Origin of the sequence: Streptomyces sp. NPDC048185 (genome assembly GCF_043202495.1) — a bacterium.
Classification (GTDB): Bacteria; Actinomycetota; Actinomycetes; order Streptomycetales; family Streptomycetaceae; genus Streptomyces.
This window is the reverse complement of the sequence record NZ_JBIDAN010000006.1, coordinates 236,688-350,074: the sequence shown is the minus strand read 5'-3', so window position 1 is coordinate 350,074 and position 113,387 is coordinate 236,688. Positions and strand designations below refer to the sequence as shown.

Below are 113,387 nucleotides of genomic sequence, written 5' to 3'. Positions count from 1 at the left end.
AGCGCCGTCGGGGCGGGGCCCGGCAGCTCGGTCACGTGCATCGCGTCGGAGTGGACGAGCGCGAACCGGTCGGCGCGCTCCGGCATGCGGGCGGCGACGGTGGCGGGCAGGGCTGCGGCGAGGACGTCGTCGATCTCGACGGCGGTGACCCGGTCGGCGGCCTCCAGCAGGGCCAGGGTGAGCGAGCCGAGACCCGGTCCCACCTCGACCACCACGTCGTCGGGGCGTACCTCGGCGGTGCGGACGATACGGCGGACCGTGTTGGCGTCGATGACGAAGTTCTGGCCGCGCTGCTTGGTGGGGCGCACGCCGAGGGCGGCCGCGAGTTCACGGACGTCGGCGGGGCCCAGAAGGGCGTCGGGGGTGGGGCTGCTCACCCCGCAAGGGTAGCCGGGGGCCGTCGCCGGGCGGCCCGGGGCGGCCGGGCAGCGCGGGTCACCCCCGCAGCCGGGCCCCGCAGTGCGGCCAGGCGCTCGCCCCGCTGCGCACGTACAGCTTCTTGGCCCGGTACGTCTGCTCCGCCGCCGGCGCCTCCTGGGGGCGGCCCTGGCCGCCGAGGCTCTGCCAGGTGGCGGTGTCGAACTGGTACAGGCCCCCGTACGTCCCCGAGGGGTCGACGGCGTCCGGGCGTCCGCCGGACTCGCAGGCGGCCAGCCCCGGCCAGTCCAGGTGGTCGGCGCCCCGCACGGAGACGGGCCGGGGCCGGGTGCCGACCCGCACGACCTGGGGCCGGGGTTCGCGCACCACCTCGGTGTCCAGCCTGCGGGGCTTCTGCCGGACCCCGTTGACCGTGCGCACGGCGTACGTGGTGCGCCGCAGTCCGGGCTGCCCCGCCTGCTCGACGACCTCGGTGCCCCGGGGCAGGGAGGAGTCCTCCGCCCGTTCCTCGGCGAAGGGCAGGGGGTCCTCGCGGACCTCCCTGGTGTCGGTGACGCGCAGCACGGTGACGGTCTGCCCGTCCCGCGGGAAGCCGGCCCCGGGGACGGAGGTGGTGTCCTGGCCGCGCAGGGTGACGCCGGCCTGCTCGACGGCCTCGCGCACGGTCGCGGCGTTGGTACGGATGGTGCGGGCCCGGCCGTCCGCCATGACCGTCACCACGCGTTCGGTACGGACGTCCAGCGCGAGTCCTTCGCGTCCGATGCGCCGGGAGCGGGAGGTGGACAGGTGGGCGCCCTCCGTGCGGACCCCGAACTGCCGCAGCGCCCCCTCGACGGTGTCGGCGGTGGTCCACACCTGGCGCCGGTGCCCGTCGAGGGTGAGCAGGACGGGCCGCCCGTGGCGGACGGCGATCTCGTCGCCGCTGGTGAGCGGCGTGCCGGGGGCGGGCGAGATGACGTCGTGGGCGCCCACCGGGACGCTCTCCCGCGCGAGCAGTTCGGTCACGTCGTCGGCGAAGGTGTGCAGGGTGCGGGACCGGCCGTCGACGGTCAGCTCGACCGCCTTGTCCTCGGCGACGAAGGCGGTGGTGCCGCCGGCGAGGAACGCCACGACCAGGGCCTGCGGCAGCAGCCGGCGCACGGTGCCGTCCGCGCGGCCGGCGTACCGCGCCCGGCGCCGGTGCGCGGCCCGGCCGCCCGCGGCGGGGGCGGACACGCGCGGTGGGCTCTGCCGGGGCAGCGCCGGCCCGGCCGCCTCGTAGGCGGGCCGGTAGGTCTCCCCGTAGGGCAGGGTCGGCGCGCTGTGCACGTCATACGGTTCACAGGTCTCGTACGTCTCGAACTGCGTCTTGCTCACGCCGACACGCTCCAGGGGTCCGGATCGGGCCCCCAGAACCTAGCCGAGCGGCCGTCACTCTCCAAAGCGACGCGACTACGCGGCGTGAGGGATGTGTCAGTAGCCGAAGGCGCGTGCGGTGTTCGCGGCGAGGGCCGCGGCCAGGGTGTCCTCGTCGGTGCCGCGCACGGCGGCCATCGCCCGCACCGTGACGGGCACCAGGTAGGGGGCGTTGGGGCGGCCCCGGTAGGGCACCGGCGTCAGGAACGGCGCGTCGGTCTCCACCAGGATCAGCTCCGTCGGGGCCACCGCGAGGGCGTCGCGCAGGTTCTGGGCGTTCTTGAAGGTGACGTTGCCCGCGAAGGACATGTAGTACCCGGCCTCGGCGCAGATCCCGGCCATCTCCGCGTCGCCCGAGTAGCAGTGGAAGACGGTGCGCTCGGGGGCGCCCTCCTCCTTGAGGACGCGCAGGACGTCGGCGTGGGCGTCCCGGTCGTGGATGACCAGGGCCTTGCCGTGCCGCTTCGCGATCTCGATGTGGGCGCGGAAGGACCGCTCCTGGGCCTCCTTGCCCTCGGGCCCGGTGCGGAAGTGGTCCAGGCCCGTCTCGCCGACGCCCTTGACCTGCGGGAGTGCCGCGAGCCGGTCGATCTCGGCGAGGGCGTCGTCGAGCGCCGCGTCCCCGCCGGCCTGCCGCGCGCCCTGCCGGGACCAGCCGTCGGGATCGCCGTGGACGATGCGCGGCGCCTCGTTGGGGTGCAGGGCGACGGTGGCGTGGACGGCGTCGTGCTCCGCCGCCGTCTCGGCCGCCCAGCGGGAGCCGGCGAGGTCGCAGCCGACCTGGACGACCGTGGTGACGCCGACGGACGCGGCCTTCGCGAGGCCCTCGGCCACCGTGCCCGACTGCATGTCGAGGTGGGTGTGCGAGTCGGCTACCGGTACCCGGAGGGGCTCCGGGAGCGGCGGTGCGGCGTTCTTGTCGGACGCGTTCGAAGGCATGCCCCGATCCTACGGAAGGGGCATGCCTTCGTGGATCGCCGCAGGTCGTGGAGGGGTCAGCTCGCCCTGCGCCGGAGGTGGAGGGCCTGGAGGAGGTCGGACAGGTGCGAGTGCCGGTGCCCGGACGAGACCCCCGGCGCCCCCGGTCCGGGCTGCTCGGGCACCCGCGGGACCTCCAGCGGTCCGGCCGGCGGCACCCGGTGCACGCCGTGCGCGGGGCCGCGCACCGAGGCGACGCGCCCCGGCCGCATGATCCGTACGACGTGGTTGTCGCAGTTGGCGCACGTGGGCCGGCTCAGCGGAGAGGGCACGACGCGGCCGTCCGCCACGTAGCGCACGAACTCGCGGCCGTCGGAGTCCCTGTGGTGCTGTATCTCGAACGACTGCTCCCAGCCGTGCCCGCAGCGCATGCAGGCGAAGGAGTACGACTCGTGGACGACGTCGGTGGCTCCGGCCCGCAGGCCGGGCTGCCCGGTGATCTCGCTCATGCCAGCTCCCGATGTCCGCTGGACGTGGGGAACGGGTACGTCCCCCTTCGTCCAGTGGACGCCTCGCCCGTCGGGAATGCACCGGTCCTGTCGAGTATTGGAACCGTTTTGAGCGTTCCTTGCCCAAGTGCCTTCGGCGGGCGGGCTGGGGCTTTGCCTTGTGGACAGGCTGTTTGCCCACCCATGGGGCGCAGGCGCGCGTGACGCCCGTCCTGCCCGCGCGGGCGCCTCGCGGGCGCCCGCGCCTCCCGCTCTCACGCGCCGGCGTGCTTCGCGGCCACCACCGCGTCGAACACCTCCCGCTTGGGCACGCCCGCGTCGGCGGCCACCGCGGCGATCGCCTCCTTGCGCCGCTCCCCGGCCTCCTCGCGCACCCGCACCCGGCGCACCAGTTCCTCGGCGCCGACCTCCTCGGGCCCGGTGTCCGCGGCGCCCTCGACGACGACGGTGATCTCGCCGCGCACCCCTTCGGCGGCCCACGCGGCGAGCTCGCCCAGTCCGCCGCGCCTGACCTCCTCGTACGTCTTGGTCAGCTCCCGGCAGACGGCGGCCCGCCGGTCGGCGCCGAACACCTCGGCCATCGCGGCGAGGGTGTCGTCGAGGCGGTGCGGCGCCTCGAAGTAGACGAGGGTCCGGCGTTCCGCGGCGACCTCGCGGAGCCGGCCGAGCCGTTCGCCGGCCTTGCGCGGCAGGAAGCCCTCGAAGCAGAACCGGTCGACCGGCAGGCCGGACAGCGCCAGCGCGGTGAGCACGGCGGACGGGCCGGGCACCGCGGTCACCCTGACGTCCCGCTCGACGGCCGCGGCGACCAGCCGGTAGCCCGGGTCGGACACCGAGGGCATGCCGGCGTCGGTCACCAGCAGCACGCGCGCGCCGCCCACCAGCTCCTCGACCAGTTCGGGCGTGCGGGCGGACTCGTTGCCCTCGAAGTACGACACGACGCGCCCCTTGGGCGTCACCCCGAGCGCCTGGGTGAGCCGGCGCAGCCGCCGGGTGTCCTCGGCGGCCACGACGTCGGCGCCGGCGAGTTCCGCGGCGAGCCGGGGCGGGGCGTCCTGGACGTCGCCGATGGGGGTGCCCGCCAGTACAAGGGTTCCAGTCACGTCCCCCATCCTCCCAGGGGTGCGCGGCCGGGGACGCATCCGGACCGGTGAGGGCCGTGCGCGGGACGCGCACAGAACGGTTCCCTACGATGGCGCGGTGACCAGTACCGCGTCCTCCACGGACCTCCGGCAGGACCAGGCCCCGCCCGACCAGGGGCCCGCCTGGCAGCAGCGGCTGCGACGCTTCGGCTACACGGCGAAGGCGCCCTCGGGCGACGTCCGCGACCGGCTGGTGCCGCCGTACACCCGGCCCGGCCCGCGGCTGTGGATCTTCCTCGGCCTGTCGAGGACGGCGGCCGACCGGATCGGGCGCTGGTCGGGCTGGGGCGGTCCGCTGCTGGTCACGCTGCTGGCGGGCGTGCTGCGGTTCTGGAACCTGGGCAGCCCGAAGGCGGTGATATTCGACGAGACGTACTACGCCAAGGACGCCTGGGCGCTGGTCCACCGCGGTTTCGAGGTCAACTGGGACAAGAACGCCAACGACCTGATCCTGAACTCGGGCGGGCACGTACCGATCCCGACGGACGCGGCGTACGTCGTCCATCCGCCGGTCGGCAAGTACGTGATCGGGCTGGGCGAGCTGATGTTCGGGTTCGACCCGTTCGGCTGGCGGTTCATGACGGCGCTGCTCGGCACGCTGTCGGTGCTGCTGCTGTGCCGGATCGGGCGCCGGCTGTTCCGCTCCACGTTCCTGGGGTGCCTGGCGGGCGCGCTGATGGCGCTGGACGGGCTGGCGTTCGTGATGAGCCGCACCGCGCTGCTGGACAGCGTGCTGATGTTCTTCGTGCTGGCCGCGTTCGGCTGCCTGGTCGTGGACCGCGACCGGGCCCGCGCCAAGCTCGCCGCCGCGCTGCCCGTGGACGCCGACGGCCGGGCCCGTCCGGACGCGCACGTGGCCGGGACGCTGCGCCTCGGGTGGCGGCCCTGGCGGCTGGCGGCGGGGGTGATGCTGGGCCTCGCCGCGGCCACCAAGTGGAACGGCCTGTACGTGATGGCGGCGTTCTGCGTGATGGCCGTGCTGTGGGACGTCGGCTCCCGCCGGGTCGCGGGCGCCCGCCGGCCGTACCTGGCGGTCCTGAAGCACGACCTGGGCTGGGCGTTCCTGTCGACCGTGCCGGTGGCCGTCGTCACCTACATCGTGTCCTGGACCGGCTGGATCCTCTCCCCCTCCGACGGCTCCGGCGGCTACTACCGCGACTGGGCGACGGCCGACGGCCGGACCAGCTCCTGGTCGTGGCTGTTCCCGGACTGGTGGCGCAGTCTGTGGCACTACGAGACGCAGGTGTACGAGTTCCACACCCACCTGACGTCGCCGCACACGTACCAGTCCAATCCGTGGAGCTGGATCGTCCTGGGCCGCCCGGTCTCCTACTTCTACGAGTCGCCGGGGGCCGGCACGGACGGCTGTCCGGTCGACGCGGGCGAGAAGTGCGCCCGCGAGGTGCTGGCGATCGGCACGCCGCTGCTGTGGTGGATCGGCTGCTTCGCCCTGCTGTACGTCCTGTGGCGCTGGGCCTTCCGCCGCGACTGGCGCGCGGGCGCCATCGCCTGCGGCCTGGCGGCCGGTTACCTCCCCTGGTTCCTGTACCAGGAGCGCACGATCTTCCTCTTCTACGCCGTCGTCTTCCTGCCCTTCCTGTGCCTGGCGGTGGCGATGCTGCTGGGGGCGGTCGTGGGCAGACCGGGCTGCGGCGACACCCGGCGCGTGGCGGGCGCGACGGGCGCGGGGGTGCTGGTGCTGCTGATCGCGTGGAACTTCATCTACTTCTGGCCGCTCTACACGGGGACGGCGATCCCGATGGAGGAGTGGCGGTCGCGGATGTGGCTCGATACGTGGGTCTGACCCCCCCGGGCTGGATCACGCGGTGTACGTCACGGTCACCGGCGCGGTGTTGTCGGCCACGTCCGGGTCGTCGGGGGTCGGCGGGACGGTGACACTGCCGGCGCCGCCGTCGACGCGCTCGGTGATGCGTACACGCATCATGACGGCGCCGGACGTGAGGACCTCGCACGGATGGGGGTCGCATGGGCCTCCGGGCCGCTCCCGGGGCCGGGGCGCGGCATCACTGTTCGGCCACCAAACGGAAACATCCGTACCATCGGTCACCCCCTGCGCATAGAGTGCCACACACAACTACTTCTGAACGCGTTCAAGTAAGCGCGTGCAGAGCCGACGGGGAGGGGACTGTCCATGGGCAGGGGGGTGAAGGTCGCCGTCATAGGCGGCGTGTTCGCCGTGATGGTGGGCGGGGCCGGCTACGGCGCCTACAACGTCGTGTCGGCGCTGGACGGGGGCGGCGGCTCCGGGGCCGCCGGGGCGTCCGTGAAGACGGGGCCGCCGAGCGGCGACGAGGTGAAGGAGACCGCGGACAAGTTCCTCACCGCCTGGGAGAAGGGCGACGCGACGACGGCGGCCTCGTACACGAACAACGCCGCGATCGCCGGGACGCTGCTCACGGCCTACGGCGAGGACGCCCACATCACCGACGTCGAGATCACGCCCGGCGAGGTGAGCGTGAGCGGGATGACCGTGCCGTTCACGGTGAAGGCGAAGGTCTCCTACGACGGCGCATCCAAGCCGCTGACGTACCGCAGCGAGCTGACCGTGGTGCGCGGGCAGACCACCGGGCGGGCGCTGGTCGACTGGGAGCCGGCCGTCGTCCATCCCCAGCTGAAGGACGGCGACACGCTGGTCACCGAGGAGTCGGCGACGCCGCAGATCCAGGCCGTCGACCGCGACGGCACCGTGCTGACGAAGGAGAAGTACCCCTCGCTCGGCCCGGTCCTCGCCACCCTGCGCGAGAAGTACGGCGCCAGGGCGGGCGGCACGCCGGGCGTGGAACTGGCGATCCGGCACACCACGACCCAGGCCCCGGACACCCCGCTGCTCACGCTGACCGAGGGCAGCCCCGGCAAGCTGCCGACGACGCTCAGCGCGAGCGTGCAGGCGGCCGCCGAGCGGGCCGTCGGCAGGTACGACGAGTCCTCCGTGGTCGCCGTCAAGCCCAGCACCGGTGAGGTGCTGGCCGTCGCGAACAACCGCGCGGACGGCTTCAACGCCGCCTTCCAGGGCAGGGTCGCCCCCGGCTCCACCATGAAGATCATCACGGCCGCCATGCTCATCGACAACGGCGTGACCTCGATGAACGGCCCGGCGCCCTGCCCGGACACGGCGACCTGGCAGAGCCAGACCTTCAAGAACCTCACCAACATGAAGCCCGACATGGGCGCCACGCTCGCCGGCGACTTCCTGCGGTCCTGCAACACGGGCTTCATCAAGCTCATCGACGAGGACCCGCTCACCGACTCGTCGCTGACGCAGGAGGCCCAGGAGCGGTTCGGGCTGGGCCGGGACGACTGGCAGACCGGCATCGTCTCCTTCGACGGCAGCGTCCCCGCCGTCAGCGGCCCCGACCGCGCGGCGGGCGCCATCGGCCAGGGCCAGGTCCAGATGAACCCGCTGAACATGGCCTCGGTGACGGCGACCGCCGTCACCGGCGAGTTCCGCCAGCCGTACCTGGTGTCGCCGGAGCTGGACGGCCGGCAGCTGGCCACCGCCAAGGGGCTGCCGCAGGGCACCGCCTCCCAGCTCAAGCAGATGATGCGGCTCACCGCCACCCAGGGCACCGCCGCGAACGCCATGTCCGGGCTCGGCGGCGACATCGGCGCCAAGACCGGCTCGGCCGAGGTCGACGGGAAGGCCACGTCCGACAGCTGGTTCACCGGCTTCCGTGACGACGTCGCGGCGGCGGCCATGGCCCAGCAGGGCGGCCACGGCGGTGACGCGGCCGGTCCGATCGTGGCGGACGTGCTGCGGGCAGGCGGCTGAGCACGGCCCGCCGGACGGACACCCTAGGGTGGTCGCCGTCGTGGCAAGGGTGCGGCAGCAGGGGCCCGGAGTTCTCCGGGCGACGCGGAGGAACGGGACACGAGTGGGCAGCAGAAGGGCCGTCGCCGGGCGACGGAGGACGAGACCGGCCGTGGTCGGCGGGGTGGTCGCCGTGGTCGTGGGCGCGGGAGTCGGCGCGTGGGCGCTGTACGGCGGCGGCGCGGCGGCCGAGGAGACCGGGCGCACCACGTCCGCCGCGGCCGAGGAGAAGGCGCGGACCGGCCCGCTGACGGCGGCCGAGGTCACCGCGGCGTCCCAGCGGTTCCTCACGGCCTGGCAGCGCGGCGACGTCGCCGGCGCGGCCGCCGCGACCGACGACGCCGCGGCCGCCACGGCCCTGCTCACCGGCTGGACGAAGGACGCCCGGATCACGGGCGCGACCTTCACTCCGGGCGCCCCGGCCGGCGCCGAGGTGCCGTTCTCCGTCAAGGCGACCGTGGCCTACGAGGCCGGGACGCGGAACGGCACCTCCCGGTCCGGCGGGATCAGCGTGCCGCTCGCCTACGACAGCGCGCTGACCGTCGTCCGGCGGGCCGGCGACGGGGCACCGCTCGTCGACTGGCACGCCTCGGTCGTCCACCCCGAGCTGAAGGACGGCGACCGGCTGGTCACCGGCGAGGCCGGAACGCCCCCGGTCAAGGCCCTGGACCGCGACGGCGGGGAGATCACCGCCGCGACGTACCCGTCGCTCGGCACCGTCCTGGACGGTCTGCGCGAGAAGTACGGCAAGAAGGCCGGCGGCACGGCGGGCATCGAACTGCGTGTGGTCCGCGGCGAGAAGTCGAAGGCCGCGAAGGCGTCCGACAAGACCCTGCTGGAGCTCAGCGAGGGCACGCCGGGCACCGTGCGGACCACCCTGGACCCCGGCCTCCAGGCCGCCGCCGAGCGGCAGGTGGCGGGCAAGGCGCGGGCGTCGGTCGTGCTGCTGCGCGCCTCGACGGGGGAGATCCTCGCGGTCGCCAACGGCAGCCACGGCTTCAACACCGCCTTCCAGGGCTCCCTCGCCCCCGGCTCCACCATGAAGGTCGTCACCGCCTCGCTGCTCATCGAGAAGGGCCTCGCGTCGGCCGACAAGCAGCACCCGTGCCCGAAGTACTTCAGCTACGGCGGCTGGAAGTTCCAGAACGACGACGAGTTCGAGATCAAGAACGGCACGTTCAAGGCCAGCTTCGCCCGGTCCTGCAACACCGCCTTCATCAGCCAGGCCCCGGAGCTGGAGAACGACGACCTGACCAAGCAGGCCCAGGAGGTCTTCGGCCTGTCGAGGAACGACTGGGCGATCGGCGTGCCCAGCTTCGACGGCTCGGTGCCGGTGCAGAGCGCGGCGCCGATGGCCGCCTCCCTCATCGGGCAGGGCGGGGTGCGGATGAACCCGCTGAACATGGCGTCGGTGTCGGCGACCGTGCGCACGGGCACCTTCCACCAGCCGTACCTGGTGGACCCGTCGGCCGACGGGCGCAGGACCGCCACGGCGTCCCGCACGATGTCCGCGTCGACGCTCGGGCAGCTGCGCGAGCTGATGTCCTACACGGCCACGAACGGTACGGCGGCCGAGGCGATGGCCGGGATGAGCGGTGAGACCGGCGCCAAGACGGGGTCCGCGGAGGTCGACGGCCAGGACAAGCCCAACGGCTGGTTCACCGCGTACCGGGGCGACCTGGCGGCGGCGGGCGTGGTCCAGCAGGGCGGCCACGGCGGTGACACCGCGGGGCCCATCGTGGCGGCGCTGCTGAAGGCGGGCGGCTGAGCCGACGCCTCCGGTGAGCTGCCGGTTCCGGCGGGCGTCCGGACGGGGCGCGCGGGGCGGCCGGGCGGCGGCACGTGGCGGCGGCGCGCCGGGGCGGCCGGGCAGGAGCAGGCGGGGGGGGCGGCCGGGCGGCGGTCCCCTCAGTGCGGCACCGGCTCGGCCGCCGTGGCGTAGGTGCGGCTCAGGAACCGGATGAGCGCCTTGGTCTCGAACTGGACGACCGAGCACCCCTGCGGGGAGTGGAACTCGACGACCGTCTGCACCCGCCCGCAGGGCCACACCCGCACCTCCCCGCTTCCCGTGGGTGCCCGCAGGCCCCGTTCCAGCAGGTCCCGGGAGAAGCTCCATTCGCGCGCGACAGGGCTCCGGCCCCGGCCGGGCAGGCCCACGCACACCGAGCGCGGGTCGTGGTCGGGGTCGTAGCGCAGCACGACCGGTATGGCGCCGCCGTCGTCCTCCTCGGGGAGGTCCGCGTCCGTGAGGATGTGGGCTCGTGCGTACTGTTCGACAACGGACATCGGATCGCCCCTCACGCTCTGTCACCGGTGTGGAAGCTCTGCCCCTACCCCTCATCAAATGTCCCATATTTTCCGAATGACACATTTTGAGGGAGTGTCACCCCGCGCCGCCCCCGCGCCGCACGGTCGCCTATCTCACAACTGAGATGACGAGCCCCTCGCTCTTGCAAGAGGTTCGCAACAAGCCTCTATCATCGACCCGTGCATGTACCTGACGGATTCATCAACGCCCCGACCTCCGCCGTGACCGGAGTCGTCGCCGCCGGCGCCATCGCGGTGAGCCTGCGCGGTGCGCGGCGCGAGCTGGACGAGCGCACGGCGCCCCTGGCGGGCCTGGTCGCGGCGTTCATCTTCGCGGTGCAGATGCTGAACTTCCCCGTCGCCGCGGGGACCAGCGGGCATCTGCTCGGCGGCGCGCTGGCCGCGATACTCGTGGGTCCCTACACGGGGATCCTGTGCGTCTCCGTCGTCCTGCTCATGCAGGGCATCCTCTTCGCGGACGGCGGTTTGACCGCGCTCGGCGTGAACATCACCGACATGGCGATCGTCACGACGGTCGTCGCCTACGCCCTCTTCCGGGGCCTGGTGAAGGTCCTGCCGCGCACCCGCCGGTCGGTCACCGTCGCCTCCTTCGTCGCCGCGCTCGTCTCCGTCCCGGCCGCCGCCCTCGCCTTCACCCTCCTGTACTGGATCGGCGGCACCACCGACGTCTCCATCGGCAAGGTCGCCACCGCGATGATCGGCGTCCACGTCCTCATCGGCATCGGCGAGGCCGCGATCACCGCGCTAACCGTCGGCGCCGTCATCGCCGTACGACCGGACCTCGTGCACGGCGCGCGCGGGCTCCAGCAGCGGCTGAAGCTGCGCGTGAACGGTGAACTCGTCGACGCCCCCGCCGCCGAGCCGGCCCCCGCGCCCGCCGCCGCCCGCTCGCCGCGCAAGGTGTGGATCACCGGCCTGGTCGCCTCCCTGGTCCTCGCCGGGTTCGTCAGCTTCTACGCCTCCGCGAACCCCGACGGCCTGGAGAAGGTCGCCGCCGACAAGGGCATCGACGAGAAGGCCGAGGAGCACGCGAACGCCGACTCCCCGCTCGCCGACTACGGCGTGAAGGACATCGCGAACGCCCGCGTCTCCGGCGGCCTCGCGGGCGTCATCGGCGTCGGCGTCACCGTCGTCGCGGGCAGCGCGGTGTTCTGGGCGGTGCGCAGGCGGCGCGGCGACGACACCTCCCCGAGCAGCACGACGACCGGCACCACCAGCGGCACGAGCGTCTGAGATGGGCGCCGGGCACGCGCACAGGCTCTACCGGCACGGGCACTCCCCCGTGCACGGTCTGCCGCCGCACACCAAGCTCGCGGCGGCCTTCGCCTTCGTCGTCGTCGTGGTGTCGACGCCGCGCGAGGCGATGTGGGCCTTCGGCCTGTACGCCGCCCTGCTGGCCACGGTGGCGTACGCGGCCCGCGTCCCGGCCGGGTTCCTGCTCAAGCGGCTGCTGATCGAGGTGCCGTTCGTCGCGTTCGCGGTGCTGATGCCGTTCGTGGCGGAGGGCGAGCGGGTCGGCGTCCTCGGCATGTCGCTGAGCGTCAGCGGTCTGTGGGGCGCCTGGAACGTGCTGGCCAAGGGCACGCTGGGCGTCGCCGCGTCCGTCCTCCTCGCCTCCACCACCGAGCTGCGTGAACTGCTGCTCGGCCTGCAACGGCTGAAGCTGCCGCCGCTGCTCGTGCAGATCGCGTCCTTCATGATCCGCTACGGCGACGTCATCACCGACGAGATGCGGCGGATGCGGATCGCCCGCGAGTCGCGGGGCTTCGAGGCGAGGGGCGTCCGGCACTGGGGCGTGCTGGCCAAGTCCGCCGGCGCCCTGTTCATCCGCTCCTACGAGCGCGGCGAGCGCGTCCACCTGGCCATGGTCAGCCGCGGGTACGCCGGTTCGATGCCGGTCATCGACGAGGTGACCGCGTCCCGGGCGCAGTGGTCGTACGCACTGACCCTCCCGTGTGCGGCACTGGTCGTCTGTCTGCTGGGATGGATGCTGTGACAGCTTCTCTGGAGGTCTCCGGCCTCGCCTTCGCCTACCCCGACGGGCACCAGGCCCTCTTCGGCGTGGACTTCTCCGTCGCCCGCGGCGAGCGGGTCGCGCTGCTCGGCCCGAACGGCGCCGGCAAGACGACCCTCGTCCTCCACCTCAACGGCATCCTGTCCGGCGGCACCGGCACGGTCACCGTCGCCGGGCTGCCCGTGGACAAGCGGAACATGGCGGAGATCCGCCGCCGGGTCGGCATCGTCTTCCAGGACCCCGACGACCAGCTCTTCATGCCGACCGTGCGCGAGGACGTGGCCTTCGGACCGGCGGCGGCCGGGCTGAAGGGACCCGAACTGGAGGCGCGTGTGGACCGGGCGCTCGGCCTGGTCGGCATGGCCGCCTTCAAGGACCGGCCCCCGCACCACCTCTCCTTCGGCCAGCGGCGCCGGGTCGCGGTCGCGACGGTGCTCGCCATGCAGCCGGAGATCCTGGTCCTGGACGAACCGTCCTCCAACCTGGACCCCGCCTCCCGCCGTGAACTCGCCGACATCCTGCGCTCCCTCGACGTCACGGTCCTGATGGTCACCCACGACCTGCCCTACGCCCTGGAGCTGTGCCCCCGCGCGCTGGTCCTCAGCGACGGTGTGATCGCGGCGGACGGCCCGACCGGCGACCTGCTCTCCGACGACGCGCTGATGCGCGCCCACCGTCTGGAACTGCCCTTCGGCTTCGACCCGCGTTCGGTGACGACGGGTACGTGAGGAATCACGGGCGGTCGGTGGCTGTTGCACCCACTGCCGCGGGCGACGGGCCCGACAGGCCCGGGGTATCGGGAAGGGACACAGGACAGTGGGCGCGAGCGTGGACGTGCACGGCACAGTCGCCGGGGGCTTCGAGCCGGTCAGGGACGCGTTCGCACGGAACTTCGCGACGCTCGGGGACCGGGGCGCGGCGGTCGCCGTCTACCGGGACGGGCGCAAGGTCGTCGACCTGTGGGGCGGCACGCGCGACATCGACGGCACCGAGCCGTGGCGCCGGGGCACCGCCCAGGTCGTGCGCTCGGCGACGAAGGGCGTCGCCGCCGCCGTACCGCTGCTGCTGCACCAGCGCGGGGAGCTGGACCTGGACGCGCCGGTGGGCGAGTACTGGCCGGAGTTCAAGGCGCACGGCAAGGAGCGGGTGCTGGTCCGGCACATCCTGAACCACCGGGCCGGGCTGCCGGTGCTGGACCGGCCGCTCACCCCCGAAGAGGCCCTCGACCCGCTGCGCGGACCCGAGGCCGTCGCCGCCCAGGCACCCGTCTGGGAGCCGGGCACCGACCACGGCTACCACGCGCTGACCTACGGCTGGCTGCTCGACGAGCTGGTGCGCAGGGTGACGGGCGGACGGAGCACGGGCGAGTGGATCGCCGCCGAGATCGCCCGCCCGCTGGGCCTGGACCTGTGGCTCGGCCTGCCCGCCGAGGAGGAGGCCGCGGGCCGCGCCGGGCGGGTCGGCCGCGTCGAGGAACCCGAGCCCTCCGGCGGCGGACTGCGCCTGCGTCCCAAGCGCTCCGTCACCGAGGCGTACGAGGACCCCGGCTCCCTCACCCGCCGCGCCTTCGCCGCGATCACGCCGTTCCCCGACCAGAACGACCCGGCGTACCGGGCGTCGGCCCTCCCGGCGACCAACGGCATCGCGACGGCCGACGCACTGGCCCGCTTCTACGCGGCGCTGATCGGCGAGGTCGACGGCGTGACGCGGTGCGTACGGCTGTTCGAGGCGGAGACGGCGGCACGCGCCCGCGCCGAGGAGTCGGCGGGCCCGGACCGGGTGCTGGTCGTGGGCACCCGCTTCGGCCTCGGCTACATGCTGCACGGCAGCGCGTCCCCGTTCCTGTCACCCGGCTCCTTCGGGCACCCGGGCCGCGGCGGCGCCCTCGGCTTCGCCGACCCGGAGACGGGGATCTCCTTCGGCTACGTCACCAACGGCTTCCGCAGGACCGTGACGGCCGACCCGCGGGCCCAGGCGCTGGTACGGGCGGTGCGGGCGTCGCTCGACGCGGGCTGAGACCCGGCTCAGACGTGGATCGGGTGGGAGATCCTGCCCGACGCGTCGTCGATCTCGCTGTGCGCCTTGGTGAGCAACTGCATCGCGAGCTCGTTCAGCGCCCGCGCACCGGCGACCTCCTCCCCGACCCGGGGCTGCTGGGAGTCCACCCGGTGACGGCTGGCATGGCCGTGCGCCCGCACCTCCGTGCCGTCGGGCAGCCGCACCATCGCGACCGCGCGCGTGTGCTGGTCGTCCTCCATGAACTCCAGCTCCACATGCCATCCCACAGCGGTGTGCATCATGACGATCACCTCCGGAACACCTCCTTCCAGGGTGCTCCTCGTCGCCGCCGCCCGCACTATCCCGACGACCAGGAACCCCGCCGCCGCGGCGGCGGACGCGTGTCGGTGATCCGGTGGGCGACGGCGTTCCAGCCGGCGTGCGTGACCGCGGCGAGCAGGACGGGGGCGGTGACCACAGAGGTCACGCGGAGGGCTCGCGCACGTCCACGAGGGCGGCACCGGCGGTGGCGACGAGGTCCTTGGGGGCCATCGGGAAGACGGCGTACGGCGTGCCGGCGGCGGCCCACACGGTCTCGTGCGCGAGCAGGGACCGGTCGGCGAGCACCCGGGTCCTGCTGCGGTGCCCGAAGGGCGGCACTCCGCCGATGGCGTAGCCGGTGGTCTCCCGCACGACGTCGGCCTTGGCCCGGGTGACCTTCTCGACGCCGAGTTCCTCCCGGACCCGCTCCACGTCGACGCGGGAGGCCCCGTCCATGAGGACCAGCACGGGCACCCCGTCCGCGGCGAAGATCAGCGACTTGCAGATCTGACTGAGCTCGCACCCGATGGCGGCGGCGGCCTCGGCGGCGGTCCGCGTGGCCTCCGGGAACCGCCGCACCTGCCCGACCAGGTCGTCCAGCCCGAGCCCACGCAGGGCGTCGGCGAAACGGGGGTGGGCCGCGGAGGCCCCGGAAACATCGTCTGTCGTCGTCATGCCCGGCACCGTAGCGGTACGTGCAGCGTGCATGCGAGCAGGTTCGCACCGGGCCCGCACACAGCGGGGCCGGTGAGGGCCGTCCCGTCCCCACGGGGCCCTCACCGGCCGGTCCGGGTCAGGTGCGCGCCGGCACCCGGTCCTCGTCGGGGTCGGTGCGCCTGCCGTCGGCGGCCGTGCGCAGGCCCTCGCCCTCGACGTCCACGTTGGGCAGGGCGCGGTCCAGCCACTTCGGCAGCCACCAGGCCTTCTTGCCGAGCAGCGCGAGGACGGCCGGGACGATGGCCATGCGGACGACGAACGCGTCGAAGAAGACGGCGATCGCCAGGCCGAAGCCGATCATCTTGACCATGGACTCGCTGGAGCCGATGAAGCCCGCGAAGACCGCCATCATGATGACCGCCGCCGCCGTCACCACCCGCGCGCCGTGCCGGAATCCGGTGACGACGGCCTGGTTCGGCTTCTCGCCGTGGACGTACGCCTCCCGCATGCGGGTGACCAGGAAGACCTCGTAGTCCATCGCCAGGCCGAAGACGACACCCACCATGAAGATCGGCATCATCGACATGACCGGGCCGGTCTCCTCGACGCCCATCAGGCCGGACAGCCAGCCCCACTGGAAGACCGCGACGACCGCGCCGAGCGCCGCCATGACGGAGAGCAGGAAGCCGAGGGCCGCCTTCAGCGGGACCAGGATCGAGCGGAAGACCACGATCAGGAGGAGGAAGGCCAGGCCGACGACCAGGACCAGGTAGGGCAGCAGCGCGTCGTTGAGCTTCTGGCTGACGTCGATGTTCATCGCCGTGGAGCCGGTGACCAGGGTCTGGGCGCCGGTGTCCGCCTCGATGCCGCCGCCCGCGTCACGGATGGCGTGCACCAGGTCCTCGGTCTGCACGGAGGACGGCTTGGAGTCCGGGATCACGGTGATCGTCGCGGTGTCGCCGGCCTTGTTGGGCGCGGGCGGGGTCACCGCCACCACGCCGTCCAGGCCCTTGATCTGGTCGGAGACGTCGGTGAACGCTTCCTTCGGGGCGTCGCTGTCCTTCGCGTCCACCACGACCATCAGCGGACCGTTGAAGCCGGCGCCGAAGCCCTCCGACAGCAGGTCGTACGCCCGGCGCTGCGTCGTGGACGTCGGCTGGGAGCCGTCGTCGGGCAGACCGAGTTCGAGGGAGGTCGCGGGTATCGCGGCGGCGCCGAGGCCGAGGACGCCGAGCAGGAGCACGGCGACGGGCCGGCGGACGACGAAGCTCGCCCAGCGGGTGCCCATGTTGACCTTGGCGGGCTTGCCGGCCTCGTTCCGCCGCGCGGCGCGGGCGCCGCCCAGCAGCTTGCTCTTCTCACCGGCCGGCTTGACCCGGCGGCCCGCGTAGCCGAGCAGCGCGGGGATCATCGTGAGGGCGATCAGGACCGCGATGGCGACCGTGCCGGCCGCCGCGACGCCCATCTTGGTCAGCATCGGGATGTTGACGACCGCCAGTCCCACCAGCGCGATGACCACGGTGAGGCCGGCGAAGACGACGGCCGAGCCCGCGGTGCCGACGGCCCGGCCGGCCGCCTCCTCGCGCTCGCGGCCCTCGGCGAGTTCCGCGCGGTAGCGGGAGACGATGAACAGGGCGTAGTCGATGCCGACCGCGAGGCCGATCATCATCGCCAGGATCGAGGTCGTGGAGCCCAGCTCCAGCGCGCTCGCCAGCGCGGTGATCGTCGAGACGCCGATGCCGACGCCGATCAGCGCGGTGAGCAGCGGCAGTCCGGCGGCGACCAGTGAGCCGAAGGTGATGACGAGGACGACGGCGGCGACCGCGATGCCGATGACCTCGGTGGCGCCGGTCTCCGGGACGGCCTGGAGCGCGTCACCGCCGATCTCGACGGTCAGCCCGGCGTCCCGCGCCTGCTGCGCGGCGTCCTCCAGGGCGTCCTTGGTGGACTCCTCCAGCTCCATGCCGGAGACGTCGTACCGCACCGAGGCGTAGGCGATCGTGCCGTCCTTGCTGACGGCCTTGCCCTGGTAGGGGTCGGCGACGGAGGCGACCTCGGAGCCGTCCGACAGCTCGTGGACGGTCTTCTCCACGGTCGCCTTGTTGCCGGCGTCCGTCATCTTCTCGCCGGCCGGTGCCTTGAAGACGACGCGTGCGGTCGCCCCGTCGGCGCTCTGGCCCGGGAAGCGCTGTTCGAGCAGGTCGAAGGCCTTCTGCGCCTCCGTGCCGGGGATGGAGAAGGACGAGTTGCCGGCGGGCGGGGCGCTGGCCGCGCCGACACCGGCGAGGGTCAGCAGCGCCACCCATATCAGGGCGACGAAGTGCCGTCGCCGGAAGGCGAGCCGGCCGAGTTTGTAGAGGAATGTGGCCACGAGGGCGTACTCCCGGTCAGGTCGTGAGGTCTTCAGGGCAGGGGTGATCAGCCCGACGACGTGAGCGGTGACGTCAGGTGGGGCTCACACGGGGCTCAGGTGGGGCCTGGCCGAGGGACGTGTGTCAGGAGACGGGGACGCCGAGGGCGGGGAGGATCACGGCGTCGATGTAGGAGGTGAGGAACGCCCGGGTGGGCGGCTGGTCGTCGAGCAGCGTGCGGGTGGCGAAGCCGCCGACGAGCATGTGCACGAGGAAGTCCAGCGCCGGACAGTCCGGTCTGACCTCGCCCCGGTCGACCGCGCGTTGCAGCAGCCGCCGGAACTCCGCCATCTCCGGTTCGATGAGCTGTTCCCGGAACGCCTGGCGCAGGTCCGGATTCTGGTGGAGCGCCATGGCCACACCCCGCATCAGCGCGGAGTTCTGTTCCATGGTGCAGTCGTCCTCGCGGGCCATCAGGGCGTGCAGGTCACCGCGGAGGGTGCCGGTGTCGATCTCGCCGATCTGGCCGGGCTTGCCGTGCCGGATGGCCTTGACGACCAGCTCGGGCTTGCCGCCCCACTGCCGGTAGAGCGTCGCCTTGCTGGACCGGGTGCGGGCGGCCACGGCGTCCATGGTGAGGGCGTCGTAGCCGACTTCCCGGAGCAGGTCGAGCACGGCGCCGTACAGCTCCGCCTCGCGCTCGGGAGTGATCCGACTGCGGCGCGCGGTGGCGACGTCGGTCATCTCGCTCTCCCCCTCTCCGTTCAGAACGACACCGTTTCGTACGTGTCGAATGTACACCGAGCCACTAGCGAAACGAAACTGTTTCGTTCGTGTTGTGGGTCACGGTTGTCAGCTCCCCATAAGTTGCCGGTGCCCAGCCCGCGGCAAAGCATGGGATGGGTGAGTTATCTGCGCCTTCCCCACCTCAGCGGCGACCGGCTGTGCTTCGTGGCCGAGGACGACCTCTGGCTCGCCGACCTCGACGGTCCGGGCCACGCCCGGCGGCTCACCGTGGACCGCACCAAGGCGGGCCACCCACGCTTCTCGCCCGACGGCCGCCACATCGCCTACACCAGCTGGCGCACCCTCGCGCCGGAGGTCCACCTCGTGCCGGTGGACGGCGGGCCCGGACGCCGGCTCACCCACTGGGGCGGCTTCGACACCCGCGTCTGCGGCTGGACGCCCCCCGACCCCGACGGCAGCAGCAGCGTCCTCGCCGTCGCCTCCCACGGCGAACCCTTCTCGCACCTGACCTGGGCCTACAAGATCTCCCTCGACGGCGACCCCGGCCGCAAACTCCCCTGGGGCCCGGTCGCCGACATCCAGGCCGCCGACCTCGACGGCGAGCGCAGGACACTCCTGCTCACCGGCACCCCGCCGCACGAACCCGCCTCCTGGAAGCGCTACCGGGGCGGCGCCACGGGCCGGCTGTGGCTGCACGGGCAGCGGCTGCTCGCCGACCTGGGCGGGCACATCGACTCCCCCATGTTCACCGGCGGCCGGATCGCGTTCCTCTCCGACCACGAGGGCGTCGGCAACCTCTACTCGTGCGCCCACGACGGCTCCGACCTGCGCCGTCACACCGACCACGACGCCTTCTACGCCCGGCACGCCGCCGGCGACGGCACCCGCGTGGTCTACCAGTGCGCCGGTGACCTGTGGATCGTCGACGACCTGTCGTCCGGCTCGGCGCCGCGCCGCCTCGACGTCCGGCTGAGCGGGCCGCGCGCGGGACGGCGCACCTACCAGGTGCCCGCCGCGCAGAACGTGGGCGGCATCTCCGTCGACGAGACGGGCCGCGCGAGTGCCGTCGTCGTCCGCGGCAGCCTGTACTGGCTCACCCACCGCGACGGCCCGGCGCGCACCATCGCCGACACCCCGGGCGTCCGGGTCCGGCTCCCCGAGATGGTCGGGGCCAGCGGACGGGTCGCGTACGTGACGGACGCGGACGGCGAGGACGCCGTCGAGCTCTCCTACCTCCCGCGGGCGACGGGCGGCCGGGCACCCCGGAGGCTGGCCTCCGGCAGGCTCGGCCGGGTGCTGGAGCTGGTCTCGGACCCGGCGGGCGAGCGCCTCGCCGTCGCCTCGCACGACGGGCGGCTGCTGCTGCTCGACGTCTCGGAGGAGACGGAGGCCGCGGCGGCACTGGAGGACATCGGCGGCGCGGACACCGGCCCGGACCCGAACGGCGACACCGCGGCCAGCGACACGGACGCGAGCGCGGAGACCGCGGGCGCGGACGCGGACCCGAGCGCGGAGACCGCGGACGCCGACGCGGACCCGAGCGCGGAGACCGCGGACGCCGACGCGGCCCCGAACATCGACCCCGCGGGCACCGGCACGGACCCGAGCCGCGGGGCCGCGGAGGGCGTCGGCCCGGACCGCACCACCGCCGGCGGCGTCGTCACCGAGCTGGTCCGGTCGGACAACGGCCCGGTCCGCGACCTCGCCTTCTCCCCCGACGGGGCCTGGCTGACCTGGTCCCACCCGGGGATCGGGCGGTCGTTGCGGCAGATCAAGATGGCCCGCATCGACGGAGCGGACGGGCCGGTCGTCGTCGACGTGACCAACGGCCGCTTCGAGGACGAGAACCCGGTGTTCACCAGCGACGGCCGCTACCTCGCGTTCCTGTCCTGGCGCGGCTTCGACCCGGTGTACGACGTGCACACCGGGGACCTGTCCTTCCCGCTGGGCTGCCGCCCCTACCTGGTGCCGCTGTCGTCGGCGACCCCTTCGCCCTTCGCCCTCAACCCGGAGGGCCGCCCGGCCGCCGGCGGCCTGGACCCGCTGGAGGACGAGGCCGGCGAGGGCGGCCCGGTGACCGTGGAGGCGGAGGGCCTGGAGGCGCGGGTGACGCCGTTCCCGGTGACCGCCTCCAAGTACTCGGCGCTGCACCCGGTCGCCGGCGGCGGCCTGGTCTGGCTGCGCTGGCCGATCTCGGGCGCGCTCGGCGAAACCTTCGCCAACCCGGACGACCCGAGCGAGCGCCCCACCCTGGAGCACTTCAGCCTCGCCAAGGCGAAGAAGTCCGAGCTGGTCAACCACCTCGACTGGTTCCGGGTCAGCGGCGACGGCACCCGGCTGGTCGTGCTCGACGAGGGCGACCTGCGCGCCGTACCGGCGACCGAGCCGGGCGACGGCGACTCGACCACCTGGATCGACCTGCGCCGCATCCTGCACGAGGTCGACCCGCCCGCCGAGTGGCGCCAGGCGTACGAGGAGGCCGGCCGTCTGATCCGCGCCTACTTCTGGGACCCGGGCATGTGCGGCATCGACTGGGACGGGGTGCTGGCGCAGTACCGCCCGTTGGTCGAACGGGTCGCCTCCCCCGACGAGTTCGCCGACCTGCTCCGCGAGGTCCTCGGCGAACTGGGCACCTCGCACGCCTACGTCGCCGCCGCCCGCCGCAACGAGGGCCCGGCGCACTACCAGCGCTGGCAGGGCCTGCTCGGCGCCAACTTCGTGTGCCGGGAGGGCCGCTGGATCGTCAAGCGGATCCTGCCCGGCGACTCGTCCGACTCCAAGGCCCGCTCCCCGCTGGCCGGCACGGGCATCCGCGAGGGCGCCGCCCTCACCCACGTGGACGGCCGCCCGGTCGACCCGGTGGCGGGCCCCGCCCCGCTGCTCGCCGGCGCGGGCGGTACGACCGTGGAACTCACCTTCGCACCGGCCGGAAACGGTCCGGGCCCCGCCCGCCGGGTCGCCGTCGTCCCGCTCGTCGAGGAGCGCCCGCTGCGTTACCAGGACTGGGTGACCAAACGCCGGGAGGTGGTACGGCGGTTGAGCGACGGACGCTGCGGCTACCTGCACATCCCCGACATGGGCGGCTCCGGCTGGGCCCAGTTCAACCGCGACCTGCGCATGGAGGTGTCCCGGCCCGCGCTCATCGTGGACGTGCGCGGCAACGCGGGCGGGCACATCAGCGAACTGGTCATCGAGAAACTGACGCGCACCATCCTGGGCTGGGACCTGACGCGCGACGCCCAGCCGGTGTCGTACACGTCCAACGCCCCGCGCGGGCCGGTGGTGGCGCTCGCGGACGAGGCGACGTCCTCCGACGGCGACATGATCACGGCCGCGTTCAAACTGCTGCGGCTCGGCCCGGTGGTCGGACAGCGCACCTGGGGTGGAGTCGTCGGCATGACCGGCCGGCACCGCCTCGGCGACGGCACGGTGATCACGGTGCCGATGAACGCGGCCTGGTTCGACGCCTACGGCTGGTCCGTGGAGAACTACGGCGTCGCCCCCGACGTCGAGGCGCTGCGCACCCCCCTGGACTGGGCGGAGGGCCGCTACCCGGTGCTCGACGAGGCCGTACGGCTCGCACTGGAGCTGCTGGAGGCCAACCCGCCCACCACACCCCCCGGTTACGACGCCGTGCCGGACCGGTCCCGGCCGCCGCTGCCGCCACGGAGCTGACGGCGGGGGCGGAGGAAACGCCCGGGCACGCGCGAAGGCGCCCTCCGTACGACGGAGGGCGCCTCCTGCGCTCAGGGGCTACGCGTCAGGCGTCGTAGCTCTCCTCGAAACGCTCGTCGGCGTCCCGGCGGCGCGAGGACGGGTCCATCTCGTCCTCGTCGCGACGGCGGTCGCGGTTGTGCATCTGGTCCTTGGCCTGGTCGGCGCGCTGCTTGCCCTGCTCGGCACGCTGCTTGCCCTGCTGCTGCATGCGCTCGGCCTTGTCCTGGAACTGGTCCTTGATACCCATGTGGGTTCACTCCTGTGGTCTTTCGGGCCGGCCGGATCGGCCGGGCCCGATCAGATTCACACGGGCGGTGACCCTGCGCATGTCGATCAGTGACGTTCCGTAGCCGAGGCCGTCCGGTGCTGTTCGTCGGCCGCTCCCCCCGCCCCGACCAGCCCCGTGCGCATGCCGTTCAGCCGGTCCGCGAAGCGCCGCATCTCGCGCTGGCCGACGGTGCCGATGACCGCCGGCAGGTACCCGCGCACGCCCTGCATGCCGCGCAGCCACCACTGCCCGTAGACGTGGCTCGACCGCCGCTCGACGCCCTCCACGAGCCGGTCCACCGCCGGGCCCAGCGGATACGTCTTGTTCGACGGCCACGGCAGCCGCTGCCGCAGCTCCCGCATGACGTCGTCCTGGTCGGCGCCGCGCACCATGTCGGTGTCGGTCCAGGACAGGTAGCCGACGCCGACCTTCACGCCCCGGTGGCCGACCTCGGCGCGCAGGCTGTGCGCGTACGCCTCCACACCGGACTTGGAAGCGCAGTAGGCCGTCATCATCGGCGCGGGCGTGATGGCGGCCAGGGACGCGATCTGGAGCAGGTAGCCGCGGCTCTCCACCAGCGCCGGCAGGAAGGCGCGGGCCGTCACCGCCGAGCCGATCAGGTTGACCTCGATGACCCGCCGCCAGGACTCCGGGTCGGAGTCGGCGAACGGACCGCCGGTGGCCACACCGGCGTTGGCGACCACGATGTCGACCTTGCCGAACCGCTCCCTGACCTCACCGGCGACCCGGGCCATCACCTCGTGGTCGGTGACGTCGGCGTGCCAGACCTCGCTCTCGGTGTGCAGCCGCGCCGCGACCTGCTTGAGCCCGTCCGGCTCCAGCCCGACCAGGGCCACCTTCACCCCGCGCGCGGAGAGCTTGCGGGCCAGCAGCTCCCCGACGCCACGCGCCGCCCCGGTCACGACGGCGACGCGTCCTTCCAGGCTCACCCTGCTCATGCGCTCTCCTCGGCGTGTACGGCGTCCGCCTTCGGCGCGGACGCGGCGGACATGTGTGCGGCGACGAGCGCGCGGATCTTCCCGGTGACCAGCTCCGGCGCCTCCACCGGCGTCATGTGCCCGAGCCCCGGAAGCTCCGTCAGTCCGACGCAGTGGGGCAGCTCGGCGGCCAGCGCGCGGGCGTGCACGGGCGGGGTCAGCCGGTCCGCGGTCCCGACGACCACCTCGACCGGCATCGTCAACTGCCGTACCCCGTGGTCGAGGTCGAGCAGGTCGAGCACCTGCGACCAGGCGTGGCGCGCTCCGCGCGCGCAGGCGTGCACGATGCGGGCGCACGCCTCGACCATGGGCGCGGCCGAACCCGGGCCCATCGTTCCGTACTTGAGGATCCGCAGCGCGAGCGGCGTGACCGGTCCGAGCGGGGCCCGGGAGCCGAGGACGCGCCGGGTCAGCCAGGTGCGCACCCGGCCCTCCCGCAACGGCAGCACGGTCGCGGACGCCACCAGCCGTGAACTGCCCGTGCTGCACAGCAGGACGGCCGCGGCGTGCTCGTGCAGCGCCGGCCGCGCGGCGGCGGCCAGCACGGTCATCCCGCCCATGGAGTGCCCGGCGATCACGGCCTGTTCGCCCGGCGCGAGCGTGGCCTTCAGCACGGCTTCGAGGTCGTCGGCGAGGGCGTCGGTGCCGCACACCCGGCTCGCCGGACTGCGGCCGTGGCCGCGCTGGTCGTAGGCGATGACCCGGTGGTCGGCGGACAGGGCGCGGATCTGCGCCGCCCAGAAGGCGGTCGAGCAGGTCCAGCCGTGGGAGAGGACGACGGCGGGCGCGTCCTCGGGGCCGTGCACCTCGACGTGCAGCCGGGCGCCGTCGGCGGAAGTGACGTCCAGCACGCGGGACGCGACGGGCGGGGCGTAGGGGCCGGAGGCGACGTGCGGGAGGCGGCTCACGCGCCCACCTCCGCGCTCTCGGCGCTCTCGGCGGCCGGGGTCTTCCGGGCGGCCGGGGCACGCAGCACCTCGTACTCGGCGAGGTCCACCTGCCGTGTCGCGCGCCGGAACTCGGCGGTCGTGCCGGGCCAGATGGTGGTGTTGCGGCCGCTCGGGTCCAAGTACCAGCTGGTGCAGCCGCCCGTGTTCCACACCGTGCGCTTCATGCGCTCCTGCACCCGGTGGTTCCAGCCCCGCACGGCGGTGGAGCGGGCGTCCAGGGCGACCTTGCCGCCGAGGACGTTCAGCTGGCGCAGGTAGTCGGCCATGTAGTTCAGCTGCGACTCGATCATCAGGATCATGGACGAGTTGCCGAGGCCGGTGTTGGGCCCGATGACCGTCATGAAGTTGGGGAACCCGGCCGCGGTGGCGCCGCGCAGGGCCTCCATGCCGCCCTTCCAGGTCTCGGCGAGGGTCCGCCCGTCCGCGCCCACGACCCGCTCCGCGATGGGCATGTCGGTGACGTGGAAGCCGGTGCCGAAGATGATCGCGTCGACCTCGGCCTCGCTGCCGTCGGCACCGACGAGGGTGTTGCCGCGCACCTCGCTGAGCCCGCTCGCGACCACGTCCACATTGGGCCGGGCGAGCGCCGGGTAGTACGTGCTCGACAGCAGGATCCGCTTGCAGCCGATGCGGTAGTCGGGGGTCAGCTTGGCGCGCAGGGCCGGGTCCTTGACGGCGGCGGCCATGTTGCGCTTGGCGATCTTCTCGACGAAGCCCAGCTCGTCGGGGTGCTTGGTGAAGGCCTGCACCTGGAGCTCCCGGATGCCCCACAGCAGGCCGCGGCGCAGCTTGGTGGTGACCGGCAGCGCCCGGTGCAGGGCGCGTTCGGCGCCGCTGATCGGCCGGTCCATGCGGGGCATCACCCAGGCCGGGGTGCGCTGGAAGAGGGTGAGGCGGCCGACCTGCGGCTGGATGGACGGCACGATCTGGATGGCGGAGGCGCCGGTGCCGATCATGGCGACCCGCTTGCCGGTGAGGTCGTAGTCGTGGTCCCAGCGGGCCGAGTGGAAGACCTTGCCGGGGAAGGTGTCGAGGCCGGGGACGTCCGGCACCTTGGGGTCGGACAGCGGGCCGGTCGCGGAGACGACGACGTCGGCGGTCAGGTTGCCGCTCGCCGTCTCGATCTCCCACCGCAGCTGTTCGGTGTCCCACGCCATCCGCTTCACCTCCGAGCCGAAGCGGAGGTGGGGGCGCAGCCCGAAGGTGTCGGCCACGTGATCCAGGTAGGCCCGGATGTGCCGCTGCCCCGAGAAGGTGCGCGGCCAGTCGGGATTGGGCGCGAAGGAGAACGAGTACAGGTGGGACGGCACGTCACAGGCGCACCCCGGGTAGCTGTTGTCCCGCCAGGTGCCGCCGACGCTGTCGGACCTCTCGAGGACGACGAAGTCGGTGATCCCCTCGCGGCGCAGCCGCACGGCGGCCCCCAGCCCGCCGAAGCCCGACCCGATCACCGCCACCCGCACGTGTTCGTGAACCTGCTCGTGCTCGGCCATCCCGAAGCCTCCACGCGTCGCCTAGAACTCTGCCAGTGAACACTGGCGCAATGGGGAGAGTAGAACAGCTCCGTACTGATGGGTAGGGGGCGCGACAAGGAAAGTTACCGACGGTACGACATAGGCTTTCCGGCGTGGCAGAAGACGCTGGAGACGCTGGACGACCCGATGGCCCGCGCGAGTACCGCATGGAGGAACTGGCCCGGCTGGCCGGCATCACGGTGCGCACCCTGCGCTTCTACCGCGAACGCAAACTGATCCCGCCGCCCCGCCGCGAGGGCCGCATCGCCTGGTACGACGACCACCACCTGGCCCGCCTGCGCACCATCGCCGCCCTCCTGGAACGCGGCCACACCCTCAGCGGCATCGCCGAACTCGCCGACGCCTTCGACCACGGCCGCGACGTCGGCGACCTGCTCGGCATCGGCGAACCCACCGAGGAGACCCCGGTCCGCCTCACCCCCGAGGAACTCGCCGCCCGCTTCGAGGGCGAGGTCACCCCGGAGAACCTGGCCGCCGCGATGGAACTGGGCTACCTCGGCACCGACGGCGACGAACTCGTCCACATCAGCAACCGCCTGCTGGACGTCTCCTCCGCGCTGGTCCGCGAGGGCATACCGCTCGCCGCGGTCCTCGACGCCGGCAAACGCGTCCGCGACCACGCCGACGCCCTCGCCGAACTCTTCGCCGACCTGATCCTCCGCCACGCCCCGGAACAGGACCTCCACCGCCTGCGCCCCCTGGCCCGCAGCGTGGTGGAGGCGGAACTCTCCCTGGCCCTGGACCGCCGGCTGCGCAAGGGGTCCGGCGAGGATCAGCGCTCGTAGACGACGGTCACCGGCGCGTGGTCCGACCAGCGCTCGGCGTGCGTGGCGGCCCGCTCGACGTACCCCTTGACGGCCCGGGAGGCCAGCCCGGGGGTGGCCGCCTGGAGGTCGATCCTCCATCCCGCGTCGTTGTCGAAGGCCCGCCCCCGGTACGACCACCACGAGTACGGGCCCTCGGTGTCCGGGTGCAGGGCGCGGACCACGTCGACGTAGCCGCCGTCCGCCGGGTCGAGGACGCGGCTCAGCCACTCCCGCTCCTCCGGGAGGAAGCCGGAGTTCTTGGTGTTGCCGCGCCAGTTCTTCAGGTCGGCCTGCCGGTGCGCGATGTTCCAGTCGCCGCAGACCACGACCTCGCGCCCCTCCGCGGCGGCACGTTCGCGCAGGTCCTTGAGGTAGGCGAGGAACTCGCCCATGAAGCGGACCTTCTCCTCCTGGCGCTCCGTGCCGACCTCGCCGGAGGGCAGGTAGAGGGAGGCGACCGTCACACCCGGCAGGTCGGCCTCGACGTACCGGCCGCTGGTGTCGAACTCCGACGAGCCGAAGCCGACCTGCACGCGGTCGGGCTCGCGGCGCGTGTAGAGGGAGACGCCGGCGCGGCCCTTGGCGGCGGCGGGGGCGTGCGTCACGTGCCAGCCGTCAGGGGTGCGCACGTGCTCGGGGAGCTGCTGGGGCTCGGCCCGCACCTCCTGGAGGCACAGCACGTCGGCGGAGGTGTCCGCGAGCCATTCCACGAAGCCCTTCTTCGCGGCGGCACGCAGACCGTTCACATTCACGGAGGTCACGGTCAGCACCAGGGCACGATACCGGCACACTGGACGATGTCCCTCTCCGGATTGCGCATCGATATACGGTAGGAAGCATGAACATACGCCGGGTCCCCTTCGACCACCCCGACGCCGTGAAGCTGAACGACGAGGTCCAGGCCGAGTACGACCTCCGCTACGGCGACGGCGGCGACGCCACGCACCTCGACGCCGCGGACTTCGCGCCGCCGAACGGCCTCTACCTGGTCGCGTACGACGAGAACGACGTCCCGGTCGCCTCCGGCGGCTGGCGCCGTCAGGACGCCAACGGCGAGGGCAACCGGGACGGGGACGCCGAGCTCAAGCGGATGTTCGTGATCGAGCAGGTGCGCGGCCGGGGGCTGGCCCGCCGCATCCTGGCCGCCCTGGAGGAGGACGCCCGCGCCGCCGGACGGGCCCGCATGGTCCTGGAGACCGGCACCAAGCAGCCGGAGGCCGTGGCCCTGTACCTCTCCAGCGGCTACGAGCCCTGCGAGAAGTTCGGCTACTACCGCTTCCACGAGGAGAGCCTCTGCTACGCGAAGGCTCTCCAGGCCCCCTAGGCCCAGGGGGTCGTCAGGCCGTGCCGTCCGCCCTGCGGCGGCGCGAGACGGCGTACAGGACGCCGCCCGCCGCGAGCGCGAGGGCCGCCGCGGCCGAGCCCAGCAGGGCCGTGGAGCCGGTGGAGGCCAGCAGGCCGCCCTGACCGCCCTGGGGCGACTGGCCGCCGCCCGTGCCGCCGGTGGTCCCGGTGGTGGACGTGCCGCCGGTGCTGCCGCCGGCGGTGTCCGAACCGCCGGCCGTCCCGGTGCCGCCCGTGGCCGGGGAGCCACCGGTGGTGCCGGTGCCGCCCGTGGAGTCCGAGCCGCCGGTGGTGCCGCCCGTGTCGCCCGGCGTCTCCTCGTCACCCGTGCCGTTGAGCACGATCCAGCCGGTGTCGTTGGACGGGTCGCCCTCCCACGGGTTCTCGAAGTCGGGCAGGTAGATCTTGCCCTTGGCGCCCGGGACGACCTTGTCGATGCGCAGCTTGAAGGGGAAGGTCCGCGCGTCGTTCTCCAGGAAGGGGGTGCCTGCGAAGCAGAGGTACTCGGAGGTCGTCCCGCCGCTCTTGGGCCGGCAGGGGCTCTCGACGACGGTGGCGCCCTCGGGGATCTGCACGGTGAAGCCGATCGGCTCGCCGCCCGCGCGCAGCGACCCGACCCAGGCGGGCCCGTGGTTGCTCAGGCCGACGTCGACGGTGACGGTCTGGCCCTGTTCGCCCGCGACGCGTGCCCCGGTGAGGTCGAGGTCGTAGGTGTTCTTGGTGGCCAGGTCGATCTCGGCGTACTTGGTGTAGTCGCCGCTCTGTCCGCCCCCGACCGGCTCGAGGGCGAGCGTTCTGCCGGTGCCCTGCCGGTGACCGGCGTCCGCCCGCAGCGCGTCGGCCCCCTCGGTGCCGATCGCGTCGAAGCCGTAGCTGAAGATGTCGCCGAGCGCGAAGTCCGCGGTCTTGGCGGCGATCGGCTCGCTCAGCGCGTAGGCCGTGCCGGGCGTGAAGTCGCCCTCGAAGGTGCACAGGGCGACGTGGCGGTAGCGGATCAGGTTGTCCTTGTTCTCCTCGGCGTACGTGCAGTTGTCGTACGACTCGGGGAAGGAGATGCCACGGGTGCCGGCGAGGCGGAGCACGACGCCGTGGGCGGGCATGGCGCCCACGTTGCGGAAGCCGAGGGGGGCCGTGTAGGTGTCGCCGGCCTCGAAACCCGCGGGTTCGGCGGGAAGCTTCTTCTGGAGCAGTTCGGGTCCGCCGACGAGCACGTCGACGGTGTGCTCGTTGAACTGCAGGCCCTCGCCCTCGCCGGTGACCTTGACCGTGCCGTGGTCGCCGGCCGCGGCGGAGTCCAGCAGGTCGAGCCGGACGCTCCAGTACGGGTTGTAGACGTCCCCCGGGTAGAGGCTGCTCGACTGGCAGACGGCGATCAGGCCGTCCACGTCGCACGAGCTCGGCAGGCCGACCTTGGCGAAGCCCTTGAGTGCGGTGGCGTCGATGGTGATCCGGTAGCCGTTGTTGGGGACCGGCTCCGGGTCCGTGCCGCTGTCCGGGTCGTACTCGCCCGGGCCGGTGAGCCCGAGTTCGATCTGCGGCTCCCCGGGCTCGGTCTCGGCGCCGTCGAGCGCCAGGTCCACCCTGTCCGTGCCGGTGATGGTGACGGGCAGCGGCGCCTGGCCGTCGGCTGCGTGGGCGACGCCGGCCAGTCCGGCCGCGGCGAGCCCGGCGGCCGCCGCCCCGGCCACTGCCGCACGCGCCCACGGCGAGTACAGGGAGCTTGGTCTCATGGTGTGCTTCTTCCGTTCCCCGGACGACAAGAAGGTGCCACGGTGTGACACCGCGCACAGGAGACCTGCGGGAAGCGCACATGGTTGTGCTGTACATGATCACGAATGCGTATCGAAGATCCTGGCGGCGCGGGCCGGGGTCCGGTAACGACGAAGGTCCCGTCCGATCGTGATGATCGGACGGGACCTTCGTCAATGTGCGTGGACCTGAGGGGATTTGAACCCCTGGCCCCCTCGATGCGAACGAGGTGCGCTACCGGACTGCGCCACAGGCCCTTGCAACGAGTGAAACTTTAGCACCCCGATCGGTCTGCTCAAAAATCGCTCCCCCGCGACCGGGCGGGGCGGGGTGCGGGCGCGTTACTCGTTGGCCGCGCGGGGGCGGTCGCCGTCCTCGTACTGGTCGAACAGCGGTGTCCGGCCCCGCTCCCGGGCGCGGCGGGCGGACACGGCGCGGCGGACGCCGCTGCGGCCGGGGGCCTCGGGCCGCTCCTCGGCGTCGTCGGCCGGGCGGTCGGGTGCCGGCCGGGTCTCTTCGTCCCGCTGGTCCGCCCGGTCCGGGGTGACGGCGCTGGAGCGGGCCGAGCTCCACGCGTCGGGCGCCGCGAGGTCCACGTCGGGTGTGGCGCGGGGGGCGACCGGTGCGGTGACGTAGGTGGGCAGGGGGACCGGCACGGGGTCCCAGCTGTCGCCCTGACCGGGCCGCCGCTGCCGTTCGCGCTGCTGGTCGACCCATTCGGCGTGGTCGGTCTGCTCCACCAGCGCCCGGCGGTCCGCGGCGAGCGCGGAGAGCCCGGGGTCGGATTCGGTGTCGGGTGCGTCGTCCGGCTCCGCGGCGTCGGGGTCGCCGGTGACGTCGGCGGGGGCGCGCCGGCGCGGCTGGCGGTCGCGCAGCCGCTGGGCGGCGGCCTCGGCCTGGCGGCGGTCCATGTGGAAGGCGAACCGGCGGCGTTCCTGGGAGCGCAGGTGGGCGATGTAGGCGCTGAGCAGCACCGCGGGCACGCCGGGCGCCCACAGGAACGCCAGTCCGCCGACCGCGGCGACGACCGAGCCGAGCGTGAAGGCCAGGAAGAGCATCACCGTCGTACGCCGGCGCCGGGCGAGCACCTTGGTGCGCCGGGCGCGGGCGGCCGCCGGTGAACCCGGCCGGGGGGCGGGCACCCGCTTGCGGACCGGTGCGGCGTCGGGCTCGGGAGCCTGTGCGGACCGGTCGCGGTCGGCGCGGCCCTCCGTCTCGGCACGGGCCGACGCGGGCCGCTCCTCGGTGTGCTGGGGGACCTGCCGGGTGTGCCGGCGGGTCTTGGACACGGCGAAGGCCCGGACGTCCACCGAGTCGGTGACGGCGTCCGGGGCGTCGGCGTCGGGCTCCGCCTCGTCGGCGGAGCGCGACTGCAGGTCCTTGGCGTACCGGCGCTCCATGCCCGCCCGTCCGGACAGCAGCCGGATGGCGGTGCTGAAGCGTTCCGTCGGACGGGCCTCGTTCAGCTCGTCCTGCCTACGGAGCCACATCGGCACCAAGTAGGCGGCCCAGGCCCCGACGATGACTGCGTAGATGAGGCCGCTGCTGCTCACGACTCACACGGTAGAGGGGTTTGCGTGGGGCCATCCGCCAATTGGGCCGGTGTGTCGCACGATCAGGCTGATATTTCGAACTTTTTTTGCGACCGATGCGACCAGCCGACTGCCAGGATCGCGAATTACCGCTCCGGCATGGTCGCCACCCGATCAATTTCGAACGTTTATTCAATTCCGGTGCTCGGCCGGGCCGGATTTCCCGGACTGCGGCGCGGGCTCCGGTCCCGTGACCGGTGCCAGCGCCGCAGCAACCCGTCCGGTACTTCTTCCGCGGTGAGCGCGAACACGAGATGGTCGCGCCATCCACCGTCGATGTGGAGATAACGGGGCCTGAGCCCCTCCTCACGGAATCCGAGTTTCTCCACGACCCGGCGGCTGGGCCCGTTCTCCGGGCGAATGCAGACCTCGACGCGGTGCAGGCCGACGGTGCGGAAACAGTGGTCCACTGCCATCGCGACGGCCGTGGGCATCACCCCGCGCCCGGCCACCGCCTCGTCCACCCAGTAACCGACGTGGCCGGAGCACATCGAGCCCCAGGTGATCCCGGCCACCGTCAGCTGCCCGACCAGCCGCCCCTGGTACTCGATGACGAAGGGCAGCATCCGGCCCGCGTTCGCCTCCGACCGTAGGTGGCGGACCATCTGGCGGTACGTCGGCCGCTGCGCGAGCGGCCCGCCGGGCCCGGGCGGCGGAATGGTCGCCTCCCAGGGGCGCAGCCAGTCGCGGTTGCGGCGGTTGACCTCGCGCCACGCCCGCTGGTCGCGCAGCTTTATGGGCCGGAGGACGATGTCGCCGTCCACCAGCTCGACGGGCCAGGACGGGCCGTTCAGCTCGCACCCCCACTGCCTGTGTTTCCGGGGTGGTCACCGCCGCGGAGCTGGTCCACGGCGTGCTTCAGCAGGGGCTCCAGCACCGCGAGGCCGTCCTTCACGCCGCCGGTGGAACCCGGCAGGTTGACGATCAGCGTCCTGCCCGCCACCCCGGCGAGGCCGCGGGAGAGCGCCGCCGTGGGCACCTTGTCGCGGCCGTACGCCCGGATCGCCTCCGCGATGCCCGGGACCTCGTGGTCGAGCACCGCCCGGGTCGCCTCGGGGGTGCGGTCGGTGGGCGAGATGCCGGTGCCGCCGGTGGTGACGATCACGTCGTAGCCCGCGTCGACGCCCGCGCGCAGGGCCGCCTCCACCGGGTCGCCGTCGGGGACGACCCGCGGTCCGTCGACGCCGAAGCCGAGGCGGCCGAGGCCCTCCGCGATCAGGGGGCCGCCCCGGTCCTCGTAGACACCGGCGGCGGCCCGGTTGGAGGCGGTGACGACCAGGGCACGGTACGGCGCGGGCAGGGCGCCGCCCGCCGACGCGTCCGGCGTCATGACCGGCTCCAGTCGCCCGACTTGCCGCCCGTCTTCTCCTCCACGCGCACGTCCGTGATGACCGCTCCCTTGTCGACCGCCTTGACCATGTCGATCACGGTGAGCGCGGCGACGGAGACCGCGGTGAGCGCCTCCATCTCGACACCCGTGCGGTCCGTCGTCCGCACCGTGGCGGTGATCTCCACGGCGTCGTCCGCGACCGACAGGTCCAGTTTCACACCGGAGAGCGCCAGGGGGTGGCACAGCGGGATCAGGTCGGGGGTGCGTTTGGCGCCCATGATGCCCGCGATCCGGGCGGTGGCCAGGGCGTCGCCCTTGGGGACGCCCTCGCCGCGCAGCAGCTCGACCACGCGGGGCGCGACCAGGACGCGTCCGCTGGCGCGTGCGGTGCGCGCGGTCACGTCCTTGGCGGACACGTCGACCATCCGGGCGGCGCCCGCCTCGTCGATGTGCGTCAGCCGGCCTTGCGTGTCCTGGCCGTCCTGCGTGGGTCGGTCCTGCGTGCTCATGCTGTGTGGCGCTCCCGGTCCGGGCCCGGCGCGGTGCGGCGCGTGGGCCTGCTGTGCGCGACACGGTACCGCCAACCGGGCGGGGTCAGCGGAGCAGGATCACCTCGACCTCGGTGCCGGGCTCGACCGATTCGACGTCCTCGGGGACGACGATCAGCGCGTCGGCCTGCGCGAGGGCCGCGACCAGGTGGGACCCGGCGCCGCCGACCGGGGTGACCGATCCGTCGGCGCAGGTGCCGCGCAGGAACTGCCGGCGGCCCCTGGGCGAGCTCAGCGCCTTGTCGGCGGTGAGGGTCGCGGTGACGGTCGGGCGGTGGACGTCGTCGAGGCCCATGAGGGTGCGGATGGCGGGGCGGACGAACAGCTCGAAGGAGACGTACGACGACACCGGGTTGCCGGGCAGGGCGAGCAGCGGGGTGTGGTCGGGGCCGATGGAGCCGAAGCCCTGCGGCTTGCCGGGCTGCATGGCGAGCTTGCGGAACTCCACGCCGCTGCCCGGCTCGTCCTCGTCGGCGACGTGTGCCAGCGCCTCCTTGACGACGTCGTACGCCCCGACGCTGACCCCGCCGGTGGTGACCATCAGGTCGGCGCGCACGAGCTGGTCCTCGATGGTGCTCCGCAGCGTCTCGGCGTCGTCGGCGACCGCGCCCACGCGGTAGGCGATGGCACCGGCGTCGCGGGCGGCGGCGGTGAGGGCGAAGCTGTTGGAGTCGTAGATCTGACCGCGCGCCAGGCCCTCGTCGGGCTGGACGAGTTCGCTGCCGGTGGACAGCACCACCACGCGCGGGCGGGGGTGCACCCGGACCCTGCCGCGCCCGATCGCCGCGAGCAGGGCGATCTGCGGCGGCCCGAGGACCGTGCCGGCCTCCAGGGCGCGGTCTCCGGACTTCACGTCGCTGCCCGCCGCGCGCACGTGCGCGCGCGCCTCGGCCGGCCGGTACACGTGGACCTGGCCCTCGGCGCCCTCGGGGGCGAGGCTGCGGGCCCGCATCCCGGCGACCGGGCCCTCGCCGAGGCCGCCGTCCGTCCACTCGACGGGGACGACGGTCTCGGCGCCGGGCGGCAGCGGGGCGCCGGTCATGATGCGGGCGGCCTGGCCGGGGCCCACGGACGGCGGGTCGGCCTGGCCGGCGGCGACGTCGCCGACGACCTCCAGGACGGCGGGGAACTCCTCGCTCGCGCCGGCCACGTCGGCGACCCGCACCGCGTACCCGTCCATGGAGCTGTTGTCGAACGGCGGCAGCGAGAGCGGCACCGTGATGTCGTCGACCAGGACGCACCCCTGGGCGTCGAGCAGGTTCAGCTCGATGGGCTCCAGCGGGCGGACGGTGGCGAGGATGTCGTCCAGGTGGTCCTGCACCGACCACAGCCGGTCCGGACCGAAGTCCGCTCCTGCGTGGTCGTGGCCGGTCTCACGGGGCTCGGCGCTGCTCAACGTCGTTACATCTCCTCGGCTACGTAACTGCGGAGCCAGGTCCGGAAGTCGGGGCCCAGGTCCTCACGTTCGCACGCGAGCCTGACGATGGCCCGCAGGTAGTCGCCGCGGTCACCGGTGTCGTAGCGGCGGCCCTTGAAGACGACGCCGTGCACGGGGCCGCCGACCTTCTCGTCCTCGGCGAGCTGCTGGAGGGCGTCGGTGAGCTGGATCTCACCGCCGCGGCCGGGCTCGGTCTTGCGCAGTATGTCGAAGATGTTCGGGTCGAGGACGTAGCGGCCGATGATGGCGTAGTTGGAGGGGGCGTCGGCCGGATCGGGCTTCTCGACCAGTCCGCTCACCTTGACGACGTCGCCGTCCTCGGTGGTCTCGACGGCGGCACAGCCGTAGAGGTGGATCTGCTCGGGCTCGACCTCCATGAGGGCGATGACGCTGCCGCCGTACTGCTCCTGCACGTCGATCATGCGCTGCAGCAACGGGTCGCGCGGGTCGATCAGGTCGTCGCCGAGCAGGACCGCGAAGGGCTCGTCACCGACGTGCGGCGCGGCGCACAGCACGGCGTGGCCGAGGCCCTTGGGGTCGCCCTGGCGGACGTAGTGGATCATCGCCAGGTCGCTGGACTCCTGGACCTTGGCCAGCCGGCTCGCGTCGCCCTTCTTCTGGAGGGCGGACTCCAGCTCGTAGTTGCGGTCGAAGTGGTCCTCCAGCGGGCGCTTGTTGCGGCCCGTGACCATGAGGACGTCGCCGAGACCCGCGGAGACGGCCTCTTCGACCACGTACTGGATCGCCGGCTTGTCGACGACCGGCAGCATCTCCTTGGGAGTGGCTTTGGTGGCCGGCAGGAACCGGGTACCAAGTCCGGCTGCGGGGATGACAGCCTTGCTGATCCTGGGGTGGGACTGAGTCATGCCCGCCACCATATCCGGTGACTTTGGGAGAATCCGCAACTCCGGACCACCTGCGCTCATATGAGCAGACGAGAACGGGACAGGAGCCACTTTTGACGCTCAGCGGACATGGTGACGACTTCGGCAAGCGGGCCCTGCGGCGGGAGTTCCTCATGGTGAGGGACGGTCTGACGGCGGACGAGCGGCGCGCGGCGGCGGACGCGCTGGCCGGGCGGGCGCTCGCGCTGCCCGAGGTCACGGGGGCGGGCGTCGTCGCGGCGTACGTCTCCGTCGGCACCGAGCCGGGCACCCTCGCCCTGCTGGAGGCGCTGCGCGCGCGGGGGGTGCGCGTGCTGCTGCCGGCGCTGCTGCCGGACAACGACCTCGACTGGGGCGTCTACACCGGGGAGGACTCCCTCGCGCGCGTGCGGCACGGCGGCCGGATGGCGCTGTACGAACCCGGCGGCGAACGCCTCGGTCCCGACGCGGTGACCGCCGCCGACGTCGTACTGCTGCCTGGCCTGGCGGTCGACGAGCGCGGCATGCGGCTGGGCCGCGGCGGCGGGTCCTACGACCGGGTCCTCGCCCGCCTCGAGCGGGCGGGCGCGCGGCCCGCGCTGCTGGTCCTGCTGTACGACCGGGAGGTCGTGGCGCACGTCCCCGAGGAGCCGCACGACCGGCCGGTGGACGCGGTGGTGACGCCGTCGGGGGTGCGCAGGTTCCGCTGACGCGCCCGCGCGGTCTCACCGCGAACAGAACGGCCTCCACGCGTGTGCGTGGAGGCCGTTCTGTTCGCGGTGGCAGCGCTACGGCTTGAGCACCAGGGTGTCGCTCGTGCTGTTGTCGACCGCCTTCGCGGAGAAGGACCACGGCAGCAGCTCACCGTCGGCCCACTTGTCCGTCTGGTCGGTGTAGTGGGCGCTGTAGGCGTGTCCGGAGGCGCCGGTGAGGTTGATCCACCGCGACTTGTCGAGGTCGCCGAGGTTGACGACCATCCGCATGGACGGCACCCACACGACTCCGTAGCCGCCGGCCGCGTTCCAGCCGGTGGCGTTGACCGCCGCCTCGCCGCCGCTGAGCTTCCACGGGCCGCGGTTCAGGGCGTACTTCACGAAGCCGGGGCCCTCGGTGCCGAGGGTCTGGTTCTTCAGGAACAGGCGGTGCAGCCGGCCCCAGTTCCAGGAGTCGATGTCCTTGCCGAGCTTGGCCGTCAGCTCCCAGCGGGCGTCGACCATGGCGCGCTTGAACAGGTCGTCGCGGTTGTGGTCGGCGCCCTTGCGGGTGCCGTTGGCGGGCGTCGTCCACCAGTCGCTCTTCGGGTCCTCCATCAGCGTGCGGACGACCTCGAACCAGCGGTCGCCGCCGTCCGGCTGCGCCTGGCCGGAGTCGCGCTGGCCGCACTCGTAGACCTTGCTGACCTCGTCGGCGGGCCCGGTGCTGTTGACCGGGTCGACCCACAGGCACTGGCCCTCGACCCGCAGCTCCTTGGGCAGCTTGTTGCCGAAGGCGAGCTTGAGGATGTTGCGCCAGACCGCGTTGAAGTAGGCGGCGGCGGCCGAGTCGGCGTCCTGGGTGTAGTCCCAGCCCTCCAGCAGCTTCTGCGCCTCGCGCACGTCCTTGTCGGCGACGTCGATCTTCAGCAGCTGGGGCACGAGCAGCTTGGCCATCTCGCTGCTGTTGTCCAGCTGCATCTGCCGCATGTCGTCCGTGGAGATCTTGCCGCCGTCCTTGATCTTCTGCTCGATCAGGGCGGTGATCCGCTGACTGCGGGTGCCGTAGCCCCAGTCCGTGGTCAGGGTGTACGGGTACGCGTCCTCGTCGATGACCGCCTGGTTGGCGGTGACGATGTAGCCGCGGTCGGGGTCGAACTCGTAGGGCAGCTCGTCGTCGTCGATGTACTTGCCGGTCCAGCGGTACTTGGAGTTCCAGCCCGGTGCCGGGACGGAGCCGTCGTGGCCCTCGGCGCGGATCGGGATCCGGCCCGGCAGCGTGTAGCCGATGTGGCCGTCGGTGTCGGCGTAGACCAGGTTCTGGGAGGGCACGTCGAACAGGGCGGCGGCCTCGCGGAAGCTGTCCCAGTCCTTGGCCCGGTCGATCGCGAAGACGGCGTCCATCGTGGTGCCCGCGTCCAGTGCCGTCCAGCGCAGGGAGACGCCGTAGCCGTCGGCGCGGTCGGGCGCCGCGGAGTCGACGGTGGCCTTCTTGCCGACCTTCACCAGTTCGTCGTCGCGGTCGGAGAGGAGGGGGCCGTTGTTGGTCTCGCGGACGACGATCTTCTTCGGCTCGCCGCCGGCGACCTTGATGGTCTCCTCGCGGGTCTCGAAGGGCACGACCTTGCCGTCGTACTGGTAGCCGTCGCCGGTGATCTTCTCCAGGTACAGGTCGGTGACGTCGACGCCGGAGTTGGTCAGGCCCCAGGCGATGTCCTGGTTGTGGCCGATGACGACGCCGGGCATGCCCGCGAAGGTGTAGCCGGTGACGTCGTACTGGCACGTGGCGGAGACGGTGCGGCAGTGCAGGCCCATCTGGTACCAGACGGAGGGCAGCGAGGGCGACAGGTGCGGGTCGTTGGCCAGCAGCGGCTTGCCGGTGATGGTGTGGTCGCCGGAGACGACCCAGGAGTTGGAGCCGATGCCGTTGCCGTTCACGCCGACGGCGGTGGGCAGGTCGTCCAGGACGTTCTGCAGGCCCGCCAGTTGGCTCTCGAGGGCGCTGCCGCTGCCGGTTCCGGTGCCCGTACCGGTGCCGGAGGTGCCGGCATCCGTTCCGCTGCCCGTGCCCGTGCCGTCCGCGGAGCCGTCGCCGCCGCCCTCGAACGTCTCGGTGAGCTCGTCGTACTGGCCCTCCTGGACGATGGCCTTGTTCCGGTCGTACGGGTACGCCGGGTACAGGTCGGCGATCTGCTTGGGGCCGAGGCGGCTGGTCATCAGGGCGCGGTCGACCTCGTCCTGCATGTTGCCGCGCAGGTCCCAGGCCATCGCCTTCAGCCAGGCGACGGAGTCGACCGGGGTCCAGGCCTGCGGCTTGTAGTCGTTGGTGAAGCCGAGGGCCGCGTACTCCAGCGAGAGGTCCGCGCCGTCCTTGCCCGCCAGGTAGGCGTTGACTCCCTTGGAGTACGCCTGGAGGTACTTCTTCGTGGAGGCCGACAGCTTCTCGTCGTACTCCTGCTTCGCGACCCGCTCCCAGCCCAGGGTCCGCAGGAACTCGTCGTTGTCGACCTGGCCCTTGCCGAACATCTCCGACAGGCGGCCGGAGGTCATGTGGCGGCGCACGTCCATCTCGTAGAACCGGTCCTGCGCCTGGACGTAGCCCTGCGCCATGAACAGGTCCTCCTCGGAGGAGGCGTACACCTGCGGGATGCCGTAGCCGTCGCGCTTGACGTCGACCGGACCCGCCAGGCCCTCCAGCGTGACGGAGCCCTTGGTCTGCGGGAAGGAGGCACGGACGGTGCTGATGGACCAGTACGCCCCGTAGGCGAGGCCGCCGATGATGGCCAGCACCAGCACGAGGACGAGAAGGCGTGCTTTGCGCCCCTTCTTCCTGCCGGACTTGCCGGGCTGCTGACCCGAAGAGGCGGTGTTGGTGGGGGGCATCGCTGTCCTTGCTGTCCTAACACGAGCGGCAGGGGCGGGCTGTGCTTTGTACTGAACGCTGGAGCAACTGTAGGCGCAGGGCCCACGCCCCCTTGACGCGGAGTCGGGTACCGGCGCGCACGAGCGTTCGATCTTGCCAAGCCGAGCGTCAAGAAATCGTCAAGAGTTAGGTAAGGTAACGAAGTAGTCGGCCGCGGACTCCCGCGGCTTCGTGTGCCATGTACGTGCGCTCACGCGCGCTGTGTCCGCACACCCACCCACGCCTCGTGGCGTGCGCAGGAGCGACCGCGCCCCCGCGCGCATGCTGGAGGTACACCACGACGCGCGTGGGTGACGTGCGCCAGGGAAGGGAACGGCCGCTGACTGTCCACCACCTCAACCAGCTCCTGCTCGTCTGCTCGCTCGTCCTCCTCATCGCCGTCGCGGCGGTCCGGATCTCCTCGCGCAGCGGGCTCCCCAGCCTGCTCGTCTACTTGGCCATCGGCATCGCCATGGGCCAGGACGGCATCGGCCACATCCAGTTCGACAGCGCCGAACTGGTGCAGGTCATCGGGTACGCGGCCCTCGTCGTGATCCTGGCCGAGGGCGGCCTGGGCACGAAGTGGAAGGAGATCAAGCCGGTCCTCCCGTCCGCCTCCGCGCTGGCGCTGGCCGGAGTCGCGGTGAGCGTCGGCGTGACCGCCGCGGGCGCGCACTACCTGACCGGGCTGGAGTGGCGGCAGGCGCTGATCGTCGGGGCGGTGGTGTCGTCCACGGACGCGGCGGCGGTCTTCTCGGTGCTGCGCAGGATCCCCCTGCCCGCACGCATCACGGGCACCCTGGAGGCCGAGTCGGGCTTCAACGACGCCCCGGTGGTCATCCTCGTCGTCGCCTTCTCCACGGCCGGCCCGATCGAGCACTGGTACGTGCTGCTCGGCGAGATCGCCCTGGAGCTGGCCATCGGCGCCGCCATCGGCCTCGCGGTGGGCTGGCTGGGCTCGTGGGGACTGCGGCACGTGGCGCTGCCCGCCTCCGGCCTGTACCCGATCGCCGTCATGGCCATCGCCGTCGCCGCCTACGCGGCCGGTGCCATGGCGCACGGCAGTGGCTTCCTCGCCGTCTACCTGGCCTCGATGGTGATGGGCAACGCCCGGCTGCCGCACTGGCCCGCCACCCGCGGCTTCGCCGACGGGCTCGGCTGGCTCGCGCAGATCGGCATGTTCGTCCTGCTCGGCCTGCTGGTCACCCCGCACGAACTCGGTGACGACGTCGTCCCCGCCCTGGTGATCGGGCTGGTGCTGACCATGGTGGCCCGGCCGCTGAGCGTCGTGCTGTGCCAGCTGCCCTTCCGGGTGCCCTGGCAGGAGCAGACCCTGATGTCCTGGGCCGGGCTGCGCGGCGCCGTGCCCATCATCCTCGCCACGATCCCCATGGTGGAGGGCGTCGAGGGCAGCCGCCGGATCTTCAACATCGTCTTCGTCCTGGTCGTCGTCTACACCCTGATCCAGGGCCCGACCCTGCCCTGGCTGGCCCGCAAGCTGCGCCTGGGCAAGGGGGACGAGGCCGCCGACCTCGGCATCGAGTCGGCGCCCCTGGAGCGGCTGCGCGGGCATCTGCTGTCCGTCACCATCCCCGAGGGCTCCCGGATGCACGGCGTCGAGATCAGCGAACTGCGGCTGCCGGCCGGATCCGCCGTCACGCTGGTCGTGCGGGGCGGCACGTCGTTCGTGCCGCTGCCGACGACGGGCCTGCGACGCGGGGACGAGCTCCTCGTGGTCGCCACCGACCCCGTCCGGGACGCGGCCGAGGCACGGCTGCGCGCGGTCGGCCACGGCGGCAAGCTCGCCGGCTGGCTCGGCACCACGGAGACCGGCACGAAGGGCGGGTGAGCGGGGTCCGGGTGCTCGCTTTCACAGGAGCCGACCCGCCCGGCCCCTGTACGATGAAGGCGGCACCTGATCGAACCAACTCTGCCTGACGCAGAGCTGGCGCGACCGTATGGCGGCCGGAACGCCCCGCTGAGCGGGCTCCGGTATCTACCGCAGTCCGCGCAAGAGGACAGCTCTCGGCGCTCCCGCACGGCCAACAGCCACCAGGCGGGACCGGCGCTACCAGGCGGCAGAAAGGCACGGCCGTGGCATCCACGGTCACCCCGTCGAAGAAGTCGCCGGAGGGGACGCGGCACGACGCGCCCTCCCGCCCCGGATACGGACAACTGCTGCGTACCCGCGGCGCCTGGACGTTCCTGCTTCCCGGCTTCGCGGCCCGCCAGCCGTTCGCCATGCTGACCATCTCCATCGTGCTGCTGGTGCAGCACACCACCGGCTCCTACGGCGTCGCGGGCGCCGCCGCCGCCGTCACCGGCGTCTCCATGGCCCTGTTCGCCCCCTACAGCGGCCGGCTCGCCGACCGCTTCGGGCAGCGCGCCGTCCTGCTGCCCGGCGTGCTCGTGCACACCGCGTCCGGCCTGACGCTGACCCTCCTCGCGCTCTCGGACGCCCCCCTGTGGGCGCTGTTCGCGGCGGCCGTGCCCACCGGCGCCTCGGTGCCGCAGATCGGGCCCATGGTGCGCGCCCGCTGGGGCGTGAAGCTCGGGGGCACCCCCCTGATGAGCACGGCCGCGGCCTTCGAGTCGGTCACGGACGAGCTGACCTTCGTCCTCGGCCCGCTGCTGGCGACCGCCCTGTGCACCGGCGTGGGCCCGGCCGCCGGCCTGGTCACCGAGTCCGCGCTGACCCTCGTGGGCGGTCTGCTGTTCGCCGCCCAGAAGGGCACCCAGCCGCGGATCGCCGGCGGCGACGGCGGCCACGCGCGCGTGGACCACGTCCCGGCGCTGCGCGTGCCCGGCGTGCGCGTGCTGGCCGTGATCTTCCTGGGCATCGGTTCGGTCTTCGGCGGCATGCAGGTCTCGCTGGCCGCGTTCACCGAGTCGATCGGCGAGCCCGGCATGAACGGCGTCCTGTACGGCGTCTTCGCCGCGGGCAACATGCTCTCCGGCCTGGCCTGCGGTGCCATCGCCTGGAAGGTGGCCCCGCAGCGGCGCCTCCTCGTCGGCTACACCGCCCTCGCCCTGACCGCCTCCGGTCTGTGGGCCGCGCACTCCGTGCTCGTGCTGGCCGGCCTCGGCCTGCTCGTCGGCATGTGCATCGCGCCCGCCCTGGTCACCGGCTACACGCTGGTCGAGGACCTGGTCCCGGCGGGAGCCCGCACCGAGGCCTTCACCTGGCTGACCGGCGCCGTGGCGCTCGGGCAGGCGGCGGCCGTCACGGTCGCCGGACAGCTGGAGGACCGCCTGTGGGGCGGCGCCGGATTCCTGGTCCCGATGGGCGGCACGGTGCTGGCGCTGGCGGTGCTGGTGACCCTGCGCTCGCAGCTGGCGGCACCGCCCCGCGGCCGGACGGTCGCACGTGGCGTCGGTCACCGCTCGCCCGCCACAGTGGACTGAACCCCGGGAATGCGTCACTATGGATCGTCGTTAGCACTCATCGAGTGAGAGTGCCAGGAGGAAGACAGTGCCGACGTACCAGTACCAGTGCACCGAGTGCGGCGAGGGCCTCGAGGCGGTGCAGAAGTTCACCGACGACGCCCTGACCGAGTGCCCGAACTGCAAGGGCCGCCTGAAGAAGGTGTTCTCGGCGGTCGGCATCGTCTTCAAGGGCTCCGGCTTCTACCGCAACGACAGCCGCGGCAGCTCGTCCAGCAGCTCGCCGGCGTCGTCCTCGAAGTCTGCCTCGACGTCCTCCTCGTCGTCCTCGTCGGACTCGGGTTCGTCGTCCGGCTCGGCCTCGTCGTCGAGCTCCGGCAGCTCCTCCTCGAGCACCACCGCCGCGTAGCGCTTCTCACCGGGACCCTGCCGTCGTCCGACGGCAGGGTCTTCGGCATTGCCCGATCCGGGAGGCGGCTAGGGTGCGGGCATGGCGAACAAGGTGAACGCCGAGATCGGCGTGATCGGCGGCTCCGGTTTCTACTCGTTCCTCGACGACGTGACCGAGGTCCAGGTGGACACCCCTTACGGGCCGCCCAGCGACTCCCTCTTCCTCGGCGAGGTCGCCGGCCGGCGGGTCGCCTTCCTCCCCCGGCACGGGCGCGGCCACCATCTGCCGCCGCACCGGATCAACTACCGGGCCAACCTGTGGGCATTGCGCTCGATGGGCGTGCGCCAGGTGCTCGGTCCGTGCGCGGTGGGCGGGCTGCGCCCCGAGTACGGACCGGGCACGCTGCTGGTCCCGGACCAGTTCGTCGACCGGACGCTGTCCCGCCCGTCGACGTACTTCGACGGGATGCCGCTGCCCGACGGCACGGTGCCCCACGTGGTGCACGTGTCGCTGGCCGACCCGTACTGCCCCGTCGGCCGGGCGGCCGCGCTGAAGGCGGCGCGGGGCCGGGACTGGGAGCCGGTCGACGGCGGCACCCTGGTCGTGGTCGAGGGACCGCGCTTCGGCACCCGTGCGGAGTCGTCGTGGCACCGGGCGCAGGGCTGGTCGGTGGTCGGCATGACCGGCCACCCGGAGGCGGCACTCGCCCGTGAGCTGGAGCTCTGCTACACCTCGCTGACCCTCGTCACCGACCTCGACGCCGGGGCCGAGAGCGGCGAAGGCGTCTCGCACGAGGAGGTGCTGCGGGTGTTCGCGGCCAACGTGGACCGGCTGCGGGGCGTGCTGTTCGACGCGGTGGCGGCGCTGCCGGCGGCCGGGGAGCGGGACTGCCGGTGCGGACAGGCGCTGGGCGGGATGGACCCGGGGATCGCGCTGCCCTGACGGGCGGGCGGCAGCGGCAGCGGCAGCGGCAGCGGCAGCGGCAGCGGCAGCGGCAGCGTCCGGCTCGGTGGCTCAACTCCCGATCGGGTGGCGGAACGTCCCGATCGGGTGAGGGAGTTTTCCACAGCCGGCCGGTGGTCCACCGGCTCCGGCGGGGGACGGTGGGACGCCTCATCGTGGGTGCGGCAAGCCGATCCCTCGTCACAGGTGGTGGTCACCGTGTCCCCTTCCGCCGTCCCCTTCCCGCAGCCGCTCGGCGCGGAGGCCCCGCCCACCTGCGAGGTGCCGCACTTCGCTCCCCTGCGGGTGCGCGGCGGACGCCATCAGCTGCACCGGCTCGTACGGCACCGGCGGCGTGCCGTGGCCGCCGGTCTCGCCGTCACCGCCGCGGCGCTGGTGGCGGCCGGCCCGCATCCGGGCGCCGGGGCGCAGGACGACGGCCGGGCGCGCGGGCATCCGGTGTCCGACCGGGCGCGGGAACGGCCGGCCGCGCGGCCGGTGGCGGCGCCCGTGCGGATCGCCGACGCCGCGACCGTGCGGCTGCTGGCGCCGGGCGACCGGGTCGACGTCGTCGCGTCCGAGGAGGGCTCGGGCGACGGGGCCTCGGTGATCGCGCGGGGAGCGCGGGTGGTGAAGGTGCCGGACCCGGACCCGGGGGCGGCCCCGGAGGGCGGGGTGCCGGAGGCCGGGGCGCTGGTCGTGCTCGCCGTGCCGCCCGCCACCGCGCACCGGCTGGTCGGCGCGGGGGCCCGGGCGCGGCTCGCGGTGACGCTGTGCTGAGCCCGCCGAGTCCCTCGCCGGCGGGACCGGACTGGACAGCACCGCCGGGCGTCGGCGTAGGTTGCGGAGCGTTTTGTTCCACAACCTGGTCATGTGAGGAGTGCCCCCGAGGTGAGCGCGAAGAAGGAACCGAGCATCTGGCAGGGCTTCAAGGCCTTCCTGATGCGCGGGAACGTCGTCGATCTGGCAGTCGCGGTGGTCATCGGCGCCGCCTTCACCAACATCGTCAACTCGGTGGTGAAGGGAATCATCAATCCGCTGGTCGGCGCGTTCGGCACGCAGAACCTGGACGGCTACAGCTCCTGCCTCAAGGGCCCGTGCACGGGTACGGGCGACAGCGCGACCGGCGTGCGCATCCTGTGGGGATCGGTGCTCGGCGCCACCCTCACGTTCGTGATCACGGCGGCCGTCGTCTACTTCCTGATGGTCCTGCCCATGTCGAAGTACCTGGCCCGTCAGGAAGCCCGCCGCAAGGCGCGGGAGGGCACGCAGGAGGTCATCGAGGTGACCGAGCTGGAGGTGCTCAAGGAGATCCGCGACGCGCTGGTCGCCCAGCGCGGTTCGGGCCACGACCGCCCCTAGCGGCCACGACCCTCAGCGCGAACGCCCGCCGCGCGGGCGGATCACAGGTGGTGGGGCGGCTTCTCGTCGAGGAAGCGCTTGAGGTCGGCGGCGCTGTCGGCCTCGGGCCGCTCGCCCCATCCCCGGTCGGTGTCGTCGGAGGACTGCTGGTCGAGCGGGTCGTCGAAGACCAGCGCGGGCTTCGGCGCGCGGGCCTCGGGTTCGGGGGCGGTGCTCATGCTTCCCAGGGTACGGCCCGCCCCGCACGAGCACTTCCGCCTCGTCTCTGCTGTGCTGGGACCCATGACGTCCAGTCCCCCTCCCCCGCCCGAGTCCTCCGCCCCGGCCGCCGGCCACCGGCCGCTGCGCAGGCTCACGGCCCGGCCCCGTCACGAGGCCCATCGCGTCGCCTCGTCGTTGGAGCTCTTCTTCGACCTGTGCTTCGTCGTGGCCGTCGCCCAGGCGGGCGTCCAGCTGGTGCACGCCGTCGCCGAGGGCCACCCCGGCCAGGGGATCCTCTACTACGCGATGGTCTTCTTCGCCATCTGGTGGGCGTGGATGAACTTCACCTGGTTCGCCTCGGCGTACGACAACGACGACGTGCTCTACCGGATCGTCACCCTGGTGCAGATCGCCGGTGTCCTGGTGCTCGCCGCCGGTATCTCCCCGGCCTTCGAGGACCACGACTTCCTGGTCATCGTGATCGGTTATCTGATCATGCGGCTCGCCATGTCGGCGCAGTGGCTGCGCGCGGCGCGCGGTGCGGGACCGGCGGAGCGCGCGATGACGCTGAGGTACGCCGGTGGCGTGCTGCTCTGCCAGATCGGCTGGGTGGGGCTGCTGTTCGTGCCCGAAGCCGGCCGTGCGTGGCTGTTCCTGGTGATGGCGCTGCTGGAGCTGTGCGTGCCGACGCTCGCGGAGAGGAACCACCAGTCGTCCTGGCACCCGCATCACATCGCCGAGCGGTACGGGCTGTTCACGATCATCGTGCTGGGCGAGACGATCGCCGCCGCCACGGTCGCGGTGAAGTCGGGCATCGACGAGAACGACGCGCTGGGCGAGCTGCTGCCGATCGCGGTGGGCGGACTGCTGATCGTCTTCGCCGCCTGGTGGATCTACTTCGTGGTGCCCGTCCACGGGCACCTGCGCTCCAGCAGGCAGGCGTTCGTGTGGGGTTACGGCCACTACCTGGTCTTCGCCTCGGCGGCGGCGATCGGGGCCGGGCTGGAGGTGGCGGTGGAACAGGCGGTCGGCAAGGCGCACATCTCGAGCCTCGCGGCGTCCGCAGCGGTGACCCTGCCGACGGCGATGTACCTGATCACGGTGTGGGTGCTGCACGCCCGCCACTTCAAGGTGGGCATCGCGCAGCAACTGGTCCTGCCGACCGCGGCGCTGCTGGTGATCGGCTGCACGTTCCTCGGGGACGCCGCGGTGCTCGTGGCGGGCATCGTCCTGGCGCTGACCGTGGCGACGGGGGTGACGCTGACGGCTCTCGCCGGCCTGCCGCAGCGGGGGACGAGGACGCCGTTCCACGGCACCCCGCCCGCCGCCTGACCCGGCCACGGGCGGCGGGCGGCCGTCCGGGGCCCGCCGCCCGCCTGCCCGTCCCGCCTGTCACCGGCCGGGGTGCCGGAGCCCGGCCGACACTGGGGGCATGACAGTTGACGCAGTGACGGACGTCGCCGGGGTGCGGGTGGGACACGCGACGCGCATCGGCGACGGGTGGCTCACGGGGACGACGGTGGTGCTCGCGCCCGAGGGCGGGGCGGTCGCCGCCGTGGACGTGCGCGGCGGTGGCCCCGGCACCAAGGAGACCGACGCGCTCGATCCGCGCAATCTGGTGCAGCGGGTCGACGCGGTGGTGCTGACCGGTGGCAGCGCCTACGGGCTCGACGCGGCGTCGGGGGTGATGGCCTGGCTGGAGGAGCGGGGACGCGGGGTGCGGGTCGGCCCCGGCCCGGCGCACGTCGTGCCGGTGGTGCCCGCCGCCTGCGTCTTCGACCTGGGGCGCGGCGGCGACTTCCGGGCCAGGCCGGACGCCGCCACCGGGCGGGCGGCCGTCGAGGCGGCGCAGGCGAGCGCTCCGGGCGCGCGGGTGGCCGAGGGAGGGGTCGGAGCCGGCACGGGTGCCGTGGTGGGGCTCCTGAAGGGCGGGGTCGGTACGGCGAGCACCGTGCTGGAGTCGGGCATCACGGTGGGCGCGCTGGTGGTGGCCAACGCGGCGGGGTCGGCGATGGATCCGGAGACGGGGGTGCTGTACGGGGAGCTGTTCCAGGGAGGGCGCGTGGAGTATCCGGCGGCGGACGTGCACGAGGCGGCGCGGCGGCGCCTCGCCGAGGTCGCGGCGCGGAACGCGCCGCCTCCGCTCAACACCACGGTCGCCGTGGTCGCCACGGACGCCGGGTTGTCCAAGGCTCAGGCGCAGAAGCTGGCCGGGACGGCGCACGACGGCATCGCACGGGCGGTGCGGCCGGTGCACCTGCTCAACGACGGGGACACGGTGTTCGCCCTGGCGACCGGTGAGCGCCCGCTGGACGCGACGGGACCGCTCGCGCTGAACGAGGTGCTGGCGGCGGGCGCGGACATGGTGACGCGGGCCGTCGTGCGCGCGGTGCGCGCCGCCGGTCCGGTGGACGGGCCGGGCGGGTCCTGGCCCGCGTACGGCGAGTTGTACGGGGACGGGCGCGGGGTGTCGTAGAGGCAGGTCGCCCGCGGTGCCGGGGCCGGGAGGGGCCGGGTGCGGCGGAGGCAAGTTCCGGGCGGGGAGGGGCGATTGTCGCGGTTCTGTCACCGATCGGCCTTTCCGGCGGCCGGTGGGAACCCCGTCGGCCGCCGGTCCGCTCTTCAGGGTCGAAGCGGACACGCACATCACCTGAACCTGGAGCAGCCCGTGACTACGCAGGACATATCAGCGCGTCGTGCACTGGTGGCCTGTGCCGCCCTCGTGGTCGGCGCCCTGACCCTCACCGCCTGTGGCGGCAGTGCCAGCGCCGACGACAAGAGCGGCGGTGACGGCAAGGACGGCACCGGTTCGGTCAAGACCTCCGTGGCGAAGGTCGTGATCTCCGCGAAGGACGGGTCGACCGGCGCGTCGATCAACGCGACCGGCGTGAAGGTCAGCGACGGCCGGCTGACCGACGTGAGGATGACGGTGGCGGGGACGGGCACGGCCGTACCGGGCTCGGTGTCCGCCGACGGCACGAGCTGGAAGCCGAAGGAGCAGCTGGAGCGCGGCACGAAGTACCGGATCAGCGCGACCGCGAAGGACGCGGACGGACTGCCGGCCGCGGCCGACTCGACCTTCACCACCGTCTCCTCGGACAACAGCTTCATCGGCACGTACACCCCGGACGGCGGCAGCACGGTGGGTGTGGGCATGCCGGTGTCGTTCACGTTCGACAAGGAGATCGGCGACAAGAAGGCCGTGCAGTCGCACATCACGGTCACCTCCAGCAGCGGCCAGGAGGTGGTCGGGCACTGGTTCGGCTCGCAGCGGCTCGACTTCCGGCCCGACGACTACTGGAAGGCCGGCTCCAAGGTCACGATGAAGATCGACCTGGACGGGGTGGAGGGCGCGAACGGCGTCTTCGGCGTCCAGAAGAAGACCGTCACCTTCACCGTGGGCCGCTCGCAGGTCTCCACGGTCGACGTGAACACGCAGACCATGACGGTGGTGCGCGACGGCAAGACGGTCAAGTCGATCCCGATCTCGGCGGGCAGCGCCGAGAACCCGACCTACAACGGGCAGATGGTGATCTCCGAGAAGTCGCTGCAGACGCACATGGACGGCTCGACGGTCGGCTTCGGCGGCGAGTACGACATCCCGGACGTGCCACACGCGATGCGGCTGAGCAGCAGCGGCACGTTCATCCACGGCAACTACTGGTACCTGCCGGGCAATCCGCCCTTCGGCCGCCAGGGCACCAGCCACGGCTGCGTGGGACTGCGGGACGTGCAGGGCGGGCAGGGCGACACGCCGAGCAAGTGGTTCTACGACCACTCGCTCATCGGGGACGTCGTCGTCGTCAAGAACTCCCCGGACGACACGATCGCGCCCGACAACGGCCTCAACGGCTGGAACATGGGCTGGAGCGAGTGGGTCGCGGGCAGCGCCCTCTGATCCCGGCCCCTGTCGGCCGACCGGGCCTCTGAGCAGCTAATTTTGACGGAACGACGGGTCGCGCGGGAACTCCTCGCGCGGCCCGCGCGTTTTTCCTGCGTACGTTTTCCCGGATCCCGAACATGATGTCCGACCGAGGGGCTACGGTATGCACCCACCAGGTGACATGCAGCAACGCCGGGAGAAACCTTGAGCGTTCCGTACGAGACGGCAGCGTACGAACCAGCCGAGTCGCCCGAGTCTCCGGAGGAGCACCTCATGCGACTGCTCGGCCGCGCCCTGAACTCGTTCGAGCTGCCCGACGAGACGATACGGCAACTGGACTGCGCGCTGGCGCACGACGGTTCGCTGCACTCCGCGCACCACAGCGCGGGGCTGCACCGCGAGACGTACCGGCACACGTGGCTGCTCGCCGACGGCTCGGCACTCACCCTCTGGGAGCTCGTCCACAACACCGCCCCGGGCGGCGAGGCGCAGCACGAGGTGTACGTGGACGAGGAGGAGCTGCGCGCCGCCACCGGGAGGCTGGCCCTGCCGCCGGACACCCCGGACTTCGAACTGCCGGTGCCGGTGCAGCTGTCGCCGATCCCCACCCCGCGGCACGTCTACGTCCAGGGCGGTTCCGCCGACCACGCCCGCAGGCTGCTGCGGCGCGCGGAGAACGCGGACCGGCCCGGCGCGGACACCGCCGCCCTGCTGTCGACGGCGTCCGCGCACCAGATCACGCAGGCCTTCGGCGGCCCCGGCCGCACGGGTCGCCCCGCCGTCGGCTTCTCGCTCTACGAGCACGCCTTCCTGCTGCGGGACGGCACGGAGGTCTCCCTGTGGGAGGTCGAGCACACGGCCACGCCCGACGGGCGGCACATGTGCGAGGTGTACGTCAGCGAGGACACGGCCCGCCGGGCCATGGAGCGGCGCGCGGCGCAGGTGTCCTGAACCGCCGTCACCGGCCGGTCGTACGGCAGCCGGGCCGGGTCCTCGTCGGACCCGGCCCGGCTGCCGCGGTGACTCAGGCCGCCACCGGCTGCTGCGTCCCGGCCGTCGAGGCCGACGGGTCCGCGTCGCCGGTGCCCGGCGCGGCCGCTCCCGGCGCCTGCTTGCGCAGGCCCTTCAGGACGATCACCAGGGCCGCGGTGACGCAGACGCCGGCCGCGACGGCGACCAGGTAGAGCAGCGGGTTGCCGATCAGCGGGACCACGAAGATGCCGCCGTGGGGGGCCCGCAGCGTCGCGCCGAAGGCCATCGACAGGGCGCCGGTGAGCGCACCGCCCACCATCGAGGAGGGGATGACCCGCAGCGGGTCGGCCGCGGCGAACGGGATCGCGCCCTCGGAGATGAAGGAGGCGCCCAGCACCCAGGCGGCCTTGCCGTTCTCGCGCTCGGTGGCGTCGAACAGACGGCCCCGCACGGTCGTGGCCAGGGCCATCGCCAGCGGCGGGACCATGCCGGCCGCCATGACCGCCGCCATGATCTTCATCGCCGAGTCGCTCGGGTCGCTGACCGCGATGCCGGCCGTGGCGAAGGCGTAGGCGACCTTGTTGACCGGGCCGCCGAGGTCGAAGCACATCATCAGGCCGAGCAGGGCGCCGAGCAGGACCGCGTTGGCGCCGGACAGACCGCTCAGCCAGTCGGTCATCGCCTTCTGCGCGGACGCGATGGGCTTGCCGATCACCACGAACATCAGGAAGCCGACGACCGCCGAGGAGATCAGCGGGATCACCACCACCGGCATGATGCCGCGCAGCGCGGCCGGGACCCGCACCCGCTGGATCGCCATCACCACGGCACCGGAGATCAGACCGGCCGCCAGGCCGCCGAGGAAGCCCGCGTCGATGGTCAACGCGATCGATCCGCCGACGAAGCCGGGGACGAGGCCGGGCCGGTCGGCCATGCCGTAGGCGATGTAACCGGCCAGGACCGGGACGAGGAAGCCGAACGCCACGCCGCCGACCTGGAACAGCAGTGCCGCCCAGCTGTCGGCCTGCGTCCACACGAAGTGGTCCATCACCGACGGCGCCTTGTTGATCTCGTAGCCGCCGATCGCGAAGCCGAGCGCGATGAGCAGGCCGCCCGCCGCGACGAACGGCACCATGTAGCTGACGCCCGACATCAGCCACGTGCGCAGCTTGGTGCCGTAGCCCTCGCCGGGCTCGCCGCCGCGTTCGACGGGCGTCGCGCCCGGGGAGGCGGAGGTGACCTCGCCGCGGGCCGCCTTGCCGCGCACCTCGGCGATCAGCTCGCCGGGACGGTTGACGGCCGCCTTGGCGCCGGTGTCGACGGTGGCCTTCCCGGCGAAGCGGTCCTTGTCGCGCACGGGCACGTCGTGGGCGAGGATCACGCCGTCCGCCGCCTCGATCACCGCCGGGTCGAGGCGGGTGAAGCCGGCCGAGCCCTGCGTCTCGACGACGATCTCGACGCCCGCCTCGCGGCCCGCGTTCTCCAGCGCCTCGGCCGCCATGTAGGTGTGCGCGATGCCGGTGGGACAGGAGGTGACGGCGACGATGCGGAAGGGCCGCCCGGGCTCCGCCGTGTCCTCGGCGCCGTTCTCCGTGCCGCCCGGGGTGCGGGCCTCGGCGCCCTCCCCGGCACCGGTGCCGGTGCTGCCCGTGGCGGTCCCGGCGGAGGCCGCCGCCGGGACCGCCACGGAGTCCTCCTCGCCGTCGGGGGCCTCCCCGCGGATCAGCGCCGCGGCGGTCTCGGCGTCGCCCACCGAGCGGAGCGCGGCCGTGAAGTCGGCGTTCATCAGCTGCCGGGCCAGTGCGGAGAGGATCGTCAGGTGGGCGTCGTCGGCGCCCGCCGGAGCGGCGATCAGGAAGATCAGGTCGGCCGGGCCGTCCGCCGCGCCGAAGTCGATGCCGAGCGCGCTGCGGCCGAAGGCGAGGGTCGGCTCGGTGACGTGCTCGCTGCGGCAGTGCGGGATGCCGATGCCGCCGTCCAGGCCGGTCGGCATCTGTGCCTCGCGGGCGGCCACGTCGGTGAGGAAGCCCTCGAGGTCGGTCACCCGGCCGCGGGCCACCATGCGTGCGGCCAGGGCGCGCGCCGCCGCTTCCTTGGTGTCGGCGGACAGGTCGAGGTCGACCAGGTCCGCGGTGATCATGTCGCTCATCGCGGGCTCCTTAGCGCGCGTATCGCCCGGAACGCGGGGTGGTGGGCGAGGGTGGGGACGGAGGGACTGCGGGGAGGGGTGGTGCGGTGGGGAGTGCCGCGGGCGGGGGTACCGCGGTGCGGGTCCGGATGCGGGCCGGGGTCTCGCGGGCCGGTCATGACACCGGCTCCGTCAGCGCGCGGTCCACCGGCACCCGGTCGGTGACCGTCACCGCGGCCGGGTCCAGGTCGGCCGGCGTCGGCATGACACTGCCGGGGAGCCGGACCGCCGCGGCACCGTGCGCGACGGCGGAGGCGAGCGCCTCGGGTCCGCCGCCGCCGGCGACGAGGAATCCGGCGAGGGAGGAGTCACCGGCACCGACGTTGCTGCGTACGGCGTCCACGCGGGCGCTGCCGAACCAGGTGCCCGCGTCGTCCACGAGCAGTTGCCCGTCGGCGCCGAGGCTGGCGAGCACGGCACGCGCGCCCAGCTCCCGCAGCTCCTCGGCGGCCTTCAGGGCGTCGCCGACGGTGGCCAGCGGGCGCCCGACGACCTCGGCGAGCTCCTCGGCGTTGGGCTTGACCACGTCGGGCCGCTCGCGCAGCGCCTCCCGCAGGGCCGGCCCGGAGGTGTCGAGGGCGATGCGGACCCCGGCGGCGTGCGCGCGGGCGACGAGGGCGGCGTACCAGGACGGGGCGAGGCCGCGGGGCAGGCTGCCGCAGCAGGCGATCCAATCGGCCCCACGCGACTGCCGCCGTACGGTCTCCAGGAGCAGTTCCTGTTCGGCCGCCGACAGTTCGGGGCCCGGGGCGTTGATCTTCGTCAGGACGCCGTCGGCCTCGGCGAGGGCGATGTTGGAGCGGGTGGCCCCGGCGACGGGCACCGGCGCGACCTCGATGCCCTGGGCGTCGAGCAGGTCGGCGACGAGTGCGCCGGGTGCGCCGCCGAGGGGCAGCACCGCGACGGTGCGCCGCCCGGCCGCCGTGACCGCACGGGAGACGTTCACCCCCTTGCCGCCCGGGTCGACCCGCTCGCCGGTGGCGCGGACGACCTCGCCGCGGTCCAGTGAGGGCACCTCGTAGGTGCGGTCCAGCGACGGGTTGGGGGTGACGGTGAGGATCATGCGCGTACTACTTCCGTGCCGTCGCGCTCGATGGCGGCGGCGTCTTCGGGGCTCAGCCCGCTGTCGGTGATCAGCAGGTCCACGTCGCTCAGGGCGCCGAAGCGGGCGAAGTGCTCCTGGCCGTGCTTGGAGGAGTCGGCGAGCAGCACCACGCGCCGGGCCGCCGCGACCGCGGCCCGCTTGACCGCGGCCTCGGCGAGGTCGGGGGTGGTCAGGCCGTGCTCGGCGGAGAAGCCGTTGGCGGCCACCATCAGCACGTCGGCGCGGATCTCGCCGTACGCGCGCAGCGCCCAGGCGTCCACGGCGGCGCGCGTACGGTGCCGCACGCGCCCGCCGACCAGGTGGAGCTGGATGCCGGGGTGGTCGGCGAGGCGGGCCGCGATGGGCAGGCTGTGGGTGACGACGGTGAGCTGTGCCTCGGGGGGGAAGACGGCGGCCAGGCCGGCCACCGTCGAACCGGCGTCGAGGATGACCGTGCCGTCGGAGGGCAGCTCCGCGAGGGCCGCCTCGGCGATCCGCTCCTTCTCGCCGGCCGCCGTGGACTCGCGCTCGGCGAGGTCCGGCTCGAAGTCGAGGCGCCCGGCGGGGATCGCGCCGCCGTGCACCCGGCGGAGCAGACCGGCGCGGTCGAGGGCCTTGAGGTCGCGGCGGATGGTCTCGGCCGTCACCTGGAACTCCTCGGCCAACGACACGACGTCCACCCGGCCGCCGTCCCGGGCGAGCCGGAGGATCTCCTGCTGCCGCTCCGGTGCGTACATGCCTGTTCACCTCCACCTTGTGCCCGAACGTGTGGTTTCAGGGGAGGCTACGCGCGGTTTTCCGGAAAGTAAACCAGAAAGCGGAAACGATCAGACACAACCGGGCACGTACGGGCACCCCCGGGTGACCGGGTCGGAAATCCACACGCAGGCATCCGCACGTGGGAATCCACACGCGGCCATCCGCACGCGGGCATCCGCAGCGGGCATCCGCACGCCGGTGGGCCCGGCACCGAAGTGCCGGGCCCACCCCGTCCCCGTCCCCCACAGACCGGCCCGTCCTCAGACCAGGGCGGGCTCCTTCCCCCCCTCCGTGGCCTCCTCCTGCGCCTCGGCCCCCTCCACGTGCTGGGCCGGCCGCGCGGGGAGGGCGAACATCAGCAGGAAGATGACGCCCAGCACCGCCGCCACCCAGCCGAGCGCGTTCTGGAAGGCGTCCGCGTAGGCCGGGCCGATGCCGGCCCTGGTCAGGTGGTCGTCCATCGCGCCGAAGAAGACCACCGACACCAGGCCGAGTCCGAGCGCGTTCCCCATCTGCTGCACGGTGTTGATCAGCCCGGACGCCGCACCGGCGTGCTCACGCGGCACCTGGGACAGCACCGCGTCCGTCAGCGGGGCGACGATCAGGCCCATGCCGGCACCCATGACGACCAGGGGCAACGCCATCTGCCAGGACGTGATGCCGAGTCCGTACCGCCCGGCCTCCCAGATGTAGAGCAGCACCCCGACCGCCATCACCAGCGCGCCCGCCTGGAGCACCTTGCGCCCGAAGCGCGGGACCAGCTTCTGCACCGACAGCCCCGCCGCCGTGGACACCGCGAGCGAGAACGGCACACCCGTCAGACCGGACCGCAGCGGGCTCCAGCCCAGTCCCACCTGCATGTAGAGCGTCCACACCAGGAAGAAGATGCCGAGGCCGACGCCGAAGACGGTCTGCACGGCGATGCCCGCCGCGAAGCTCTTCACCTTGAACAGCGACAGCTCGACCAGCGGGGACCCGTCCCGCGCGCTCTTGCGCCGCTCGTACGCCACCAGCACCGCGAGGACCACGAACGCGCCGCCCATCGACACGTACCCCCACAGCGGCCAGCCCAGCTCACGGCCCCGGGTCAGCGGGTAGACCAGCATCAACAGACCGAGGGTGACCAGCGCGACGCCGACCAGGTCCAGCTTGAGGGCGCGCGGGGCCCTGGACTCGGTGATGAAGCGACTGCCGAGGACCAGACCGGCGATGCCGACCGGCAGGTTGATGAGGAAGATGGGCCGCCACTCCAGCCCGAACAGGTTCCACTCGGTGAGCAGGGCGCCGAGCAGCGGACCGGAGACGGCCCCCAGTCCGACGATCGCGCCGAACAGCCCGAACACCTTGCCGCGCTCGTGCGCCGGGAAGGTCGCGTGCACGATCGACAGCACCTGCGGCACCATCAGCGCGGCCATGGCGCCCTGGAGGACGCGGGAGGCGACCAGCATCTCCGGGTTCACCGCGAAGCCGCACAGCGCGGACGCGAGCGTGAAGCCGCCGATGCCCACGAGGAACAGCCGCTTGCGCCCGTGGATGTCGCCGAGCCGCCCGCCGGTGATCAGGCCCGCGGCGAACGCGAGGGCGTATCCGGCGGTGATCCACTGGATCTGGCTGAAGGAGGCGCCCTCGTCCCGCTGGATCGACGGGACCGCGATGTTGACGATCGTGACGTCGACGAGGTCCATGAACGCCGCGGTCATCACGATCGCGAGAGCGAACCAGCGCCGGCGGTCGCCGCCCGCGGCGGGCCGGTCCTGGGGTGTGCCCGGGGTGTGCGTGAAGGTCATGGGAGCAAGCTATGAGCCCACTAGGCCAGATCGTGTCCTAGAGGTGCGGCATCCTCGGACGCATGACGACGGACACTCCGGCCCGGCTCCTGACGCTGCTCTCCCTCCTCCAGACACCCCGTGAATGGCCCGGCGGCGAGCTCGCCGACCGGCTCGGGGTCTCCCGCCGCACGGTCCGGCGCGACATCGACAGGCTGCGCGAGCTGGGCTACCCCGTGCAGGCGACCATGGGCGCCGACGGCGGGTACCGGCTGGTCGCCGGCAAGGCGATGCCGCCGCTCGTGCTGGACGACGAGGAGGCGGTGGCGATCGCGGTCGGGCTGCGCGCCGGGGCGGGGCACGCGGTGGAGGGCGTGGACGAGGCGTCGGTGCGGGCACTGGCCAAGCTGGAGCAGGTGCTCCCGGCGCGGCTGCGGCACCGCGTCGCCACGCTCCAGGCCGCGACGACGCCGCTGACCAGTGGGGACGGGCCGAGCATCGCCACCGAGACGCTGACCGTCATGGCCTCCGCGGTCGCCGGACGGGAGCGGCTGCGGTTCGCCTACCGCGCCGGGGACGGCACCGGGTCGCGGCGCCTGACGGAGCCGTACCGGCTGGTCTCTACGGGGCGGCGCTGGTACCTGGTCGCGTACGACCTCGACCGCGACGACTGGCGGACCTTCCGGGTGGACCGGGTGAGCGAGCCGTTCGCCACGGGCGCGCGGTTCACCGCCCGGGAGCTGCCGGCGGGGGACGCGGCGGAGTATCTGCGACGGTCCATGCAGCGGCGCGGCGACTCGTACGAGATCGTCGTCACCTTCGCGGCGCCGGCCGGGGAGATCGCCGCGCGTCTGCCGGGCTGGCTCGGACCGCCGCAGCCGGTGGGCGACGGGACGTCGTGCGTCCTGCGGGCCACGGTCTCGGACGCGGTGGAGTGGATGGCGGTACGGCTCGCGATGCTGGGCGTGGACTTCCACGTCCAGGAACCGCCGGAACTGGTGACGAGCGTAAGAACCCTGGCAGCACGCCTGACCCGAGCGACCTGACGCCGCCCACCCGCCCCGCCCCCGCCGAGACCGCGCCCGCCGAGACCACGGGCAATCGTGCCACCAAGGCCGGCACGGGTGGACGCGGCGGCACCCCGTCAGCGCCGGGCCGCCGACCCCCGCGCCCCCGCACCCCCGCCGCCGTAACCGCGGGCAATCGTGCCGCCAAGGCCGGCACAGGCAGGCGCGGCGGCACCCCGTCAGCGCCGAGCCGCCCGACCCCCGCACCCCCCGCCGCCGTAACCGCGGGCAATCGTGCCGCCAGGGGCGGCACGGGTGGGCGCGGCGGCACCCCGTCAGCGCCGGGCCGCGCGACCCGCCCCGTCACCCCCGCCCACCCCTGCTGCCGGACGGCCTACGCCCCGTCCTCCCACGCGAACCCCCTCAACACCTCGAGGTTGGCCAGCGCCGCGTCCAGCGCCGCCCCCGGCTCCTCACCGGAAGCGGCCCAGTGCTCCACCGCCACCCGCAGCGCCGCGCCCGCCGTGGCGGCGGCGAAGCGGAGCCGGGGTCCGGGCACCGGCGCCTCGGCAACGTTGTCGTCGCCCCCACCCGGCGCGGCAGCGACCCGCTCCGCCAGCGCTTCCCCCAACGCCCGCTCGGTCATGTGGCACACGTCAGCCCACACCTTCCGCAGCGCCGGACTCGTCTCGGCCAGGCGGATCAGCGTCCGGGCCCCTTCCCACGACGCGGCCGACACCCCCGCGCCCGGCGTCAGCGTGTGCCGCGCCGCGTGTTCCAGGGCCTGCAGCGGGGACAGCTCGGCCGGAGCCCGGCGTACCGCCTCGACCCAGCGCTCGGCGCCCAGGGCGTACAGGGGTGCGACGGCCTCCTCCTTGGTGGCGAAGTACCGGTAGAAGGTGCGCGGGGCGATGCCGGCGGCGCGCGCGATGTCCTCGGCCCGGGTGGGCCGCAGGCCCTGGTGCACGAAGAGGTGGGCCGCGGCGCGGGCGATGTCCATGCGGGTCTCGGCCTTGCGCCGCTCGGTCAGCGAGACCGGTGGCCGGCCGAGGGCGGAGGTACGGGTGGTGCTGCTCACTTCGGCAGGCTATGCCGCTGTGGCAGAATCTGCCATCCGGCGGGTCACCCCGGGGTTCAGGTTCGGGGTGGCCCGTCTTTCCGCGCGGTCGTGCCCCGCCGGACGAGGAGAGCCGGGCCGCGGCGCCCGGGGGGAGGGGCGCCGAGCCCGGCTCGGGAAGTCCCGGCGCCGGGGGGAGTGCGTCGGGACGTGGTCCAGTGTGGGTCGGGTGGGTCGGATCCGGTGCGGATCGGGGCCCGACCGCCGGGCCCGGAATTCTTGTTCCCGGGCCCGTGGCGGTTGAAGCAGCGTTACACGCCATGTTTGCGCGGCCTTCGGCCACCGGCGTACGCCCCAGGCGTCACGCCACGCCCCGGCCTCACGGGGCCGCCCTGCGACGGCCCCCGGCGGGGCGTTACGCCGCGGCCTCGAAGCCGGTGTCACGCGCCAGCTTCTTCAGCTCCAGCAGCGCGTGCTTCTCGATCTGCCGGATCCGCTCGCGGGTGAGCCCGTGCTCCTTGCCGACCTCGGTCAGCGTGCGCTCGCGGCCGTCGTCGATGCCGTAGCGCATCTTGATGATGGAGGCCGTGCGCGGGTCGAGGCGGCCGATCAGGTCGTCCAGCTCCTCGCTGCGCAGCAGCGTCATCACGGACTGCTCGGGCGACACGGCGGAGGTGTCCTCCAGCAGGTCACCGAACTGGGTCTCGCCCTCGTCGTCCACCGACATGTTCAGGGAGACCGGGTCGCGGGCCCAGTCGAGCACGTCGGTGACGCGCTCCGGCGTCGAACCGAGCTCGGCCGCGATCTCCGCGGGCTCGGGCTCACGGCCGTGCTCCCGGTTGAACTCGCGCTGCACGCGCCGGATCCGGCCGAGCTCCTCCACGAGGTGGACGGGCAGGCGGATGGTGCGCGACTGGTCGGCGATCGACCGGGTGATGGCCTGGCGGATCCACCAGGTCGCGTACGTCGAGAACTTGAAGCCCTTGCGGTAGTCGAACTTCTCGACGGCGCGGACCAGGCCGGCGTTCCCCTCCTGGATGAGGTCGAGGAGCGGCAGGCCGCTGCGCGGGTAGCGGCGGGCGACGGCCACGACCAGGCGGAGGTTGGAGCGGATGAAGACGTCCTTCGCGCGCTCGCCCTCGGCGATCAGAGCCTCGAGCTCCTCTCGGGTGGCATCCGCCCCGGTCTCCTCGTAACCTTCGAGGACCTGCCGCGCGAACACACCCGCCTCGATGGTCTGGGACAGCTCGACCTCCTTGGCGGCGTCGAGCAGCGGGGTCCGCGCGATCTCGTCGAGGTACATGCCGACCAGATCGCGGTCGGCGAGCTCGCCGCCGTTGGCGCGGACGCTGGTTGCCGCGTCGGCCGTCTCGCCGGTGGCGGACTTACGACGGGCGACGGCACGGGTTGCCATGCGTGCTCCCTTGCGATGAGTGGTTCAGCGGGTGGTCCTGCGGATCTTCAGCACCCGTTTCGAGTTGTCTCCGGTATCTGCCTTGCGGTGGTGGAATCCGTCTCCGGACTCCCTCCGGACTCTCCTCGGGTGCCCTGCATCCGATGGAAACAACGACTGGAATCCGGACAGAATTCCCAACCCGCCCCCCGATTTTTCTGATCATGCAGTACCCTGTGCCGCCGCAGGAGGAGGAGCAATGCCGTCGCAGCGTACGGATGTCCAGGTCAGGCCGGGGGTGGACGACGACCTCGCGGCCCTCACCGAGCTCTACAACCACTACGTACGTGAGACGCCCATCACGTTCGACACCGCACCCTTCACCCCGCAGGAGCGTCGCTCCTGGCTGCTCTCCCACCCTGAAGACGGCCCGTACCGGCTGAGGGTTGCCACGGACGCGGACTCACAGGAGATTCTGGGCTACGCCACATCCAGTCCTTATCGCGCCAAGCCCGCGTACGCGACGTCGGTGGAGACCACCGTCTACGTCGCCCCGCACGCGGGCGGCCGGGGCATCGGCACCCTGCTCTACACGTCGCTCTTCGAGGCGCTGGCGGGCGAGGACCTGCACCGCGCCTACGCGGGCATCGCCCAGCCCAACGAGGCGTCCACCCGCCTGCACGAACGCCTCGGTTTCCGGCACGTGGGCACGTTCCGCGAGGTGGGCCGCAAGTTCGGCCGCTACTGGGACGTGGCCTGGTACGAGAAGCCGCTCGGGCACGGGCGCTGAGCCGGTGCCGCTCCGGCACGGGCGCTGAGCCGACCGTCAGCCGAACTGCACCGACCGTTTCGCGAGCCCCATCCAGAACCCGTCGATCACCGACCTGCGCAGGTCCAGCTCGCCGGCCGCGTCGGCCGCCCCCATCGTGACGAACAGCGGGGCGAAGTGCTCGGTGCGCGGGTGGGCGAGCAGGCCCGCCGGGGACTTGCGGGTGAAGTCGAGCAGCGCGTCCACGTCACCGGCGTCGAGCGCGCGCCGCCCCCAGTCGTCGAACTCCGCGGACCAGGCCGGCACGCCGCCCTGACGCAGGGCGGCCAGGTTGTGGGTGAAGAACCCGGAGCCCATGATCAGAACGCCCTCGTCGCGCAGGGGCGCCAGCCTGCGGCCGATCTCCATCAGCCGGACCGGGTCGAGGGTCGGCATGGAGACCTGGAGGACCGGGATGTCGGCGTCCGGGTACATCTCGACCAGCGGGACGTAGGCGCCGTGGTCGAGCCCGCGGTCGGGGACGTCCTGCACGGGCGTGCCGGGGGCGCGCAGCAGCTTGCGGACGGAGTCGGCGAGCCCGGGGGCGCCGGGGGCCTCGTAGCGCACCTGGTAGTAGTGCTCGGGGAAGCCCCAGAAGTCGTACACGAGCGGCACCGTGCGGATGGCGCCGAGGGCGAGCGGGGCCTCCTCCCAGTGGGCGGAGACGACGAGGATCGCCTTGGGGCGCGGCAGGCCGGCGGCCCATGCGGCCAGTTCGCCGGGCCAGACGGGGTCGTCGGCGAGGGGCGGGGCGCCGTGGCTGAGGTAGAGGGCGGGCATGCGTTCCCGGACGTCGGTCGACATGGCGGCGGCTCCTCATCACATCACTGATGCTTGAAGTCTCAATCTCTTTCCCGGCCGAATCTACGCCGATTTTGTTTAATGTTCAAGGAGTGGTCTCGTAGAGTGGGATGCATGAACACGGCACCCATCCCGGCCCCCGCCGACGAGCCCCGCTGGCTCACCGACGAGGAGCAGCTCGTCTGGCGCTCCTACATCGAGGCCGCCACCCTCCTGGAGGACCACCTCGACCGCCAGCTCCAGCGCGACGCGGGCATGCCGCACGTCTACTACGGCCTGCTGGTCAAGCTCGCCGAGTCCCCGAGACGGCGCCTGCGGATGACGGAGCTGGCCAAGTACGCGAAGATCACCCGCTCCCGCCTCTCGCACGCGATCGCCCGCCTGGAGAAGAGCGGCTGGGTGCGCCGCGAGGACTGCCCGTCCGACAAGCGCGGCCAGTTCGCGGTGCTCACGGACGAGGGGTACGCGGTCCTCCGGGAGACCGCGCCGGGTCACGTGGACGCCGTGCGCCAGGCCGTGTTCGACCGGCTCACCCCGGAACAGCAGAAGTCCCTCGGCGAGATCATGCGGATCGTCGCCGAGGGACTTCAGCCCGCCGAGGCGGGCGCGGACCTGCCCTGGCTGCGCTGAGCCGATCGCCCAGGAGCCGGGCAGTGTCCGCGGGGAACCGTGCGTACGGGGCGTCCCCTCCCCCTACGCACGGGTGGCGCGGGTGGTGCTCAGGGCCCGAGGGGTGTCACCGGCCGGTGTCGGGTCAGTGGGCGACGACCGGCACCGGCAGCTCGTCCTCGACCCCGTCACCGGTACCGGACCCCGTCACGGACGTGGCGCCCGGACGGCCGGCGGTGACGAAGGTCAGGGCGATCACGCCGGCGGCCGCCAGGATGCCGACGGCGAACCAGATCGCACTGGTGTAGCCGTGCACCATGCCCTCCAGCTGGACCAGCTGCTGCTGGGACCGGCCGGCCGCGCCGCCGATGTGGTCGGCGATGTAGGACGTGGTGGCCGAGGCGGCGATCGTGTTCAGCAGCGCCGTACCGATGGCACCGCCCACCTGCTGGGAGGTGTTGACCATCGCGGAGGCGACACCGGCGTCCCGCGGCTGCACGCCCTGGGTGGCCAGGGACATGGCCGGCATGAACGCCGTACCCATGCCGAGACCGAGCAGCAGCATGCCGGGCAGCAGCACGGCGGCGTAGGAGGTGTCGACCTCCAGCTGGGTCAGCAGCAGCATGCCGACGGCGGCGACCAGGAAGCCCGGGCCCATCAGGAGACGGGCCGGGACGCGGGTCATCAGCCGGGCGCCGATCTGGGTGGAGCCCGTGATCATGCCCGCGACCATGGGCAGGAAGGCGAAGCCGGTCTTCACCGGCGAGTAGCCCTTCACGACCTGCAGGTAGTAGGTCAGGAAGAGGAACAGCCCGAACATGCCGATGATGGCGAGGCCCAGCGAGAGGTAGATACCGCCGCGGCTGCGGTCGGTGACCACGCGCAGCGGCAGCAGCGGGGCCTTGACCCGGCTCTCGACCAGCACGAAGGCCGCCAGCAGTACGGCGGAGGCGACGAACATGCCGATCGTCAGGCCGTCGCTCCAGCCGGCCGACTCGGCGCGGGTGAAGCCGTAGACGAGCGCGACCAGACCGAGGGTGGACAGGATCACGCCGGGGACGTCGAGCGGGGAGCGGTTGCGGCCGCCCTCCGGCTCACGGATGACCAGGTACGCACCGGCCGCGGCGACGACCGCGAACGGGACGTTGACGAAGAAGGTCCAGCGCCAGTCCAGGTACTCGGTGAGGAAGCCGCCGAGGATCAGACCGACGGCGGCGCCGCCACCGGCGATCGCACCGTAGATGCCGAACGCCTTGGCACGCTCCTTGGCGTCCGTGAACATCACGGCGAGCAGGGAGAGCGCGGCGGGCGCGAGCAGCGCGCCGAAGACGCCCTGGAGGGCGCGGGAGCCGAACATCATCGCCTCGTTGGTGGCGGCACCGCCGAGCGCGGAGGCGGCGGCGAAGCCGGCCAGGCCGAGGACGAAGGTCCGCTTGCGGCCCCACAGGTCGGCGATCCGGCCGCCGAACAGCAGCAGGCCGCCGAAGGCGAGGGCGTAGGCCGTGACGACCCACTGCCGGTTGCCGTCGGAGATGCCGAGGTCCTGCTGGGCGGACGGAAGGGCGATGTTCACGATGGTGGAGTCGAGGACGACCATCAGCTGGGCGAGCGCGATGAAGACGAGCGCCTTCCAGCGGCCGGCGTCCGGGACGCCGGGAGCCTTGACGGCTGCTTGAGACATGGGGATACCCACTTCGGGACTTCGTGACGGAAAAAGGTCGATGAAAAGGGACGACTCGACCCGGAGCGACGGCCACGGGGGCCCGCCGCCCTCCGGTCGGACGGTCTTGAGTCGCGGAGCTACTGGTGAAGGAACCGGCGAACCGTGGAACAGGCGGAACAGTCGGAACAGGTGGAACAGTCGGAACAGGTGGAACTACGGGTGACGGGCTACTGGTCGCAGGGCCGGCGCAGGTCCTCCATGGTCACGGCCGTACCCGGCAGGGCGGAGCGGGCGGGTGCCCGCAGCCCGTCCAGGAACAGCTGCAGATGGCGATGGACGAACCGGTCGGCGCTCATGCACCCCGTTCCGGCCGGGGGCCGGCTGAGCTGGGCGGCGGCGATCATCAGATCGCCCACGCCCACGTCACCGCGGAGCTGCCCGGCCGCGGTGGCCCGGGACATGATCTCGGCGACGAGTCGCTCGACGCGGTCGCGCGCCGCCTCCAGGTCGGGGTGGTGCTGGTCGAACGTGGTGGACACCATCGGGCACAGCGCGCTGATCCGCTCGTCGGCGGCGGTGTGCACGAAGCGCTCCAGCGCCCCGAACGCGTCGCCGGTCTCCGCGAGGGCCAGCTCGGCCGCCCGAGCCGTACGGTCCATGACCGAGCAGACGACCTCGCGGACGAGGGCGTCGCGGTCGGGGAAGTTGCGGTACACCGTGGCGTTGCCGACGCCGGCCCGGCGGGCGACCTCGTCGAGCGGCACGTCGGGGCCGTGCTCGACGAACATCTCCCGGGCGGCGGTGACGATCCGCTCCCGGTTGCGCAGGGCGTCGGCGCGCGGCCGGGTCGCCTTGCGCTGCACGGGGGTGGCGGTCTGCACGGCGTACTCCTTCGGGTTTCGGGCGGCGGCCTCGGGTGGTGCGGTGAGGAAGCCGGGGCTGCGATCCGGGGAACGTCTCCCCGTTTCGCTCGGACACAGGACTAAACGGGGAAACGATCCCCGGTTATTTCCCGTGCATGGAACGATTCGCGGTGACCTGCGTCACACCCCTCCGCGCCCATCCCGGCCCCTCCCCCGACGCCCCCTCCGAAGCCACCCCCGCGGGCCCGCCGCCGGGTCGCCAAGCGGGCCGTGACCAGCGCCGGGAAGAGCACGGGCACCCCGCCTCCGACCGCCTCCGAGGGCTACCCGCGAGAAACCCACGATCGGTCCGCCCCAGCGCGCGCCCGCACCCCCTTCGACACAGGGTGAGCGCAAGGGAGCGGCCGGTGACCGTCGGCTGCCGTGGTCCGGGAGGTCTGCATGCAGCCGCAGCCGCAGGTGCGGCCACCGCGCCGCCGGATACGCCTGCGCCGGCCGGCCGCGATCGCGACCGTCGCCGTCCTGACGCTCGCCGTCAGCACCTCGGCGGGCACCGGCCGGCTCGCCCCCGGCACCTCCACGGCCGGCCCCGGCCCGGCCACCCTGTCCCGCTCCTCCGCGCACAGCCCCTGCCTGATCAGCGGCGGTTCCGAGATCCAGATGTCGGAAGGCGTCCCTACCTCGTCCGGGTACGCCCGCTCCACCGGCACCGTCCGGGCCCTCAACCTGATGATCGACTTCTCCGACGCGCCCGGCGAGGGCAAGGCGACGGACCGGTACGACGAGTTCTTCCCGCAGACCCAGGAGTGGTTCCGCACCAGCTCCTACGGCCGCCTCGACTACCGCCCCGAGAACCCCGTCCACGGCTGGCTGCGCATGCCCAAGTCCTTCGCCGAGTACGGCATAGAGCGCGGCGCGCCTTTCGAGCCCGGCTACCGGGAACTGGTGCAGGACCTGGTGTCGGTGGCCGACGCGAAGGTGGACTTCCGCGCGTACGACCTGCTCAACGTGCTCGTGACGCCGAACGCGGGCCCCTCCGCCCTGGACACGGTCCTGTCCGTCACCTTCGCCGGCAACGGCGAGGCCCCGGTCGCCGACGGCGTCCCGGTGGCCAACGCCTCCTTCGTCTACTCCCGGCAGGACGACGGCTCCGGGTCCTACGGCAAGACCGGCTACCGCGTCCTCCCCCACGAGAACGGCCACGTCTTCGGCCTGCCCGACCTCTACACCCAGGAGGGCGGGGGCGCGGTCGGCCACTGGGACATCATGAGCGAGGACTGGGGCGCCAACAACGACCTGCTCGGCTGGCACAAGTGGAAACTGGGCTGGCTGGACCCGTCCCAGGTGCACTGCGCGTCACAGCCGGGCACGACGGAGTACACGCTGACGCCGCTGGCCCGCAAGGGCGGCGACAAGCTCGTCGTCGTACCGCTCGACGGGACGTCCGGGTACGCGGTCGAACTGCGCACCCGCGAGGGCAACGACGAGGCCGTCTGCCGCGAGGGCGTACTGATCTACAAGGTCGACGCGGACGTGGACACGGGGATGGGCCCGGTGACGGTCTACGACTCCCGCAAGGACAGCGGCGGCTGCACCCGCAGCCCCAACGTCCACGCCGAACTCTCGGACGCCGCCTTCGTCCCCGGGGAGACCTTCAAGGACCCGCGCCGGGGCGTCACGATCACGGTGGCGGGGGCGGACCTCAAGGGCAACCACCAGATACGGGTCACACGGGGCTGACGGCGCGGTACCGGCGGGCGGCGACCAGGGCTCGCGCCCGACGACCGGGGCGCGCGAACCGACGACTGGGGCCGATGCCCGCTAACCGGCGACCGGCGACCGGCGACCGGCGACCGGCGACCGGCGACCGGACTACGGTAGGCCTGCCCCGCCCGCCGTACCGGAGAGCCGATGCCCGCCAACCACACTGCCGACGCCGACGACACCGCCGGCACCGCCGACCCGATCGACGCCGCGGCCGCCGGGCAGGCACAGGGCACGACAGGCGGCGTCGCACCGGCCGAGGCGGTCACGCCGCTGCTGCGCGGCATCGCCGTACTGCGCCGGCTGACCGAGGCGGACGACGGCACCCTCAGCCTCAGCGAGCTGGAGAAGGCCACCGGCCTCGCCCGCTCCACGGTCGACCGCATCACCGCCACCCTGGCCCGCATGGGATACGTCCGCCCGGACGGCCGCGACGTGACCCTCGCACCCCGCCTGATGGACCTGGGCAACGCCTACCTCTCCGCCCTGCGCCTGCCCGCGCTGCTGTCCCACCGGGCCGACGCACTCGCCGACGAGCTGGACGAGTCGGTGTCCCTGGCGGTCGGCGACCGGGACGGCGTCCGCTTCATCCACCAGGCCACGCGCCGCCGGGCGATGTCCCTGAGCTTCCGCATCGGCGACCTGCTGCCCGCCGAACGCACCGCACCGGGCCCGCTGTTCGCCACGGAGTGGACGGAATCCGACTGGCGCCACTGGCACGACCGCCGGGCGGCGGACCCGGAGGACCGCTTCTTCCCCTCCGTACCGCCACGCGGCCCCGCCGCACCCGCCGACGCGCACTTCGAGCACCGCACGGCCAGGGCGGCGGCCGACGGCTGGGCCCTGGACGACCAGCTGATCGAACCGGGCCTGGTCGCGGTCTCCGCCCCGGTACGCGACCCGGGCACCGGCCGGGTGGCGTGCGTGGCGAGCGTGGTGAGCCACACCAGCCGCCACACGGCACAGGACCTGCGCGCCGCCCTGCTCCCCCGCCTGCGCTCGGCGGTGACGCAGATGGAGGACGACCTGCGCCACGCTCCACCCCCGGCCCCGGGCCCACCGCCGGCGGGCCTGGCCGTCTGGACGGGCGCGTCGAAACTGGAACTGGGCCGGGAGTTCGTGGAATCCCTGGCGCGCGGACTGACCGTCCTGACGGCGTTCGGCGAGGGCAGGCCCGCGCTCACCCTCACGGAGGTCGCGAAGGCGACGGGGCTGTCACGGGCGACGGCCCGCCGCGCCCTGATCACCCACGAACACGCGGGCCTGGTGAGACAGCACCCCGACCGCACCTTCACTCTCACCCCCCGCGTCCTCTCCCTCGGCTTCCCGCCGCTCTCCCGCCTCTCGCTCCCCCGGATCGCCCAGCCCCACCTGACCGCACTGGCCGCACGGGTCGGCGAGTCGGCGTCCCTGGCCGTCCTGTCGGACTCGGGCGAGGAGATCCAGTACACGGCGGCGGCCTCCACGAGCCGCGTGCTGAGCGCCCGCGTCACCGTGGGCTCCCGCCTCCCGGCCCCCGCGACCGCCCTGGGCCGCGTCCTCCTCGGGGACCTCGACGAGGTCCGGACGCAGGGCTACGCCCTGGTCGACGAGGAACTGGAGGCCGGCCTGCGCTCGATCGCGGTCCCGGTACGCGACCGCACGGGCCGGGTGGTGGCGGCGGTGAACGTGGCGATGCACGCGGCCCGCCGGACGGCGGAGGCGTGCGTGACGGAGATCCTCCCGGAACTCGGCCGCACGGCCACCCACATCGAGACAGACCTCCGCACAGCAGGCCGCTTCACCCCCGTCCCCCCGACCTGACCACCCGCTACACTGTCCGCGGTGGCACAGCCGTACCACCGATCATGCCTTCGTAGCTCAGGGGATAGAGCACCGCTCTCCTAAAGCGGGTGTCGCAGGTTCGAATCCTGCCGGGGGCACACCAGGTCAGGAGCCCTCTCGTCCAGCGGACGGGAGGGTTCCTGCGCTTGCAGCACAGTACGGTCGCCCGTCGCCGACCCACCTTTCCTGAAGAGCCGACGCAGCATGCCGGAAATCTGTCGAGCCCGACCCTGCGGCCGCCCTACCCTTCCCGCATGGCCCATGGAAAGACCTCGTACGTTTGCCTGCCCTGCCGGGCCTCGTTCAAGCAGCCCTACCCCGGCTACCACGACCACGAACGGATCTGTCCACGCTGCGCCGAACCACTGATCCACGTCGGCTCCGCCTTCGCGGCACCCAAGAGGCGGGACACCGCCGCCTGGCGAACCCTCTCCGTGCTGCTGCACGCCGGTGTGCGCTTCCACAAGAGCTGCTGCGGCGGCCCCGGCTACCGCCCACGCACCCTCAGCGAGGTGCGTGAGCGGATGGCCTACGCCCGGGCCACCGGCGAACCGTTCGCTCAGGCGTTGGTCCGCCGCGACCTGCCCTAGCAGCCCGACGGCGGGGGCGTTCCGCCGTGCCGCCGAAGCCGAAGCGCCTCCAGCTGTCGGCCTCTTGCCTCTGCTGTCTTACGGACCTTCTTCTCAGCCTTCTGCGGCCGGAAGCCACCGAGGCCGGTAGGCGGTGGCCAGTACGGAGACGGTGACCCGATCGGGCAGGCCGCCGCCGTCGGTCAGGTCTGCGCGACTCACGTGGCGTGCACTCGGCGTCATCGCGACCAGGTCCAGGGCAGCCACCCTGGTCAAGGACGCGGAGTAGTCCACCTGTTCGGTGACGACGGCCTCGAAGTAGGGGTTGAGCGCCCGGTGCAGGCGCTGTTCCTTGGCCGGGTCGATCGTGACCATCGCAGGCACCTGGCCGCGCAGCTCGGTCAGGTGCCGCCCGGTGGGGCGGACCACGATCAGCCGACCGGTCGGGCGCAGTACGCGGTGGAACTCGGCCGGGTTGCGTGGGGCGAACACGTCCAGCACGAGATCGGCCGACGCGTCTGCCAGAGGGAAGGGACGGAAGACGTCCCAGGTGACCGCGGCGGCGCGGTCGTGGGCACGGGCCGCCGAGCGCAGCGCGCGCACCGACGTGTCCAGCCCCAGGCCGCGGGCGTCGGGCAGCTGGTCGAGCACGCCGGCCAGGTAGTAGCCGGTGCCGCAGCCCACGTCCACCACCGTGCCCTGCTCGGACATGGCGTCGGCCGCCAGCCGGGCCCCGACCTCGCGGATGGGCGCGTAGGTGCCGGTGGACAGGAACCGGTCCCGGGCCTGGACCATGGCTGCGTCGTCGCCGCTGGTGGCGCGGGTGCCCGTCAGCAGGCTGGCATAGCCGTGACGGGCGATGTCGAAGGTATGCCCCACCGGACAACGCAGCGCACCGGAGTCGGGGTGCAGGCGGCGCGTTCGGCACGTCGGGCAGCGCAGCAGGTCGAGGGAGAGATCGAGGGCAGGGGGAAGCGACACGGGCACGAGGCACTCCTGGCAAGCGGGAAGGGAAGGGATCGTGCCTGCGCGCTCGGGACGTCACTGCCTCAGGAAGGAACGGGCAGCGTCGGGACGACGATTCACGCAGCAGGCACGCCAAGGAGGGCGACGCCGTCCGGCATCGCCCTCAGCGCCTTCCGATCACAGGAAGCAGCAGTGCGGGGTGCTCAGGAATGCCATGTCACAAGCCTACGAGCACGACGGAGCCCTGGATGCCTCCGTGCTCAAGACTCGGGAGAGACGGCCTGGTTCAAGGCAGCTCGCTCCGCTCACGGCAAGCAGCCGCCGCAGATCAGCCCGCGGGTCCTGGTCGGCCTCGGACGTCCCGTCCGGGGCGACGCGGCGGAGGGTGCCGCGCCGGGGGCTCCCCCGGGCGGCACCCTCCCGCGTCCGGCTAACGCCGGACCACGAACCGGTCGACGTTGATCTCGGTGCCGGACGCAGACTCATTGGCCGCCCCGGTCGAGCGCAGCGTGACCGTGTGCTTCCCCGGTTCCAGCTCGCCGCTGGACCAGATCAGCTGGTTGCCCACCCGCTGCCGGCCGTAGAAGTCGGCCGTGCCGACCTGCTCGCCGTCGATCAGCACCGTCGCGACACCCTGGTTGGACGCTCGCAGGCCGTAGAGGTCGACGGACGTCCCGGTGAACCGGAAGTCGACCGAGTCGCCGACCCCCGACGTCGACGTGACGGACGAGTGGTACAGGCCCGTCCGGTTGATGCAGCCCGGGCAGCTCAGCCACCCGTCGCCCCGGTAGTCGAGCCGGCCCTGGCCGATGCCGGTCTCCTGGTCGTCGACCGAGCTGTCGTGGCCGCGTCCCGCGATCACCTCGACCCGGTCGAGGCCCACCCAGCCGGCCCGCTTACCCCCGTCGACCTCGACGCGCAGGGTGTGCTTCCCGTCGGTCAGCACCGGCGTCCGCCACCGGACGCTCGTGTCCCTGCCGGACCGGTCGAAGGAGAGCCGTTCGGGCGCGTTGCCGTCGATCGACACCAGGGCGGTGCCGCCGTGCGGGCTCCGGACGCCCACGAGGGTCGCTTGGGTGCCGTCGAACGTCACGGTGAGGGCGTCGCCGTCACGGTCGCTGCCGCTGATCGTGCCGCCGGACGCGACCCGGGTCTGCGCACGCGTGTAGTCGCCGCAGCGGCCGGGCTTGGCCGTGCAGTGCTTCCAGCCGTGCCCGGCGTACCTGATGTCCCGCGCCGCGTCGTCGATTCCGATGACCTTGTCGAGAGGTTCGATCGCGAGGTCCGCGAACTGCGTCGCGGAGTAGTCGCCCGAGAGCCCGGCCATCCCGGACACCCAGGTGCCGTCGGTCACCGACCCCACGGTCGCGCCGTCGACCGAGGCCGTGATCTCGTCGCCGTCGAAGGCGAGCTCGAGGCGGTGCCATCCCGCCCCCGCGCCGTCGACGGTGCCGCTCGCCAGCTCCTTCCACGACCGGCCGCCCGGCTCACCGCGCCCGATCGACCAGGTGCCGTCGGCTGCGAGGGTGACCCCGTAACCGTTGGGAACCGGCTGCATCGCGTCGTTCGACACCCGCCCGAGGACCTGCGCCTCGCCCGACTGCGGGACGAAGGCGTCGACGGACACGGAGTAGTCGCTCCAGTCGAGGTCGCCGATGATCCCGGCCGGCTTCTTCCAGGCCGCCCAGGAGATGGCCGGCTGGGGCGAGACCTGTGTGAGGCAGGTGCCCCGGCGGTGCCCCTGGCACGCGCGCTCCTCGTAGGCGCCCTCCATCTGGGAGAAGTAGCGCGTCTGGCCGCTCTGACCGCCGTCGGAGAGGTCGTCGTGGTACGGGAACGGGAAGGCGGAGTCGGGCTGCCCGACAGCGTTCCCGCGGCCCTGGCCCTTCGTGGTGGTCACCGTGACCACCGCGTTCGCCGGGACGGTCACACGGTAGGTCCCGTCGGCGGCACGCACCAGGTCCGGCTGCCGGGTGAAGGACTCGTCGGCCGTCGTCCGCCACACGTGCAGGTCGCCGGCGTCGAGGCCTCCGGTGACCGAGAGCGTGACCTGCTGCGGCTTCGTCGTGCCGATCGTCTCGATCACGGTGCTCCAGTCACCGCCGTCGGGCGAGCGCCGGGACACGTAGCTCCCCCGCGTGGTGTCGTCCTGGTCGAGGTATCCGGACGACGTGTCCAGGTACCGCCAGCCCGGCTCGGCGAACTGGGTCGTCTGCGCCATCGCCCAGATCGCCGACTGCACCTGATAGCCGCCCGACCACGGGGTGTTGGAGCGCATGAGCCCGGCGTCGGAGATGCTCAGGCCCTCGTAGTACGCCGTGAGGAGGTTCCAGATGTTGACCCCGGTGATGCGCCCCTCGATGTACGCGTGGTTGAGCAGCGACGGGAGCGACTTGGCCGAGCCGCCGTGTCCCCACTCGGCCGACCAGGGACCTCCCTCGGAGATCCACAGCGGCTTGCCCAGCGACTGGGCGGTTTCGGAACTGGGGCCGAACGAGTAGTGGGTGCCGAGGAGGTCGACGGCGTCGAACAGCTCCGGGTCGGCGGCCATGTCGACGGCGATCGGCCACTCCCCCTTCACCGCGGCCTGGTCGGCGCCGATGATCCGGACGTCGTCGTAGCCGGCGTCGTCGAGTGCCGCCCGGAACTTCTTGATCCACTCGGCGTCGTAGTCGCGCTCGTTGCGCACGCCCATGTTGTCGATGTGCAGCCCGTGCTGGTCGGCGCAGCCGAGCCAGTTCAGGAAGTAGTCGATCGTGTCCTGCGAGTAGTACTCGTCGAGCCATCCCGGCGCGCCCCACGCGAGGCCACCGAGTTTGATGCCGGGGTTGCGCTCGACCGCCTCCTCCATGAGCCACCACTCGTAGCCCGCCTTGCAGTTGACGACGCCACGCTCGTGCATGTGGCTGGACTCCGACCCGTCCGTCGAGTTGGTGTCACCCCCGATCTCCACCTTGAGGAGCTGGAGGGCGGCGCCGTAGCCGGGCTTGAACAGGTAGTCGAGAATTTCGTCGCGCTCCTGCTGGGGGTAGTCGAGGAGCAGACGCGTGGTGGCGCCGCCGCCCGACGTCGCGCCGACGCCGTCGAACACCCGGCCGGCGCTTCGGCCGTCCACCGTGATGGTCGCACCCTTGCTCGGGGTGGCGTCGGCGGCTGCCGCGGTCCCGACGGCCGGCGCCACCAGCGCGGCGCCCAGGGCTGCCGCCGCCGTCGCGACGGCCGCCACCCGCCGGCGCCATGACGCCGGCGCTTTCGGTCTCTTCCGTGATCTGTGCACGTCCGCGTACTCCTTCGTATCGCACGAAGCCGGCCGACGACGTCGTCGAGGTCGGTCTGCATGTCACGGTGCTGAGCGTCCCCACGGGCGGGTCTGACCCCCGCCCGTCCGGTCCTCGTCGGCGCGGACCCGGACATACGTCAGCCGTACTGTTCGAAATATCGTCACTCGTTCGAAATGGTGGCGTGACCGTATGGAGGTGGCATGCCGCCTGTCAACGGTGGTGCAGCGATCGGTCGCCCGGCTTCAGCGCCCCACGGCGACTCGCGCCACGACGGTTTCCCGGATGCCGCCACGTGCCCGAGGCGCCCCGGCCGTGGAGGTGGAACCATCCCGCTGGGTCCGAAACCCCCCAGGAGGTTCGTATGAATGTCGCGACAGCCGCGGGGTTTCAGCGGAAACCGGTCCGGGCTCCGGTGCCCGGGGCGGAAGACATGGGGCGATGGGTCGACGAGTGGTTCGCGAAAGGCGACCCGGTCGACGCCTGCGGGGTGAGCGGCAGAACAACGCGGCCGACCGTCTCGTGAAGAAGGACAAGGCTTTCGGGGCAGGGGCGTTCTGGCTCACCCCAACGCCCCGTGTCCGGCGCGGCTCGGGAGAAGTGCCGGAGCATTTCCCGCGGGTGCCGCCTCACCCCACCGTGAGGCAGACGGTGCGGGCGGCAGGCAGCGTCAGTGGTACTGCTCGAGGTGCGCGGGCATCAGCGCTGGATCGGGCACCCGGGGGCGGGACGTGAGGGAACCCGAGCGGTTCGACGCGTCCGCCGGAGCGCGCGTGTGCCCGGCGCCTCGTGGTCCATGACCTGGGCGCCGGGCGACTGTGCGAAAGAGGGTGTCCGCAGGTCAGATCACCATCGGTACCAGCGCCCGCGGCCGCCGCCCGCGCTCGTGGAACGCATGACGAAGCCGAGGAGCCAGACCACCAGGACGACGAGGGCGACCCACCAAAGGACCTTGAGGGCGAAGCCGGCGCCGAAAAGAATCAGGGCGAGAAGCAGTACAAGAAGCAGGGGGACCATAGTTATCAACCTCCTGACCGGCCTTGTGCCCTGCGTTTCGCCTTTCATACACCGGCCGACGCCTTGTTTGCGCAGGGAAAGGCGGGGCACGAGCGGACTACCGCGACAGCGGGAAAGCAACGACGAGGAGGCGTTTTCCATGACTGCGGGCGAAAAGGCCAAGGCGAAGACCGAGCAGGCCGAGGGCAAGGCCGAGCAGACCCTCGGAAAGGCCGTCGGGAATGAGCGGATGGCCGCCGAGGGGCAGGCGAAGAAGAGCACCGGCGACGCCCGCGAGGCCAAGGAGAAGACCAAGGACGCGTTCAAGCACTGACGTCGCGTCCTCGACCGTGCCGGAGCGGGCCTCCCGAACAGGGGGCCCGCTCCGGCATGAGGCGCCTCGCGCGTCAACGGCTGTTGTCCGCCCGTTCCTTCAGCGCGATGTTGAGCCGCAGTACGTTCACCCGGGGTTCGCCGATGAAGCCGAGGGTGCGGTTCTCGGTGTGCTCGGCGACCAGTTCCCGGACCTCCTCCACGGGCAGGCCGTTGCGCTCGGCGACCCGGCGGACCTGGAGGCCGGCGTACTGCGGGGAGATGTCCGGGTCCAGGCCGGAGCCGGAGGAGGTGACCGCGTCGGCGGGTACGTCCGACGGGGCGACCGGGTGACCGGGGACCGAGTTGTCCCGCACGACGGCGGCCTTGGCCTCCTTCACCCACCGGACCAGTTCCGCGTCGTCGGCGGCGCGGTTGGTCGCTCCGGACAGGAGCAGGTCGTACTGCGTGTTGACGCTGTTGGTGCCCAGGCCGCGTGCCGGGCGGCCCTGGAACCACTTCAGGTCCGGGGTACCGTCCGGCCGCAGGTACGACTGCCCGATCAGGGAGGAGCCGACGACCTTGCCACCGGCCTCGGTCTCGGAGCCGTTCGCTTCGCCGGGGAAGATCCCCTGGGCGATGCCGGTGATCAGCAGCGGGTAGGCGATGCCGGTGACCACGGTCAGGACGAGGAGGGCGCGCAGGGCCGCTCCGAGGAGCCGGGCCGTGGTGGTCAGGGAGGTGTTCATGTCCTTCAGCCGATCCCGGGGACGAGCGAGACGAGCAGGTCGATGAGCTTGATGCCGATGAACGGGGCGATCAGTCCGCCCAGGCCGTAGACGGCCAGGTTCCGCCGGAGCATCCGGTCCGCGCTCGCCGGCCGGTACCGCACGCCCCTCAGGGCGAGCGGGACCAGCGCGACGATGATCAGCGCGTTGAAGACGACGGCCGACAGGATCGCGGAGTCCGGCGAGGACAGGCGCATGACGTTGAGCTTGTCCAGGCCCGGGTGGACCGTGGCGAACAGCGCCGGGATGATCGCGAAGTACTTGGCGACGTCGTTGGCGATGGAGAACGTGGTCAGGGCGCCCCGGGTGATCAGGAGCTGCTTGCCGATCCCGACGATCTCGATGAGCTTGGTCGGGTCGGAGTCGAGGTCGACCATGTTGCCGGCCTCCTTGGCGGCCGACGTGCCCGTGTTCATCGCCACGCCGACGTCGGCCTGCGCGAGCGCGGGGGCGTCGTTGGTGCCGTCGCCGGTCATCGCGACGAGCTTGCCGCCGGCCTGCTCCCGCACGATCAGGGCCATCTTGTCCTCGGGGGTGGCCTCCGCGAGGAAGTCGTCGACGCCCGCCTCGTCCGCGATCGCCTTGGCGGTCAGGGGGTTGTCGCCCGTGATCATGACGGTTCTGATGCCCATGCGGCGCAGTTCCGCGAACCGCTCGCGCATGCCGTCCTTGACGACGTCCTTGAGGTGGACGGCGCCCAGGACGCGGGCCCCGCGCTCGTCCTCCACGGCGACGAGCAGCGGCGTGCCACCCGCCGCGGAGATCCGGTCGGCGGTCGCCCGCGCGTCGCCGGCCACCGTCCCGCCCCGCTCCTCCACCCAGGCGATCACCGAACTCGCCGCGCCCTTGCGCACCTTGCGGCCGTCGACGTCCACACCGGACATGCGGGTCTGCGCGGTGAACTCGATCCACCGGGCGCCCGCGAGTCCGCCCGGGTCGAGGGCGCGAGGCGCTTCCTCGGCAGGGTGGTGGACGACGGGCGGGCGTTCGCGCAGCCCGTACCTCTCCTGGGCCAGGACGACGACCGAGCGGCCCTCGGGGGTCTCGTCGGCCAGCGAGGAGAGCTGGGCCGCGTCGGCCAGCAGCGCCTCGGGGGTGCCGCCCACCGGCACGAACGCGGCCGCCTGCCGGTCGCCGAGCGTGATCGTGCCCGTCTTGTCCAGCAGCAGCGTGGAGACGTCACCGGCGGCCTCGACGGCGCGGCCCGACATGGCCAGCACGTTGCGCTGGACCAGCCGGTCCATGCCCGCGATGCCGATGGCGGAGAGGAGGGCGCCGATCGTGGTCGGGATCAGGCAGACCAGCAGGGCCACCAGCACGACCAGGGTGAGGTCGGTGCCCGCGTAACCGGCGAACGGCGGCAGCGTGGCGCAGGCCAGCAGGAAGGCGACGGTCAGCGAGGCCAGCAGGATGTTCAGCGCGGTCTCGTTGGGCGTCTTCTGCCGGGCCGCGCCCTCGACCAGGCTGATCATGCGGTCGATGAAGGTCTCACCGGGCCTCGTCGTGATCCTGACGACGATGCGGTCGGAGAGGACCTTGGTGCCGCCGGTGACGGCGGACCGGTCGCCGCCGGACTCGCGGATGACGGGCGCCGACTCCCCGGTGACGGCCGACTCGTCGACGGAGGCGACCCCCTCGACGACGTCGCCGTCGCCGGGTATGACGTCCCCGGCCTCGCAGACGACCAGGTCGCCGACCTTCAGCTCGGTGCCGGGCACCACGGTCCCGTCGGCCCGGCGGGCGACCGTGCCGGCCTTGGCCCTGCGCAGGGTGTCGGCCTGCGCCTTGCCGCGGCCCTCGGCGACCGCCTCCGCCAGGTTGGCGAAGATCACGGTGAGCCAGAGCCAGGCGCTGATGGCCCAGCCGAACAGGTCGCCGGGGTCCGTGAAGGAGAAGGCCGTGGTCAGCACGGACCCGACGAGGACGACGAACATGACGGGCGACCTCACCATCACCCGCGGGTCGAGCTTGCGGAACGCGTCGGGCAGCGACGCGACCAGTTGCCCGGGGTCGAAGAGGCCCGCGCCGGCACGTTCCCGTCCGGACGGGTGCCCGGTGGGCGCGTCGTCGTGCGGCGCCCGGGGCTGGGTGGCTGTGGACATGGAGTCCTCGTGCTTCTGCGTGTCGGTGGTCATGCCGTCAGCCCCTCGGCGAGCGGGCCCAGGGCGAGCGCCGGGAAGTACGTCAGACCGGTGATGATCAGGATGGCGCCCACCAGCAGGCCGCTGAACAGCGGTTTCTCGGTGCGCAGGGTGCCCGCGGTGGCCGGGACGGGCTGCTGCCCGGCGAGGGAGCCCGCGAGCGCCAGGACGAACACCATCGGCAGGAAACGGCCGAGCAGCATGGCGAGGCCCAGGGTGGTGTTGAACCACTGCGTGTCGGCGTTCAGGCCGGCGAACGCCGAGCCGTTGTTGTTCGAGGCGGAGGTGTAGGCGTAGAGGATCTCGGTGAAGCCGTGCGCGCCGGTGTTGGTCATCGAGTGGCCCGGGGTGGGCAGGGCCATCGCCGCGGCGGTGAGGGTCAGCACCAGTGCCGGGGTGACGAGGATGTAGCAGGCGGCGTACTTGATCTCGCGGGTGCCGATCCTCCTGCCCAGGTACTCGGGGGTGCGGCCGACCATCAGACCGGCGATGAAGACCGCGACGACCGCCATGATCAGCATGCCGTAGAGGCCGGAGCCCACGCCGCCCGGCGCGATCTCGCCCAGCATCATCCCGAGCAGGGTGATGCCGCCGCCGAGGCCGGTGAAAGAGGAGTGGAAGGAGTCCACCGCACCGGTGGAGGTCAGGGTCGTGGACACCGCGAAGATCGACGAGCCTCCGATGCCGAACCGGACCTCCTTGCCCTCCATCGAGGCGCCCGCGATGTCCGGGGCCGGGCCGTGGTGGGCGAACTCGGTCCACATCATCAGCGCGGCGAAGCCGACCCAGATGGCGGCCATGGTCGCGAGGATCGCGTAGCCCTGGCGCACCGAGCCGACCATGACGCCGAAGGTCCGGGTCAGCGCGACCGGGATCAGCAGGATCAGGAAGATCTCGAAGAGGTTGGTGAAGGGAGTCGGGTTCTCGAAGGGGTGGGCGGAGTTGGCGTTGAAGTAGCCGCCGCCGTTGGTGCCCAGCTCCTTGATGGCCTCCTGCGAGGCGACCGCGCCGCCGTTCCACTCCTGCGTGCCGCCCATGCCGTGCTCATTCAGGAACTGGCCGACCTCGTGGATGCCGGAGAAGTTCTGGACGACCCCGCAGGCCACCAGGACGACGGCGGCGACGGTGGCGAGCGGCACCAGGAGGCGGACGACTCCACGGACCAGGTCGGCCCAGAAGTTGCCCAGTTCACCGGTGCGCGCCCGGGTGAAGCCGCGCACGAGGGCGACGGCGACGGCGATGCCGACCGCGGCGGAGACGAAGTTCTGCACGGCCAGCCCGGCGGTCTGCACGACGTGGCCCATGGCCTGCTCGCCGTGGTACGACTGCCAGTTGGTGTTGGTCACGAAGGACGCGGCAGTGTTGAACGCCTGGTCCGGGTCGATCGGGGCGAAGCCCAGTGAGCCGGGCAGCACGCCCTGGAGCCGCTGGAGCAGGTACAGGAAGAGGACGCCGGCGAGGGAGAAGGCGAGCACGCCGCGCAGGTACGCGGGCCAGCGCATCTCCGTGTCCGGGTCGGCGCCGATGGCCCGGTAGATCCACCTCTCCACCCGCAGGTGCCGGGGGGAGGAGTAGATCCTGGCCATGTAGGTGCCGAGGGGGAGGTGGGCGAGCGCCAGCGCGGCCATGAGCGCGAGCAGCTGGAGCACGCCGGCGAGGACGGGGCTCATGTGCCGGTCAGAACCTCTCCGGGTGGATCAGGGCGAGGACGAGGTATCCCAGCAGGGCGACGGCCACGATCAGGCCGACGATGTTCTCGGCGGTCACAGCTTCGTCACCCCCTTGGCGACGAGAGCCACGAGCGCGAACACCGCGAGTGTCGTGACGACGAAGGCCACGTCGGCCATGGCGAGCTCCTAGTGAGGTGCGGACGAGCATCTGACAAGGAGAGGAAAGCCCGTCCGTGACCGGATTCGACCGCCGTTGACGACCTCCTTACGGCGGGCCGGGCGCCCTTGACGCTTCCCTGACGGCCGCACCGCCTCGCGCCGTCAGGCCGGCCTGAAGCGCGGGCGGGGGCCGGTGGCGTCCGTGAGCCGTCGCGGCCGCCCGCCGATGCCGGGGGCCGCGGGGCGCGAGCGGTTCCGCGCGAAGACGACGAGGCGCAGCACGGCGAACCGCGCGACCCCGGCGAGCGCGGAGGCGGACAGGTAGACGACCTGCTCGACCACCGCGCCGGGCGCCGCCACCAGCTGCTGCAGGACGAGCATCGCCCCGCAGGTCACCGCGTACGCGGCCGCGGCGGATCCGGCCGACTGCGTGTGCTGGCGCCAGGTCGCGCGGCCGCCGGCACCGAAGGTGAAGCGGGCGTGCAGCTCGGTGGCGAGGAGCGTGGAGACCACGGTGATCGCGGCGTTGGCCAGGGCCCAGGGCATCCAGGAGGCGAGGGCCGCCACGGCGAAGCTGGACGCGAGTCCCACCCCGCCGCCGCACACGACGAAGCGGGCGAAGGACGCGAAGGCGCCGGGTGCTGCCTGCCGCCGGATGAGCTCTGCCATGATCCCGCCCCCTCCTTGCCACCCCGACCCTTTCCAGTGGTGCCATGATGGCACAGTAATGGCACCACTGACACCTCTTTTTGGCGCATACCGCTCTGTCTGATGGCGTCACTCTGGCGAGGGGGCCGAGAGACGCGCCGAGGGCGGCGTACGCCGACGTGGTGTCGGAGTACGCCGCCCTCGGAGCGGGACGGCCGGGTCCGGCTACTTCGGGTCGCGGTCGAAGACCGACTTCGACCAGACGTAGCCGAGCGCGGTGAGCGCAAGGCACCAGGCGAGGGCGAGCCAGCCGTTGTGGCCGATGCCGGTGCCGAGGAGCAGGCCGCGCAGCGTTTCGATGGCCGGGGTGAACGGCTGGTACTCGGCGATCGGCTGGAACCAGCCCGGCATCGCTTCCACCGGCACGAAGGTGCTCGAGACGAGCGGGAGGAAGATCAACGGCAGTGCGTTGTTGCTGGCCGCCTCGGCGTTGGGGCTGACCAGCCCCATGCCGACCGCGATCCAGGTGAGCGCCACGGTGAAGAGCACCAGCAGCCCGAACGCCGCCAGCCACTCCAGGGCCGTGGCGTCCGTGGACCGGAACCCGATGGCCACACCGACGGCGCCCACGAGGACGACGCTCAGGACCGACTGCACGACGCTGCCGACGACGTGCCCGATGAGGACGGAGCCGCGGTGGATGGCCATCGTGCGGAAGCGGGCGATGATGCCCTCGCTCATGTCCATGGAGACGGACACCGCGGTGCCGACCGTGGTGCTGGCGACGGTCATCAGCAGCACGCCCGGCACGAGGTAGGCGATGTACTCGGAGCGGTCGGCCCCGCCGTCCCCGATGCCGGCGCTCATCACGTCGCCGAAGATGTAGACGAAGAGCAGCAGGAGCATGACCGGCGTGAGCAGCAGGTTCAGGGTGAGGGACGGGTAGCGCCGGGCGTGCAGGAGATTGCGGCGCAGCATCGTGGACGAGTCGCGCACGGCGAGGGCGAGACGGGACGGGCGGGCGGGCGCCGTGGCGGTGCTCATCGGGTGGTCTCCTCGGGCTGGTCGGTGCCGCCGGTCAGGGCGAAGAACACGTCGTCGAGGTCGGGGGTGTGCACGGTCAGCTCGTCCGCCTCGATGCCGGCCGAGTCCAGCCGGTCGAGGACGGCGCGCAGTTCGCGCTGGCTGCCGCCCGAGGGGATCTGGAGCGTGAGCGCCTCGTCGTCCCCGATGGCCTCCCGCAGTGCGGTGGCGGCGGAGCGGTAGGCGGCGGGGTCGGAGAAGCGCAGTCGTACGTGCCCGCCGGGGACGATCCGCTTCAGTTCCTCGGCGCTGCCCTCGGCGGCGATCCGGCCGTCGTGCAGCACCGCGATGCGGTCGGCGAGTTCGTCGGCCTCCTCCAGGTACTGGGTGGTGAGGAAGACGGTCACCCCGCCCGTGACCAGCTCGCGGATGATGGCCCACATGTTGTGCCGGGAGCGCGGGTCGAGGCCCGTGGTCGGCTCGTCGAGGAAGATGATGCGCGGGTCGCCGACCAGCGTCATCGCGATGTCGAGGCGGCGCTTCATGCCGCCGGAGTAGGTGGAGGCGGGCTTCTTCGCCGCCTCGGTCAGGTCGAACCGCTCGAGCAGCTCGGCGGTCACCCGCCGGCCCTCCGCACGGGACAGGTGGTGCAGGTCCGCCATGAGGAGCATGTTCTCCTCGCCGGTGATCAGCCCGTCCACGGCGGAGAACTGCCCGGTGACGCCGATCGCGGCCCGCACCCCGTCCGGTGACGTGGCGATGTCGTGGCCCGCGACCTGGGCCTGGCCGCCGTCGGCGGAGACGAGCGTGGAGAGGATCTTCACGGCGGTGGTCTTGCCGGCGCCGTTCGGACCGAGCAGCGCGAAGACGGTACCGGCCGGGATGTACAGGTCGATGCCGTCGAGAACGGTCTTCTCGCCGTACGACTTGCGCAGACCGACGGCGGAGACGGCGGCCGGCGACGGCCGTTCGGCCGTCTTTCTGGGCGTGGGCATGACAGGTGAAGGCATGGAGCCCTCCGGTTCGGGGGGTGGGGTGACTGGGACGTGGACGGACGGGCGGGGGGTGCGGGGTACGGGTCAGGCCTTGGCGCGGCGGACGTCGATGTTGCCGTACCGGGTGCGGGCGCGGATCTTGACGGTGTCCTCCGCCTGCCCGGGGGTGCCGGACGCGGTGAGCGTGTTGCGCACCTGCCCGGCGCCCGAGTGCGCGTCGAGCCAGGCGGCCGTGCCCTCGCGGATGCCGACCTCGATGGCACCGTAGGAGGTCTCCAACTGCACCTCGCCGCGGGCCACCTCACCCACCCGCAGCGCGCCGTGGGCGGTGGTGGCGGTCAGCGAGCCCTCGGCGCGGGTGATGTCGATGTCGCCGTTGGCGTGGCTCACCCGCAGGTCGCCGAGTGCGGTGCCGACGGCCGTGGCCCCGTGCGAGTTCTTCAGGACGGCGGAGCCTTCGACGAAGCCCACGCGCACGCTGCCGGAGCTGGTGGTGATCTCCGCCGCGCCCTCCACCCGGTCCACGGTGACCGAGCCGTGGGAGGCGGCCAGATGGAGCTGACCGGTCGTGTCGAGGCGGACGTCACCGCCGGAGGTCTTCACCCGGACCTCGCCGAGCCGGCCCTCGCCGAGCACCTGGGTCCAGGAGCCGGTCGTGTCGATGCGCGAGCCCGTGGGCAGTTCCACCGTCACGTCGACGGAGCCGGTCGGCCCGATGAAGCGGCGCTCCTTCGTGCTGATCGTCAGGACGCCGCCCGCGAAGGCGACGTCGGTCTGCTCGGCGGCCCGTACGTCCTTGTCCCGCTTGGGGTCGCCGGGCCGCACCTCGACGACGGTGTCGGTCCGGTCGCCCGCGGTGAACCGGATGGAACCCGCGCCCACGTGGGCGGTCACCGCGATCGGTTCGGGAGTGTCGAAAGAAGGCATGGCTGTACCGTCCTCATGGGTCCGTGGGGCGTCCCCGCTGGTGGGACGTGGGTGGGGTGGGTTGCTGTGCTTCTTCGAGGTGCGGGCGTGGGCGCGGGCTAGCGCACCCAGCCGGTGAAGCTCTGTCCGACATTGCGGGCCCGCTCCGTCGTGCGCGGTACGCCGCCGCCCTCGACCGCTGCCGACACGGCCCGCACCAGCCACGCGTTGACCGACAGACCCTCACGGTTAGCGGCCTCCTCGGCGCGCACCTTCAGGTGGGCCGGCAGACGCAGGTTGACGCGTGCGGTGCCACCCTCGTCGCCCTCGGCGGGGACCGGGGTGGGAAGCGGGCCGGCCGGCACGTCGGCCGGCTCGGCCGGGATGCCGGCGTCGGTGGGCGGCGGTGTCACGACGAAGTCGGGATCCAGTCCGCGCAGCCGCACGTCGACCGAGCCGGGGGCGAGTTCACGAGTGATCTCGTCCATCGCGGCGGAGAGCACGTTGAGCATGGTCAGCCGGGTCGCCGACTCCAGGGGAGCCGTGAGCCGCTCGGCCAGCTCGCGCGCTTCGTCGCCGCCGGCATCGGCGGCCACCACGAGTTCGCGGCGGATGGTGTCGACATACGGGGTGAGGTCCATGACGCCATGATGGCACCATGTTGGCGCCATGCGCAAGCCTTCCCGGCATCGTCCGGCATCGCGCACGGCGGCACCGCTTCTGACCTGGGAAAAAGCAGGCCGACGCTGTGCATGTCGCGCCGACGTCAGCGCGTCGCGGGCCCCTCGGTGGCACAGGATGGCACCGTCTGGCACCGGATGACGCCGGATGGCGCCAGGGCCGCGTCGGGGACCGGTCGGCCGAGGCGCGTTGCTCTTCCGCGCTTCTGGTAACCCGTCGGACAGACACCCGCGCACGCCCACCACACGACGAGGTGAGAACGATGGTGCTGTTGGGTCTTCTGCTCATGGCGGGCGCCGCCGCGTTCACGGGCCTGCTGATCGCGTACAACCTGTCCGGGAGCCCGGACTACACGGTGACCCTGCTGGGGAGCCAGCCGTTCACGATCAACACCCTCGGGGCGTTCCTGGGGGGCATCGCCCTGACCCTGATCTTCGGTCTGGGCATGTCGATGCTGCTGGGCGACAGCGCGCTGGCGCGGCGCCGCGGCAGGAGGCGCCGGCTGGACGGAGAGATCGGGACCGGTTCCGCGGGGGAGACGACGGAACGCCGCCCGGCCGCCCACCGGCCCCACTGGCCCCGGCTGCACAGTCACGGCCACTGAGCACCGGGGGCCCACCGGGCCTCGGGGGCGGGGCTAGCATCCGTCCATGACGACCTCAGAGAACGCCAGCAACGACAGCCTTCCCCTCGACGTCCGGATCGGTGCCCTCCAGGGCGGGGCCGCCGACCTCTCCCAGTACACCGGCCGGGTGGTGCTGGTGGTCAACGTCGCCTCCAAGTGCGGGCTGACCCCGCAGTACTCCGGCCTGGAGCGGCTGCACGAGCGGTACGCGGAGCGGGGCTTCACGGTGCTCGGCGTGCCGTGCAACCAGTTCATGGGGCAGGAGCCCGGCACCGCCGAGGAGATCGCCGAGTTCTGCTCGGCCACGTACGGCGTCACCTTCCCGATGACCGAGAAGGTGGACGTCAACGGGGAGGACCGGCACCCGCTGTACGACCGCCTGACCGGCTTCGCCGACGCCGAGGGGCACAGCGGGGACATCCGCTGGAACTTCGAGAAGTTCCTGATCGGACGGGACGGCAAGGTCGCGGCACGCTTCTCGCCGCAGACCGAGCCGGAGTCGGCCGAGGTCGTCGCGGCCGTCGAGGAGCACCTCGCCGGCTGACCTCGCCCCAGCGACGGGGCCGAGTGTCGCGTCGCCGGGAGGCGACCGTGCCGCCGGAGTGAACAGGGCCCTCTCGGCAAGGTCGGCGAACTGGTCGAGAGGGCCCTGACGGCGGTGCCGGTCGGGACGTGCGTGGAGTCGTCAGCCCTTGACCGAGGTCACGAAGGCGTTCCACGCGTCGGCGGGGAAAGCCAGGACCGGCCCCTCGGGGACCTTGGAGTCGCGGACGGCGAGCGCCGCCACGATCGGGGACTTGACCTCGACGCACGCGCCGTTTCCTCCGGAGTAGGAGGACTTGGTCCAAGATTCCGTGGCGCCCTGAAGAATTGCCATGTCTGCTCCGATGGCGAGTGACAGCGGTTTACGCCAATGACGTGTGATCTTTGGCGTGATCGACGCTACTCGCTGACCTCGCGGATCGGAGCAGCCATTCACCCGACCGGATGGCATATTCCAAGCGACTCTTCCAGACGGACGCAGGAGGGGTGTAGCATCCCGCCGCCTTCAGCGCGCATACTCCTTCGCCACGTCCTCGATGAGCTGGCGCGACTGCTCCACGTTCAGGGCCTGCGCCCGCAGATGCTCGTACATCACCGTGTATTTCTGCACGTCCTGCGCCTTCTCCAGGTACAGGTCGCTGGTGACGCCCTCGATGTACACGACGCTCGAGTCGGCCGCGTCGGCGAACTCCAGGATGGAGTACTGACCGTTGATGCCGGGGTGCGCCCCGACGTCGAACGGCAGCACCTGCACGGTGATATGCGGGAGCTGCGACATCTCGGCGACGTGCTCCAGCTGTTCGCGCATCACCTGCCTGCCGCCCACCACCCGGCGCAGCGACGCCTCGTCGAGGACGACCCACAGGCGCAGCGGGTTGGCCTCGGCGGTGATGCGCTCCTGGCGCCGTATGCGGACCTGCACCCGCTTCTCGATGTCGGCGACCGACGTCTCGGGCAACGCGCCCTGGATCAGCGCCTCCGCGTACGGGCGGGTCTGCAACAGGCCCGTGATGATCTGGGGTTCGTACGTGCGCAGCGACTCCGCGTCGGTCTCCAGGCCGATGTACACGCTGTACGGGATGTCCCCGAAGGCGTGCCACCAGCCCTGCTGGCGCGAGTCCTTCGCCATCTGCATCAGCGAGTCGACGATGCGCTGGTCCTCGACCTCGTACACCCCGCACAGGTCACGGACGTCGCGCTGGCTGATGCTGCGCCGGCCGTTCTCCAGGCGGCTGATCTTCGACTGCGAGACCAGCAGCCGCTCCGCCACCTCCTCGGCCGTCATGCCCTTGAGCTCGCGGAGCCGGCGCAGCTCCTGGCCCAGCCGGCGCCGCCTGACGGTGGGATTGACATTGGACGCCACGGGACGTGCACCTCCGGCTGCGTGACTCATACCTGCCACTTTGCGTATCTGCTGTTGAGCAGACTGCCACCAAGGTGCTTTCCACCGCTGGCAAACGGTCGATATGCGCTGCGTACACGCCAGTTCGGGGTCGTACCCGCACACATGGCCGCGCGGGGCGGCGGGTCCGGCCCGGTCCGGGTGTGCCGGACGTACGGTCGGTCCCGCCGCCCCGCGCGGACCTGCGGCTCCCGTTACCGGGTCCAGGGGACGGTCGGTGCGGCGGTGCGTGGTCGTGCGTGGTGCGGACGTGCGTGGTGCGGTCCGGCGTGTGGTGCCGGTGGAGCGGCTCAGTGGACCACGGCACGCGCCATGGATCCGTGGCGCGGCTGCGCCGGAACACCGCGGGCGGGTTCCGGGGCGGGCCTCGCCCCTGGTCCGGCGGCCTGCCGGCCGGCCGGTGCCGGGCTGCGGCGCGGCTGGGCCGCCGCACCGTTCTGGACGTCCATCACCGCGTGCGCCACCAGGCCGCCCATGGGGTCGTGCCGGATGAGGTCCCGCAGCCGGGACCGCGACGAGCGTCCTTCGTTGCCCGGGTAGAGGTGCTTGCCGAGACCGACCGCGTGGGCCAGCGCGGCGAGCGCCGCGGTCCGCGGGTCCGGCGGTACGCCGGTGCGGATCGCCGAGTCCAGCCGGGACTTGATCTCCCGGCTGATCGCCGTGTCCGTCGCCTGGTAGCGAGTCGTCGGCAGCACCCCGCACATCTGGCCCTCCACGGCATGCACCATGCCGCAGCGCTCCAGATGCGAGAGATAGGTCTGGCGCAGCCCCAAGCGGGGTCCGCCTATCCAGTTGACCGCCCGTACGGGAGCGCCACGCCTTCGCAGCAGCTCCAACGCGCAGTCGAGTGTCGGATCTCCAGTCGGCCGTGGGGCCACCACGGCGATACGATCCCCGTCTGGGGCTATCCGTCCGGCCAGCGCCAGCTCCACCAGCTGTGCTCCGGCCAGACCGAGGTCGAGCGACTGCGGCTGTGCGGTGGTACCCGTGGTCGGGTCCAGCGCCAGCAGCAGAAGCTCCTCCGGAAGTGTTCTGCGGCTCCTGCCCATCCATGCCTCCCCGCGTGGATGACAGACAGGGTGACCCCTCTCACATTGGTCTGTCGAGGGTGCGTGACCGGTTCGTAGTGGAACCAGTAGGTATGTCGTTCTCGTCTACCGCGTGGGTTCTACCCGTACACAGGACACTGGTACATGGTTCGGTAGCGCACACAGGACGTGCGGCGCATGGAGGAGGCATCGGTGGCGGGCGAGTCCCCCGACAGGTCGAAGCAGCGCGAGTCGTCGGAAGAACCGACGTCGGGGAGCGCGGGTCCGGTTCCCGAAGCCAGGACCGAGGCGAGCGAGACGCGTGATCCGCGGCTGGCGGTGGCGCGTGAGGCGTCCGCCGGGTCCGCGACGTCCCGCGGCGGCGTGGACACGGCCACCCGGGTGCTGTCGGCCCGCGAGACGGAGGCCGGGGCGCGGACGCCGGGGGCGAAGGCAGAGGCCGCCGGTGAGGCCGGGACCGATGCGGTGCCGGACGCAGAGGCGGAGGCCGGACCCGAGGCGGGAACGAAGGCCGAGGCGGGAACGAAGGCCGAGGCGGGAACGAAGGCCGAGGCGGGAACGAAGGCCGAGGCGGGACCCCAGGCCGCCGCCGAGACCGAGACCGGGGCTGACGCCACTGCCGACGCCGGGGCCGAAGCCCAGGCCGACGGCACTGCCGGCGCCGGGCCCAAGAACGGCACCTCGCCCGAGGCGGAAGCCCCGGCCGACGCCAAGCCCGAAGCCCAGGCCGACGGCACTGCCGGCGCCGGGCTCAAGACCGGCACCGCACGCGAGACGGCGGCTCAGGCCGATGCCAAGCCCGAGACCGCGGCCGGCGACACCGCCGACGCCGAGCCCGGGGCGGTGGCCGGGTCCGGTGCCGACGTCGAGGCGGAGGCGGACGGTGTGGGCGGCGGTTCGCCGGAGGCCGGTGCGAAGAGCCCGTCGGACACCTCCGGCGACGGGCGGCTGCGTGACGCCGTGGCGGCCTGGGTCGCGACCGCGGACGAGCGGGCCGCCGCCAACGCCCGGCACGAGGCCGAGGACGGCCCGGAGGACGCCGCGGCCCCCGAGGAGCCCGCACAGGACGCCGACGCGGCCCTCGCCGGGCCCGGGGACGCCGCCGAGGAGCCCGCGGGCGACGGTGCCGGCGCCGGGCGGGAAGCCGACGCGGACGAGAAGGCCGAAAAGGCTGAGAAGGCCGAGAAGGCCGGGGCCGGCAAGGGCCCGGTCGATCAGCCCACCGCCGTCTTCAAGGCCGTACGGCCGCCCGCCGAACCCTCCGTCGACCAGCCGACGACCATGCTGAAGCTCGGCGACGCCGGGACGAAGGACGGAAAGACCGACAAGCCTGGCAAGACTGACAAAGCCGACAAGGCTGACAAGGCTGACAGGGTCGAGTCCGACGCCGAGCGCACCAGCAAGTTCGTCGCCCTGCGGCACCCGGACGACCCGGCCACCCGCAAGCCGCCGCGCCCCGCGCAGCCCGGCTCCGAGGCGCCCCGTACGCCCGCCGCCGGGGCCACGGCGGCCGTGCCGCAGGTCGGTCCCGAGCGGACCACGCAGCAGCCGCTGCCGCCGAAGCCGCCGCTGGACCTGCTGGCGGAGCTGACGAACACCCCGCCGCCCCCGGAGACCCCGCTGCGGACGACCGTGCGCCGGGTCAAGATCTGGACCCCGCTGGTCCTCCTGCTGGTGATCGTCTTCGGTGTGGTGCAGGCGATGCGCCCGCTGCCCGAGCCGACGCTCGACCTCACGGCGCAGGACAGCTTCACCTTCCAGGGCGGCAAGCCGGAGATCCCGTGGCCGTCCAGCGGACAGGCGGCGCTCGACGTGCAGGGCATCGGTTCGTTCGGCTCGTCCGGCGAGCAGAGGCCCGTGCCGATCGCCAGTGTCGCCAAGGTCATGACCGCGTACATCATCCTGCGCGACCACCCGCTCAAGAGCGGCGTCGACGGCCCGAAGATCAAGATCGACCAGGCCGCCGAGGACCAGTCGCAGGCGGGCCAGGAGTCGACCGTCAACGTCACGGCGGGCGACTCGATCTCCCAGCGGGAGGCCCTGGAGAGCATCCTCATCGCGTCCGCGAACAACGTGGCGCGGCTGCTGGCCCGCTGGGACGCGGGGTCCGAGAAGGCGTTCGTGGAGAAGATGAACGCCACCGCGAAGGACCTCGGCATGACCAACACGACGTACACCGACCCGTCGGGCCTGAACAACACGACGGTGAGCACGGCCGTGGACCAGGTGAAGCTCGCCAAGGAGGCGATGAAGCAGCCCGCGTTCCGCGAGGTCGCCGCGATGATGTCGTACGACGACTACAAGGGCGAGAACCACGGCAACTGGAACCAGCTGGTCGGTCACAACGACGTCGTCGGCATCAAGACCGGCACCACCACCTCCGCGCTCGGCAACCTCGTCTTCGCGGCGAAGAAGGAGGTCGGCGGTGAGACCCGGACCGTCGTCGGGGCCGTGGTGCGCCAGCCGGCGACCGCGGACCAGGGAATCCTCGCCGCCGCGCTGAGCGCCGGCGACAAGCTGATCCGGGCCGCGCAGGACACGCTGGAGTCGTCGACGATCCTGAAGAAGGGCTCCGTCGTCGGGTACGTCGACGACGGCCTCGGCAACCGCACGCCGGTCGTCGCCACGCAGGACGTCAAGGCCGTCGGCTGGCCGGGGCTGACGGTGAAGCTGACCTTCGAGGCGGACGAGGTGCCGCACACGGCGCCGGCCGGCACCGCGGTGGGCACGCTCACCGTGGGCGACGGCGGGGTCAGCGGCGCGGTGAAGGTGCCCGTCGCGCTCCAGCAGGACCTCGTCGAGCCGGCCTTCACGGACAAGCTGACCCGGATCGGCTGACCGCCGGCCCCGCGGGGCCGGACCACGCCACGGTGCCCCGCGCCCCTGCGGGCGAGCTGGATCCGCAGGGACGCGGGGCACCGCCGTGGGCGAGGGAGCCGGGGCCCGCGCGTGCGTGCTAGCGTCACGAAACGGGGCAGGTCGCCGGGTCGCGGGAACGCGGCCGTGAAGAGTACGCAACGGACGCGGCCGAAAGCAGAAGACGGGACACGGGGAGTGCCTTCAGGTGGCCACTGCGGAGCCGACACGCGCCGACGACGCCGATCCGGGCCCGGAAGCGGGCCCGCGACCACACGTACCCGCGCCCCGCAGGGACGGCGGGGACAGCGGGCGGTCCGGTACCGGACCGGCGGGCGGTGCCCGTGAACCGCACCGTTCGGGGCCGGAGCCTGCCGAGCCGGAAGCGCCGTCCGCGGTGAAGGGCGCCTTCCTGGCCGTGCGCGAGCGCATGCTGCGCCATCCCGTCCTGTCCGTCACCGCCCTCGCCGGGGTCCTCCACATCGCCTGGTTCTTCACCTTCGCGAACAGTGGCGGCGACCTCGCGGCGCAGGACGCGTGGGCGGAGTTCGTCGGCCGGCACCCGGCCTCGGCGTACAACCTCGCCTGGTACGGCGGCATGCACCCGGTGTCGTACAGCGTGGTGTCGCCGTACCTGATGTCGGCGCTCGGCGTCCGGACCACGATGATGATCGCGGGGACGCTGTCGGCCGGGCTGCTGACGCTGATCCTGATCCGCAGCCGGGTGGTGCGCAATCCGCTGTGGGCGTCGCTCGCGGGCCTGTTCGGGCTGCTGGCCAACGCGGTGTCGGGGCGGGTGACGTTCGGGCTGGGCACGATGTTCGCGCTGGGCGCGGTGGCCACGGTGTTCTGCTGGCCGCACCGCTGGCGCCACGAGCGCTGGGCCAAGGCGCTGTGCGCGGCGCCGCTGGCCGCGCTGTCCACGATGGCCTCGCCGGTCTCGGGCCTGTTCGTGGGTCTGGTGGCGGTGGCGCTGTTCCTGCAGAAGCGCCGTCCGGGCGCCTGGGCGCTGGGTCTCGCGCCGGCCGCGGTGGTCGCGCTGTCGGCCTGGCTGTTCCCGTTCTCCGGCACCCAGCCCATGGGTTTCGGCTCGGCCGTCCTGCCGTTGCTGTACGCCGGTTTCGTGTTCGTGTTCGTGCCGCGCACCTGGAAGACCGTGCGGATCACGTCGGCGGTCTACGGGCTGTCGGTGCTCCTCGTCTGGGTGATCAGCTCCCAGATCGGCTCCAACATCACGCGCCTGTCGATGCTGTTCGCCGGGGTGGCGCTGGTGGCCGCGCTGCCGTTCACGGTGCCGCGCTCGCGCAAGTGGTACGCGCTCGTGGTCGCGCTCGCCGGCTTCGTCGGCTGGATCGGCTTCAAGTCGGCCGACGACGCCGTGCACACCACGCCGGCCGCCTCCTGGGCGCGCGAGCTGGCACCGCTACTGAACGAGCTGCAGGAGGTCGGTGCCGAGAAGGGCCGCGTGGAGGCCGTGCCCGCGCGCTCCCACCGCGAGGCCTCGGCGCTCGCCCCCTACGTGAACCTGGCCCGTGGCTGGACCCGCCAGGCCGACATGGAGCGCAACCCGCTCTTCTACGACGACACGCTCAACTCGGCGAACTACCACGAGTGGCTGCAGCGCTGGGCCGTGCACTACGTGGTGCTGCCCAAGGACGAACCGGACGGGGACGGCGGCAAGCGCGAGCGGGAGCTGCTGCAGCGGGGCCTGCCGTACCTGAAGCAGGTCTGGGGGGACGCCAACTGGCAGCTGTTCCAGGTGACCGACCCCACGCCGCTGGCGGAGCCGGACGCGGTCGTCCAGCGGGCCGAGCAGGACGAGTGGGTGATCGACGTGCAGCGGCCCGGCCCGGTCCTGGTCCGGATGCCGTACTCGCCGTGGCTGAGCCTCGTCGACGCCGAGGGCAAGAAGCTCAAGCCGCCGCAGGAGACGGAGGCCTCCGAGGACGCTCCCGAGGACTCGCCCAAGGCGTTCGACAACGTCAACGGCTGCCTCACGGAGACGGAGGAGACCGTCGACGGCGACAGGTGGACGGTGCTGATCGCCCCCGAGGCGGGCACGTACCGGCTGGCGGCACCGTACGGGCTCTCGCGCGGCACCCCCTGCCCGGACGAGATGAAGGACGAGCTCACGGACCAGATCGTGGACCGGTTCGGGGACGAGCTGAAGTTCGCGCCCGAGTAGCCTCCGACCTGGGCGCACGGCCGGGATCCCGATCCGGGGTCCCGGCCGACGCGTGTCACCGTCGTTCATGTCCGTGAACCGAGGTCAGCAAGCAGAACTTTTTTACCCGCTCTTGACCCGTCACTTTCTTGTCGTGCCCGCGCCGACGCAACCACGATGAGCGGGCACTTCGCCGCGCGCCTCGCCCACACCCCGCTCTTGCGAAGTGCCAGCCAGCTGAGCGGAGTTCACAAGGCGGACCCCGGAAGGGGGCACATGAACGGTCTCGACTGGTCCGTGCTGATCGGCTACTTCGCCGTGATGGTGGCGATCGGTGTCTGGTCGCACAAACGCGTGGACAACGTCAGCGACTTCTTCACGGCCGGCGGCAAGATGCCCTGGTGGCTGTCCGGCATCTCGCACCACATGTCGGGCTACAGCGCGGTGATGTTCACCGGGTACGCGGGCATCGCCTACACCTACGGCGTCACGTCCTTCGTCACCTGGTCGTTCCCCATCGCCCTGGGCATCGCCGTCGGGTCGAAGCTGTTCGCGCCGCGCATCAACCGGCTGCGCTCACGGCTCCACGTGGCCTCGCCGCTGGAGTACCTGAAGAACCGCTACAACCTGCCCACCCAGCAGGCCCTGGCCTGGTCCGGCATGCTGCTGAAGATCGTGGACGTGGCCGCGAAGTGGGCGGCCATCGCCACGCTGCTGTCGGTCTTCACCGGCATCACCCTCAATCAGGGGATCCTGATCACCGGTGTCATCACGGGCATCTACTGCACGATCGGCGGCCTGTGGGCCGACGCGCTGACCGAGCTCGGCCAGTTCGTCATCCAGCTGCTGGCCGGCGTCGCGATGTTCGTGGCCGTCGTCATGAAGCTCGGCGACCACGGCGGTTTCTTCGGGGTGTGGGACGAGCCCGCCCTGCAGGGTCACGGCAAGCCGCTGGTCGGTCCGTACGGAACGGTGTTCCTGCTCGCCTTCCTCTTCATCAAGCTCTTCGAGTACAACGGCGGCATGCTCAACCAGGCCCAGCGCTACATGGCCACGAGCAACGCCCGCGAGGCCGCGCGGTCGGCACGGCTGTCGGCGGTGCTGTGGCTGGTCTGGCCGGTGGTGCTGTTCTTCCCGATGTGGATGTCGCCGCTGCTGGTGGAGTCCCAGAAGCCGGACGGCTCCGACTCCTACGGCCTGATGACCGAGCAGCTCCTGCCGCACGGACTGCTGGGCCTGGTCGTCGTCGGCTTCTTCTCGCACACCATGGCCATGTGCTCGTCGGACGCCAACGCCATCGCGGCCGTGTTCACCCGCGATGTGGCACCGGTCGTCTCGGCGCGGGCCCGGGCCTGGGGCGAGCGGTCCGGGCTGGTCGCGGCCCGGGTGACGACGGTCGTCTTCCTCGCCCTGTCCATGGCGGTGGCCACGCAGGTCGACTCGCCGACGTTCAAGGACATCATCACCGTCGTCATCAAGTGGGTGGCCGGTCTGATGGGCCCGATCGCGATCCCGATGATGCTCGGTCTGCTGCGGCCCTTCCGCCGCTCGGGGCCGACGGCCGCGCTCACCAGCTGGGCGGTCGGCCTGATCGCCTTCTGGCTGGTCAACTACCCGATCAACTGGAACGTCGAGGGCGGGGTACCCCTGGAGTACCAGGTGTCCGTCCCGCTGGCGGTCTCCCTGGTCCTCTACGTCGTCGTCGGCTACCTGAAGCCGGAGGACACCCCGGAGCGGCTGGCGATCATCGAGCGGGTCAACACGGACGACGACGCCTCCGGGGCCGCGGCGGCCGTCCCGGCTCCCGCCGGGGGCAGGGACGACGCGGTGGGGCGGACCCGGGTGAAGGACTGAGGGCCGGCGTCCACGCCCCGGGGACCGCTCACGCCCGGGGGTACCTCGCCAGCCAGCCCGGGGACGAGCCCGCCGGTCCGTGCAGTGCGGGCCCCTGGGTCATCTCCATGGCGAAGTCGTCGGCCAGTTCCAGGATCGTCGGACGGCCCTCCAGCTCGGCCAGCCAGGCCGGCGGGAGGGCCGTCTCGCCGTGCAGGGCACCGAGCAGCCCGCCCGTCAGCGCGCCGGCCGCGGCGGAGGGCCCGCCGTGGCCCGCGGCCAGCCGCAGCCCGTGCCGTACGTCCTCGGCGACGAGGGCGCAGTACACGGCGGCGGCGACCAGGCCCTCCGCCGTGCCCTCGCCGGCCAGCTCGGCCACCCGCGCGGGCGTCGGAAGCCCCTGCCGTACCGCACCCAGCGCGTGCTGCAACGCCTCCGACACCGGCTCGTGCCCGGGGCGGACGGCGAGCAGCGCCAGCGCCCGCTGCACCGCCGGGTCCACGCTCTCCCCCCGCGCCAGCCCGTGCACGACCACGGCGTACGCGCCCGCGGCGAGGCTGCCGGTGGGGTGGCCGTGGGTCTGCGCGGCGCACTCCACGGCGAGCTGGGCGACGAGCTGCGGCTCCCAGCCGACCAGCAGCCCGAAGGGCGCCGACCGGGCGGCTGCCTCGGGTCCCCGCTCAACGGGGTTCTTGGGCGCCTCGGGGGTCCCCATCGTGTCGTCGCCCAGCCCGAGCAGCAGCGCGCGGGTGGGGCCCCGGCGGGCGTACAGCCACTCCTCGCGGGCCAGCCAGCCGTCGTCCTCGCGCCGCTCGTCGGGCCCCCAGTCCCGCTGGGTCGCGTACCAGCGCCGGTACGCCCGGTGCAGATCGGTCGGCGGGTGCCAGGCCCCCGTGTCGCGCCGCACCTGGGCGCGGATCAGCCCGTCGACGGAGAACAGGGTGAGCTGGGTGAGGTGGGTGACGGCACCGCGCCGCCCGTGGGCGGGGGCGAGGTCGGCGGGACCCTCGGGTCCGTGCGCCGCGCGGACGGCGTCGGGGTCCATTCCGTCGACGGGCGCCCCGAAGGCGTCCCCGACGGCGACACCGAGCAGCGTCCCGCGCACCCGGCTCCGGAAGTCCTGCTGCTCGGCACGCCCCCACACGGCGGCACCGCCCGTCGCGCCCACCCGACCTCCTCTCGGCACCGCCCACACCACTGTCCGTACGTGCGATGTCCAGCACTGTATGCGAACGGGAACGGCCGGTCAGGGCGGGAACGGTGTGGGAACGTTCACGAGACGGCGCGTGGCCTCCCGGCGCGTTCGCGCGCACCGTCACGACGGCCGGCCGACAGGCACCGTTCATGATCCGTTGGCGGGGTGCCCGTCGGACCGCTGGACGATCCCGGCCATGACGAACAAGACACGTGTCAGCACGGCCTGTGCCCTGTCGGCCGCCGCGCTCCTCACCGGCGTCGCCGCTCCGGCCGCCACGGCCGCGCCCGCCGCACACCACCTCGCCCACCCCGGCCGGTCCGACCGGCAGATACCGTTCACGGCCGCCGAGGTGACCGCGCGGGACGACGGCACGTACGAGATCACCTGGAAGGCGCCCGGCGTGCGCAAGGTCGCCGTCCGGGCGAACGGCCGTACCGTCGCCACCGGCGGGTCCGCCGGCAAGGTCACCGTGTCCGGGCTGCCCGCCGCCGACCGGCAGTGGTTCGACCTGGTGCCCGACCGAGGGCAGCGGCTGCGGCTCGCCGACCGGCTGATCGAGCTGGAGGGCACGGTCAACTTCCGGGACGCGGGCGGCTACCGCACCGAGGACGGGCAGTGGGTGCGGATGGGCGCGGTGTACCGCACCGACTCCCTGGACAAGCTCACCGACGCCGACCTGGCCAAGCTGAAGCGGCTCGGCCTCTCCGTCGACTACGACCTGCGCACCGCCTCCGAGCGCTCGGCGGCCCCTGACCGCCTCCCCACGGGGGTCCGGTACGTCGTGGCGGACGTCCTCGGCGACTCCTCCCCCGTCTTCGCCATGCCGGCGACGGCCGCCGAGGCTGAGCAGATGATGATCGACGGCGAGAAGTCGATGGTCAGCTCGACCGGCGCCAGGTCCGCCTACTCCACCGTGTTCGCCGGCCTGGTCCGCGACGCCGACGGCACCCTCTACCACTGCACCGCGGGCAAGGACCGCACCGGCTGGGCGAGCGCCGCCCTGCTCACGGCGCTCGGTGTGCCGCGCGAGACGGTGATGAAGGACTACCTGGCCTCCAACGACTACCGCGCCGAGGCCAACGCCGCCGCCCTGGCCGCCATGCCCGCCGCTCAGGCCGCGGTGTACAAGCCGATGCTCGACGTCCGCCCCGCGTACCTGAACTCCGGCTTCGACGAGGTCGAGGAGGCGTACGGCTCCTTCGCATCGTACGAGCGCACGGCCCTCGGTCTGGACGGCCGGGAGCTGCGGACGCTGAAGGCGGAGCTGCTCGTCGGATGAGCGCCGGGCCCGTGGGTAATGAGGTGGGCATGACCACCACTACGGCCTCACGGGCCCTGTCGCCGGCCGCGGCCCTCCTCACCGGCACCGTCGCCCTCTACATGGCGCTGGTCGCCTTCGGAAACATCACCGATTTCGGGACGAACCAGGCGTTCGTCCAGCACGTGCTCGCCATGGACACCACGTTCAAGGACGACGACCTGATGTGGCGGGCCGTCACCAGCGAGGGACTGCAGAACGCGGCGTACGTGGCGATCATCGTCTGGGAGACGGTGGCCGCGCTCGTGCTCGTCGCCGGTACCTGGTTCTGGTTCCGGCGGGACGGTGCGAGGGCCCGCCGGATCTCCACCCTCGGCCTGCTGATGGTGATGCTGCTCTTCGGCGTCGGATTCATCGGCATCGGCGGGGAGTGGTTCGCGATGTGGCAGTCGGACACCTGGAACGGACTGGACGCGGCGACGCGGATCTTCCTGCTCAGCGGCGTCGTGCTGATCGTCACGCACCTGCCGCTGGACCGGGCCGGAGCTACCGGACGACCGTGACCTTCGTGCCGGCGGTCGCGAAGGCCCAGACGGCCTGGCCGTCCGCCTTGTGCAGCCGGATGCCGCCGGTCTTCGTCCCCGGGACGGGCGGCGGCGGCGAGGAGCCGTCGACCGCGTGGGAGAAGGCGACCGAGACGCCGTCCGCCAGGGCGAAGTAGACGATCTGCTCGATCCGCACGCCGTCGGAACCCGTCGTGGCGCCCTCGGTGCGGGTGCCGACCGTGTAGGCACCGGGGTCGGGGCCGACCGTGCCGGGCCACACGGTGAACGTCCGGCGCGAGGCGTCGCTCGCGTCGACCAGCCAGACGCGCTTCTGGCCGAGGGAGTAGACGATGCGCCGCCCGGTTCCGGAGCCCTCCGGGACCGGGGCCGGCGCCGTCTCCTTCGGCGCGGGCGAAGCCGTGGCCGACGGCTTCGGCTGCTCGGCGACGGTGGCGGTGGGGTGCGGGCCCCGGTCCGCCTGCACGGTCAGCACGCTGACCGCCGCTATCGCTCCCACGGTCAGACCGGAGACCCAGGCCCACGAGGGAAGTCGGGCAGGCACGGGCACGCATCTCCTCAGCTACGAGAACCCCGACACACCGGGGGTCCGATCATCGTACTGTGAGCGGCCCGTGCCTCGTTCCGGCGCCGTCAGTCCAGCACCGGCAGCAGCTCCGGCAGGTGCCCGTCCGAGGCCGCGGCCGCCCGCTGCCGCTCCTCGGGGACCTCGCCGTACAGCGTGGTGCGTGGCTTGGCGGGGCGGCCGGCCGCGTCCGCGACGGCGATCAGGTCCTTGACCGACTTGTAGGAGCCGTAGGACGAGCCCGCCATGCGGGAGATCGTCTCCTCCATGAGCGTGCCGCCGAGGTCGTTCGCGCCGGAGCGGAGCATCTCCGCCGCACCCTCCGTGCCGAGTTTCACCCAGCTCGTCTGGATGTTGGGGATGTGCGGGTGCAGGAGGAGACGGGCCATCGCGGTGACCGCCCGGTTGTCCCGCATGGTGGGTCCGGGCCGGGCGATGCCCGCCAGGTACACCGGCGCGTTCGTGTGGATGAAGGGCAGCGTCACGAACTCCGTGAAGCCGCCCGTGCGCTGCTGGATGCCGGCGAGGGTGCGCAGGTGGCCCAGCCAGTGGCGGGGCTGGTCGACGTGGCCGTACATCATCGTGGAGCTCGACCGGATGCCCAGTTCGTGGGCCGTCTCGATGACCTCGATCCACGTCGCCGCGGGCAGCTTTCCCTTGGTCAGGACCCAGCGGACCTCGTCGTCGAGGATCTCCGCCGCCGTGCCCGGGACGGAGTCGAGGCCCGCCTCCTTGGCCGCGGTCAGCCACTCGCGGATCGACATCCCGGTGCGGGTGGCGCCGTTGACGACCTCCATCGGCGAGAAGGCGTGCACGTGCATGCCGGGGACGCGGGCCTTCACCGCCTTCGCGATGTCGAAGTACGCGGTGCCGGGCAGGTCGGGGTGGATGCCGCCCTGCATGCAGACCTCGACCGCGCCGACCTCCCACGCCTGCTGGGCGCGGTCCGCGACCTGGTCGAGGGAGAGCGTGTACGCGTCGGCGTCCGTGCGGCGCTGGGCGAAGGCGCAGAAGCGGCAGCCGGTGTAGCAGACGTTGGTGAAGTTGATGTTCCGCGTGACGATGTACGTCACGTCGTCGCCCACCGCCGACCGGCGGACGTCGTCGGCCACCCGGCACAGGGCGTCCAGCGCCGGACCGTCGGCGTGCAGCAGGGCCAGCGCCTCGTCGTCCGTCAGCCTCGTCGGATCGTCGGCCGCCGTCGCCAGCGCCTGGCGCACGTCGGTGTCGATGCGCTCCGGGGCCATGCCGGGCGCCGCCGCCTCGCGCAGGGCGCCCCAGTCGCCGTACACCTCGTCGAAGTCGTCGCGGCGGTCCGAGGTACGGCCGTCGGTGTCGATGGTGCGGTGCAGGTCGGTGCGGCCGGACGCCTCGAAGACCTCCTCCGGCTCCTGCCACGGCCGGCCCTCCACCGTGGCGTCCTCGCGCGCGAGGCCGGTGTCAGGGTCGGCGAGCGCGCGGACGTGCGGCAGCAGGCGCGGGTCCAGCCAGGGCTCGCCTCGCCGGACGAACTCGGGGTAGACGCACAGCCGTTCGCGCAGTTCGAAGCCGGCCGTGCGGGACCTCTCCGCCAGCTCCTCGATCTGCGGCCAGGGGCGTTCGGGGTTGACGTGGTCGATGGTGAGCGGGGAGACGCCGCCCCAGTCGTCGACGCCGGCCCCGATCAGGCGCTCGTACTCCGCGTCCACCAGGTTGGGCGGGGCCTGGAGGCAGGCGGCGGGGCCCATGATGTGCCGGGCCACGGCCACGGTGGCGACCAGCTCGTCCAGCTCCGCGTCCGGCATGCCGCGCATCGCGGTGTCCGGCTTGGCGCGGAAGTTCTGGATGATCAGTTCCTGGATGCCGTGGTAGGCGCGGGAGACCTTGCGCAGCGCGAAGAGGGACTCGGCACGCTCCTCGTACGTCTCCCCGATGCCGATGAGCAGGCCCGAGGTGAAGGGGACCGAGGAACGGCCGGCGTCCTCCAGGACGCGCAGGCGGACCGCGGGCTCCTTGTCCGGGGAGCCGTGGTGGGGACCGCCGGGCTCGGACCACAGGCGGGTGGCGGTGGTCTCCAGCATCATGCCCATGGAGGGCGCGACGGGCTTGAGGCGCTGGAAGTCCGTCCAGGTCATGACGCCCGGGTTGAGGTGGGGCAGCAGTCCCGTCTCCTCCAGGATGCGGACGGAGATCGCGCGGACGTAGGCGATCGTGTCGTCGTAGCCGTGCGCGTCGAGCCACTCGCGGGCCTCGGGCCAGCGGTCCTCGGGCTTGTCGCCGAGGGTGATCAGCGCTTCCTTGCAGCCGAGGGCGGCTCCCTTGCGGGCGACGTCCAGCACCTCGTCCGGCGACATGAACATCCCGTGCCCCTCGCGGCGCAGCTTGCCGGGGACGGTGACGAAGGTGCAGTAGTGGCACTTGTCCCGGCACAGCCGGGTCAGGGGGATGAAGACGCTCTTGGAGTACGTGATGACACCGGGGCGCCCGGCCGCCTCCAGGCCCGCGTCCCGGACCCGGGCGGCGGACGCGGTGAGGGCGTCGAGGTGCTCGCCGCGGGCCTGGAGCAGCACCGCGGCCTCGGAGACGTCGAGGGCGACACCGTCCCGGGCGCGTTTGAGGGCGCGACGCATGGAGTTCTCGGTGGGACCGGTCGCACCGGCTCGGTCGGCGGGTCCGGTTCCGGAGGTCGCGGAAGTCGTCATCCTTCGAGCATACGAGCGGCATGATCGGACGCGGCGCGCGTGCCGCTCCCCCACCGGCCGGTTTCCGGCCCTCCATCCGCCGACCCCCTTTCCTTGCACGGGAGTTCACGGCTCAATACGAGAGTTGCACGCACCACCCCCGCACCACCCGTGCCATGTCACCCACGACACCTGGGGAGAGCAGCATGTGCGAGGACGACCACGCCGGGATCGGCAGACGCGCGGTGTTCGTGACGGGAGCCGCCGCCGCGCTTACGTTGGGGACCGTGAGCTTCGCTTCGGCAGCGGGCGGCCCGGGCCCGCGGACCAGAACGGTACGCGGCACCCTTCCTCCCGGTTCGCCCGACTTCGTGTACGTCCCGGTCGAAGTCCCGCCGGGCGTGCGGGAGCTCAGGGTCTCCTACACCTACGACCGGCCCGCCGTCCCCGCCGGGACCCCGGGCAACGCCCTCGACATCGGCGTCTTCGACGAGCGCGGCACCGAACTCGGCGGCCGGGGCTTCCGGGGCTGGTCCGGCGGGGCCCGCACGGAGTTCTTCGTCCGCGCGGACGACGCCACGCCCGGCTATCTCCCGGGGCCCGTGCGGCCGGGCACCTGGCACATCGCGCTCGGCCCGTACACGGTCGCGCCGCAGGGCCTGTCCTACGAGCTGACCGTCACACTGACGTTCGGGGAGCCGGGCGAGACCGCACGGCCCGTGTTCCCGCCGTCCCGCGCCAAGGGGCGGGGACGCGCCTGGTACCGGGGCGACTGCCACCTGCACTCCGTGCACTCCGACGGGCGCCGCACCCCCGCCGAGATCGCGGCGCTCGCGCGGGCGGCGGGGCTCGACTTCATCAACTCCTCCGAGCACAACACGCACTCCGCGCACGCGCACTGGGCGGACCTGGCCGGCGACGACCTGCTGATCATGCTGGGCGAGGAGGTGACCACCCGGAACGGACACGTGGTCGCCCTCGGCACCGACCCCGGCACCTTCGTCGACTGGCGCTACCGGGCCCGCGACAACCGCTTCGGCCGGTTCGCGCGGCAGATCCGCCGCGCCGGCGGCCTGGTCGTCCCGGCCCACCCGCACGCCACCTGCATCGGCTGCAACTGGAAGTTCGGCTTCGGGGAGGCCGACGCGGTCGAGGTGTGGAACGGGCCCTGGACGCCCGACGACGAGGTGGCACTGGCCGACTGGGACGGCACGCTGGTCGCCTCGGTGCGCGACGGCCGTGACTGGATCCCGGCCATGGGCAACAGCGACTCCCACCGGGACCCGGACGTCATCGGGCTCCCGCAGACCGTCGTCCTCGCCGACGACCTGACCCGGGAGGCCATCCAGGAGGGCATCCGGGCCGGGCGGTCGTACATCGCCGAGTCGGCGAAGCCGACGCTCGCCCTCACGGCGTCGGGCGGCCGCGGCGAGCACGCCGGCATCGGCGGACGGCTCCCCGTCGGCCCGGACACCCCGGTCACCGTCCGCCTGGAGGTGTCGGGCGCCCCGCGCTGCACGGTCCGGTTCGTCACGGACCAGGGGGTGCTGTTCACCAGCGCCCCGCTGCCGGTGTCCGGCGCGGGCACCGTGGAGTGGCGGACGACGGCCTCCTACGCGGCGTACGTACGGGCGGAGCTGCGGCACGAGGCGGCCGCGGGCCCCCTGCCCGGGGCGCCGGCGGCGCTCACCAACCCGGTGTTCCTGGGCCGGCGGTAGCCGCCCTGCCGTCGTCGAGGTCGGCGACGACCGCAGCGTGGTCGGAGGGCCAGACGCCGGCCACGGGGCCCGCGCCCGCGCGGCGCACGGTGCGGACCGAGCCCAGTCCGCCGGGGCCGGGCGGGCCGACGTGGACGTAGTCGATGCGGATGCTCGGCTCGCCGTCGGCGTGGGACACGTAGGGGTTGGCCGTGTCCCAGGTGCCGCCCGGCTCGGCGGGGCCGGCGTGGTCCCAGGCGTCGCGCAGGGGCACGGTGCGCAGGAGCCGCACCTCCTCGGTGTCCGGGCGGGCGTTGAAGTCACCGGTGACGACGGGCGGGTGGGCGGTGCCGTGCCGGTGCTCGGCGACGAAGCCGGCGAGGGCGGCCACCTGGTCGCGGCGCACTCCCGCGGCACGGGACGCGGAGGTCAGGTGGGTGGTGAAGAACGGGATGCGGTGAGCGGGTGCGTCGAGGCGGGCGTGGAGGGCGAGCCGTCCGTCGTCCAGGTCGCCGGGGACGGGCAGGCGCAGCACGGCCCGCTCCACGACGGGCCAGCGGCTGAGCACCGCGGTGCCGATGCCGACGGTGTCGTCGCCGATGCGGCGCTGCCAGGGGCCGGGCACGGGCGAGGGCTCCCAGGCGCAGTGCAGGCCGAGCTCGCCGGCCAGCCACTCGGCGAGGTTCTCCTCCTCGGTGGCCCACACCTCCTGGAGTCCGACGACGTCGGGCTCCAGGTCGCGCAAGACGGCGAGGATCGCCTTCCGCCGGTCGGCCCACGGGCCGAACCTCCACCACAGGTTCCAGGTCACGACCCGCACGCCCGCACCGCCCGTCTCTCCGTCCGTCCGCACCTTCCCCTTCAGGTTTTCCAGGGAACATGGAGGCACACGAGACGGGAGCGTGAACGAACGATGTCGTCCTACGCCGAGACCAAGTACCGGGCCGTCACGGCCTTCCAGCGCCGGCTCAACGCGGTCGCGCGCCGGCTTCCGGCCCAGACGCTGCTGGAGACCACCGGCCGTGTCTCCGGCCTTCCCCGCCGTACGCCCGTCGGGGGACGCCGGGTCGGGGACTCCTTCTGGCTGGTGTCGGAGTTCGGTGAGCGGGCGCAGTACATCCGCAACATCCGGGCCGATCCGCGGGTACGGGTGCGCATCCGGGGCCGCTGGCACGCGGGGACGGCCCACCTGCTCCCCGACGACGATCCGGTCGCGCGCCTGCGCCGCCTGCCCCGCTTCAACAGCCTGGCCGTGCGGGCGATGGGCGTCGGGACGGGGCTGCTGACGGTGCGGGTGGACCTGGAGGAGGCAGGGAGCAGGTGAGGAACCTGTGATCGGCGTCTCCCACGGCTGACGAGGTCGGCATGAACAAGGCAAACTGACCTGGTTGCTCAGGATGTCTAGGGGGACGGCATGGACGGTGGACCGCGGGTTCCGGAGCAACGGCTGCCCGGACCCCCGGCGCAGCCGGAGCAGTCGGCCGCGCTGCGCTTCGGCGTGCTCGGTCCGGTGCGCGCCTGGCGCGGCGACGAACCGCTGGCCACCGGCTCCCCGCAGCAACGCGCCCTGCTGGCCGCCCTGCTGCTGCGCGAGGGCCGCACGGCCACCGCGGCCGAGCTGATCGACGCCCTGTGGGGCGAGGAACCGCCGTCGCAGGCCCTGGCGGCGGTACGGACGTACGCGTCCCGGCTGCGGAAGGTGCTGGACCCCGGTGTGCTGGTGAGCGAGTCGGGCGGCTACGCCGTGCGCGGGCTGGACAGCGGGGCCCTGGACCTGACGCTCGCCCAGGACCTGGCCGCCGGGGCGGAGAAGGCGCGGGCCGCCGGCGACCTGTGCGGTGCGCGTGACGTGCTGAGCCGTGCGCTGGCGCTGTGGGACGGCGAGGCACTGGCCGCCGTCCCGGGTCCGTACGCGCAGGCGCAGCGGGTCCGGCTGGAGGAGTGGCGGCTGCAACTCCTGGAGACCCGACTGGACATGGATCTGGAGCAGGGCTGCCACGCGGAGGCCGTCTCGGAACTGACCGCGCTGACCGCCGCGCACCCGCTGCGCGAGCGGCTGCGGGAGCTCCTCATGCTCGCCCTGTACCGCAGCGGGCGGCAGGCCGAGGCGCTGGCCGTCTACGCGGACACGCGCCGCCTGCTCGCCGACGAGCTGGGTGTCGACCCGCGGCCCGGCCTGCGGGAACTGCAACAGCGCATCCTCCAGGCCGACCCGGCCCTGGCGGAACCGCCCGCGCCGGCCGCGGAGTCGGCCCCGGCCCTGGTCCGTCCGGCGCAACTGCCCGCCACGGTGCCGGACTTCACGGGACGCGCGTCCCTCGTGCGGGAGCTGAGCGAGGTGCTGGGCTCGGCGTCCGGCACCGACGGGCGGGTGATGGCCGTCTCCGCGCTCGCGGGCATCGGCGGCGTCGGCAAGACGACCCTCGCCGTGCACGTCGCCCACCAGGCGCGGACCGCCTTCCCCGACGGGCAGCTGTACGTCGACCTCCAGGGCGCGGGGGCGCGGGCGGCGGAACCGGAGACGGTGCTGGGCGCCTTCCTGCGCGCCCTGGGCACGGCCGACTCGGCCGTCCCGGACACCCTGGAGGAGCGCGCGGCCCTCTACCGTTCCGTCCTGGACGGCCGCCGCGTCCTCGTCCTGCTGGACAACGCCCGCGACGCCGCGCAGGTACGCCCGCTGCTGCCCGGCACGGACGGCTGCGCGGCGCTGGTGACGTCGCGGGTGCGGATGGTGGACCTCGCCGGTGCGCACCTGGTCGACCTGGACGTGATGTCCCCGGAGGAGGCGCTGGCGCTCTTCACGAGGATCGTGGGCGAGGAGCGGGTCGCCTCGGAGCGGGAAGCGGCCCTGGACGTGGTCGCGGCCTGCGGTTTCCTGCCGCTGGCCATCCGCATCGCGGCGTCCCGTCTCGCGGCCCGCCGCACGTGGACGGTGTCCGTCCTCGCCGCGAAGCTGGCGGACGAGCGACGCCGGCTGGACGAGCTGCAGGCCGGTGACCTGGCGGTCAAGGCCACGTTCGAGCTGGGCTACGGGCAGCTGGAGCCGGCCCAGGCCCGTGCCTTCCGCCTGCTGGGCCTGGCGGACGGCCCGGACATCTCCCTCGCAGCGGCGGCGGCGCTGCTGGACCTCCCGGCGGAGGACACGGAGGACCTGCTGGAGTCCCTGGTGGACACGTCCTTGCTGGAGTCGGCGGCACCGGGTCGCTACCGCTTCCACGACCTGGTCCGCCTCTACGCGCGTGCGTGCGCGGAACGCGACGAGCACCCGCCGGGCGAGCGGTCGGCCGCACTGTCCCGGCTGCTGGACTTCTACCTGGCCACGGCGGCGGAGGTGTACGCGATCGAACGGCCGGGGGACCGGCTCGTGGACGGACTGGAGCCGACCGAGTACCCGGGGCTGGCGTTCTCCGAGGGCTCGGCGGCGCTGGACTGGCTGTACAGCGAGGCGGCACCGCTGCTCGCGAGCGTGCGGCAGGCCGCCGGGACGGAGCGGCTGCGGCGAGCGGTCGACCTGCTGTGGGCCGCCAAGGACCTGACGGAGTCGGGAGCCGACTCCCACCAGTACGAGACGACGGCCCGCGCGATGTGCGACGCCACCGGAGCGGGCGGGGACCCGCGTGCCGAGGGCAGGGCGCGCACGACGCTCACCAACGTGCTCCTGGTCTCCGGGCGCATTCAGCAGGCCGCAGAGCAGGCGGAGCTGGCCATGGCGCTCGCGGAGTCCGCGCGGGACACCACCGCCGTCAGCTGGGTCGCCAACGACCGGGGCCTCATCTCGCTGCACCAGGGCCGGTACGCGGACGGGCGGACCTTCCTGAAGCAGGCCATCGCCGGATACCGGGCAGCCGACAACCGGGCCGGCGAAGCGCTCAGCCTCTGCAACCTCTCCCGTGCGCACCTGGGTATGGGCGACACCGACAAGGCGGTGGCCATCGCGCACCGAGGGCTCACCGCCCAGCTCGACATCGGCCGGACCATGAGGCTCGCCAACGGGCACTTCACCCTGGGCATGGCGCTGACCGGAGCCGGCCGGCACACGGAGGCTCTCGGCCAGTTCTCCGACGCGTTGCGCATCTTCGAGGACCACCGGCAGCGGCTGTGGCAGGGCACGACCAACTTCCGCATCGCGCAGGTCCACTTGGCGGCGCGTTCGCCTGCCCAGGCGGCGCAGCACGCCGAACAGGCACTGGCCCTGGGGTGCATCGGCGGTGACCGGATACGGGGAAGCGTGCTGACGCTCCTCGGGCGCGCCCTCGCCGCGCTCGGCCAGGCGGACCGGGCCAGAGCCTGCTGGCGGGACGCCCTCGGCCTGCTCGCCCAGTGCGGCGCACCGGAGGCGGACGAGGCGCGGGCGCTGCTCTCCCCGGCCTCGGCCGCCTGAGGGCGTTCAGCGTTCGTTTATCTCCCCCGTGCACTCTTCTTCCTGTCACACCGTCGCGTCGGGGGGCAGGCGGTCTGACCAGGAGCCGGGCCAGTATCGTGCGGCTCCGGACGCCCGTCCGGCAGCCCGCGGGGGAGCTACCGGACGGGCGTTCCCCACCAGCCGTCACCGCAGCGAAGGACACAGGCCATGAGCGACATCAAGAAGGACGCGGAAGCCACCACGCAGGACAACGCGATGCCCGTGCCGCCGGCCAAGGACGAGGCCATCACCACGATGGACAACGCGATGCCCGTGCCGCCCGCGAAGGACGCCGTCACCACCATGGACAACGCGATGCCTGCCCCGCCCGCCCTGGACCTGGACGGCAAGTAGACCTTTTCCCGCACGGGGATCGGCCGCGGCGGCGCGGAGGGGGAGCCGCCGCGGCCGACGCATGTGAGGTGGCGGCCAGTTCCGGCCAAGCCCTGGCCTGAGTCGTTCGAAAGGGTCGAACGAGGGCTCGTGTGTCACTAGGGTCGCCCCGTCATGTCGGTGTACGTCGGTGATGTCCCCGGGAGGGAGGCCCCGGCCGGTGAGTCCACGAGCGATGAAGGCGCTGCTCCGTGCCCTCGGCAGGGAAGCCGCCCAGGACGTCGAGAGGCCCGGGGAGCCGGAGGCCGTCATGCGGGCCTTCTGCCGGGCCATGAGCGTGCGCTCGGGGCGGCCGGTGGAGCTGGTGTTCCGGGCGTTCCCGGCCGACATCCCGGTGTCGGGGCTACGGCTCGACCTCGGGGACCGGTCGCTCGTCGTGGTGGAGGAACGCACCGTCCCGGAGGCCCAGTTGGTGATTCTCGGGCACGAGCTGTGGCACGAGGAGCAGGGCGACTGCGGGCATCACGTCGCCGGGCTCGCCGACGCCTCCGCGCGCGCCGTGGCCTCCCCGCAGCAGGCGTCCGACGCGGTGCGGCGGGCGGCGGAGCAGATCCTCGCCGAGGCGGAGGTGCCGCGCGCCGCGCTGCTGGCCGTCGCGGCCCGCGACGAGTCGCCGAACGGGCACGAAGTGGCCGCCGAGACCTTCGGGTTGCTGTTCGGCCGCGAGGTGCGCACCTGGATGCACGGCCGGTACGCCGAGGGTCCGGTCTCCCCGGCGACCGTGGAGGGCCGCATGAACCTGTCGCTGACCAACCGCGGCGGGCGCCTGCTCTGATGGGCCGGCACCTCCACATCCCCTACGCGCTGCCCACCGTCCTGCTCGCCCTCGCCGTCCTGCTCAAGCTGCCGACCTTCGTCCGGGCCTGGCGCAACCCCGAGGTGCGGGCGACGACCGTGCTGCTGGTGTGCGCTACGTGCGTGCTCGTCGTCGTCACCCCCGTCAACATCGAGCGCCTCAACGCGTGGACGGGCATCCCCAACTTCGCCTCGCCCTGGGCGTACTCGTTCCTGACCGCGTCCGGAGCGACCGGGCTGACCATGATCACGCGGTGGCGGGAGCCGCCGTCGGAGCGGCGCAGGCGCGGCATCCGCCGCATCCACTGGGCGTACGGCGGGGTCGTGGCCGGCCTGTGGGTGACCTTCTTCCTGGCCAGCGTGCCGGAGCCACGCGTGTACGACCTCGACACCTACTACGCCGGCACCCCGTGGATGCGCGAGCACATCCTGCTCTACCTGGGTGCGCACGCGGTCACCGGCATCGTCGCCACGCGGATGCTGCGGCAGTGGTCGCCGACCGTGACCGACCGCTGGGTGAAGTCGGGGGTCGTCTTCCTGCTGCTCGGCTTCGCCGCCGGGCTGGTCTTCGACGCGGCGAAACTGGTCGCGGTGGCGGCCCGGTGGTGCGGGGCGGACTGGGACGTCCTCAGCACGGGGGTCGCGCCGCCGTTCGCGCTGCTGCAGGCCTCGCTGGTCGCCGTCGGGTTCATCGTCCCGCAGGCCGGGCCCGCGCTGCGCAACGCGGTGCGCGACCAGCGGGAGTACCTGCGGCTGCGGCCGCTGTGGCGGGCGCTGCGGGTGCTCGCGCCGGCGGCGGCACCGGCCCGCTTCGGGTTCTGGGCGCCGCTGGACCTGCGGGTCATGCAGCGCCAGCAGCGCATCCACGACGCGCTGCGGCTGCTGGCCCCGCACTTCCGCCACGACGTCCACGAACGGGCCCTCGCCGCGGCGCGGGCCGCCCACGGCGACGCGCGGGCCCGCGACCTCGCCGGTGCCGTCGCGCTGCGCGACGCCATCGACGCCTACGCGGCCGGTGTCCCGGCGCCCGCGACCGGGCGCCCGCCGGGCATCGGCACCGACATCAGCGACCACATCGGCACCATCTCACTCGCCCTGTACCGACGGCGTGCCCTCGCCGCCCTCGGCCGCCGGGTGACCAGCACAGAAAGCGGCCTCGACACCCATGCCTAGCAATCCCGCCGCCCACCGGCCACGCGCCGTCGTCCTCGGCGCCGGCGCGGCGGGCCTCTTCGCCGCCGCCGCGCTGACCGAGTTCGCGGACGTCACGGTCGTCGAGCGCGACGTCCTGCCCGGGGGGCCCGAACCGCGCCGGGGCGTCCCGCAGGCCCGGCACGCGCATCTGGTGTGGAGCGGCGGTGTGCGGGCCCTGCGCGAGCTGCTGCCCGGGCTCGTCGACGACGTGGTGTGCCGGGGCGGACGCCTGGTCCACATCATGGGCGACATGGTGTCCCGGGCCCCCAACGAGGTGTGGTTCCGCAGGTTCCTGGCGACCCACCACCGGAACCTGGTCTGCTCGCGGGACCTGCTCGACTCCGTCGTCCGCGACCACGTCCTCAAGAGCGAGCGGATCACCCTGCGCCAGGGCACCTCCGTCCTGGGCCTGGAGGGCGACGCCCGCCGCGTGGACGGGGTCCGCGTCCGGTCCGGCGACGGCGAGCACGTACTCGGCGCCGACCTCGTGGTGGACGCGACCGGGCGCGGCTCGCGCGCCCCGCAGTGGCTCGTCGACCTGGGCCTGCCCCGGGTCACCGAGCGGGAGGTCGACGCCGGCCTCACGTACGCCACCCGTGTGTACCGCGCCCCCGGCACCACCGCCGACGGCGCCTTCCCGCTGATCAACGTGCAGGCCAACCCGGCCAAGGCGCCGGGGCGGGGCGGCGTCATCCTGCCCGTGGAGGGCGACCGGTGGATCGTCACCCTGGGCGGCACGCGGGGCGGCGAGCCCGGCGCCGACCCGGACGCCTTCGTGCCGTTCGCGCTCGGCCTCGCCGATCCGGTCATCGGCGAGCTGCTGCGGGACGCCGAACCGCTCGGCGGCGTCACCGTCACCCGCAGCACCGCCAACCGGCGCCGCTACTTCGAGAAGCTCAGGCGCCGGCCCGACGGCTTCGTCGTCCTCGGTGACGCCGTCGCCGGCTACAACCCCGTCTACGGGCACGGCCTGACCGTCGCGGCGCAGGGCGCCCTCGCCGTCCGTGACGTGCTGCGCCACACCGCTCTGACGGCGCCCGGGACGGCCGGTGCCCTCCAGCGCGCCGCGGCCCGCCCGGTCTCCGGCGCCTGGAACCTGGCCGTCGGCCAGGACGCCTTCTACCCGGGCGCCGCCGACACACCGCCGACCGCGGTGGAACGGCTCCTGGCCCGCTACGTCGACCGGGCCGTCGCGACCGGCGCCCGCAGCCCGCGGGCCATGGGCGCCCTGCTCGACGTGATGGGCATGGAGCGGCCCCCGACCCGGCTCTTCTCGCTGGACATGCTGGTGCCGATGCTGTTCGGCCCGAGGAAGCCGCACCTGGACGCCCCGCCGATCACCGAGGCGGAGCGCCGGGCGGCCCGCTCGTGACCGCACGGTGCCGCGTCACGTGAGCGGCATGACCTCCTCCTCGTCCAGCTCGCAGTGGTCGACGGTCCGGCCGGGTGCGTCGACCGCGAGGCGTACGCGGGTCGCGGTGCCGGCGGGGACGGTGCTCTCCTGGCGGGCGTCGTCGATCGTGACGTCGCCGCCGTCCTTGAAGAACACGGTGACGGCGAAGGTGTACTCGCGGTCGTTCGGGTTGGTGACCTCGACCGTGGCGTACGGATCGTCCTCGGTCGCGCAGCTCACGAGTTCCACCGTGGCGGCCCGCTGGGCACTGCCGCCGCTGCCGCCGCCGCTGCCGCCGTCGGTGTCGTCGTCGTAGTCGGACCCGGAGTGGCCGTACCCGTAACCGCCGCTGGTGCCGCTGCCGTAGGAGTCGTCGTCCTTGTACACGTCGCCGTCCGACGAGGACGACGAACTGTCGTGGTCCTGGCTGCTGCTGCTGCAACCGCCCCCGTCACCGCCGCCGTGACCGTGGCCGTGGCCGCGGCCCGTCGAGAAACCGGTCAGGCTGAGCACCACCAGTGCCGAGATCGCCGTGTACCTGAAGGCCCGTCCCCGTGTCGTCATGGCCCCACGCTAACCAGCCGCTGTCACGGGCATGTCACTGCCCTGCCACGGCCGGGCACGCGGTGTGACCGTGCCGGGACGGACCGCGTCACGTCGTGCGGGCCGTCCCCGTGCCTTTCTCCGCGTCCAGCGCGTACACGCAGCGGTCCTTGCTGCAGGCGTACACGATGCCGTCCCGCACGACCGGGGAGCCGGTGATCTCGCCGCCCGTCGCCAGCTTCCAGCGCAGGCGGCCGTCGTCGGCCTTCAGCGTGTAGAGGAGGTGGTCGGTGGAGCCGAAGTGGATGCGGCCCTCGGCCACCGCGGGCGCGCCGACGATCTCGCCGCCCGCCTGGAAGCGCCACTTGGGCGTGCCCGTGACGGCGTCCAGGGTGTACAGGCCCTTGCCGCTGCCCACGTGGACGTGGCCGGCCGCCACCAGGACCGGGTCGGTCGAGGAACGGCCCTCGGTCGCGATGCGCCAGCGGTCGCGGCCGTCGGTGGCGTCGAGGGCGTACACCGTGCCGAGGTAGTCGGCCAGGTACACGCCGCCGCCGGTCACCGCGGGGCCGGGCACGAAGACCGGCGGGGACAGGAAGACCGCCGGGGCCTCGAAGTGCCAGCGGACGTGGCCGGAGGCGACCTCCAGCGCGAGGACGCGGGTGCCGGCCGCGACGTACACGTAGCCGTCGGGTGCCTGGGCCAGGCGCACCGGCACTCCGCCGCAGGACGCCGCGTCGCCGATCGGGTACGACCAGCGCTCGTCGCCGGTACGGGCGTCCAGGGCACGCAGCCGGGCGTCCTGCCAGACGTACACCGTGCCGTCGTGGACCGTGGCACCCGCCTCCGGGGACTCGAAGTCGGTCTGCGCCCCGGTGATCTCCCACAGCTTCTGGCCGCCCGAGGCCTCCCACGCCTGGACGCCGCCGCCGCGGGTGGCGGTGACGACCGTGCCCCGGTCGGCCTGCAGGGAGTAGACCCAGGCGTCCGTCTGGACGCGCCACAGGTCGGCGCCCTCCCGCGCGTCCAGGGCGAAGAGGGTCGGACCGTCCGAGGCGTGGATACGGCCGCCGGCGACCGCCATCGACCAGGCCACGTCCCGGGTCTTGAAGCGGCGGCGCCCGGTGGCCACGTCCAGGGCGTGCACCTCGAACGAGGTGACGTAGACCAGGTCCCCGTCGACGGACGGGGTGCCCCAGACGTCGTTGGACATGCGGAAGCGCCAGGGGCGCCAGCCGCTCGCCGCCGCATCGGGGGGCGTCGCGGGCGCGGCCGGTGCCGGTACGGCCGGGTCGGCGCCGTTGACGCCGGGGCGCGGCCGGGACCAGGAGGCGGCGAGGGCGGACTCCGGCGGGGGCGGGGCCACCGCGGCGGCGCGCATGTCGGCGACGCGGGGGCCGGGACCGATGGGCACCGGGGCGCCGGGCAGCCGGACCGGCCCGGTGTCCGGGGCGCCGACGGGCACGGGCACCGCGGGTCCGTGCGTGGGCGGCGCCGGGACGACGGGGTCGTGCGAGGGCGGGGGCGGCAGCGGGGGCGCCGGTACGCCCGGCCGGACACCGGCCGAGCCGCCGCTGCGCCCGCCGGCCGTCGCCGCGGGCCGCGTCGTGGTGCGGCCGCCGCGCCGCCCCTCGATCAGCCCCACCGCCCGCTCGGGCAGCCACGCCGACGCCGTACCGCTGTCGTCGGAGCCGGAGCCGAACAGGTGCGGGGCGAGCTGGGACTGGAGGTCGGCGGGGTTGGGGCGGGCCGTCGCCTCCATCTGCATGCAGGACTCGATGAGCGGACGCAGCTCGTCGGGGAGGCCCTCCAGGTCGGGGCCCTCGCGCAGCAGCATGAAGACCGTCTCGACCGGGTTGGCCCCGTGGAAGGGCGGGTGCCCGGTGGCGGCGAAGACCAGCATGGAACCGAGCGAGAACACGTCGCTGGCGCCGGTGACGCTGCGCGAGTCCTTCGCCTGCTCCGGGGACATGTACGCGGGGGTGCCGACGGCGACGTTCGTCATGGTCAGGCGGGTGTTCGAGACGCCGGAGGCGATACCGAAGTCGATCACCCGGGGGCCGTCCTCGACGACGAGGACGTTGGACGGCTTGAGGTCGCGGTGGACCAGCCCGGCGCCGTGGATCGACTGGAGCGCCTCCGCGACGCCCGCGGCCAGCCAGCGCACGGCCTGGGCCGGCAGCGGCCCGCACTCGTTCACTATTTCCTCGAGGGAGGGCGCGGGGACGTACGCGGTGGCCAGCCACGGCACGGCGGCCCGGGGGTCGGCGTCGACCACGGCCGCCGTGTAGAAGCCCGAGACCGCGCGGGCGGCCTCCACCTCGCGCGTGAAGCGGACGCGGAACAGCTGGTCCTCCGCGAGCTCCGTCCGCACCGTCTTGATCGCCACGCGCCGGCCGGACGCCGAGCGCGCCAGATAGACCAGCCCCATGCCGCCGGCGCCGAGCCGCCCCAGCACCTCGAACGGCCCGATCCGCCGCGGATCGTGCTGCGTCAGCTGATCCACCACTTGCCTGCCACCTCCCCGTACGAGCCGCGCCACCCACATATGTACGCGACCGACGTGCAGCGTCTCACCACCGCACCGCCGCGGCTGCACACACCCCGATTCTTCCTGTCCGGAGCGCTGGTGGCGAACCCCGGGACAATCGGGATGTCACGCCGCAATCCCGGGCGAACACCCACCCCGGTGCGGTGCCGCGGCGGCTTTCACCGCTGGAGCAGCGCGAACGACGCCCCCTGGCCGTCCGAGACCACGGCCACCCTCCCGTACGACGTCTCGAACGGCGGCACCCGCACCCGGCCGCCGAGCCGCGCCACCGTGCCGAGCGCGGTCTCGCAGTCCTCGACCCGGAAGTGCACGAGGAAGTGCGGCGGCATCTCGGCGGGGAAGACGTCGGTCACCGCGGCGCGGCCCACGTCGGGCGCGGCACCGGGGCCGAAGAGGGCGTCGTGGAACAGGTCGCTGTAGAAGGCGTTGGCGGCCTCGGTGTCGCTGGTGTACAGCTCGGCCCAGGCGAAGGTGCCCGGCTCGTGCCGCCTGCCGAAGCCGGCGAAGGCGGCCCCGCCGGCGCCGGGGGCC

The 113,387-nt window shown here is 72.8% G+C and carries 98 protein-coding genes, 2 tRNA genes and 1 pseudogene (2 of these 101 cut by a window edge); 43 read left to right on the top strand and 58 right to left on the bottom strand.

Features of this window, described 5'->3' with window-relative positions; genetic code table 11:
- The 5 genes from rsmA to rsmI form a co-directional block, all read right to left on the bottom strand.
- Positions 1-377 carry the start of a 16S rRNA (adenine(1518)-N(6)/adenine(1519)-N(6))-dimethyltransferase RsmA gene (rsmA, locus tag ACGF3H_RS20290; protein WP_362500065.1) on the bottom strand. It extends 484 nt beyond the left edge of the window, so 377 of the gene's 861 nt are visible here — the first part of the coding sequence; the start codon lies at positions 375-377; its stop codon lies off the left edge, out of view.
- Positions 378-435: 58 nt separating this feature from the next.
- Positions 436-1,734, bottom strand: a complete 1,299-nt coding sequence (locus ACGF3H_RS20285; protein WP_362500066.1) for a ubiquitin-like domain-containing protein — start codon at positions 1,732-1,734, stop codon at positions 436-438.
- 96 nt (positions 1,735-1,830) lie between these two features.
- A complete protein-coding gene (locus ACGF3H_RS20280; RefSeq protein ID WP_362500067.1) occupies positions 1,831-2,712 on the bottom strand; it encodes a TatD family hydrolase in 882 nt (293 codons plus the stop codon).
- A gap of 56 nt (positions 2,713-2,768) precedes the next feature.
- Positions 2,769-3,200, bottom strand: a complete 432-nt coding sequence (locus tag ACGF3H_RS20275) for a hypothetical protein (RefSeq protein ID WP_362500068.1) — start codon at positions 3,198-3,200, stop codon at positions 2,769-2,771.
- Between the two features lie 254 nt (positions 3,201-3,454).
- Positions 3,455-4,303, bottom strand: a complete 849-nt coding sequence (rsmI, locus tag ACGF3H_RS20270) for a 16S rRNA (cytidine(1402)-2'-O)-methyltransferase (protein WP_362500069.1) — start codon at positions 4,301-4,303, stop codon at positions 3,455-3,457.
- Positions 4,304-4,400: 97 nt separating this feature from the next.
- Between rsmI and ACGF3H_RS20265 the strand changes: the two genes are divergently transcribed.
- On the top strand, positions 4,401-6,146 hold the full coding sequence (locus tag ACGF3H_RS20265; RefSeq protein WP_362500070.1) for a phospholipid carrier-dependent glycosyltransferase: 1,746 nt from the start codon (positions 4,401-4,403) through the stop codon (positions 6,144-6,146).
- Between the two features lie 15 nt (positions 6,147-6,161).
- Here ACGF3H_RS20265 and ACGF3H_RS20260 read toward each other — a convergent pair whose 3' ends face one another.
- Entirely contained in the window at positions 6,162-6,287 is a 126-nt protein-coding gene (locus ACGF3H_RS20260) for a hypothetical protein (RefSeq protein ID WP_362500071.1), read from the bottom strand.
- A gap of 207 nt (positions 6,288-6,494) precedes the next feature.
- On the opposite strand from ACGF3H_RS20260, the gene ACGF3H_RS20255 reads away from it, so the two are divergent.
- Both ACGF3H_RS20255 and ACGF3H_RS20250 read left to right on the top strand, forming a co-directional pair.
- Positions 6,495-8,132 carry a penicillin-binding transpeptidase domain-containing protein gene (locus tag ACGF3H_RS20255; protein WP_362500072.1) on the top strand — a complete coding sequence of 546 codons (1,638 nt, stop codon included), beginning with the start codon at positions 6,495-6,497 and terminating at the stop codon, positions 8,130-8,132.
- 103 nt (positions 8,133-8,235) lie between these two features.
- Positions 8,236-9,939 carry a penicillin-binding transpeptidase domain-containing protein gene (locus ACGF3H_RS20250; RefSeq protein ID WP_362500073.1) on the top strand — a complete coding sequence of 568 codons (1,704 nt, stop codon included), beginning with the start codon at positions 8,236-8,238 and terminating at the stop codon, positions 9,937-9,939.
- Between the two features lie 140 nt (positions 9,940-10,079).
- Here the strand turns inward: ACGF3H_RS20250 and ACGF3H_RS20245 are convergent, their stop codons facing one another.
- Positions 10,080-10,457 (bottom strand): SsgA family sporulation/cell division regulator, encoded by a 378-nt coding sequence (locus tag ACGF3H_RS20245; protein WP_362500074.1) that lies wholly within the window; start codon positions 10,455-10,457, stop codon positions 10,080-10,082.
- Positions 10,458-10,658: 201 nt separating this feature from the next.
- Between ACGF3H_RS20245 and ACGF3H_RS20240 the strand changes: the two genes are divergently transcribed.
- The 4 genes from ACGF3H_RS20240 to ACGF3H_RS20225 all read left to right on the top strand — a co-directional run bounded on the left by ACGF3H_RS20240 (position 10,659) and on the right by ACGF3H_RS20225 (position 14,529).
- Positions 10,659-11,732: an energy-coupling factor ABC transporter permease gene (locus ACGF3H_RS20240; RefSeq protein ID WP_362500075.1), complete on the top strand. Its 1,074-nt coding sequence runs from the start codon at positions 10,659-10,661 to the stop codon at positions 11,730-11,732.
- Position 11,733: 1 nt separating this feature from the next.
- Positions 11,734-12,495 (top strand): cobalt ECF transporter T component CbiQ, encoded by a 762-nt coding sequence (cbiQ, locus tag ACGF3H_RS20235; RefSeq protein WP_362500076.1) that lies wholly within the window; start codon positions 11,734-11,736, stop codon positions 12,493-12,495.
- A complete protein-coding gene (locus ACGF3H_RS20230) occupies positions 12,483-13,241 on the top strand; it encodes an ABC transporter ATP-binding protein (RefSeq protein ID WP_362500077.1) in 759 nt (252 codons plus the stop codon). Before cbiQ ends, ACGF3H_RS20230 begins: the two co-directional genes overlap by 13 nt.
- 100 nt (positions 13,242-13,341) lie before the next feature.
- Positions 13,342-14,529 (top strand): serine hydrolase domain-containing protein, encoded by a 1,188-nt coding sequence (locus ACGF3H_RS20225; protein ID WP_362500099.1) that lies wholly within the window; start codon positions 13,342-13,344, stop codon positions 14,527-14,529.
- A gap of 8 nt (positions 14,530-14,537) precedes the next feature.
- On the opposite strand, the gene ACGF3H_RS20220 is transcribed toward ACGF3H_RS20225, so the two are convergent.
- The 5 genes and pseudogenes from ACGF3H_RS20220 to ACGF3H_RS20200 form a co-directional block, all read right to left on the bottom strand.
- Entirely contained in the window at positions 14,538-14,813 is a 276-nt protein-coding gene (locus ACGF3H_RS20220; RefSeq protein ID WP_239766039.1) for a DUF1876 domain-containing protein, read from the bottom strand.
- Between the two features lie 101 nt (positions 14,814-14,914).
- Positions 14,915-14,998: pseudogene (locus ACGF3H_RS20215) on the bottom strand (EamA family transporter); the annotation flags it as partial.
- Positions 14,995-15,507, bottom strand: coding sequence for a YbaK/EbsC family protein (locus tag ACGF3H_RS20210; RefSeq protein ID WP_362500078.1), 513 nt, complete (start codon positions 15,505-15,507; stop codon positions 14,995-14,997). The gene ACGF3H_RS20210 and the pseudogene ACGF3H_RS20215, both read right to left, overlap by 4 nt.
- 118 nt (positions 15,508-15,625) lie before the next feature.
- A complete protein-coding gene (locus tag ACGF3H_RS20205; RefSeq protein WP_362500079.1) occupies positions 15,626-17,860 on the bottom strand; it encodes an MMPL family transporter in 2,235 nt (744 codons plus the stop codon).
- A gap of 124 nt (positions 17,861-17,984) precedes the next feature.
- On the bottom strand, positions 17,985-18,584 hold the full coding sequence (locus tag ACGF3H_RS20200; protein ID WP_362500080.1) for a TetR/AcrR family transcriptional regulator: 600 nt from the start codon (positions 18,582-18,584) through the stop codon (positions 17,985-17,987).
- 150 nt (positions 18,585-18,734) lie between these two features.
- On the opposite strand from ACGF3H_RS20200, the gene ACGF3H_RS20195 reads away from it, so the two are divergent.
- Positions 18,735-22,262 carry a S41 family peptidase gene (locus ACGF3H_RS20195; protein ID WP_362500081.1) on the top strand — a complete coding sequence of 1,176 codons (3,528 nt, stop codon included), beginning with the start codon at positions 18,735-18,737 and terminating at the stop codon, positions 22,260-22,262.
- An 85-nt stretch (positions 22,263-22,347) separates the two neighbouring features.
- Here ACGF3H_RS20195 and ACGF3H_RS20190 read toward each other — a convergent pair whose 3' ends face one another.
- The 4 genes from ACGF3H_RS20190 to ACGF3H_RS20175 form a co-directional block, all read right to left on the bottom strand.
- Positions 22,348-22,551 (bottom strand): hypothetical protein, encoded by a 204-nt coding sequence (locus ACGF3H_RS20190; RefSeq protein WP_189233231.1) that lies wholly within the window; start codon positions 22,549-22,551, stop codon positions 22,348-22,350.
- 86 nt (positions 22,552-22,637) lie between these two features.
- Entirely contained in the window at positions 22,638-23,531 is an 894-nt protein-coding gene (locus ACGF3H_RS20185; RefSeq protein ID WP_362500082.1) for an SDR family oxidoreductase, read from the bottom strand.
- Positions 23,528-24,478, bottom strand: coding sequence for an alpha/beta hydrolase (locus ACGF3H_RS20180; RefSeq protein WP_362500083.1), 951 nt, complete (start codon positions 24,476-24,478; stop codon positions 23,528-23,530). The genes ACGF3H_RS20185 and ACGF3H_RS20180 overlap by 4 nt, the downstream gene beginning before the upstream one ends.
- Entirely contained in the window at positions 24,475-26,013 is a 1,539-nt protein-coding gene (locus ACGF3H_RS20175) for an NAD(P)/FAD-dependent oxidoreductase (protein WP_362500084.1), read from the bottom strand. The genes ACGF3H_RS20180 and ACGF3H_RS20175 overlap by 4 nt, the downstream gene beginning before the upstream one ends.
- A 188-nt stretch (positions 26,014-26,201) precedes the next feature.
- On the opposite strand from ACGF3H_RS20175, the gene ACGF3H_RS20170 reads away from it, so the two are divergent.
- The gene (locus ACGF3H_RS20170) at positions 26,202-26,840 is read left to right on the top strand and encodes a MerR family transcriptional regulator (RefSeq protein ID WP_362500100.1); all 639 of its coding nucleotides are present in this window, start codon (positions 26,202-26,204) and stop codon (positions 26,838-26,840) included.
- On the opposite strand, the gene ACGF3H_RS20165 is transcribed toward ACGF3H_RS20170, so the two are convergent.
- Positions 26,828-27,631: an exodeoxyribonuclease III gene (locus ACGF3H_RS20165; protein ID WP_362500085.1), complete on the bottom strand. Its 804-nt coding sequence runs from the start codon at positions 27,629-27,631 to the stop codon at positions 26,828-26,830. The two genes, ACGF3H_RS20170 and ACGF3H_RS20165, sit on opposite strands and share 13 nt — an antisense overlap.
- A 68-nt stretch (positions 27,632-27,699) precedes the next feature.
- On the opposite strand from ACGF3H_RS20165, the gene ACGF3H_RS20160 reads away from it, so the two are divergent.
- Positions 27,700-28,185 (top strand): GNAT family N-acetyltransferase, encoded by a 486-nt coding sequence (locus ACGF3H_RS20160; protein ID WP_362500086.1) that lies wholly within the window; start codon positions 27,700-27,702, stop codon positions 28,183-28,185.
- 13 nt (positions 28,186-28,198) lie between these two features.
- Here ACGF3H_RS20160 and ACGF3H_RS20155 read toward each other — a convergent pair whose 3' ends face one another.
- From ACGF3H_RS20155 to galU, 8 genes are all read right to left on the bottom strand, one after another.
- Positions 28,199-29,935 (bottom strand): hypothetical protein, encoded by a 1,737-nt coding sequence (locus tag ACGF3H_RS20155; protein WP_362500087.1) that lies wholly within the window; start codon positions 29,933-29,935, stop codon positions 28,199-28,201.
- 202 nt (positions 29,936-30,137) lie between these two features.
- A tRNA-Ala gene (locus ACGF3H_RS20150) sits at positions 30,138-30,211 on the bottom strand.
- Positions 30,212-30,295: 84 nt separating this feature from the next.
- Positions 30,296-31,507: a gephyrin-like molybdotransferase receptor GlpR gene (gene glpR / locus ACGF3H_RS20145; protein WP_362500088.1), complete on the bottom strand. Its 1,212-nt coding sequence runs from the start codon at positions 31,505-31,507 to the stop codon at positions 30,296-30,298.
- A 167-nt stretch (positions 31,508-31,674) separates the two neighbouring features.
- Positions 31,675-32,340 carry a GNAT family N-acetyltransferase gene (locus ACGF3H_RS20140; RefSeq protein ID WP_393586902.1) on the bottom strand — a complete coding sequence of 222 codons (666 nt, stop codon included), beginning with the start codon at positions 32,338-32,340 and terminating at the stop codon, positions 31,675-31,677.
- Positions 32,337-32,876: a MogA/MoaB family molybdenum cofactor biosynthesis protein gene (locus ACGF3H_RS20135; RefSeq protein ID WP_362500089.1), complete on the bottom strand. Its 540-nt coding sequence runs from the start codon at positions 32,874-32,876 to the stop codon at positions 32,337-32,339. Before ACGF3H_RS20135 ends, ACGF3H_RS20140 begins: the two co-directional genes overlap by 4 nt.
- The gene (gene moaC, locus ACGF3H_RS20130) at positions 32,873-33,385 is read right to left on the bottom strand and encodes a cyclic pyranopterin monophosphate synthase MoaC (RefSeq protein WP_189233221.1); all 513 of its coding nucleotides are present in this window, start codon (positions 33,383-33,385) and stop codon (positions 32,873-32,875) included. The genes ACGF3H_RS20135 and moaC overlap by 4 nt, the downstream gene beginning before the upstream one ends.
- Before the next feature lie 85 nt (positions 33,386-33,470).
- Positions 33,471-34,820, bottom strand: a complete 1,350-nt coding sequence (gene glp / locus ACGF3H_RS20125) for a gephyrin-like molybdotransferase Glp (protein WP_393816516.1) — start codon at positions 34,818-34,820, stop codon at positions 33,471-33,473.
- A 5-nt stretch (positions 34,821-34,825) separates the two neighbouring features.
- Positions 34,826-35,728 carry a UTP--glucose-1-phosphate uridylyltransferase GalU gene (gene galU, locus ACGF3H_RS20120; protein WP_362500090.1) on the bottom strand — a complete coding sequence of 301 codons (903 nt, stop codon included), beginning with the start codon at positions 35,726-35,728 and terminating at the stop codon, positions 34,826-34,828.
- A gap of 152 nt (positions 35,729-35,880) precedes the next feature.
- Here galU and ACGF3H_RS20115 point away from each other — a divergent pair, with 152 nt between their 5' ends.
- Complete coding sequence (locus tag ACGF3H_RS20115; protein WP_393816520.1) at positions 35,881-36,435, top strand: 5-formyltetrahydrofolate cyclo-ligase; 555 nt, start codon at positions 35,881-35,883, stop codon at positions 36,433-36,435.
- A gap of 78 nt (positions 36,436-36,513) precedes the next feature.
- On the opposite strand, the gene ACGF3H_RS20110 is transcribed toward ACGF3H_RS20115, so the two are convergent.
- Positions 36,514-39,300, bottom strand: a complete 2,787-nt coding sequence (locus ACGF3H_RS20110; RefSeq protein ID WP_362500092.1) for a penicillin acylase family protein — start codon at positions 39,298-39,300, stop codon at positions 36,514-36,516.
- Positions 39,301-39,518: 218 nt separating this feature from the next.
- Between ACGF3H_RS20110 and ACGF3H_RS20105 the strand changes: the two genes are divergently transcribed.
- The 6 genes from ACGF3H_RS20105 (at position 39,519) to mscL (ending at position 45,398) form a co-directional block, all read left to right on the top strand.
- The gene (locus ACGF3H_RS20105; RefSeq protein WP_393816515.1) at positions 39,519-41,168 is read left to right on the top strand and encodes a potassium/proton antiporter; all 1,650 of its coding nucleotides are present in this window, start codon (positions 39,519-39,521) and stop codon (positions 41,166-41,168) included.
- 245 nt (positions 41,169-41,413) lie between these two features.
- The gene (locus ACGF3H_RS20100; RefSeq protein ID WP_362500093.1) at positions 41,414-42,724 is read left to right on the top strand and encodes an MFS transporter; all 1,311 of its coding nucleotides are present in this window, start codon (positions 41,414-41,416) and stop codon (positions 42,722-42,724) included.
- A gap of 67 nt (positions 42,725-42,791) precedes the next feature.
- On the top strand, positions 42,792-43,112 hold the full coding sequence (locus tag ACGF3H_RS20095) for an FmdB family zinc ribbon protein (RefSeq protein WP_362500094.1): 321 nt from the start codon (positions 42,792-42,794) through the stop codon (positions 43,110-43,112).
- Positions 43,113-43,193: 81 nt separating this feature from the next.
- Positions 43,194-44,036: an S-methyl-5'-thioadenosine phosphorylase gene (locus tag ACGF3H_RS20090; RefSeq protein ID WP_362500095.1), complete on the top strand. Its 843-nt coding sequence runs from the start codon at positions 43,194-43,196 to the stop codon at positions 44,034-44,036.
- Between the two features lie 282 nt (positions 44,037-44,318).
- Positions 44,319-44,816, top strand: coding sequence for an RcpC/CpaB family pilus assembly protein (locus ACGF3H_RS20085; RefSeq protein WP_362500104.1), 498 nt, complete (start codon positions 44,319-44,321; stop codon positions 44,814-44,816).
- A 111-nt stretch (positions 44,817-44,927) separates the two neighbouring features.
- Positions 44,928-45,398, top strand: a complete 471-nt coding sequence (mscL, locus tag ACGF3H_RS20080; RefSeq protein WP_362500096.1) for a large conductance mechanosensitive channel protein MscL — start codon at positions 44,928-44,930, stop codon at positions 45,396-45,398.
- A gap of 41 nt (positions 45,399-45,439) precedes the next feature.
- On the opposite strand, the gene ACGF3H_RS20075 is transcribed toward mscL, so the two are convergent.
- Complete coding sequence (locus ACGF3H_RS20075) at positions 45,440-45,616, bottom strand: hypothetical protein (RefSeq protein WP_362500097.1); 177 nt, start codon at positions 45,614-45,616, stop codon at positions 45,440-45,442.
- A gap of 64 nt (positions 45,617-45,680) precedes the next feature.
- Here ACGF3H_RS20075 and ACGF3H_RS20070 point away from each other — a divergent pair, with 64 nt between their 5' ends.
- The 4 genes from ACGF3H_RS20070 (at position 45,681) to ACGF3H_RS20055 (ending at position 50,433) form a co-directional block, all read left to right on the top strand.
- Complete coding sequence (locus tag ACGF3H_RS20070; RefSeq protein ID WP_362500098.1) at positions 45,681-46,931, top strand: low temperature requirement protein A; 1,251 nt, start codon at positions 45,681-45,683, stop codon at positions 46,929-46,931.
- Between the two features lie 100 nt (positions 46,932-47,031).
- Positions 47,032-48,075, top strand: a complete 1,044-nt coding sequence (locus tag ACGF3H_RS20065) for a P1 family peptidase (RefSeq protein WP_362499561.1) — start codon at positions 47,032-47,034, stop codon at positions 48,073-48,075.
- A 192-nt stretch (positions 48,076-48,267) separates the two neighbouring features.
- Positions 48,268-49,497: an Ig-like domain-containing protein gene (locus ACGF3H_RS20060; RefSeq protein WP_362499563.1), complete on the top strand. Its 1,230-nt coding sequence runs from the start codon at positions 48,268-48,270 to the stop codon at positions 49,495-49,497.
- 189 nt (positions 49,498-49,686) lie between these two features.
- Complete coding sequence (locus ACGF3H_RS20055; RefSeq protein WP_362499564.1) at positions 49,687-50,433, top strand: DUF6227 family protein; 747 nt, start codon at positions 49,687-49,689, stop codon at positions 50,431-50,433.
- 73 nt (positions 50,434-50,506) lie between these two features.
- On the opposite strand, the gene ACGF3H_RS20050 is transcribed toward ACGF3H_RS20055, so the two are convergent.
- The 4 genes from ACGF3H_RS20050 to ACGF3H_RS20035 all read right to left on the bottom strand — a co-directional run bounded on the left by ACGF3H_RS20050 (position 50,507) and on the right by ACGF3H_RS20035 (position 56,272).
- Complete coding sequence (locus tag ACGF3H_RS20050; protein WP_362499566.1) at positions 50,507-52,603, bottom strand: fructose-specific PTS transporter subunit EIIC; 2,097 nt, start codon at positions 52,601-52,603, stop codon at positions 50,507-50,509.
- 154 nt (positions 52,604-52,757) lie between these two features.
- Complete coding sequence (gene pfkB, locus ACGF3H_RS20045; RefSeq protein ID WP_362499568.1) at positions 52,758-53,705, bottom strand: 1-phosphofructokinase; 948 nt, start codon at positions 53,703-53,705, stop codon at positions 52,758-52,760.
- A complete protein-coding gene (locus ACGF3H_RS20040; RefSeq protein WP_362499570.1) occupies positions 53,702-54,463 on the bottom strand; it encodes a DeoR/GlpR family DNA-binding transcription regulator in 762 nt (253 codons plus the stop codon). Before ACGF3H_RS20040 ends, pfkB begins: the two co-directional genes overlap by 4 nt.
- A gap of 282 nt (positions 54,464-54,745) precedes the next feature.
- A complete protein-coding gene (locus ACGF3H_RS20035) occupies positions 54,746-56,272 on the bottom strand; it encodes an MFS transporter (RefSeq protein WP_362499572.1) in 1,527 nt (508 codons plus the stop codon).
- Between the two features lie 62 nt (positions 56,273-56,334).
- On the opposite strand from ACGF3H_RS20035, the gene ACGF3H_RS20030 reads away from it, so the two are divergent.
- Positions 56,335-57,297 (top strand): YafY family protein, encoded by a 963-nt coding sequence (locus tag ACGF3H_RS20030; RefSeq protein WP_362499574.1) that lies wholly within the window; start codon positions 56,335-56,337, stop codon positions 57,295-57,297.
- A 355-nt stretch (positions 57,298-57,652) separates the two neighbouring features.
- Here ACGF3H_RS20030 and ACGF3H_RS20025 read toward each other — a convergent pair whose 3' ends face one another.
- Both ACGF3H_RS20025 and ACGF3H_RS20020 read right to left on the bottom strand, forming a co-directional pair.
- Entirely contained in the window at positions 57,653-58,336 is a 684-nt protein-coding gene (locus ACGF3H_RS20025) for a TetR family transcriptional regulator (RefSeq protein ID WP_362499575.1), read from the bottom strand.
- Positions 58,337-58,730: 394 nt separating this feature from the next.
- Positions 58,731-59,729 (bottom strand): sigma-70 family RNA polymerase sigma factor, encoded by a 999-nt coding sequence (locus ACGF3H_RS20020; protein ID WP_359395871.1) that lies wholly within the window; start codon positions 59,727-59,729, stop codon positions 58,731-58,733.
- A 238-nt stretch (positions 59,730-59,967) separates the two neighbouring features.
- Here ACGF3H_RS20020 and ACGF3H_RS20015 point away from each other — a divergent pair, with 238 nt between their 5' ends.
- Entirely contained in the window at positions 59,968-60,498 is a 531-nt protein-coding gene (locus ACGF3H_RS20015; protein WP_362499577.1) for an N-acetyltransferase family protein, read from the top strand.
- A 36-nt stretch (positions 60,499-60,534) separates the two neighbouring features.
- On the opposite strand, the gene ACGF3H_RS20010 is transcribed toward ACGF3H_RS20015, so the two are convergent.
- On the bottom strand, positions 60,535-61,296 hold the full coding sequence (locus tag ACGF3H_RS20010; protein WP_362499652.1) for a class III extradiol ring-cleavage dioxygenase: 762 nt from the start codon (positions 61,294-61,296) through the stop codon (positions 60,535-60,537).
- Positions 61,297-61,431: 135 nt separating this feature from the next.
- Here ACGF3H_RS20010 and ACGF3H_RS20005 point away from each other — a divergent pair, with 135 nt between their 5' ends.
- On the top strand, positions 61,432-61,947 hold the full coding sequence (locus ACGF3H_RS20005) for a MarR family transcriptional regulator (RefSeq protein WP_362499579.1): 516 nt from the start codon (positions 61,432-61,434) through the stop codon (positions 61,945-61,947).
- 124 nt (positions 61,948-62,071) lie between these two features.
- Here the strand turns inward: ACGF3H_RS20005 and ACGF3H_RS20000 are convergent, their stop codons facing one another.
- Together ACGF3H_RS20000 and ACGF3H_RS19995 are read right to left on the bottom strand one after the other, a co-directional pair.
- Entirely contained in the window at positions 62,072-63,607 is a 1,536-nt protein-coding gene (locus tag ACGF3H_RS20000; protein WP_362499580.1) for an MFS transporter, read from the bottom strand.
- Positions 63,608-63,816: 209 nt separating this feature from the next.
- Positions 63,817-64,470, bottom strand: a complete 654-nt coding sequence (locus tag ACGF3H_RS19995) for a helix-turn-helix domain-containing protein (protein ID WP_362499581.1) — start codon at positions 64,468-64,470, stop codon at positions 63,817-63,819.
- A 423-nt stretch (positions 64,471-64,893) separates the two neighbouring features.
- On the opposite strand from ACGF3H_RS19995, the gene ACGF3H_RS19990 reads away from it, so the two are divergent.
- The 4 genes from ACGF3H_RS19990 (at position 64,894) to ACGF3H_RS19975 (ending at position 68,630) form a co-directional block, all read left to right on the top strand.
- Positions 64,894-66,192 carry a M6 family metalloprotease domain-containing protein gene (locus tag ACGF3H_RS19990; protein WP_362499582.1) on the top strand — a complete coding sequence of 433 codons (1,299 nt, stop codon included), beginning with the start codon at positions 64,894-64,896 and terminating at the stop codon, positions 66,190-66,192.
- A 171-nt stretch (positions 66,193-66,363) separates the two neighbouring features.
- Positions 66,364-68,019: an IclR family transcriptional regulator C-terminal domain-containing protein gene (locus ACGF3H_RS19985; RefSeq protein WP_362499584.1), complete on the top strand. Its 1,656-nt coding sequence runs from the start codon at positions 66,364-66,366 to the stop codon at positions 68,017-68,019.
- Positions 68,020-68,065: 46 nt separating this feature from the next.
- Positions 68,066-68,138: transfer RNA gene (locus ACGF3H_RS19980), tRNA-Arg, on the top strand.
- A 156-nt stretch (positions 68,139-68,294) separates the two neighbouring features.
- The gene (locus tag ACGF3H_RS19975) at positions 68,295-68,630 is read left to right on the top strand and encodes a deoxyxylulose-5-phosphate synthase (RefSeq protein ID WP_362499586.1); all 336 of its coding nucleotides are present in this window, start codon (positions 68,295-68,297) and stop codon (positions 68,628-68,630) included.
- A 93-nt stretch (positions 68,631-68,723) separates the two neighbouring features.
- Here the strand turns inward: ACGF3H_RS19975 and ACGF3H_RS19970 are convergent, their stop codons facing one another.
- The 3 genes from ACGF3H_RS19970 to ACGF3H_RS19960 form a co-directional block, all read right to left on the bottom strand.
- Entirely contained in the window at positions 68,724-69,596 is an 873-nt protein-coding gene (locus tag ACGF3H_RS19970; protein WP_362499588.1) for a methyltransferase domain-containing protein, read from the bottom strand.
- 409 nt (positions 69,597-70,005) lie between these two features.
- The gene (locus ACGF3H_RS19965) at positions 70,006-72,801 is read right to left on the bottom strand and encodes a galactosylceramidase (protein WP_362499590.1); all 2,796 of its coding nucleotides are present in this window, start codon (positions 72,799-72,801) and stop codon (positions 70,006-70,008) included.
- An 898-nt stretch (positions 72,802-73,699) separates the two neighbouring features.
- Positions 73,700-73,870, bottom strand: a complete 171-nt coding sequence (locus tag ACGF3H_RS19960; RefSeq protein ID WP_362499592.1) for a hydrophobic protein — start codon at positions 73,868-73,870, stop codon at positions 73,700-73,702.
- A gap of 139 nt (positions 73,871-74,009) precedes the next feature.
- Between ACGF3H_RS19960 and ACGF3H_RS19955 the strand changes: the two genes are divergently transcribed.
- Positions 74,010-74,183: a CsbD family protein gene (locus tag ACGF3H_RS19955; protein ID WP_362499593.1), complete on the top strand. Its 174-nt coding sequence runs from the start codon at positions 74,010-74,012 to the stop codon at positions 74,181-74,183.
- Between the two features lie 73 nt (positions 74,184-74,256).
- On the opposite strand, the gene ACGF3H_RS19950 is transcribed toward ACGF3H_RS19955, so the two are convergent.
- The 9 genes from ACGF3H_RS19950 to ACGF3H_RS19910 form a co-directional block, all read right to left on the bottom strand.
- A complete protein-coding gene (locus tag ACGF3H_RS19950) occupies positions 74,257-74,910 on the bottom strand; it encodes a potassium-transporting ATPase subunit C (protein ID WP_362499595.1) in 654 nt (217 codons plus the stop codon).
- Positions 74,911-74,915: 5 nt separating this feature from the next.
- Entirely contained in the window at positions 74,916-77,084 is a 2,169-nt protein-coding gene (kdpB, locus tag ACGF3H_RS19945) for a potassium-transporting ATPase subunit KdpB (RefSeq protein ID WP_362499597.1), read from the bottom strand.
- Positions 77,081-78,760 (bottom strand): potassium-transporting ATPase subunit KdpA, encoded by a 1,680-nt coding sequence (gene kdpA, locus ACGF3H_RS19940; protein WP_362499599.1) that lies wholly within the window; start codon positions 78,758-78,760, stop codon positions 77,081-77,083. The genes kdpB and kdpA overlap by 4 nt, the downstream gene beginning before the upstream one ends.
- A 7-nt stretch (positions 78,761-78,767) precedes the next feature.
- Entirely contained in the window at positions 78,768-78,857 is a 90-nt protein-coding gene (kdpF, locus tag ACGF3H_RS19935) for a K(+)-transporting ATPase subunit F (protein ID WP_037922167.1), read from the bottom strand.
- A 224-nt stretch (positions 78,858-79,081) separates the two neighbouring features.
- Positions 79,082-79,588 carry a hypothetical protein gene (locus tag ACGF3H_RS19930; protein ID WP_362499601.1) on the bottom strand — a complete coding sequence of 169 codons (507 nt, stop codon included), beginning with the start codon at positions 79,586-79,588 and terminating at the stop codon, positions 79,082-79,084.
- Positions 79,589-79,792: 204 nt separating this feature from the next.
- A complete protein-coding gene (locus ACGF3H_RS19925; RefSeq protein WP_362499602.1) occupies positions 79,793-80,611 on the bottom strand; it encodes an ABC transporter permease in 819 nt (272 codons plus the stop codon).
- Positions 80,608-81,600, bottom strand: coding sequence for an ATP-binding cassette domain-containing protein (locus ACGF3H_RS19920; RefSeq protein ID WP_393586862.1), 993 nt, complete (start codon positions 81,598-81,600; stop codon positions 80,608-80,610). Before ACGF3H_RS19920 ends, ACGF3H_RS19925 begins: the two co-directional genes overlap by 4 nt.
- Positions 81,601-81,669: 69 nt before the next feature.
- Positions 81,670-82,512 carry a DUF4097 family beta strand repeat-containing protein gene (locus ACGF3H_RS19915; protein ID WP_362499606.1) on the bottom strand — a complete coding sequence of 281 codons (843 nt, stop codon included), beginning with the start codon at positions 82,510-82,512 and terminating at the stop codon, positions 81,670-81,672.
- A gap of 98 nt (positions 82,513-82,610) precedes the next feature.
- Entirely contained in the window at positions 82,611-83,132 is a 522-nt protein-coding gene (locus tag ACGF3H_RS19910) for a hypothetical protein (protein WP_362499608.1), read from the bottom strand.
- A gap of 302 nt (positions 83,133-83,434) precedes the next feature.
- On the opposite strand from ACGF3H_RS19910, the gene ACGF3H_RS19905 reads away from it, so the two are divergent.
- Both ACGF3H_RS19905 and ACGF3H_RS19900 read left to right on the top strand, forming a co-directional pair.
- On the top strand, positions 83,435-83,776 hold the full coding sequence (locus tag ACGF3H_RS19905) for a hypothetical protein (protein ID WP_362499610.1): 342 nt from the start codon (positions 83,435-83,437) through the stop codon (positions 83,774-83,776).
- 46 nt (positions 83,777-83,822) lie between these two features.
- Positions 83,823-84,341 carry a glutathione peroxidase gene (locus tag ACGF3H_RS19900; RefSeq protein WP_362499612.1) on the top strand — a complete coding sequence of 173 codons (519 nt, stop codon included), beginning with the start codon at positions 83,823-83,825 and terminating at the stop codon, positions 84,339-84,341.
- A gap of 141 nt (positions 84,342-84,482) precedes the next feature.
- Here the strand turns inward: ACGF3H_RS19900 and ACGF3H_RS19895 are convergent, their stop codons facing one another.
- From ACGF3H_RS19895 to ACGF3H_RS19885, 3 genes are all read right to left on the bottom strand, one after another.
- Positions 84,483-84,674: a DUF397 domain-containing protein gene (locus tag ACGF3H_RS19895; protein WP_362499614.1), complete on the bottom strand. Its 192-nt coding sequence runs from the start codon at positions 84,672-84,674 to the stop codon at positions 84,483-84,485.
- 171 nt (positions 84,675-84,845) lie between these two features.
- Positions 84,846-85,703, bottom strand: a complete 858-nt coding sequence (locus ACGF3H_RS19890) for a helix-turn-helix transcriptional regulator (protein WP_362499615.1) — start codon at positions 85,701-85,703, stop codon at positions 84,846-84,848.
- A 329-nt stretch (positions 85,704-86,032) separates the two neighbouring features.
- The gene (locus tag ACGF3H_RS19885) at positions 86,033-86,791 is read right to left on the bottom strand and encodes a GPP34 family phosphoprotein (RefSeq protein ID WP_362499617.1); all 759 of its coding nucleotides are present in this window, start codon (positions 86,789-86,791) and stop codon (positions 86,033-86,035) included.
- A 177-nt stretch (positions 86,792-86,968) separates the two neighbouring features.
- Between ACGF3H_RS19885 and ACGF3H_RS19880 the strand changes: the two genes are divergently transcribed.
- The 3 genes from ACGF3H_RS19880 (at position 86,969) to ACGF3H_RS19870 (ending at position 93,665) form a co-directional block, all read left to right on the top strand.
- Positions 86,969-89,629 (top strand): D-alanyl-D-alanine carboxypeptidase, encoded by a 2,661-nt coding sequence (locus ACGF3H_RS19880; protein WP_362499618.1) that lies wholly within the window; start codon positions 86,969-86,971, stop codon positions 89,627-89,629.
- 448 nt (positions 89,630-90,077) lie between these two features.
- Positions 90,078-91,832 (top strand): MFS transporter, encoded by a 1,755-nt coding sequence (locus ACGF3H_RS19875; RefSeq protein ID WP_393816519.1) that lies wholly within the window; start codon positions 90,078-90,080, stop codon positions 91,830-91,832.
- A 255-nt stretch (positions 91,833-92,087) separates the two neighbouring features.
- A complete protein-coding gene (locus ACGF3H_RS19870) occupies positions 92,088-93,665 on the top strand; it encodes a sodium:solute symporter family protein (RefSeq protein WP_362499622.1) in 1,578 nt (525 codons plus the stop codon).
- Positions 93,666-93,693: 28 nt separating this feature from the next.
- On the opposite strand, the gene ACGF3H_RS19865 is transcribed toward ACGF3H_RS19870, so the two are convergent.
- Complete coding sequence (locus ACGF3H_RS19865) at positions 93,694-94,812, bottom strand: ADP-ribosylglycohydrolase family protein (protein ID WP_362499624.1); 1,119 nt, start codon at positions 94,810-94,812, stop codon at positions 93,694-93,696.
- Between the two features lie 223 nt (positions 94,813-95,035).
- Here ACGF3H_RS19865 and ACGF3H_RS19860 point away from each other — a divergent pair, with 223 nt between their 5' ends.
- Both ACGF3H_RS19860 and ACGF3H_RS19855 read left to right on the top strand, forming a co-directional pair.
- Positions 95,036-96,121, top strand: a complete 1,086-nt coding sequence (locus ACGF3H_RS19860) for a tyrosine-protein phosphatase (RefSeq protein ID WP_362499625.1) — start codon at positions 95,036-95,038, stop codon at positions 96,119-96,121.
- Positions 96,122-96,150: 29 nt separating this feature from the next.
- Positions 96,151-96,663 (top strand): DUF2165 domain-containing protein, encoded by a 513-nt coding sequence (locus ACGF3H_RS19855; protein ID WP_362499627.1) that lies wholly within the window; start codon positions 96,151-96,153, stop codon positions 96,661-96,663.
- On the opposite strand, the gene ACGF3H_RS19850 is transcribed toward ACGF3H_RS19855, so the two are convergent.
- Positions 96,647-97,207 carry a hypothetical protein gene (locus ACGF3H_RS19850; RefSeq protein WP_362499629.1) on the bottom strand — a complete coding sequence of 187 codons (561 nt, stop codon included), beginning with the start codon at positions 97,205-97,207 and terminating at the stop codon, positions 96,647-96,649. The two genes, ACGF3H_RS19855 and ACGF3H_RS19850, sit on opposite strands and share 17 nt — an antisense overlap.
- Before the next feature lie 89 nt (positions 97,208-97,296).
- Positions 97,297-99,909: a bifunctional FO biosynthesis protein CofGH gene (locus tag ACGF3H_RS19845; RefSeq protein WP_362499630.1), complete on the bottom strand. Its 2,613-nt coding sequence runs from the start codon at positions 99,907-99,909 to the stop codon at positions 97,297-97,299.
- Positions 99,910-100,094: 185 nt separating this feature from the next.
- Here ACGF3H_RS19845 and ACGF3H_RS19840 point away from each other — a divergent pair, with 185 nt between their 5' ends.
- Entirely contained in the window at positions 100,095-101,606 is a 1,512-nt protein-coding gene (locus tag ACGF3H_RS19840) for a CehA/McbA family metallohydrolase (RefSeq protein WP_362499632.1), read from the top strand.
- Here ACGF3H_RS19840 and ACGF3H_RS19835 read toward each other — a convergent pair.
- Complete coding sequence (locus ACGF3H_RS19835) at positions 101,575-102,405, bottom strand: endonuclease/exonuclease/phosphatase family protein (RefSeq protein WP_362499654.1); 831 nt, start codon at positions 102,403-102,405, stop codon at positions 101,575-101,577. The genes ACGF3H_RS19840 and ACGF3H_RS19835 overlap by 32 nt on opposite strands.
- 93 nt (positions 102,406-102,498) lie before the next feature.
- On the opposite strand from ACGF3H_RS19835, the gene ACGF3H_RS19830 reads away from it, so the two are divergent.
- The 6 genes from ACGF3H_RS19830 (at position 102,499) to ACGF3H_RS19805 (ending at position 109,741) form a co-directional block, all read left to right on the top strand.
- Entirely contained in the window at positions 102,499-102,909 is a 411-nt protein-coding gene (locus ACGF3H_RS19830) for a nitroreductase family deazaflavin-dependent oxidoreductase (protein ID WP_362499633.1), read from the top strand.
- 90 nt (positions 102,910-102,999) lie between these two features.
- The gene (locus tag ACGF3H_RS19825; protein WP_362499635.1) at positions 103,000-105,966 is read left to right on the top strand and encodes a BTAD domain-containing putative transcriptional regulator; all 2,967 of its coding nucleotides are present in this window, start codon (positions 103,000-103,002) and stop codon (positions 105,964-105,966) included.
- A 189-nt stretch (positions 105,967-106,155) separates the two neighbouring features.
- Positions 106,156-106,341 (top strand): hypothetical protein, encoded by a 186-nt coding sequence (locus ACGF3H_RS19820; RefSeq protein ID WP_362499637.1) that lies wholly within the window; start codon positions 106,156-106,158, stop codon positions 106,339-106,341.
- A 199-nt stretch (positions 106,342-106,540) separates the two neighbouring features.
- On the top strand, positions 106,541-107,155 hold the full coding sequence (locus ACGF3H_RS19815) for a toxin (protein WP_362499639.1): 615 nt from the start codon (positions 106,541-106,543) through the stop codon (positions 107,153-107,155).
- A complete protein-coding gene (locus ACGF3H_RS19810; RefSeq protein WP_362499640.1) occupies positions 107,155-108,348 on the top strand; it encodes an MAB_1171c family putative transporter in 1,194 nt (397 codons plus the stop codon). The genes ACGF3H_RS19815 and ACGF3H_RS19810 overlap by 1 nt, the downstream gene beginning before the upstream one ends.
- The gene (locus ACGF3H_RS19805) at positions 108,341-109,741 is read left to right on the top strand and encodes an FAD-dependent oxidoreductase (protein WP_362499642.1); all 1,401 of its coding nucleotides are present in this window, start codon (positions 108,341-108,343) and stop codon (positions 109,739-109,741) included. Before ACGF3H_RS19810 ends, ACGF3H_RS19805 begins: the two co-directional genes overlap by 8 nt.
- Positions 109,742-109,756: 15 nt before the next feature.
- Here ACGF3H_RS19805 and ACGF3H_RS19800 read toward each other — a convergent pair whose 3' ends face one another.
- The 3 genes from ACGF3H_RS19800 to ACGF3H_RS19790 form a co-directional block, all read right to left on the bottom strand.
- A complete protein-coding gene (locus tag ACGF3H_RS19800; protein WP_362499644.1) occupies positions 109,757-110,326 on the bottom strand; it encodes a hypothetical protein in 570 nt (189 codons plus the stop codon).
- An 88-nt stretch (positions 110,327-110,414) separates the two neighbouring features.
- Positions 110,415-112,814 carry a serine/threonine-protein kinase gene (locus ACGF3H_RS19795; RefSeq protein ID WP_362499646.1) on the bottom strand — a complete coding sequence of 800 codons (2,400 nt, stop codon included), beginning with the start codon at positions 112,812-112,814 and terminating at the stop codon, positions 110,415-110,417.
- A 200-nt stretch (positions 112,815-113,014) separates the two neighbouring features.
- Positions 113,015-113,387: the 3' end of a VOC family protein gene (locus ACGF3H_RS19790; RefSeq protein WP_362499648.1), read on the bottom strand. The gene runs 386 nt beyond the window's last position; the window shows 373 of its 759 coding nt (coding positions 387-759); its start codon lies off the right edge, out of view — the gene reads right to left on this strand; the stop codon is at positions 113,015-113,017.

Coding starts and splice junctions, on each gene's coding strand:
- ACGF3H_RS20280 (WP_362500067.1), bottom strand. CDS start 2,712: ATGCCTTCGAACGCGTCCGACAAGAACGCCGCACCGCCGCTCCCGGAG.
- ACGF3H_RS20275 (WP_362500068.1), bottom strand. CDS start 3,200: ATGAGCGAGATCACCGGGCAGCCCGGCCTGCGGGCCGGAGCCACCGAC.
- ACGF3H_RS20260 (WP_362500071.1), bottom strand. CDS start 6,287: ATGATGCGTGTACGCATCACCGAGCGCGTCGACGGCGGCGCCGGCAGT.
- ACGF3H_RS20255 (WP_362500072.1), top strand. CDS start 6,495: ATGGGCAGGGGGGTGAAGGTCGCCGTCATAGGCGGCGTGTTCGCCGTG.
- ACGF3H_RS20245 (WP_362500074.1), bottom strand. CDS start 10,457: ATGTCCGTTGTCGAACAGTACGCACGAGCCCACATCCTCACGGACGCG.
- cbiQ (WP_362500076.1), top strand. CDS start 11,734: ATGGGCGCCGGGCACGCGCACAGGCTCTACCGGCACGGGCACTCCCCC.
- ACGF3H_RS20230 (WP_362500077.1), top strand. CDS start 12,483: ATGGATGCTGTGACAGCTTCTCTGGAGGTCTCCGGCCTCGCCTTCGCC.
- ACGF3H_RS20220 (WP_239766039.1), bottom strand. CDS start 14,813: ATGATGCACACCGCTGTGGGATGGCATGTGGAGCTGGAGTTCATGGAG.
- ACGF3H_RS20210 (WP_362500078.1), bottom strand. CDS start 15,507: ATGACGACGACAGACGATGTTTCCGGGGCCTCCGCGGCCCACCCCCGT.
- ACGF3H_RS20200 (WP_362500080.1), bottom strand. CDS start 18,584: ATGACCGACGTCGCCACCGCGCGCCGCAGTCGGATCACTCCCGAGCGC.
- ACGF3H_RS20195 (WP_362500081.1), top strand. CDS start 18,735: ATGGGATGGGTGAGTTATCTGCGCCTTCCCCACCTCAGCGGCGACCGG.
- ACGF3H_RS20190 (WP_189233231.1), bottom strand. CDS start 22,551: ATGGGTATCAAGGACCAGTTCCAGGACAAGGCCGAGCGCATGCAGCAG.
- ACGF3H_RS20185 (WP_362500082.1), bottom strand. CDS start 23,531: ATGAGCAGGGTGAGCCTGGAAGGACGCGTCGCCGTCGTGACCGGGGCG.
- ACGF3H_RS20175 (WP_362500084.1), bottom strand. CDS start 26,013: ATGGCCGAGCACGAGCAGGTTCACGAACACGTGCGGGTGGCGGTGATC.
- ACGF3H_RS20170 (WP_362500100.1), top strand. CDS start 26,202: ATGGAGGAACTGGCCCGGCTGGCCGGCATCACGGTGCGCACCCTGCGC.
- ACGF3H_RS20160 (WP_362500086.1), top strand. CDS start 27,700: ATGAACATACGCCGGGTCCCCTTCGACCACCCCGACGCCGTGAAGCTG.
- ACGF3H_RS20155 (WP_362500087.1), bottom strand. CDS start 29,935: ATGAGACCAAGCTCCCTGTACTCGCCGTGGGCGCGTGCGGCAGTGGCC.
- ACGF3H_RS20135 (WP_362500089.1), bottom strand. CDS start 32,876: ATGACGCCGGACGCGTCGGCGGGCGGCGCCCTGCCCGCGCCGTACCGT.
- moaC (WP_189233221.1), bottom strand. CDS start 33,385: ATGAGCACGCAGGACCGACCCACGCAGGACGGCCAGGACACGCAAGGC.
- galU (WP_362500090.1), bottom strand. CDS start 35,728: ATGACTCAGTCCCACCCCAGGATCAGCAAGGCTGTCATCCCCGCAGCC.
- ACGF3H_RS20115 (WP_393816520.1), top strand. CDS start 35,881: ATGGTGAGGGACGGTCTGACGGCGGACGAGCGGCGCGCGGCGGCGGAC.
- ACGF3H_RS20110 (WP_362500092.1), bottom strand. CDS start 39,300: ATGCCCCCCACCAACACCGCCTCTTCGGGTCAGCAGCCCGGCAAGTCC.
- ACGF3H_RS20105 (WP_393816515.1), top strand. CDS start 39,519: ATGTACGTGCGCTCACGCGCGCTGTGTCCGCACACCCACCCACGCCTC.
- ACGF3H_RS20090 (WP_362500095.1), top strand. CDS start 43,194: ATGGCGAACAAGGTGAACGCCGAGATCGGCGTGATCGGCGGCTCCGGT.
- ACGF3H_RS20075 (WP_362500097.1), bottom strand. CDS start 45,616: ATGAGCACCGCCCCCGAACCCGAGGCCCGCGCGCCGAAGCCCGCGCTG.
- ACGF3H_RS20070 (WP_362500098.1), top strand. CDS start 45,681: ATGACGTCCAGTCCCCCTCCCCCGCCCGAGTCCTCCGCCCCGGCCGCC.
- ACGF3H_RS20065 (WP_362499561.1), top strand. CDS start 47,032: ATGACAGTTGACGCAGTGACGGACGTCGCCGGGGTGCGGGTGGGACAC.
- ACGF3H_RS20050 (WP_362499566.1), bottom strand. CDS start 52,603: ATGAGCGACATGATCACCGCGGACCTGGTCGACCTCGACCTGTCCGCC.
- pfkB (WP_362499568.1), bottom strand. CDS start 53,705: ATGATCCTCACCGTCACCCCCAACCCGTCGCTGGACCGCACCTACGAG.
- ACGF3H_RS20040 (WP_362499570.1), bottom strand. CDS start 54,463: ATGTACGCACCGGAGCGGCAGCAGGAGATCCTCCGGCTCGCCCGGGAC.
- ACGF3H_RS20035 (WP_362499572.1), bottom strand. CDS start 56,272: ATGACCTTCACGCACACCCCGGGCACACCCCAGGACCGGCCCGCCGCG.
- ACGF3H_RS20030 (WP_362499574.1), top strand. CDS start 56,335: ATGACGACGGACACTCCGGCCCGGCTCCTGACGCTGCTCTCCCTCCTC.
- ACGF3H_RS20020 (WP_359395871.1), bottom strand. CDS start 59,729: ATGGCAACCCGTGCCGTCGCCCGTCGTAAGTCCGCCACCGGCGAGACG.
- ACGF3H_RS20015 (WP_362499577.1), top strand. CDS start 59,968: ATGCCGTCGCAGCGTACGGATGTCCAGGTCAGGCCGGGGGTGGACGAC.
- ACGF3H_RS20010 (WP_362499652.1), bottom strand. CDS start 61,296: ATGCCCGCCCTCTACCTCAGCCACGGCGCCCCGCCCCTCGCCGACGAC.
- ACGF3H_RS20005 (WP_362499579.1), top strand. CDS start 61,432: ATGAACACGGCACCCATCCCGGCCCCCGCCGACGAGCCCCGCTGGCTC.
- ACGF3H_RS20000 (WP_362499580.1), bottom strand. CDS start 63,607: ATGTCTCAAGCAGCCGTCAAGGCTCCCGGCGTCCCGGACGCCGGCCGC.
- ACGF3H_RS19990 (WP_362499582.1), top strand. CDS start 64,894: ATGCAGCCGCAGCCGCAGGTGCGGCCACCGCGCCGCCGGATACGCCTG.
- ACGF3H_RS19985 (WP_362499584.1), top strand. CDS start 66,364: ATGCCCGCCAACCACACTGCCGACGCCGACGACACCGCCGGCACCGCC.
- ACGF3H_RS19975 (WP_362499586.1), top strand. CDS start 68,295: ATGGCCCATGGAAAGACCTCGTACGTTTGCCTGCCCTGCCGGGCCTCG.
- ACGF3H_RS19960 (WP_362499592.1), bottom strand. CDS start 73,870: ATGGTCCCCCTGCTTCTTGTACTGCTTCTCGCCCTGATTCTTTTCGGC.
- ACGF3H_RS19955 (WP_362499593.1), top strand. CDS start 74,010: ATGACTGCGGGCGAAAAGGCCAAGGCGAAGACCGAGCAGGCCGAGGGC.
- ACGF3H_RS19950 (WP_362499595.1), bottom strand. CDS start 74,910: ATGAACACCTCCCTGACCACCACGGCCCGGCTCCTCGGAGCGGCCCTG.
- kdpB (WP_362499597.1), bottom strand. CDS start 77,084: ATGACCACCGACACGCAGAAGCACGAGGACTCCATGTCCACAGCCACC.
- kdpA (WP_362499599.1), bottom strand. CDS start 78,760: ATGAGCCCCGTCCTCGCCGGCGTGCTCCAGCTGCTCGCGCTCATGGCC.
- ACGF3H_RS19930 (WP_362499601.1), bottom strand. CDS start 79,588: ATGGCAGAGCTCATCCGGCGGCAGGCAGCACCCGGCGCCTTCGCGTCC.
- ACGF3H_RS19925 (WP_362499602.1), bottom strand. CDS start 80,611: ATGAGCACCGCCACGGCGCCCGCCCGCCCGTCCCGTCTCGCCCTCGCC.
- ACGF3H_RS19920 (WP_393586862.1), bottom strand. CDS start 81,600: ATGCCTTCACCTGTCATGCCCACGCCCAGAAAGACGGCCGAACGGCCG.
- ACGF3H_RS19915 (WP_362499606.1), bottom strand. CDS start 82,512: ATGCCTTCTTTCGACACTCCCGAACCGATCGCGGTGACCGCCCACGTG.
- ACGF3H_RS19910 (WP_362499608.1), bottom strand. CDS start 83,132: ATGGACCTCACCCCGTATGTCGACACCATCCGCCGCGAACTCGTGGTG.
- ACGF3H_RS19905 (WP_362499610.1), top strand. CDS start 83,435: ATGGTGCTGTTGGGTCTTCTGCTCATGGCGGGCGCCGCCGCGTTCACG.
- ACGF3H_RS19900 (WP_362499612.1), top strand. CDS start 83,823: ATGACGACCTCAGAGAACGCCAGCAACGACAGCCTTCCCCTCGACGTC.
- ACGF3H_RS19895 (WP_362499614.1), bottom strand. CDS start 84,674: ATGGCAATTCTTCAGGGCGCCACGGAATCTTGGACCAAGTCCTCCTAC.
- ACGF3H_RS19885 (WP_362499617.1), bottom strand. CDS start 86,791: ATGGGCAGGAGCCGCAGAACACTTCCGGAGGAGCTTCTGCTGCTGGCG.
- ACGF3H_RS19880 (WP_362499618.1), top strand. CDS start 86,969: ATGGAGGAGGCATCGGTGGCGGGCGAGTCCCCCGACAGGTCGAAGCAG.
- ACGF3H_RS19875 (WP_393816519.1), top strand. CDS start 90,078: ATGCTGCGCCATCCCGTCCTGTCCGTCACCGCCCTCGCCGGGGTCCTC.
- ACGF3H_RS19870 (WP_362499622.1), top strand. CDS start 92,088: ATGAACGGTCTCGACTGGTCCGTGCTGATCGGCTACTTCGCCGTGATG.
- ACGF3H_RS19860 (WP_362499625.1), top strand. CDS start 95,036: ATGACGAACAAGACACGTGTCAGCACGGCCTGTGCCCTGTCGGCCGCC.
- ACGF3H_RS19855 (WP_362499627.1), top strand. CDS start 96,151: ATGACCACCACTACGGCCTCACGGGCCCTGTCGCCGGCCGCGGCCCTC.
- ACGF3H_RS19845 (WP_362499630.1), bottom strand. CDS start 99,909: ATGACGACTTCCGCGACCTCCGGAACCGGACCCGCCGACCGAGCCGGT.
- ACGF3H_RS19840 (WP_362499632.1), top strand. CDS start 100,095: ATGTGCGAGGACGACCACGCCGGGATCGGCAGACGCGCGGTGTTCGTG.
- ACGF3H_RS19830 (WP_362499633.1), top strand. CDS start 102,499: ATGTCGTCCTACGCCGAGACCAAGTACCGGGCCGTCACGGCCTTCCAG.
- ACGF3H_RS19825 (WP_362499635.1), top strand. CDS start 103,000: ATGGACGGTGGACCGCGGGTTCCGGAGCAACGGCTGCCCGGACCCCCG.
- ACGF3H_RS19820 (WP_362499637.1), top strand. CDS start 106,156: ATGAGCGACATCAAGAAGGACGCGGAAGCCACCACGCAGGACAACGCG.
- ACGF3H_RS19810 (WP_362499640.1), top strand. CDS start 107,155: ATGGGCCGGCACCTCCACATCCCCTACGCGCTGCCCACCGTCCTGCTC.
- ACGF3H_RS19805 (WP_362499642.1), top strand. CDS start 108,341: ATGCCTAGCAATCCCGCCGCCCACCGGCCACGCGCCGTCGTCCTCGGC.
- ACGF3H_RS19800 (WP_362499644.1), bottom strand. CDS start 110,326: ATGACGACACGGGGACGGGCCTTCAGGTACACGGCGATCTCGGCACTG.